Source organism: Antarcticirhabdus aurantiaca (assembly GCF_009765365.1).
Lineage (GTDB): Bacteria > Pseudomonadota > Alphaproteobacteria > Rhizobiales > Rhizobiaceae > Antarcticirhabdus > Antarcticirhabdus aurantiaca.
Map to the genome: position 1 here is coordinate 1 of NZ_VTOM01000014.1, position 110,441 is coordinate 110,441.

At 69.9% G+C, this 110,441-nt stretch carries 108 protein-coding genes and 1 pseudogene (1 of these 109 running past the window's edge); 49 read left to right on the forward strand and 60 right to left on the reverse strand.

The features are described 5' to 3' along the window. Positions 1-523: 523 nt before the first annotated feature. The 7 genes from FZN60_RS29230 to FZN60_RS16675 all read left to right on the forward strand — a co-directional run bounded on the left by FZN60_RS29230 (position 524) and on the right by FZN60_RS16675 (position 9,430). On the forward strand, positions 524-1,564 hold the full coding sequence (locus FZN60_RS29230) for an HWE histidine kinase domain-containing protein (RefSeq protein ID WP_158874629.1): 1,041 nt from the start codon (positions 524-526) through the stop codon (positions 1,562-1,564). A 70-nt stretch (positions 1,565-1,634) separates the two neighbouring features. After that, positions 1,635-3,296: an acyl-CoA dehydrogenase family protein gene (locus tag FZN60_RS16650; protein ID WP_158874630.1), complete on the forward strand. Its 1,662-nt coding sequence runs from the start codon at positions 1,635-1,637 to the stop codon at positions 3,294-3,296. A gap of 102 nt (positions 3,297-3,398) precedes the next feature. Next, entirely contained in the window at positions 3,399-5,045 is a 1,647-nt protein-coding gene (locus tag FZN60_RS16655; RefSeq protein WP_158874631.1) for a Na/Pi cotransporter family protein, read from the forward strand. Positions 5,046-5,244: 199 nt separating this feature from the next. Then, complete coding sequence (gene ugpB / locus FZN60_RS16660) at positions 5,245-6,531, forward strand: sn-glycerol-3-phosphate ABC transporter substrate-binding protein UgpB (RefSeq protein ID WP_158874765.1); 1,287 nt, start codon at positions 5,245-5,247, stop codon at positions 6,529-6,531. Positions 6,532-6,633: 102 nt separating this feature from the next. Beyond that, the gene (gene ugpA / locus FZN60_RS16665; protein ID WP_158874766.1) at positions 6,634-7,515 is read left to right on the forward strand and encodes a sn-glycerol-3-phosphate ABC transporter permease UgpA; all 882 of its coding nucleotides are present in this window, start codon (positions 6,634-6,636) and stop codon (positions 7,513-7,515) included. Continuing rightward, positions 7,512-8,360, forward strand: a complete 849-nt coding sequence (ugpE, locus tag FZN60_RS16670) for a sn-glycerol-3-phosphate ABC transporter permease UgpE (protein ID WP_158874632.1) — start codon at positions 7,512-7,514, stop codon at positions 8,358-8,360. Before ugpA ends, ugpE begins: the two co-directional genes overlap by 4 nt. Before the next feature lie 2 nt (positions 8,361-8,362). Beyond that, positions 8,363-9,430: a sn-glycerol-3-phosphate import ATP-binding protein UgpC gene (locus FZN60_RS16675; protein ID WP_158874633.1), complete on the forward strand. Its 1,068-nt coding sequence runs from the start codon at positions 8,363-8,365 to the stop codon at positions 9,428-9,430. Positions 9,431-9,448: 18 nt separating this feature from the next. On the opposite strand, the gene FZN60_RS16680 is transcribed toward FZN60_RS16675, so the two are convergent. From FZN60_RS16680 to FZN60_RS16725, 10 genes are all read right to left on the reverse strand, one after another. Beyond that, entirely contained in the window at positions 9,449-11,716 is a 2,268-nt protein-coding gene (locus FZN60_RS16680) for a xanthine dehydrogenase family protein molybdopterin-binding subunit (protein ID WP_158874634.1), read from the reverse strand. Positions 11,717-11,720: 4 nt separating this feature from the next. Next, positions 11,721-12,224 (reverse strand): (2Fe-2S)-binding protein, encoded by a 504-nt coding sequence (locus FZN60_RS16685; RefSeq protein ID WP_158874635.1) that lies wholly within the window; start codon positions 12,222-12,224, stop codon positions 11,721-11,723. Beyond that, positions 12,218-13,621 carry a c-type cytochrome gene (locus tag FZN60_RS16690; protein ID WP_158874636.1) on the reverse strand — a complete coding sequence of 468 codons (1,404 nt, stop codon included), beginning with the start codon at positions 13,619-13,621 and terminating at the stop codon, positions 12,218-12,220. The genes FZN60_RS16685 and FZN60_RS16690 overlap by 7 nt, the downstream gene beginning before the upstream one ends. Before the next feature lie 104 nt (positions 13,622-13,725). Next, entirely contained in the window at positions 13,726-14,703 is a 978-nt protein-coding gene (mbfA, locus tag FZN60_RS16695) for an iron exporter MbfA (RefSeq protein ID WP_158874637.1), read from the reverse strand. A gap of 95 nt (positions 14,704-14,798) precedes the next feature. Further along, a complete protein-coding gene (locus tag FZN60_RS16700; RefSeq protein WP_158874638.1) occupies positions 14,799-15,842 on the reverse strand; it encodes a CorA family divalent cation transporter in 1,044 nt (347 codons plus the stop codon). 86 nt (positions 15,843-15,928) lie between these two features. Next, on the reverse strand, positions 15,929-16,855 hold the full coding sequence (gene ppk2, locus FZN60_RS16705) for a polyphosphate kinase 2 (protein WP_158874639.1): 927 nt from the start codon (positions 16,853-16,855) through the stop codon (positions 15,929-15,931). 80 nt (positions 16,856-16,935) lie between these two features. Continuing rightward, positions 16,936-17,511, reverse strand: coding sequence for a DNA-3-methyladenine glycosylase (locus FZN60_RS16710; protein ID WP_158874640.1), 576 nt, complete (start codon positions 17,509-17,511; stop codon positions 16,936-16,938). After that, on the reverse strand, positions 17,504-17,773 hold the full coding sequence (locus FZN60_RS16715) for a sulfurtransferase TusA family protein (RefSeq protein WP_158874641.1): 270 nt from the start codon (positions 17,771-17,773) through the stop codon (positions 17,504-17,506). The genes FZN60_RS16710 and FZN60_RS16715 overlap by 8 nt, the downstream gene beginning before the upstream one ends. A gap of 50 nt (positions 17,774-17,823) precedes the next feature. Then, on the reverse strand, positions 17,824-20,055 hold the full coding sequence (gene recD2 / locus FZN60_RS16720) for an SF1B family DNA helicase RecD2 (protein ID WP_158874767.1): 2,232 nt from the start codon (positions 20,053-20,055) through the stop codon (positions 17,824-17,826). Between the two features lie 5 nt (positions 20,056-20,060). Beyond that, complete coding sequence (locus FZN60_RS16725) at positions 20,061-20,708, reverse strand: hypothetical protein (protein WP_246726878.1); 648 nt, start codon at positions 20,706-20,708, stop codon at positions 20,061-20,063. 201 nt (positions 20,709-20,909) lie between these two features. Here FZN60_RS16725 and FZN60_RS16730 point away from each other — a divergent pair, with 201 nt between their 5' ends. Next, positions 20,910-21,587, forward strand: coding sequence for a trna delta -isopentenylpyrophosphate transferase (locus tag FZN60_RS16730; RefSeq protein WP_158874642.1), 678 nt, complete (start codon positions 20,910-20,912; stop codon positions 21,585-21,587). A 62-nt stretch (positions 21,588-21,649) separates the two neighbouring features. Here FZN60_RS16730 and FZN60_RS16735 read toward each other — a convergent pair whose 3' ends face one another. Genes FZN60_RS16735 through FZN60_RS16745 form a run of 3 tightly spaced genes read right to left on the reverse strand, consistent with a single transcriptional unit; the run spans position 21,650 to position 24,581 of the window. Then, the gene (locus tag FZN60_RS16735; protein ID WP_158874643.1) at positions 21,650-22,648 is read right to left on the reverse strand and encodes a metallophosphoesterase family protein; all 999 of its coding nucleotides are present in this window, start codon (positions 22,646-22,648) and stop codon (positions 21,650-21,652) included. Between the two features lie 17 nt (positions 22,649-22,665). After that, a complete protein-coding gene (locus FZN60_RS16740) occupies positions 22,666-24,342 on the reverse strand; it encodes an AAA family ATPase (protein WP_158874644.1) in 1,677 nt (558 codons plus the stop codon). Further along, positions 24,339-24,581: a hypothetical protein gene (locus FZN60_RS16745; RefSeq protein WP_158874645.1), complete on the reverse strand. Its 243-nt coding sequence runs from the start codon at positions 24,579-24,581 to the stop codon at positions 24,339-24,341. The genes FZN60_RS16740 and FZN60_RS16745 overlap by 4 nt, the downstream gene beginning before the upstream one ends. Before the next feature lie 305 nt (positions 24,582-24,886). Here FZN60_RS16745 and FZN60_RS16750 point away from each other — a divergent pair, with 305 nt between their 5' ends. The 9 genes from FZN60_RS16750 to FZN60_RS16790 all read left to right on the forward strand — a co-directional run bounded on the left by FZN60_RS16750 (position 24,887) and on the right by FZN60_RS16790 (position 31,864). Next, positions 24,887-25,366 (forward strand): hypothetical protein, encoded by a 480-nt coding sequence (locus tag FZN60_RS16750; RefSeq protein WP_158874646.1) that lies wholly within the window; start codon positions 24,887-24,889, stop codon positions 25,364-25,366. Continuing rightward, entirely contained in the window at positions 25,363-25,665 is a 303-nt protein-coding gene (locus tag FZN60_RS16755) for a hypothetical protein (RefSeq protein ID WP_158874647.1), read from the forward strand. The genes FZN60_RS16750 and FZN60_RS16755 overlap by 4 nt, the downstream gene beginning before the upstream one ends. After that, positions 25,655-26,020, forward strand: coding sequence for a hypothetical protein (locus tag FZN60_RS16760; protein WP_158874648.1), 366 nt, complete (start codon positions 25,655-25,657; stop codon positions 26,018-26,020). The genes FZN60_RS16755 and FZN60_RS16760 overlap by 11 nt, the downstream gene beginning before the upstream one ends. Positions 26,021-26,040: 20 nt before the next feature. Next, the gene (locus FZN60_RS16765) at positions 26,041-26,436 is read left to right on the forward strand and encodes a hypothetical protein (RefSeq protein ID WP_199266583.1); all 396 of its coding nucleotides are present in this window, start codon (positions 26,041-26,043) and stop codon (positions 26,434-26,436) included. Positions 26,437-26,455: 19 nt separating this feature from the next. Continuing rightward, positions 26,456-28,159 carry a hypothetical protein gene (locus FZN60_RS16770; protein WP_158874649.1) on the forward strand — a complete coding sequence of 568 codons (1,704 nt, stop codon included), beginning with the start codon at positions 26,456-26,458 and terminating at the stop codon, positions 28,157-28,159. Further along, positions 28,141-28,554 carry a hypothetical protein gene (locus FZN60_RS16775; protein WP_158874650.1) on the forward strand — a complete coding sequence of 138 codons (414 nt, stop codon included), beginning with the start codon at positions 28,141-28,143 and terminating at the stop codon, positions 28,552-28,554. The genes FZN60_RS16770 and FZN60_RS16775 overlap by 19 nt, the downstream gene beginning before the upstream one ends. Before the next feature lie 167 nt (positions 28,555-28,721). Next, positions 28,722-29,714 (forward strand): Bug family tripartite tricarboxylate transporter substrate binding protein, encoded by a 993-nt coding sequence (locus FZN60_RS16780; protein ID WP_158874651.1) that lies wholly within the window; start codon positions 28,722-28,724, stop codon positions 29,712-29,714. Between the two features lie 102 nt (positions 29,715-29,816). Further along, positions 29,817-30,350, forward strand: coding sequence for a tripartite tricarboxylate transporter TctB family protein (locus FZN60_RS16785; RefSeq protein WP_158874652.1), 534 nt, complete (start codon positions 29,817-29,819; stop codon positions 30,348-30,350). Between the two features lie 14 nt (positions 30,351-30,364). Continuing rightward, a complete protein-coding gene (locus FZN60_RS16790) occupies positions 30,365-31,864 on the forward strand; it encodes a tripartite tricarboxylate transporter permease (protein ID WP_158874653.1) in 1,500 nt (499 codons plus the stop codon). 91 nt (positions 31,865-31,955) lie between these two features. On the opposite strand, the gene FZN60_RS16795 is transcribed toward FZN60_RS16790, so the two are convergent. The 5 genes from FZN60_RS16795 to FZN60_RS16815 all read right to left on the reverse strand — a co-directional run bounded on the left by FZN60_RS16795 (position 31,956) and on the right by FZN60_RS16815 (position 37,221). Further along, positions 31,956-34,178, reverse strand: a complete 2,223-nt coding sequence (locus FZN60_RS16795; RefSeq protein ID WP_158874654.1) for a xanthine dehydrogenase family protein molybdopterin-binding subunit — start codon at positions 34,176-34,178, stop codon at positions 31,956-31,958. Next, positions 34,178-35,161: an FAD binding domain-containing protein gene (locus FZN60_RS16800; RefSeq protein WP_158874655.1), complete on the reverse strand. Its 984-nt coding sequence runs from the start codon at positions 35,159-35,161 to the stop codon at positions 34,178-34,180. The genes FZN60_RS16795 and FZN60_RS16800 overlap by 1 nt, the downstream gene beginning before the upstream one ends. After that, entirely contained in the window at positions 35,158-35,703 is a 546-nt protein-coding gene (locus FZN60_RS16805) for a 2Fe-2S iron-sulfur cluster-binding protein (RefSeq protein WP_158874656.1), read from the reverse strand. Before FZN60_RS16805 ends, FZN60_RS16800 begins: the two co-directional genes overlap by 4 nt. Positions 35,704-35,814: 111 nt before the next feature. Continuing rightward, positions 35,815-36,669, reverse strand: a complete 855-nt coding sequence (gene purU / locus FZN60_RS16810; RefSeq protein WP_158874657.1) for a formyltetrahydrofolate deformylase — start codon at positions 36,667-36,669, stop codon at positions 35,815-35,817. A 93-nt stretch (positions 36,670-36,762) separates the two neighbouring features. Then, a complete protein-coding gene (locus tag FZN60_RS16815) occupies positions 36,763-37,221 on the reverse strand; it encodes a hypothetical protein (protein WP_158874658.1) in 459 nt (152 codons plus the stop codon). Between the two features lie 128 nt (positions 37,222-37,349). Here FZN60_RS16815 and pncA point away from each other — a divergent pair, with 128 nt between their 5' ends. Continuing rightward, entirely contained in the window at positions 37,350-37,997 is a 648-nt protein-coding gene (gene pncA, locus FZN60_RS16820; protein ID WP_158874659.1) for a bifunctional nicotinamidase/pyrazinamidase, read from the forward strand. Between the two features lie 113 nt (positions 37,998-38,110). Further along, positions 38,111-38,521, forward strand: a complete 411-nt coding sequence (gene msrB, locus FZN60_RS16825) for a peptide-methionine (R)-S-oxide reductase MsrB (protein ID WP_158874660.1) — start codon at positions 38,111-38,113, stop codon at positions 38,519-38,521. A 118-nt stretch (positions 38,522-38,639) separates the two neighbouring features. Here the strand turns inward: msrB and FZN60_RS16830 are convergent, their stop codons facing one another. Both FZN60_RS16830 and FZN60_RS16835 read right to left on the reverse strand, forming a co-directional pair. Further along, on the reverse strand, positions 38,640-39,080 hold the full coding sequence (locus FZN60_RS16830; RefSeq protein WP_158874661.1) for an RNA polymerase subunit sigma-70: 441 nt from the start codon (positions 39,078-39,080) through the stop codon (positions 38,640-38,642). 92 nt (positions 39,081-39,172) lie between these two features. Continuing rightward, the gene (locus FZN60_RS16835; protein WP_158874662.1) at positions 39,173-40,339 is read right to left on the reverse strand and encodes a patatin-like phospholipase family protein; all 1,167 of its coding nucleotides are present in this window, start codon (positions 40,337-40,339) and stop codon (positions 39,173-39,175) included. A gap of 147 nt (positions 40,340-40,486) precedes the next feature. Between FZN60_RS16835 and FZN60_RS16840 the strand changes: the two are divergent. Further along, positions 40,487-41,395: pseudogene (locus tag FZN60_RS16840) on the forward strand (NAD(P)-dependent oxidoreductase); the annotation flags it as partial. Between the two features lie 189 nt (positions 41,396-41,584). Here the strand turns inward: FZN60_RS16840 and FZN60_RS16845 are convergent. The 4 genes from FZN60_RS16845 to FZN60_RS16865 all read right to left on the reverse strand — a co-directional run bounded on the left by FZN60_RS16845 (position 41,585) and on the right by FZN60_RS16865 (position 48,044). Continuing rightward, positions 41,585-42,328, reverse strand: a complete 744-nt coding sequence (locus FZN60_RS16845) for a hypothetical protein (RefSeq protein WP_158874664.1) — start codon at positions 42,326-42,328, stop codon at positions 41,585-41,587. A gap of 276 nt (positions 42,329-42,604) precedes the next feature. Further along, on the reverse strand, positions 42,605-43,525 hold the full coding sequence (locus tag FZN60_RS16850; RefSeq protein ID WP_158874665.1) for a helix-turn-helix domain-containing protein: 921 nt from the start codon (positions 43,523-43,525) through the stop codon (positions 42,605-42,607). A gap of 417 nt (positions 43,526-43,942) precedes the next feature. After that, complete coding sequence (locus FZN60_RS28950; RefSeq protein WP_246726882.1) at positions 43,943-47,119, reverse strand: flagellin N-terminal helical domain-containing protein; 3,177 nt, start codon at positions 47,117-47,119, stop codon at positions 43,943-43,945. Positions 47,120-47,513: 394 nt separating this feature from the next. After that, positions 47,514-48,044, reverse strand: coding sequence for a flavin reductase family protein (locus FZN60_RS16865; RefSeq protein WP_158874666.1), 531 nt, complete (start codon positions 48,042-48,044; stop codon positions 47,514-47,516). 106 nt (positions 48,045-48,150) lie between these two features. Here FZN60_RS16865 and FZN60_RS16870 point away from each other — a divergent pair, with 106 nt between their 5' ends. From FZN60_RS16870 to FZN60_RS16895, 6 genes are all read left to right on the forward strand, one after another. Beyond that, entirely contained in the window at positions 48,151-49,092 is a 942-nt protein-coding gene (locus tag FZN60_RS16870) for a LysR family transcriptional regulator (protein ID WP_158874667.1), read from the forward strand. Positions 49,093-49,197: 105 nt separating this feature from the next. Next, entirely contained in the window at positions 49,198-50,313 is a 1,116-nt protein-coding gene (locus FZN60_RS16875; protein ID WP_158874668.1) for an LLM class flavin-dependent oxidoreductase, read from the forward strand. Beyond that, entirely contained in the window at positions 50,310-51,149 is an 840-nt protein-coding gene (locus tag FZN60_RS16880) for an alpha/beta fold hydrolase (protein WP_158874669.1), read from the forward strand. Before FZN60_RS16875 ends, FZN60_RS16880 begins: the two co-directional genes overlap by 4 nt. A gap of 13 nt (positions 51,150-51,162) precedes the next feature. Then, a complete protein-coding gene (locus FZN60_RS16885) occupies positions 51,163-52,071 on the forward strand; it encodes an NAD(P)-dependent oxidoreductase (RefSeq protein ID WP_158874670.1) in 909 nt (302 codons plus the stop codon). After that, complete coding sequence (locus FZN60_RS16890) at positions 52,068-52,511, forward strand: GlcG/HbpS family heme-binding protein (protein WP_158874671.1); 444 nt, start codon at positions 52,068-52,070, stop codon at positions 52,509-52,511. The genes FZN60_RS16885 and FZN60_RS16890 overlap by 4 nt, the downstream gene beginning before the upstream one ends. Continuing rightward, positions 52,511-53,242 (forward strand): SDR family NAD(P)-dependent oxidoreductase, encoded by a 732-nt coding sequence (locus tag FZN60_RS16895; RefSeq protein WP_158874672.1) that lies wholly within the window; start codon positions 52,511-52,513, stop codon positions 53,240-53,242. The genes FZN60_RS16890 and FZN60_RS16895 overlap by 1 nt, the downstream gene beginning before the upstream one ends. On the opposite strand, the gene FZN60_RS16900 is transcribed toward FZN60_RS16895, so the two are convergent. The 3 genes from FZN60_RS16900 to FZN60_RS16910 are packed head-to-tail and all read right to left on the reverse strand — an operon-like array spanning position 53,196 to position 55,701. Further along, positions 53,196-53,945 (reverse strand): TetR/AcrR family transcriptional regulator, encoded by a 750-nt coding sequence (locus FZN60_RS16900; RefSeq protein ID WP_158874673.1) that lies wholly within the window; start codon positions 53,943-53,945, stop codon positions 53,196-53,198. The genes FZN60_RS16895 and FZN60_RS16900 overlap by 47 nt on opposite strands. A 38-nt stretch (positions 53,946-53,983) precedes the next feature. Next, positions 53,984-55,204 (reverse strand): acyl-CoA dehydrogenase family protein, encoded by a 1,221-nt coding sequence (locus FZN60_RS16905; RefSeq protein WP_158874674.1) that lies wholly within the window; start codon positions 55,202-55,204, stop codon positions 53,984-53,986. Positions 55,205-55,224: 20 nt separating this feature from the next. After that, the gene (locus FZN60_RS16910; RefSeq protein WP_158874675.1) at positions 55,225-55,701 is read right to left on the reverse strand and encodes a VOC family protein; all 477 of its coding nucleotides are present in this window, start codon (positions 55,699-55,701) and stop codon (positions 55,225-55,227) included. A 201-nt stretch (positions 55,702-55,902) separates the two neighbouring features. On the opposite strand from FZN60_RS16910, the gene hisD reads away from it, so the two are divergent. From hisD to FZN60_RS16955, 9 genes are all read left to right on the forward strand, one after another. Then, on the forward strand, positions 55,903-57,210 hold the full coding sequence (gene hisD / locus FZN60_RS16915; RefSeq protein ID WP_158874676.1) for a histidinol dehydrogenase: 1,308 nt from the start codon (positions 55,903-55,905) through the stop codon (positions 57,208-57,210). Between the two features lie 25 nt (positions 57,211-57,235). Then, entirely contained in the window at positions 57,236-58,243 is a 1,008-nt protein-coding gene (locus FZN60_RS16920; protein WP_158874677.1) for a Gfo/Idh/MocA family protein, read from the forward strand. An 83-nt stretch (positions 58,244-58,326) separates the two neighbouring features. Beyond that, positions 58,327-58,968 (forward strand): GntR family transcriptional regulator, encoded by a 642-nt coding sequence (locus FZN60_RS16925; RefSeq protein ID WP_158874678.1) that lies wholly within the window; start codon positions 58,327-58,329, stop codon positions 58,966-58,968. Between the two features lie 182 nt (positions 58,969-59,150). Beyond that, positions 59,151-59,987, forward strand: a complete 837-nt coding sequence (locus tag FZN60_RS16930; RefSeq protein ID WP_246726883.1) for an ABC transporter ATP-binding protein — start codon at positions 59,151-59,153, stop codon at positions 59,985-59,987. Further along, positions 59,987-60,865: an ABC transporter permease gene (locus FZN60_RS16935; RefSeq protein WP_158874679.1), complete on the forward strand. Its 879-nt coding sequence runs from the start codon at positions 59,987-59,989 to the stop codon at positions 60,863-60,865. The genes FZN60_RS16930 and FZN60_RS16935 overlap by 1 nt, the downstream gene beginning before the upstream one ends. A 4-nt stretch (positions 60,866-60,869) precedes the next feature. Continuing rightward, the gene (locus tag FZN60_RS16940) at positions 60,870-61,763 is read left to right on the forward strand and encodes an ABC transporter permease (protein WP_158874680.1); all 894 of its coding nucleotides are present in this window, start codon (positions 60,870-60,872) and stop codon (positions 61,761-61,763) included. 34 nt (positions 61,764-61,797) lie between these two features. Next, on the forward strand, positions 61,798-62,838 hold the full coding sequence (locus tag FZN60_RS16945) for an ABC transporter substrate-binding protein (RefSeq protein ID WP_158874681.1): 1,041 nt from the start codon (positions 61,798-61,800) through the stop codon (positions 62,836-62,838). A gap of 123 nt (positions 62,839-62,961) precedes the next feature. Further along, a complete protein-coding gene (locus tag FZN60_RS16950; RefSeq protein WP_158874682.1) occupies positions 62,962-64,056 on the forward strand; it encodes an amidohydrolase family protein in 1,095 nt (364 codons plus the stop codon). Between the two features lie 84 nt (positions 64,057-64,140). After that, on the forward strand, positions 64,141-65,034 hold the full coding sequence (locus FZN60_RS16955) for a polysaccharide deacetylase family protein (protein WP_158874683.1): 894 nt from the start codon (positions 64,141-64,143) through the stop codon (positions 65,032-65,034). Positions 65,035-65,044: 10 nt separating this feature from the next. Here the strand turns inward: FZN60_RS16955 and FZN60_RS16960 are convergent, their stop codons facing one another. The 10 genes from FZN60_RS16960 to FZN60_RS17005 all read right to left on the reverse strand — a co-directional run bounded on the left by FZN60_RS16960 (position 65,045) and on the right by FZN60_RS17005 (position 73,527). Then, entirely contained in the window at positions 65,045-65,494 is a 450-nt protein-coding gene (locus tag FZN60_RS16960; protein ID WP_158874684.1) for a DMT family transporter, read from the reverse strand. Positions 65,495-65,526: 32 nt separating this feature from the next. Then, positions 65,527-66,261, reverse strand: a complete 735-nt coding sequence (locus tag FZN60_RS16965) for an ABC transporter ATP-binding protein (RefSeq protein WP_246726885.1) — start codon at positions 66,259-66,261, stop codon at positions 65,527-65,529. Next, positions 66,251-66,994, reverse strand: coding sequence for an ABC transporter ATP-binding protein (locus FZN60_RS16970; RefSeq protein WP_158874685.1), 744 nt, complete (start codon positions 66,992-66,994; stop codon positions 66,251-66,253). The genes FZN60_RS16965 and FZN60_RS16970 overlap by 11 nt, the downstream gene beginning before the upstream one ends. After that, positions 66,991-67,980 (reverse strand): branched-chain amino acid ABC transporter permease, encoded by a 990-nt coding sequence (locus FZN60_RS16975; protein ID WP_158874686.1) that lies wholly within the window; start codon positions 67,978-67,980, stop codon positions 66,991-66,993. Before FZN60_RS16975 ends, FZN60_RS16970 begins: the two co-directional genes overlap by 4 nt. Beyond that, positions 67,977-68,846 (reverse strand): branched-chain amino acid ABC transporter permease, encoded by an 870-nt coding sequence (locus FZN60_RS16980; protein WP_158874687.1) that lies wholly within the window; start codon positions 68,844-68,846, stop codon positions 67,977-67,979. The genes FZN60_RS16975 and FZN60_RS16980 overlap by 4 nt, the downstream gene beginning before the upstream one ends. Positions 68,847-68,856: 10 nt before the next feature. Next, positions 68,857-70,113, reverse strand: coding sequence for an amino acid ABC transporter substrate-binding protein (locus FZN60_RS16985; protein WP_199266584.1), 1,257 nt, complete (start codon positions 70,111-70,113; stop codon positions 68,857-68,859). A gap of 89 nt (positions 70,114-70,202) precedes the next feature. Further along, positions 70,203-71,135, reverse strand: a complete 933-nt coding sequence (kce, locus tag FZN60_RS16990) for a 3,5-dioxohexanoate:acetyl-CoA acetone transferase (protein WP_158874688.1) — start codon at positions 71,133-71,135, stop codon at positions 70,203-70,205. 31 nt (positions 71,136-71,166) lie between these two features. Further along, complete coding sequence (locus FZN60_RS16995; protein WP_158874689.1) at positions 71,167-71,931, reverse strand: SDR family oxidoreductase; 765 nt, start codon at positions 71,929-71,931, stop codon at positions 71,167-71,169. A 9-nt stretch (positions 71,932-71,940) separates the two neighbouring features. After that, positions 71,941-72,894, reverse strand: coding sequence for a cyclase family protein (locus FZN60_RS17000; RefSeq protein ID WP_246726886.1), 954 nt, complete (start codon positions 72,892-72,894; stop codon positions 71,941-71,943). A 69-nt stretch (positions 72,895-72,963) separates the two neighbouring features. Further along, positions 72,964-73,527 carry a carboxymuconolactone decarboxylase family protein gene (locus tag FZN60_RS17005; RefSeq protein ID WP_158874690.1) on the reverse strand — a complete coding sequence of 188 codons (564 nt, stop codon included), beginning with the start codon at positions 73,525-73,527 and terminating at the stop codon, positions 72,964-72,966. A 284-nt stretch (positions 73,528-73,811) separates the two neighbouring features. Between FZN60_RS17005 and FZN60_RS17010 the strand changes: the two genes are divergently transcribed. From FZN60_RS17010 to FZN60_RS17025, 4 genes are all read left to right on the forward strand, one after another. After that, positions 73,812-74,633 (forward strand): FAD binding domain-containing protein, encoded by an 822-nt coding sequence (locus tag FZN60_RS17010; protein ID WP_158874691.1) that lies wholly within the window; start codon positions 73,812-73,814, stop codon positions 74,631-74,633. After that, positions 74,630-75,121, forward strand: a complete 492-nt coding sequence (locus tag FZN60_RS17015; protein WP_246726890.1) for a (2Fe-2S)-binding protein — start codon at positions 74,630-74,632, stop codon at positions 75,119-75,121. Before FZN60_RS17010 ends, FZN60_RS17015 begins: the two co-directional genes overlap by 4 nt. A gap of 5 nt (positions 75,122-75,126) precedes the next feature. Further along, positions 75,127-77,487, forward strand: coding sequence for a xanthine dehydrogenase family protein molybdopterin-binding subunit (locus FZN60_RS17020; RefSeq protein WP_158874774.1), 2,361 nt, complete (start codon positions 75,127-75,129; stop codon positions 77,485-77,487). A 65-nt stretch (positions 77,488-77,552) separates the two neighbouring features. Further along, a complete protein-coding gene (locus FZN60_RS17025; RefSeq protein ID WP_158874692.1) occupies positions 77,553-79,568 on the forward strand; it encodes an acetoacetate--CoA ligase in 2,016 nt (671 codons plus the stop codon). A gap of 16 nt (positions 79,569-79,584) precedes the next feature. Here FZN60_RS17025 and fghA read toward each other — a convergent pair whose 3' ends face one another. The 5 genes from fghA to FZN60_RS17050 all read right to left on the reverse strand — a co-directional run bounded on the left by fghA (position 79,585) and on the right by FZN60_RS17050 (position 82,885). Further along, positions 79,585-80,427, reverse strand: coding sequence for an S-formylglutathione hydrolase (fghA, locus tag FZN60_RS17030; RefSeq protein WP_199266585.1), 843 nt, complete (start codon positions 80,425-80,427; stop codon positions 79,585-79,587). Beyond that, the gene (locus tag FZN60_RS17035) at positions 80,427-81,536 is read right to left on the reverse strand and encodes an S-(hydroxymethyl)glutathione dehydrogenase/class III alcohol dehydrogenase (RefSeq protein ID WP_158874693.1); all 1,110 of its coding nucleotides are present in this window, start codon (positions 81,534-81,536) and stop codon (positions 80,427-80,429) included. Before FZN60_RS17035 ends, fghA begins: the two co-directional genes overlap by 1 nt. A 103-nt stretch (positions 81,537-81,639) precedes the next feature. Beyond that, positions 81,640-82,275 carry an alpha/beta hydrolase gene (locus FZN60_RS17040; protein ID WP_158874694.1) on the reverse strand — a complete coding sequence of 212 codons (636 nt, stop codon included), beginning with the start codon at positions 82,273-82,275 and terminating at the stop codon, positions 81,640-81,642. A gap of 140 nt (positions 82,276-82,415) precedes the next feature. Continuing rightward, positions 82,416-82,643: a hypothetical protein gene (locus FZN60_RS17045; protein WP_158874695.1), complete on the reverse strand. Its 228-nt coding sequence runs from the start codon at positions 82,641-82,643 to the stop codon at positions 82,416-82,418. 26 nt (positions 82,644-82,669) lie between these two features. Then, positions 82,670-82,885, reverse strand: coding sequence for a hypothetical protein (locus FZN60_RS17050; protein ID WP_158874696.1), 216 nt, complete (start codon positions 82,883-82,885; stop codon positions 82,670-82,672). A gap of 226 nt (positions 82,886-83,111) precedes the next feature. Between FZN60_RS17050 and FZN60_RS17055 the strand changes: the two genes are divergently transcribed. The 4 genes from FZN60_RS17055 to FZN60_RS17070 all read left to right on the forward strand — a co-directional run bounded on the left by FZN60_RS17055 (position 83,112) and on the right by FZN60_RS17070 (position 85,723). Then, positions 83,112-83,264, forward strand: coding sequence for a DUF3563 domain-containing protein (locus FZN60_RS17055; RefSeq protein WP_158874697.1), 153 nt, complete (start codon positions 83,112-83,114; stop codon positions 83,262-83,264). A gap of 152 nt (positions 83,265-83,416) precedes the next feature. Next, complete coding sequence (locus FZN60_RS17060; RefSeq protein ID WP_158874698.1) at positions 83,417-84,178, forward strand: amino acid ABC transporter substrate-binding protein; 762 nt, start codon at positions 83,417-83,419, stop codon at positions 84,176-84,178. Between the two features lie 100 nt (positions 84,179-84,278). Further along, positions 84,279-84,959, forward strand: a complete 681-nt coding sequence (locus FZN60_RS17065) for an ABC transporter permease subunit (protein WP_158874699.1) — start codon at positions 84,279-84,281, stop codon at positions 84,957-84,959. Next, the gene (locus FZN60_RS17070) at positions 84,956-85,723 is read left to right on the forward strand and encodes an amino acid ABC transporter ATP-binding protein (protein ID WP_158874700.1); all 768 of its coding nucleotides are present in this window, start codon (positions 84,956-84,958) and stop codon (positions 85,721-85,723) included. The genes FZN60_RS17065 and FZN60_RS17070 overlap by 4 nt, the downstream gene beginning before the upstream one ends. A gap of 9 nt (positions 85,724-85,732) precedes the next feature. Here FZN60_RS17070 and FZN60_RS17075 read toward each other — a convergent pair whose 3' ends face one another. Continuing rightward, the gene (locus FZN60_RS17075; RefSeq protein WP_158874701.1) at positions 85,733-86,650 is read right to left on the reverse strand and encodes a DMT family transporter; all 918 of its coding nucleotides are present in this window, start codon (positions 86,648-86,650) and stop codon (positions 85,733-85,735) included. 158 nt (positions 86,651-86,808) lie between these two features. Between FZN60_RS17075 and FZN60_RS17080 the strand changes: the two genes are divergently transcribed. Next, a complete protein-coding gene (locus FZN60_RS17080; protein ID WP_158874702.1) occupies positions 86,809-87,084 on the forward strand; it encodes a DUF2312 domain-containing protein in 276 nt (91 codons plus the stop codon). Positions 87,085-87,102: 18 nt separating this feature from the next. Here FZN60_RS17080 and FZN60_RS17085 read toward each other — a convergent pair whose 3' ends face one another. Then, positions 87,103-88,383: an NAD(P)/FAD-dependent oxidoreductase gene (locus tag FZN60_RS17085; protein WP_158874703.1), complete on the reverse strand. Its 1,281-nt coding sequence runs from the start codon at positions 88,381-88,383 to the stop codon at positions 87,103-87,105. A 153-nt stretch (positions 88,384-88,536) separates the two neighbouring features. Between FZN60_RS17085 and FZN60_RS17090 the strand changes: the two genes are divergently transcribed. Then, on the forward strand, positions 88,537-89,418 hold the full coding sequence (locus FZN60_RS17090; RefSeq protein ID WP_158874704.1) for a dienelactone hydrolase family protein: 882 nt from the start codon (positions 88,537-88,539) through the stop codon (positions 89,416-89,418). Between the two features lie 4 nt (positions 89,419-89,422). Here the strand turns inward: FZN60_RS17090 and FZN60_RS17095 are convergent, their stop codons facing one another. From FZN60_RS17095 to FZN60_RS17110, 4 genes are all read right to left on the reverse strand, one after another. Next, complete coding sequence (locus tag FZN60_RS17095; RefSeq protein ID WP_246726891.1) at positions 89,423-90,193, reverse strand: sulfite exporter TauE/SafE family protein; 771 nt, start codon at positions 90,191-90,193, stop codon at positions 89,423-89,425. Between the two features lie 35 nt (positions 90,194-90,228). Beyond that, on the reverse strand, positions 90,229-91,485 hold the full coding sequence (locus FZN60_RS17100; protein ID WP_158874705.1) for an aminopeptidase: 1,257 nt from the start codon (positions 91,483-91,485) through the stop codon (positions 90,229-90,231). A 204-nt stretch (positions 91,486-91,689) separates the two neighbouring features. Further along, a complete protein-coding gene (locus FZN60_RS17105; protein ID WP_158874706.1) occupies positions 91,690-92,007 on the reverse strand; it encodes a DUF1236 domain-containing protein in 318 nt (105 codons plus the stop codon). 96 nt (positions 92,008-92,103) lie between these two features. Next, positions 92,104-94,254 carry a histidine kinase dimerization/phosphoacceptor domain -containing protein gene (locus FZN60_RS17110; RefSeq protein ID WP_158874707.1) on the reverse strand — a complete coding sequence of 717 codons (2,151 nt, stop codon included), beginning with the start codon at positions 94,252-94,254 and terminating at the stop codon, positions 92,104-92,106. Between the two features lie 469 nt (positions 94,255-94,723). Here FZN60_RS17110 and FZN60_RS17115 point away from each other — a divergent pair, with 469 nt between their 5' ends. Both FZN60_RS17115 and FZN60_RS17120 read left to right on the forward strand, forming a co-directional pair. Further along, positions 94,724-95,170 carry a PRC-barrel domain-containing protein gene (locus FZN60_RS17115; protein WP_158874708.1) on the forward strand — a complete coding sequence of 149 codons (447 nt, stop codon included), beginning with the start codon at positions 94,724-94,726 and terminating at the stop codon, positions 95,168-95,170. 42 nt (positions 95,171-95,212) lie between these two features. Then, positions 95,213-95,659 (forward strand): RbsD/FucU family protein, encoded by a 447-nt coding sequence (locus FZN60_RS17120; RefSeq protein ID WP_158874709.1) that lies wholly within the window; start codon positions 95,213-95,215, stop codon positions 95,657-95,659. A gap of 7 nt (positions 95,660-95,666) precedes the next feature. Here the strand turns inward: FZN60_RS17120 and cobT are convergent, their stop codons facing one another. The 3 genes from cobT to FZN60_RS17135 are packed head-to-tail and all read right to left on the reverse strand — an operon-like array spanning position 95,667 to position 98,769. Next, the gene (gene cobT / locus FZN60_RS17125; protein ID WP_158874710.1) at positions 95,667-96,677 is read right to left on the reverse strand and encodes a nicotinate-nucleotide--dimethylbenzimidazole phosphoribosyltransferase; all 1,011 of its coding nucleotides are present in this window, start codon (positions 96,675-96,677) and stop codon (positions 95,667-95,669) included. A 16-nt stretch (positions 96,678-96,693) separates the two neighbouring features. Further along, positions 96,694-97,452 carry an adenosylcobinamide-GDP ribazoletransferase gene (locus tag FZN60_RS17130; RefSeq protein ID WP_158874711.1) on the reverse strand — a complete coding sequence of 253 codons (759 nt, stop codon included), beginning with the start codon at positions 97,450-97,452 and terminating at the stop codon, positions 96,694-96,696. A 3-nt stretch (positions 97,453-97,455) separates the two neighbouring features. Continuing rightward, entirely contained in the window at positions 97,456-98,769 is a 1,314-nt protein-coding gene (locus FZN60_RS17135; protein ID WP_158874712.1) for a cobyrinic acid a,c-diamide synthase CobB, read from the reverse strand. A gap of 41 nt (positions 98,770-98,810) precedes the next feature. Here FZN60_RS17135 and FZN60_RS17140 point away from each other — a divergent pair, with 41 nt between their 5' ends. Further along, positions 98,811-99,911, forward strand: coding sequence for a cobalt-precorrin-5B (C(1))-methyltransferase (locus tag FZN60_RS17140; RefSeq protein ID WP_158874713.1), 1,101 nt, complete (start codon positions 98,811-98,813; stop codon positions 99,909-99,911). A gap of 164 nt (positions 99,912-100,075) precedes the next feature. Here FZN60_RS17140 and cobM read toward each other — a convergent pair whose 3' ends face one another. Genes cobM through cbiE form a run of 3 tightly spaced genes read right to left on the reverse strand, consistent with a single transcriptional unit; the run spans position 100,076 to position 102,464 of the window. Then, a complete protein-coding gene (gene cobM, locus FZN60_RS17145; RefSeq protein ID WP_158874714.1) occupies positions 100,076-100,837 on the reverse strand; it encodes a precorrin-4 C(11)-methyltransferase in 762 nt (253 codons plus the stop codon). Next, the gene (locus FZN60_RS17150; RefSeq protein ID WP_246726895.1) at positions 100,834-101,220 is read right to left on the reverse strand and encodes a cobalamin biosynthesis protein; all 387 of its coding nucleotides are present in this window, start codon (positions 101,218-101,220) and stop codon (positions 100,834-100,836) included. Before FZN60_RS17150 ends, cobM begins: the two co-directional genes overlap by 4 nt. Continuing rightward, positions 101,217-102,464 (reverse strand): precorrin-6y C5,15-methyltransferase (decarboxylating) subunit CbiE, encoded by a 1,248-nt coding sequence (gene cbiE, locus FZN60_RS17155; RefSeq protein ID WP_158874778.1) that lies wholly within the window; start codon positions 102,462-102,464, stop codon positions 101,217-101,219. Before cbiE ends, FZN60_RS17150 begins: the two co-directional genes overlap by 4 nt. 4 nt (positions 102,465-102,468) lie before the next feature. Between cbiE and FZN60_RS17160 the strand changes: the two genes are divergently transcribed. Then, the gene (locus FZN60_RS17160; protein ID WP_158874716.1) at positions 102,469-103,239 is read left to right on the forward strand and encodes a cobalt-precorrin-6A reductase; all 771 of its coding nucleotides are present in this window, start codon (positions 102,469-102,471) and stop codon (positions 103,237-103,239) included. Here the strand turns inward: FZN60_RS17160 and FZN60_RS17165 are convergent. The 6 genes in view from FZN60_RS17165 to cobW are tightly spaced (at most 10 nt apart) and all read right to left on the reverse strand, a layout consistent with a single transcriptional unit that may run on beyond the window. Continuing rightward, on the reverse strand, positions 103,206-103,967 hold the full coding sequence (locus FZN60_RS17165) for a precorrin-3B C(17)-methyltransferase (RefSeq protein ID WP_158874717.1): 762 nt from the start codon (positions 103,965-103,967) through the stop codon (positions 103,206-103,208). The two genes, FZN60_RS17160 and FZN60_RS17165, sit on opposite strands and share 34 nt — an antisense overlap. Then, on the reverse strand, positions 103,964-104,689 hold the full coding sequence (locus FZN60_RS17170) for a precorrin-2 C(20)-methyltransferase (protein WP_158874718.1): 726 nt from the start codon (positions 104,687-104,689) through the stop codon (positions 103,964-103,966). Before FZN60_RS17170 ends, FZN60_RS17165 begins: the two co-directional genes overlap by 4 nt. Then, positions 104,686-105,318: a precorrin-8X methylmutase gene (locus tag FZN60_RS17175; RefSeq protein WP_158874719.1), complete on the reverse strand. Its 633-nt coding sequence runs from the start codon at positions 105,316-105,318 to the stop codon at positions 104,686-104,688. Before FZN60_RS17175 ends, FZN60_RS17170 begins: the two co-directional genes overlap by 4 nt. 10 nt (positions 105,319-105,328) lie before the next feature. After that, complete coding sequence (cobG, locus tag FZN60_RS17180) at positions 105,329-106,534, reverse strand: precorrin-3B synthase (protein WP_158874720.1); 1,206 nt, start codon at positions 106,532-106,534, stop codon at positions 105,329-105,331. Beyond that, the gene (gene cobN / locus FZN60_RS17185) at positions 106,531-109,872 is read right to left on the reverse strand and encodes a cobaltochelatase subunit CobN (protein ID WP_158874721.1); all 3,342 of its coding nucleotides are present in this window, start codon (positions 109,870-109,872) and stop codon (positions 106,531-106,533) included. The genes cobG and cobN overlap by 4 nt, the downstream gene beginning before the upstream one ends. Positions 109,873-109,878: 6 nt before the next feature. Continuing rightward, positions 109,879-110,441, reverse strand: partial view of a cobalamin biosynthesis protein CobW gene (gene cobW, locus FZN60_RS17190; protein WP_158874722.1) — the 3' portion only. It continues 493 nt past the right edge of the window; 563 of the gene's 1,056 nt are visible here — the last part of the coding sequence; its start codon lies off the right edge, out of view — the gene reads right to left on this strand; its stop codon occupies positions 109,879-109,881.

Genomic DNA, 110,441 nt, shown 5'->3' on the forward strand with positions numbered 1-110,441 from the left:
CGTGATAAACAAACCGAAGGGCCGAAACTCCGGAGCGAGCGGTGCCGCTCGCCGGCGGCGCCCTCGCCGTCGATGACCGGCTTATAGGCCAACCCTCCGAGACCCGTCAACACCGAAAGCGAGAAAAACACGGCCGACGCAAAAATTTCGTCGACGCCAGCTTAGTGGCTGATCAAGCAGGCGTTTCCACTCGGCCGAGGCGCTGAGTCGGAGCTCATGCACTTTGTTTATAAGAGCGCTATGCGGGAGCGCTAGCGCTCTCGAGAGGGCGTCGGTCGGGCGCCGTTCGAGGCTCTGCCATGCTGTCTAACGGGAGGAGGGCACCCGGCTTGAGGGGCGCTGCAACGGGGGCCTCATCGACGCGACGTGCGGCTGACGGCGGATCCATCGTCCATCGACGCGCCGCCGGAATGCGATTAGGACGTCTTGTGGGATGGGCGTTCGGTCCGATCCCCATGTTGTGTCGGTTTCGGGAAGGGGCGCTGCGAGCGTTGCTCCCTTGTGCCGCGGCTCGGAGTGGCGAGTGAGCGAGAACGATCGGCAGCGCATCGACGCGGAAATCGCCACCCCGACCGGCATCAGTCTCGATCCCTTCGCCTCGGCGGTGCGCACGACGCGCATGCCGATGGTCATTACGGATCCGCGTCTGCCCGACAATCCCATCGTCTTCTGCAACGACGCCTTCCTGCGTCTGACGGGATACGAGCGCGAGGAGATCCTCGGGCGCAACTGCCGCTTCCTTCAGGGATCGGCGACGCGCGAGGAGGATGTCCGCCAGGTGACCGAGGCGATCGCCGCGCGTCGGGCGATCGAGATCGATCTCCTCAACTATCGCAAGGACGGCACGACCTTCTGGAACGCGCTTCTGATCTCACCGGTCTTCGATGGCGACGAGCTCATCTACTTCTTCGCGTCGCAGCTCGACGTGACCGATCGCAAGCGCATCGAGGAGCACCGCTTCCTCCTCAATCGCGAACTCGACCACCGGGTGAAGAACACCCTCGCGACCGTTCAAAGCGTCGTCATCCAGACCCTGCGCGACGCGTCCGTGCCCCAGGCGGTCGCCGAGGCTGTGGCCGGGCGCATCCAAGCGCTGGCGCGCAGCCACGACGTATTGACCGCGGAGGCCTGGGCCAGCGCCGATCTGGGCGACGTGATGCGGGGCGCGCTCGAATCCCTGCGGGCGCGTCATGGCAATCGGATCGACATGGACGGGGAGCCGGTCCGGTTGAAGCCGCGCATCGCGACCATGCTGTCGCTGGCGGTTCACGAACTCGCCGAGAACGCCCAGCGCTACGGCAGCCTGTCGACGCCTGCCGGGCGGATCGAGGTGCGCTGGAGCGTTCGGGACGGGCGGCTCCGCCTCGAATGGCGCGAGGAAGGCGGACCGAGCGTCGAGCCGCCGGAGAAGCGCGGCTACGGCACCCGCGTCGTCGAGCGTGTTTTGTCGGCCGAGTTCGGCGGGGAAGCGTCGATCGATTTCCGGCGCGAGGGCATCGTCTTCCGCCTCGACGCGCCGACGGACGGACTGGGCGACGAGGCGACGCGCTGGCGGGCACCCTGACGCGGACTTGAGCCGGGCGCCGTCGGAGCGCAGACTTTCCGCCCTAACGGGCGGAGGGAGGAGACCGACCATGCCGACGCACGCTCCCCGGACGGAACTCGCCACCCACACGGTGTTCAACCAGCCGGATGAGTTGGGCGCGCGGAACCTCTTCTCGACCGACGTGCCGCTGAGCGAGGCGGCGTTGCGCGAGGGCGGCGCGGATCTGGCGCCGCGCTTGGCGAGCTTGGGCGAGGCCGCGGGATCGGAGCGCGTCCTCGACCTCGGGGCCGACGCCAATCGGGACGCGCCCGAGCTCGCGACGTTCGATCGCTTCGGGCGGCGGATCGACGAGGTGCGCTTCCATCCGGCCTATCACGCGCTGATGGGGCTCGCGATGGATCACGGCATCCACGACGTCGCCTGGGAGCCCGGCCGCCGGCGAGGCGGGCACGTCGCCCATGCCGCGATGCTCGCAACCTTCTCCAAGGCCGAGGCGGGCACGATGTGCCCGATCAACATGACCTATGCAAGCGTGGCCGCGCTGCGCGCCGAGGCGGACGCGACCGCGCCCTGGCTGACCGGCATCGTCGGCGGGCGCTACGACCCGGCGCTTCGGCCGATCGCCGAAAAGCGCGGCCTGACGCTCGGCATGGCGATGACGGAAAAGCAGGGCGGAAGCGACGTGCGTGCCAACGAGACGCGCGCCTTTCCCCTGGAGGGCGGCGGCTCGCGCGCCTTCCGCCTCGTCGGGCACAAGTGGTTCTGCTCGGCGCCGATGTCGGACGGCTTCCTGACGCTGGCCCAGGCGGAGGGCGGCCTGACATGCTTTCTCGTCCCGCGCATCGCGCCGGACGGAACGCGCAACGCGATCCACCTGATGCGCCTGAAGGACAAGCTCGGCAACCGTTCCAACGCCTCGGCCGAGATCGAGTACCACGACGCCTATGCCGAACGGCTCGGCGAGGAGGGGCGGGGCGTGCGGACCATCATCGACATGGTTCATCACACCCGCCTCGGCACGATCGCGGCGACGCTCGGGCTGATGGGCATGGCGCTGGCGCAGGCGGTCCATCACGCGCGGGGCCGGCGTGCCTTCGGCGCGCTCCTGGTCGATCAGCCGGTGATGCGCGGCGTGCTCGCGGACCTCGCGGTGGAATACGAGGCGGCCTGCGTCCTCGTGATGCGGGTGGCGCGAGCCTTCGACGGCGCAGACGAGGCGGAGCGGGCTTTCGCGCGGCTCGGCGTCGCTCTCGCCAAGTTCTGGCTGACCAAGCGCTGCCCGGCCTTCGTCGCCGAATGCATGGAGTGCCTGGGCGGCGCCGGCTACGTCGAGGAAAACGTCCTGCCGCGGCTCTACCGCGAGGCGCCGCTCAACGCGATCTGGGAGGGGTCGGGAAACGTGATCGCGCTCGACATCCTGCGCACCCTCTCGCGCGAGCCGGCCGCGCGGTCGGCCTTCGTCGCCGAACTTGCGGGCGCGCGGGGCGCCGATGCCGGGCTCGACGCGGCAGCCGACGCGCTGATCCGGAGCCTTTCCGCCGATCCGCCGGGAGAGCGAAACGCCCGCTTCGTGGCCGAGCGCATGGCGCTGCTTCTCCAGGGCGCACTTCTTCTGCGACACGCGCCTTCGGCGGTCGCGGGAGCCTTCGTCGCGAGCCGCCTTCGCGGGGACAGCGGACGGCTCTTCGGCAGCTTCGCCGGCGCCGTCGACGTCGACGGCGTGCTGTCGCGTCAGATGACGTCGGTCTGACGCCAGCCTTCCGCTCGCCATCCACGTAAAACTCGGCAGCGTCGGGGATTGTCTGGCGCACGACGTGCGTCATTATCGGTCTCCTCGAATGTGGAGACGAAGATGTCGTCGGTTCACGTGATCCTCACCCTGTGCGGCGAGGCGGCGCTCCTTCTCTGGGGTATCCAGATGATCGGCAGCGCCGTCCAGCGCGGCTTCGGCGGGGGACTGCGCACCCTTCTCGTTGTCGGCTTGAAAGGGAGGTTCCGCGCCTTCCTGGCCGGCCTCTCGGTGACGGCGTTGCTTCAAAGCAGCACGGCGACGGCCATGCTGGCGACGTCGTTTGCCGCGGGCGGTGCGGTCGACCTGACGGCGGCGCTGGCGGTCATGCTCGGCGCCAACGTCGGTACGACGCTGATCGTCCAAGCCGTGTCCTTCGACATCTCGGCCGTCTACCCCGCTCTGATCCTCGCCGGCGTGGTGCTGCATCGCCGCGGCCGGCGCGCGGCGACGCGGGACGGCGGGACGGCGCTGGTGGGCCTCGGACTCGTCCTCCTGTCGCTTCACCTGCTGGTCGCGACGCTGAAACCGCTCGAGGCTTCGCAGGGGCTGCGCGAGATCCTTCACCTCCTCACCGGCGACGCGTTCCTGTGCCTGGTGCTCGCGGCCCTGCTCAGCTGGGCCGCGCATTCGAGCGTGGCGGCGATGCTGTTCGTGATGTCGCTGGCGGAGGCCGGCGTGATCTCGCCGGCCGCCTCGATCGCCATGGTCCTGGGCGCCAACCTCGGCAGCGCGCTGAACCCGCTCGCGGGCGCGCTCGGCGGCAGCCCGGCGCGCCTGCGCGTTCCCGTCGCGAACCTGGCCAATCGCGCGGTCGGCTGCGCGCTCGTTCTTCCTTTCGTCGCCCCGATCGCGGCCCTCCTCGCGCCGGCCGGCACCTCGCCCGCGCTTGCTGCCGCGAACTTCCACCTTTTGTTCAACCTCGCTGCCGCCGCGCTGTCGATCGGCACCCTGCCGCTCCAGGCGGCGGCGCTGCGCAAACTCTTTCCCGATCAGCCTCGAACCGCCGATCCCGGCGCGCCTCTGCACCTCGACGAGGCGGATCTCGCGACGCCGACCGTCGCGCTCGCCAATGCCGCGCGCGAGGTGCTGCGCATGGCGGAGGCTGTGGAGTCGATGCTGCGCGGCTCGCGGGACGCGTTTCGCCGCGGCGACGCCGAGGCGATCGCCGCGATCCGCCGACAGGACGACGTCGTCGACAAGCTGTTCCGGGCGATCCAGCGCTATCTCGGCGCGATCCGCCAGGAGGGCCTCGGCGAGACGGAGGGGCGTCGGCTGGCGGACACCTTGTCGCTCGCCATCAACCTGGAGCACGTCGGGGATATCGTCGACCGGAACCTCATGGACCTCGCGGTGCGGCGCTTGAAGCACGGCCTCACCTTCGCGCCAGAAGAGCGCGCCGCCCTCGACGACATGCACGAGCGCCTGCTCGATCACCTGCGTCTGGCGCTCGCGGTGTTCATGTCGGGCGACATGGCGGCGGCGCGGCGGCTGGTGGCGGAAAAGGAGAAGTTCCGGGAGCTGGAGCGTGCCGCGACGGAGCGCCACGTCGTGCGCATGCGCGCCGGACGGCAGGAGTCGCTGGACGCGAGCGCCCTGCAGCTCGACGTCACTCGCGACCTCAAGCGGATCGAGGCGCATATCGCAGCGACCGCCTACGCGCTCCTGGAGCGCCAGGGCGGGCTTCGGGCGACGCGCCTCGCTTCGTGAGCTGATTCCACGCACGCGGCGCACGCGCGATGGGCCGGGGAGGCAGGTAAGCCACTCAAGTGATTGGTCGGGGATGCGCCAATTTCCCTGTTGTGCAGGGACTATGATCCGTCACATGAATGTCAGGCAGCCTGGATAAGCCGCCAAGGTCACGATGGCTGCCCGTAACGGAGGAGTTTCCATGATTCGCACCCTGCTGATGTCGGCCGGCGTTCTCGCCGCGTCCGTCGCCTTCGCCGCCCCGGCGCTCGCCCAGACCGAGCTGCAGTGGTGGCATGCCATGACCGGCGCCAACAACGACGTGGTCGAGCGGCTGGCCAAGGAGTTCAACGAGAAGCAGAGCGAGTACAAGATCGTCCCCGTCTTCAAGGGCACCTATCCCGAGACGCTGAACGCCGGCATCGCCGCCTTCCGCGCGCGCCAGCCGCCGGCGATCATCCAGGTCTTCGACGTCGGCACGGGCGTGATGATGCAGGCGGAAGGCGCGGTAAAGCCCGTCGCCGAGGTGCTGGAGGCCGGGGGCTACATCTTCGACCGCTCGCAGTACCTCCCGGGCATCGTCAGCTACTATTCCAAGCCCGACGGCACGATGCTGTCCTTCCCCTACAACTCCTCCTCGCCGATCCTCTACTACAACAAGGACGTGTTCCAGAAGGCCGGGCTCGACGTCGACAACCCGCCGAAGACTTGGGCTGCGGTGTTCGAGGCCGCGCGCAAGATCAAGGATTCGGGCGCGGCGCCCTGCGGCTACACCTCGACCTGGCTGACCTGGATCCACACCGAGAACTTCGCGGCCTGGAACAACGTGCCCTATTCGACGGGCGAGAACGGCCTGGCCGGCGGCGAGGTCGAATTGAAGATCAACGCGCCGATCTACGTCCAGCACTTCCAGGCGATCGCCGACCTCGCCAAGGACGGCGTGTTCCGCTACGGCGGCCGCACCTCGGAGGCCAAGCAGCTCTTCCTGTCGGGCGAGTGCGGCATCTTGACCGAGTCCTCCGGCGGTCTCGGCGACGTCGTGAAGTCGGGCATGAACTACGGCATCGGCCAGCTGCCCTACGACGAGACGGCCGAAGGTGCGCCCCAGAACACGATCCCGGGCGGCGCCAGCCTCTGGGTCTTCGGCGGCAAGTCCGACGAGGAGTACAAGGGCGTCGCCGAGTTCTTCAACTACCTGTCGCAGACGCCCGTCCAGGCGCGCCTCCACCAGGAGTCCGGCTACCTGCCGGTGACCATGGCGGCCTACGAGGAAACCAAGAAGTCCGGCTTCTACGACAAGAACCCGGGCCGCGAGACGCCGATCCTCCAGATGATGGGCAAGGCGCCGACCGAGAACTCGAAGGGCGTTCGCCTGCCGAACCTGCCGCAGGTCCGGGACCTGGAGAACGAGCAGTACGAGGCGATGCTGGCCGGGCAGAAGACCGCTCAGCAGGCGCTCGACGCCGCCGTCGAGGCCGGCAACGCGGCCATCGTCGAAGCGCAGTAAGGCGCATCTCCGCATCCGGCGCCGGGCAGGGGGCACTCCCCGCCCGGCGCCTTCTTTCTCGGCCGCCGGGGTCGCGTCCCGGTCGTTAAGCGTCAGGTGCCCGTGCCAAAAGCCGCCTTTCCGAACAAGATCCTGCCCTACCTGCTGCTTGCGCCCCAGGTGCTCGTCACCCTCGTCTTCTTCTATTGGCCGGCGAGCCAGGCGCTCTACCAGTCGGTTTTGAAGGAGGACGCCTTCGGGCTGAAGACGGAGTTCGTCGGGCTCTCGAACTTCTCGGCGATCCTGTCGAACCCGAACTATCTGAGCTCGCTCCAGACGACGCTGATCTTCAGCGTCTCGACCGCGCTCCTCGCCATGGCTCCGGCGCTTCTCCTGGCGACGGCCGCCGAAAAGGTCGTGCGCGGCAAGGGCTTCTACCGCACGCTGATGATCTGGCCCTATGCGGTGGCGCCCGCCGTCGCGGGCCTTCTCTGGCTCTTCATGTTCAACCCGACCATGGGCACCTTCGCCTATATGCTGCGGGCGTACGGCGTCGCGTGGGACCCGCTCCTGAAGGGCGATCAGGCGATGCTCCTCGTCGTGGTCGCGGCGGCCTGGAAGCAGATCAGCTACAACTTCCTGTTCTTCGTGGCGGCGCTCCAGTCGATCCCCCGCTCGCTGGTCGAGGCCGCGGCCATCGACGGGGCCGGCTCCACCAAGCGCTTCTGGACCATCGTCTTCCCGCTGATCGCGCCGACGAGCTTCTTTCTCCTCGTCGTCAACACGGTCTACGCCTTCTTCGACACCTTCGGCATCATCGACGCGGTGACGGCCGGCGGGCCGGCGCGGGCGACCGAGACGCTGGTCTACAAGGTCTACATCGACGGCTTCGTGAACCTCGACCTCGGCGGTTCGGCGGCGCAGTCGGTGATCCTGATGGCGATCGTCATCGCGCTGACGGCCATCCAGTTCCGGTACGTCGAGCGGAAGGTGCACTACGCATGATCGAGCGCGACCGCGGCGGGCGGATTTTCGCCCACCTCCTGCTGATCCTCGGCGTCCTGATCGTCGCCTTTCCGATCTACTACACCTTCATCGCCTCGACGCAGACGATCCAGACCATCCTGCGCCCGCCGCTGCCGCTCACCCCCGGCGGCGAGTTCGCCGAGAACTACGGCCAGGCGCTGTTCGGCGGCGTCGGGCGGATCGGCGGCGTGGACGTCGGCACGCTCCTCTTCAACACCAGCGTGATGGCGCTCGGCATCGCGCTCGGCAAGATCGCGATCTCGCTGCTCTCGGCCTTCGCGATCGTGTTCTTCCGCTTTCCGTTCCGGATGTTCTTCTTCTGGATGATCTTCGTGACGCTGATGCTCCCCGTCGAGGTGCGCATCCTGCCGACCTACAAGGTGATGGTCGACCTCGGCCTCATCGACACCTATGCCGGGCTGATCCTGCCGCTCGTCGCCTCGGCGACCGCGACGCTCCTGTTCCGGCAGTTCTTCATGACGATCCCGCCCGAGCTGGTGGAGGCCGCCCGCATCGACGGGGCCGGCCCGATGAAGTTCTTCCGCGACATTCTCATCCCCTTGTCGCGCACCAACATCGCCGCGCTCTTCGTCATCCTCTTCATCTATGGCTGGACGCAATATCTCTGGCCGCTGCTCGTCACCAACGACAACCGCATGAACACGATCGTCATCGCGCTGAAGAAGATGGTCTCCTTCGCCGATGCCGACACGCCCTGGAACCTCGTGATGGTGACGGCGATCCTCGCCATCGTGCCGCCGGTCCTCGTGGTCGTCCTCATGCAGCGCTGGTTCGTGCGCGGCCTCGTGGAATCGGAGAAGTAAGAGTGGCCGCAATCGAGCTCAGCGAAGTCCGCAAGGTTTATGCCGGCGGCGTCGAGGCGGTGAAAGGCGTGTCGCTGACGATCCCCGACGGTGCCTTCTGCGTCCTAGTCGGCCCGTCCGGCTGCGGCAAGTCCACGCTTCTGCGCATGGTGGCGGGCTTGGAAAGCATCTCCGGCGGCACGGTGCGGATCGGCGGCCGGGTCGTCAACGACCTGGAGCCGGCGAGCCGCGACATCGCCATGGTCTTCCAGAACTACGCGCTCTACCCGCACATGACGGTCCGCCAGAACCTCGAATACGGCTTGAAGAACCGCAGGACGCCGAAGGAGGAGATCGCCCGCCGCGTCGAGGAGGCCGCGCGCATCCTCGAGATCGGCCAGTATCTGGACCGTCGGCCGGGCCAGCTTTCGGGCGGCCAGCGCCAGCGCGTGGCGATGGGCCGCGCGATCGTGCGTGAGCCCGCGGCCTTCCTGTTCGACGAGCCGCTGTCGAACCTCGACGCGAAGCTGCGCGTGACCATGCGCGCCGAGATCCGGCGGCTGCAGCGCCGCTTGAAGACGACGAGCCTCTACGTCACGCACGACCAGCTGGAGGCGATGACGCTGGCCGACCAGCTCGTGGTGCTGAACGCCGGCCGGATCGAGCAGGCGGGCTCGCCGATGGCGATCTACGAGAAGCCGGCGAGCCTTTTCGTCGCGACCTTCATCGGCTCTCCGGCGATGAACCTCGTGCCGCTCGACGGGCCCGGCGCCTCGCCGCTCGCGACCCTCGCCGGGCCGGGCAAGGCGAAGCAGACGCTCGGCATCCGCCCGGAGCACATGCGCCTGCTCGAAGGGGGCGCCGGCGTGCGGGCCGACGAGATCGTGCTCGACCTTTCCGTGTCGGGCGTCGAGGTGGTCGGTGCGGAGAGCTACGTGACGGGGCGCCTCGCGAACAGCGGGCCGGAGATCGCCGTGCGCGTGCCCGGCTACAGCCATCTGGAGCCGGGCGCGTCCGTCAAGGCCGCGGCGCCGCTCGGCGCCTTCCACCGCTTCGACGCCGAGAGCGGGCGGCGCCTCGAACTCGCCTGATCGGCGCGGCGAGGGCGCTCAGCCCTCGCCGACGGCCGCGCGGATGCGCTCGCGCGTCAGCGGCAGGTCGCGGATGCGCTGGCCCGTCGCCGCGGTGATCGCGTTGGCGAGCGCCGCCCCGCCGGGACCCTGACTGCACTCCCCGGCGCCCAGGAACGGCTCGCCGGGCCTCGGGATGATCTCGACGTCGATCGCTTCCGGCAACGCGTCGAAGCGCAGGATCGGATAGGTCGACCAGTCGACCGAGGTCACCCGCGTCGGGTCGAAGGTCACGGCCTCGTAGAGCGTCCAGCTCGCCGACTGCAGGATGCCGCCCTGGACCTGGTTGGCGATGCCGTCGGGGTTCACGACCTCGCCGGCATCCACCGCCGTCGATGCGCGCACCATGCGCACTCGCCCGCTCGACGGCTCGACCTCCACCTCCATCGCCACGGCGCAGTAGGCTGCGAGGTTCTTGTAGCGCGCGAAGGCGAAGCCGACGCCGTGATGGGCGGGAAGGCTCATCTTCGGCCGCCAGCCGAACCGTCGTGCCGCAAGATTGACGACGTCGCGGGCGCGCGGGTCCTGCAGGTGGCGAAGACGGTACTCGACCGGGTCGGCGTCCGCCGCTGCGGCGAGCTCGTCCATGAAGCACTCGATCGAGACGACGTTCATGTAGGCGCCGAGCCCGCGCAACGCGGACACGCGCAGCGGCATGTCGGGCAGGAAGTGCCAGGTCACGTCGCGGCTCGGAAAGGCGTAGAGCGGGTTGGAGTTGCGGTCGCCGTTGCCCTCCTTGGTGATCTGCACCTTGGCGGGCTTGGGCGGAAACGGCGCGGCCAGGTGCTGGGCGGCGAGGAGCGCGGGCGCCCCGCCGGGGCGCGAATTGTGCGTGTTGCTCCAGACGCCGTAGGTCCATTCGGTGACGTTCCCGTCCGCGTCGACGCCGGCGCGAACCTCCGTCACCATGCCCGGCGAAAACGGCTCCCAGGCATGCTCCTGCTCGCGCATCCATTGGACGCGCACGGGCCGGCCGGGCAGCGCCTGCGCGAGAAGCGCCGCGTCCGCCGCGACGTCGTCGGCGGCGTTGTGGCCGTAGCAGCCGGAGCCCTCCTGATGGACGCAACGCACCTCTTCGGGAGGCACGCGCAGCATCTCGGCGATGGCCTGGCGCAGGGGATAAACGCCCTGGCTGTGCGTCCAGACCGTGGTCGTGCCGTTTTCTAGGAGGCCGATCGCGCACGACGGCCCGATCGAGGCGTGGAGCTGGTAGGGGCGGGTGAAGCGCGCCTCGATGGTCTTCACCGAGCCGGGCGCGGGCGTGCCTTCGCGCACCACCTCCGCGTCCTCGCGCGGCATCGCCATGAGGACGGCGGGGAGGTTCGTCGCGTCGGGCAGCGTTTGCCGCTCCTCCCAGCGCGCGGCCGCCGAGAGCGCCCACATAGCCTTGATCGCCTGCCATTCCTTCTCGGCGACGAGGCCGAGGAAGGATCCGTCGCGCACCACCTTCAGGACGCCCGGCATCGCCTCGACGCCGACCGTGTCGACGGAAACGAGGCGGGCGCCCGGGCTCGGCGGCCGCACGATGCGGCCGTGGACCATGCCCTCGGGCCGCATGTCCTGGACGTAGGCCTCGCCGCCCGTCACTTTGCGCGGGATGTCGATGCGGGGACGCGGGCGGCCCATCTCGCGAAAGCTGTTCGGGTCCTTGAGGCGCGAATTGGGTTGCGCGCGGACCTCGATCAGCTCGGCGGAGACGAGCTCGCCATAGGTCGCGCGCCGCCCGTCGGGCGCGATCACGGCGCCGGCCTCGGCGCGCAGGTTCTCCACCGGCAAGGTCCAGCGACGCGCGGCCTCGCCGATCAGGATGTCGCGCACCTGCGCCGCCGCGTTGCGGATGGCGGTGCCGCTGTCCTGGACGGAATGGCTGCCGGCGGTGAAGCCCTCGTTCGGGCTCGCGCTGGTGTCGGGGCCGACGAGGCTCAGCGCCTCGAAGGGCGCCTCCAGCTCCTCGGCCGCGACCTGGAGGAGGGCGGTGCGGATGCCCTGGCCGAGCTCGGCCTTGCCGGTGAAGACGGTGACGCGGCCGTCGGGCGCGATGCGGATCCAGGAGTCGAGGTCGGGATTGGTTTTGAGGCTGCCGGGAAGATCGGGCGCAGGTTCGGGCACCGCCTGGAAGTTCTGCGTCTCGTCGCCGGGCGCGGTCGGCGCCTGCGCGAAGCCACGGGCCGAGAAGGACAGGACGAGGGCGCCGGTGCCGAGCAACACGGAGCGGCGGGACAGGAGAAGGGGCGAATCGTGGCGCATCGTGTCATCCCGCCCGCTGCGGCGCGTCGGCGGCAGCCGCGCGGCCGTTGGTCTGCATGAGTTCCCCGGCGCGACGGATCGCCGCCATGATGCGCATGTGCGTGCCGCATCGGCACAGGTTCGGCTCCATGTGGGTGCGGATCTCGCCGTCCGTGGCCGCCGGATTACGCTGCAGGAGCGCCTGCGCCCGCATCATCATGCCGGGGATGCAGTAGCCGCACTGGGCGGCCTGCTCCTCGATGAAGGCCTGCTGCATCGGGCCGGGCTGCTCGATCGTGCCGAGCCCCTCGACGGTCGTCACCTCCTTGCCGTCCAGGAGCAGGAGCGGCGTCACGCAGGACAGCACCGCTTCGCCGCCGACCATCACGGTGCAGGCACCGCACTGGCCGAGGCCGCAGCCGTACTTGGCGGCATGGAGGTGTAGCTCGTCGCGCAGCACGTAGAGGAGCGGCGTGTCGGGCTCGGCCTCGATCTCGTGCCGGGTCCCGTTGACGGTGAGCGCTACCATGTCGTCTCCTGCTTCGACGGGTTGGCGGGCGCGGCCGAGCCGCTGTCCAGGGCATAGACGCCCGCCTCGACCCCGGCTTCGCGCAGCCGCGCGACGAGGGGCGCCGGGTCCTCCCAGGGCGGCTCGTCGCTGAAGGTCGAGCGGAGATAGGCGAGGAGGTCGACGATCTGCCCGTCGTCCAGCGAGCCCGCGAAGCCCGGCATGATCGGCCCGCGCTCGCCCTCCGGCGCGGGCAGGCCGTTGAGGATGACGTTGATGGGGTTGGCCGGCGTCGGCCCGTACATCGCCGTCGAATGGTCGAGCCTGAGGCCGCCATAGGGCAGCGGCCGTCCCGCATCGTGGCAGGAGGAGCAGGCGACCGCGTAGATCGCCGCGCCGCGCTGCGCGTTCGCGGGCAGGACCGGCGCCGTCTGGCTGCCGGCGCTCTGCACCTGGACGCCGGGCGGGTGGGTCGTCTCGGCGGCCAGCAGCGCGTCGGCACGCCGCTTCTTCTCAGGGGTCGGCTCGCCCATGACGGACGCGACATAGGTCGCCATCGCCCGCGCCTCGGTTTCCGGCAGGGCGCCGAGGTTCTGCGTCACCGGCGCCATCGGTCCGCGGGCGACGCCGTGGCGCGGCTCCCAGCCGGTGTGGAGATACTGGGTGAGGCTGTCGACGTCCCAGGGGATGGGCGCGGGGGAGTCCGCGTTCAGCGCGTAGGCGGTCCACCCCTCGGACTCCCCGCCGGCATAATGCGCGTCGGTGCGGACCGCGCCGAATGCGTTGCGCGGACTGTGGCAGGCGCCGCAATGGCCGAGGCCCTCGGCGAGATAGGCGCCGCGGTTCCAGGTCTGGCTCTGCGCCGTATCCGGCTGGTAGGCGCCCTCGCGGAAGAACAGGAGCTTCCAGCCGGCCAGAACCATGCGCTGGTCGAGCGGAAAGGGCAGCTCGTTCGCCGGCGTCTCGGCCCGCACCGGCTCGCGCGTCATCAGGTAGGCGTAGAGCGCGCGGTTGTCGTCGTCGGTGACGCGGGTGAAATGGTCGTAGGGAAAGGCGGGGTAGAGGTGATTGCCCTCGCGGTCGACGCCCTCGCGCATCGATCGGATGAAGGCCTCCTCGCTCCAGCGGCCGATGCCGGTCTCGGGGTCCGGGGTGATGTTGGTCGAGTAGATCGTGCCAAAGGGCGTCGGCAGCGCCAGGCCGCCGGCGAAGACCTTGCCGCCCGGCGCCGTGTGGCAGACGTTGCAGTTGCCGACCGCCGCGAGGTCGGCGCCGTGCTTCACCAGCGCGGGGTCGAAGGCAGTCCGCTGCGGCGGGTCGATCGGGTCGATCGCGTGTTCCCAGGCATAGGCGACGAAGCCGCCGAGGCCGCCGAGGCCCAGGGCGACGACGATGATGAGAAACCGCGCGATCCGCATCCTGTCTCCGCTCTCCCGGACAGGGACTGCCCGGCACCGGGAGCTAGCGGAGGCGCGGCGGAACCCAAGCGATCAAACGATCGAATTGTTTGTCTGACTTGTTTTTACCCGCCGCCGATCAGGATGCCGGAGGCCAGCACCAGCGCGCCGCCGACGATGACCTGCACGGTCGCCCGGCCGATCGGCGTTTCCATGAAGCGGTTTTGGATCCAGACGATGGCGACGAGTTCGAGAACGACGACGGCGAATGCGATGAGCGTCGCGGTCCAGAAGTCCGGGATGAGGTAAGGCAGCGCGTGGCCGAGGCCGCCGACCGTGGTCATGATGCCGGAAGCGAAGCCCCGCTTCACCGGCGAGCCGCGGCCCGACAGGACGCCGTCGTCGTGCGCGGCCTCGGTGAAGCCCATCGAGATGCCCGCGCCGACCGCCGCGGCGAGGCCGACGAGCAGCGTCGTATGCGGGTCGCGCGTCGCAAACGCCGTGGCGAAGATCGGCGCGAGCGTCGAGACCGAGCCGTCCATCAGGCCGGCGAGGCCCGGCTGGATCAGCGTCAGGATGAGCTGGCGCCGCGCCGTCTTGTCCTCCTCGCCGCGGGCGTCGGGCGTCAGCAGCGTTTCCTCCAGGACGTCGGCCTTGCCCTTGTGACCGCGCTCGGCCTCGGCGAGGTCGCCAAGGAGGCGGCGGGTCGAGGCGTCGCTCGTGCGCTGCGCGGCCGCCTCGTAGAAGCGGGCGGCGGCGTCCTCCATCCGGTCGGCCTCGGCGCGGATGTCGTCCAGCGGCAGGTTGGCGAGAAGCCAGGTCGGCCGGCGCGCGACGTAGTCGGCGACGTGCTCGCGCCGGATCAGGGGGATCGTCGGACCGAAGCGACGCTCGTGCTCGGCGATGAGCGCGCGGCGGTGACCGTCCTCCTCGCGGCTCATCTCGCGAAACACCGCCGCGGTGGCGGGGAAGTCCGCCTCCAGCCGCTCGGCATAGCCGGCATAGATGCGCGCATCGTCCTCTTCGGCGGAGATGGCGAGCGCCAGGATCTCGCGCTCCGACAGGTCGGAGAAGCGCTTGCGCCCTTGGGCGAACCTTAGCATGGTATGCTCTTTAGAATAATTCCAAACTATGACTCAGATAGCACCGCGCCCGCGCCGCGACAACGGTGCCGCCGGCAGCCGTCAGCCGTCAGCCGTCAGCCGCCGAGAAAGCCCTTGAAGCGGAGCCAGAGATAGATCGAGGCGGCCGAGCCCGCGACGGCGAGCCCGGCGAAGAGCGTGCCGTGGTCGGAATGGCTCCACAGCATATTGCCCGTGTTCATCCCGAAGAAGCCGGTGACGAGCGTCGCCGGCAGGAGGAGCGCCGACAGGATCGACAGGACGTAGAGGTTCCGGTTCGTGCGCTGCGTCATCTGGAGGTCGATCTCCTCGCGCAGCAGCCGAATGTCGGCCTGCGCCGCCGCGACGTCGCCGTGCAGCGCGGCGACGCGCTGGTTCAGCTTCTCGACGCTCGGCAGAAGCGCTTCGGGCAGGTCCTCGTCCTCTTCGAGGCGCTGGAGCACGGCGCGGATGCCGGAGAGCTGGCGGTTCAGCCGCACGGCCTCGCGGCGGAGCGAGGAAAGCTCCTGCGGATCGGGCTCCCAGCCGTCGTTGAGGAGCCGGTCCTCGCTCGCCTGGACGGAGCGGGCGAGCGTCGTCGCGCGGCGCGCGGCGACCTGTATGATCGCCGACACCACGAGATCGAAGGACTGGGCCGGCGTGACCGGGCAGACGCCGGCCTCGACCTTGCGCCGGACGACGTCGGCAGCCGCCAGCGGGTGATGGCGGGCGCTGAGCATCGCCTCGGGTCCCAGCGCGATATGGAGCGCGCCGGTGCGGGTCGTTTCCTCCGAGCCGAAGTCGACCTCGAAGTCGTGAAGGACGCAGGCGACGAAGCCGTTCTCGACGAGAGCCCGCTGGTGCGTCTCGGGCGAGAGCAGGAGCTCGCGCACGCCGTCCGGCAGCGCGGCCTGTTCCTCGATCCAGCGCCGGCTCGCCTGGTTGGCGCTGTTGATGTGCAGCCAGCGGAAGCGCCCGTCCCGTGCCGCATCGGTCGGCGGCACGACGAGGTCGTCCGGCGCGGTCGGCCACACCCGACCCTCGCCGAAGTCGAAGCCCCAGACGAGTCCTGCCTGCAGCGCCGGCCTCTCGGGCGAGCCGGCGCGGTGCGGCGGGCTTTCGGTCAGGGCGGAACGGGGCATGGAACTCGCGCGTGGAGGAACGACGGGCCGGCGAAGCGCATCCTGTGCCGAGCCTTCGCCGATGGAAAGCGCCCGCGCGCGGGCCCTCAGTAGCGGTTGGGGACGATGATCTCCGGCGGCACGGGGTGGCGCACGTAGTCGGCGTGGCGCTCGCGCGGCGGCAGCGTGACGGAGGGCTTCACCACCTCGCCGTAGGGCACCTGTTCCAGGAGGTGGCGGATGCAGTTGAGCCGGGCGCGCTTCTTGTCCACGGCCTCGACCACCCACCAGGGCGCCTCGGGAATGTGGGTCCGCTCCAGCATCACCTCCTTGGCGCGGGTGTAGTCCTCCCAGCGCCGCCGGCTCTCGACGTCCATGGGCGAGAGCTTCCACTGCTTGAGGGGATCGTGGATCCGCATCTGGAAGCGGAATTCCTGCTCCTCGTCGGTGATCGAGAACCAGTACTTCAACAGGATGATCCCCGAGCGCACCAGCATGCGCTCGAAGTCCGGAACGGAGCGGAAGAACTCCTCGACCTCCGCCTCCGTGCAGAAGCCCATGACGCGTTCGACGCCGGCGCGATTGTACCAGGAGCGGTCGAACAGAACCATCTCGCCGCCCGCCGGCAGGTGCGGCACGTAGCGCTGGAAGTACCATTGCGAGCGCTCGCGCTCGGACGGCGCGGGGAGCGCCACGACGCGGCAGACGCGCGGATTGAGACGCTGGGTGATGCGCTTGATGGCGCCGCCCTTGCCGGCGGAATCGCGGCCTTCAAAGAGCACCACGACCTTCAGCTTGTGCGCCTGGACCCAGTCCTGCAGCTTCACCAGCTCGCGCTGCAGGCGGAACAGCTCCTTGAAGTAGATGCGCCGGTCGAGCGTGCGGCCGATCGGCGCGCCGCTCGAACCCTCGTCCAGCTGGTCGAGCCGGTCCTCGTCGGCGGCGATCTCGAACTCCTCGTCGAAGCTGTCGGCCAGCTCGTCGCGGATCCGGTCATAGTCCGCGAAGGCCGAGGAAAGCGTGTCCGTGTCCATGTCTGCCGATCCCCTTGCCGCGACATCGAATCGCGCGGGAACCTGCGTCGGATTTGTATCGGGCGTGTGACAGCCGGCGCTCAGAGCTTGCGGCTGAGAAAGGGGGAGCCGGACAGGCCGAAGCGCCAGGGCTGCTCGACCGCGCGGGTGATCCCGATCCGCGGCCCCGTCGCGACCTCCATCGCGTCCAGGGCCGCGAAGAGCTCGAAGGGCGGCGCGTCGAGCGGCAGGCCGTCCTGCTCGATCGTGACGCCGAGCGCCTGGGCGAGCCGGCCCGGTCCGCTGCACAGGAGCCGGGCGCTCTCCAGACCGCGCCGCTCGCGCATCCGCTCCAGGCCGTGCCGCGGCTCGATCGCGCGGATCAGAACCGCGCTGCCGGCCTCGCCTTGGCCGCAGACGAGGTTGAGGCACCAGTGGATGCCGTAGGAGCGGTAGACGTAGGCGCGGCCGGGCGGGCCGAACATGGAGGCGTTGCGCGGGGTCTGGCCGCGATAGCTGTGCGAGGCCGGATCGTCGGGCGTGTAGGCCTCCGTCTCGACGATCGGCCCGCCGACACCGTCGACGAGCAGCGTGACCCCGATCAGAGCGCCCGCCAGCGTCACCGCGTCGCGCTCGAAGAAATGCACGTCGAGCCGGCGCGGCGCGATCTCAGTCATGCGCGGCCGGCCGAATGGCGGGCGGCAGGACCTCGATCAGGAAGACGGCGGCCCCGTTTTCGCCGCGCCGCATCTCCGCGAGGCGATGGCCGGTCTGGTTGACGAGGTGGGGGATGTCGAGGGCGGCGAGCGGGTCCGTCGAGATCACGGCGAGCCTCGTACCGGGCGCGAGACCGCGCAGCGCCTTCTCCGTCCGCAGGGCCGGCAGCGGGCACTTGAGGCCGGACAGGTCGAGCGTGCGATCGGGCGTGAAGGCGTCCATCGAAGGGGATGTAGAAGGGCACGGCAGGGCGCGCAACGGGCTGCCGCGCGTCAGACCCGCACCTGCGCCCGGTAGTCGAAGGTCAGCCACTCCCGCAGCTTGGTCCAGCGGCGGCGGTTCGCATGGTTGCGGACGGCGATCGAGAGGGCTTTCTTCTGGCCGACGATGACGACGATGCGCTTGCCCCGCGTCACTGCCGTGTAGAGGAGGTTGCGCGCCAGCATCGTGTAGTGCTGCGTGGCGCAGGTGACGACGACGGCCGGGTATTCCGAGCCCTGGCTCTTGTGGATGGTGGTGGCGTAGGCCGGCACGAGGGCGTCGAGTTCGCCGAAGGCATATTCGACCTCGCGGCCGTCGAAGTTCGCCATCAGGAGGCCGTCCTCCAGATCGATGCCGGTCACCGTGCCGAGGTCGCCGTTATAGACCTGCCGGTCGTAGTCGTTCTCGGTCTGCATGACCTTGTCGCCCGGCTGGAAGACTGAGCCGAACTTCTCGATCTTGACCGTCTGGTCCCCGTTCAAGGCCCGCTGGAGGTCGGCGTTGAGCGCGCGGGCGCCGAGCGCGCCGCGTTGCATGGGGCAGAGCACCTGGATGTCGCGCACGGGATCGAGGCCGAAGCGGCGGGGCAGGCGGCGGGCGACGATCTCGGCGACCTTGGCGGCCCCGTCCTCCGGGGTCTCGCATTCGACGAAGAAGAAATCGGAGTCCTCGCCGCGTCTGGCCAGATCCGGCATCTCGCCGCGGTTGATGCGGTGGGCGTTGACGACGATGCGGCTTTCCTGCGCCTGCCGGAAGACCTCCGTCAGGCGCGCGACGGGCACGGCGCCCGAGGCGATGATGTCGGAAAGGACCTGACCGGGGCCGACGGAGGGCAGCTGGTCGACGTCGCCGACGAGAAGGAGGCCGGAGCGGGACGGCAGCGCCCGCGTCACCGCGTTCATCAGCGCGGCGTCCACCATGCTCGCCTCGTCGAGGACGAGAAGGTCGCAGTCGAGCGGGCTCTCGGCGCTGCGCTTGAAGCCGCCGTTAGCCGGGTCGATTTCCAGGAGGCGGTGGATGGTCTTGGCCTCCAGCCCGGTCTGCTCGCTCATCCGCTTGGCCGCGCGGCCGGTCGGGGCCGTCAGCAGCAGCTTGACGCCCTTCGCGGCCAAAATGCGCAGGATCGTGTCGAGGAGCGTCGTCTTGCCGACGCCCGGGCCACCGGTGATCACCGCGACCTTGGCGTCGAGGACGTCCGCGACGGCGCGGCGCTGCGAGGGCGACAGCACCTTGGCCGTCTTGGTCTCCACCCAGGCGATCGCCTTATCGACCTCGATCGCCGGCCAGGGACGCTCGCCTCTGGCCAGCGCCAGCAGCCGCTCGGCGACCGACCGCTCGGCGATGTGGAGGCTCTTCAGGAACAGGCAATCGCGCCCCTCGATCGTGTCGCCGACGACGACGCCGGCCTTCAGCTCCTCCTCCATGGCGCGCCGGACCGGCGGCTCCGGCACCTCGAGGAGGTCGACGGCGAGCTTCAGCAGCTCCTCGACCGGCAGGCCGCAATGGCCCTCGTCGGTCGCGCGCTGGAGCGCGAAGGAAATGCCGGCACGCAGACGCTGCGGCGCCTCGCGGCCGAGCCCGAGGCGCATGGCGATGGCGTCGGCCGTCTTGAAGCCGATGCCGCGGATGTCGCGGGCGAGGCGGTAGGGATCCTCCGTCATGACCTGGATCGACTCGTGGCCGTAGGTCTTGAAGATGCGCACGGCGCGCGAGGTGGAGACGCCGTTGCCGTGCAGGAACACCATGATGTCGCGCACGGCCTTCTGCTCGGCCCAGCCGGCGGCGATGCGCTCGGCCCGGAGCAGGCCGATGCCCGGCACCTCCTTCAGCCGGTCCGGGTTCGCCTCGATGACTTCGAACGTGTCGAGGCCGAAAAGGTTGATGATGCGTTTTGCCAGCGTCGGCCCGACGCCGCGCACCATGCCGGAGCCGAGATAACGCGCCATGCCCTCCGCCGTCGTCGGCGGCGTGGTGGAAAGGACGTCGGCCTTGAACTGGAGGCCGTGCTGGCGGTCGGTGATCCAGATGCCGGCGGCCTGGACGAACTCGCCGGCCGAGATCGTCGGCGCGTGGCCGACGACGGTGACGAGGTCGCGCCGGCCGCGCGCCTTCACCTTCAGGACGGCGAAGCCGCTCTCCGCATTGTGGAAGGTGACGCGCTCGATGCCGCCGACCAGCATCTCGCAGCCCGCATCGGGCGCACGAAGGAAGGTGGCGGGGGCTTCGGAAAAGCCGTTCGGCATCGCGTTCAATCGAGAAGGGCGCTCCGACGCCGGCGCACCCGCGTTTCCGGCAGGATCGGCCCGTCCACCTCGACGGACACGAAGCCCTCGACGGCGAGGGCCAGGACGGCGGCGACGCCGTCGCGCGAATTCTGCACCACCGAGGCGCATTCCACCAGCGTCGAGGTGCCCGTCTCGTCGAGATGGTGCAGGATGCGCACCCGGTCGCCCGCCGAGACCGGCACGCGGCACTGCATGACGAGCTTCACCGTTGTGTGCCGCGGCTCGGCCTGCAGCGTCGCGGCCGTCTCGATCAGGAAGCGTCGCCCGTCCTCGGCATAGAGCGGCTCGCCGAGAAGAACGGCGCGGTAGGGATGGCGGGGCAGGTCGGCGTCCGTGACGACCTCGACGAGCATCGGCTCGCCCTCGCGCACCACCTCGAAGTCGGCGACGTGCTCCACGTCGCCGAAGAAGGCCGGCTCGGCCGGGCGCACGGATTCGACCAGCGGGTCGAGCCGGCAGATCTCCAGGAAGTCGGTGACGAGGCTGGCGCGGCTCGGCGGCGCCGACGGCGCGGGCTTCGCCCGCTGCCCCCGGCGGGGCTTCTGCGGAGCCGCGGCGATGCGGGCGCGGACCTTTGCGAGGGCGTGTTCGGGCAGGGGATCGGCGGACATGGAACGGCAACCTCGATCGGCGCGGCGCTTCTTCGGAGGCCGCTCGTCTCGACATGGGATTCACGCGTCCGATCAACGAGATGGAGGACTTGCAATTTCCCGAGGATGTGAACAAATAAGGAACAAATGGCGCGCCGTCAAACCGGACGGAACGGGACGAACCCCGATCCTGTCCCGCCGCGCCCCAGCCGGAGCCTCCCCATGAGCAGCACCAGCAGCACCGCCGACAAGCAGATCTCCGACACCCTCGCCAAGTACGGCGAGCCCTTCGCCGGCAATGTCTGGCGCGTGCAGGGCAATGCCGTGATCTACCACAAGGCCCTGGAGCGCATCGCCGCCCAGGCCGACATCCGCTACGACAAGCCGACGATCCTGCGCGCCGAGCGCGACGAGGCGGTGATCCTCGTCTCCGGCACCATGGGCGAGCGCTCGGAATGGTCGATCGGCGAGGCCCTGGTCGACGTGAACTACCGCGTCTCCGGCCGTCAGGCGGCCTATGTCTACGCCATGGCCGAAAAGCGGGCGAAGGACCGCGTGATCCTCAAGCTCATCAACCTCCACGGCCTCGTCTACTCCGAGGAGGAGGCGGACGAGTTCAAGGAGAACCGCCCGTCAGCCGTCGCGGCCCGCGCCGCCAATGCGCCGAAGCTGCGCTCGGCGCCCATCGCGGCCGAAGGCGAGACGGAGAACGAGGGCGGCGTTGCCCTGAAGAGCAAGATCGACGCGGCCAAGACGATCAACGCCGTGACCGACCTGATGCTCGATGCCGAAACGCAGAAGGCGCTGGGCGAACTGCCGCAGGGCCTGCGCGACGAGGTGCGCGACCATGCCAAGGCGCGGCTCGTGGCGCTCGGCTGGCCGACGAAGAAGGCGGCCTGAGCCTTCCACCCTCGAGCTCCTCAAAAAGCCCCGGACGGATCGCCGTCCGGGGCTTTCGCGTTTCAGGCGCCGTGACGCTCGACCGCTTCGGCGAGAAGGGAGCGCAGGAGCGCCTGGAGCGGCTTCGGCGTCTTCTCCTCGGCAAAGCGCGCTTCCATCGCTTCGCGCAGGTAGGCCGCATCGTCGGTGCGGCCGAGATCGGCGGGCGCCTCGGCTTCGAGGAGAGACACGAAGGTGCTCTCCAGCCGCTCCGCCGCCGCGTTCCGGGCGGGACGCACCAGCCGCCCCGTGAGATCGAAGGCGTCGCGCGCGTGCGGCAGTGGAACCGGACGGAGCGCGAGGTCGGCACCGAGGATCCAGGCGCACGGTTCGTGCCCGGCAAGGTCCGTCGATTGCCGGGTGATGTTGCCGGGATTGCACCACAGGGTCTCGCCGGCCCGGATCGGCGGCTTCGAGGCGTGGACGTGGCCGTTGACGACGAGGTCGCAGGCGTCGATCGGGAAGGGCGCGATGGCGCCGGGATAGGATGCGCCGAAGGCGATGTCGTAGTGCGTCAGCCAGACCGACGCCTCGGCGCCGGGAACGTGTCCCGCGATGCTCGTGGGGATCGGCTGACCGTAGGGCGTCATGCCGAGGCCGATCCGGCGACCGTCGATCCGGAACTGCGCGACCGGGCCGGACTGCGCGACGACGTCGAGGACGTCGGCCAGCGCGAAGGTCGCGAGCGTGTCGCCGTCCGACAGCGCGGCATTGGCGATGTCGTGATTGCCGACATTGGCGAGGGGACGGCGGCGGAAGCGCTTGAGCAGCCGGACGAGGCGGGCCTTGAGCCGCTCGTCCGGCTCGACCGGCGCGTCGAAGAGGTCGCCGAGGAACACAGCCTGGAGGTCGCCGGCATTGGCGATCTCCACGCAGGCATCGAGCTTGGCGAGGATCGGCGCCGGCCAGTCGGTCTCGACGCGGCGTCCCGGCCGGCGCGAGCCGACATGCGGATCGCCGATGATGAGCAGCCCGCCGCAATCGACGGGCTCCGGCGTGACAAGGGGGGCGGTCAGGATCATGGACCTCGTCTCCCGGTTCAGGCGGCGTGAGCGTGGCGGGCACTGCTGTCCAGCGGCGCGCCGCAGGTCGGGCAGGCGCCGCCGAGCTCGTTCGTCACGCGCTCGATCTCGCCGGCCGTCTCCGCGATCGATTGAGACGCCGCGGCGAAACGCCCGCGCGCGGCGGCGAGCGCGTCCATTGTGGCGGCGAGCCGCGCTGCCGTCGCGCTCCGCTCGCGGCTCGCGGCCATGCCGACCGCCAGCCCTGCGAGGTCGGCGCCGGAGGGCAGGGCGTCGAGACATGCGGCTCGGGCGCGGATCGTCACGATGCGGCGGCGCGCCTCGACGATCGTTTCGCGCGCGCTCGCCATCGCCTCGCGTCGCCCGCGGCCGACATCGATCTCGGCGAGCCGCCGAGCCGCCGCCTCGATCTCGACACTGACTGCCTCCAGCCCGGCGAAGCGGGCGAGTGCGGCGCGCGTCTCCGTCAGGTCCCGTTCGCCGTTGCGCACGAGCGCCGCGTCGCGCGTCGAGCGCTCGCGATGGATCGCCTGCATGTCGGCGATGAAGGCCGCCTCGCGCCCGATCGCGAGGACGGCCGAGCGGCGCGCGGGCGTCTCGCCGAGAAGGAAGACCGGGAACTTCTGGTGCGCGACATGGACGTCGAGCTCGCCGACGCGGGCGATGCCGAAGACCTCGCCGACCCAGTCGGGCACAGCGCGCCCGCCTGTCTCGCAGCGCAGGCCGTTCTCCTCGACGACGGAGCCGTCCGCCTCGTGCAGCGACCAGAGGTTCACCGGGCTGCGCCGCGGCCGGCGCACGAAGCGGAGGGTTCGGCCGTGCTGGGCGCCGATCTCGATCGTGCCGCTGGATGCCCCGGCCCGCACCAGACTGTCGCGCGCTTCGCCGTAGAACACGGCGCGAAGGGCCCGGATGAAGGTCGACTTGCCGCGATTGTTCGGCCCCGTCAGGGCGTTGACGCCGGGCGAGAGCCGCAGCGTCGCGTCCTGTGCCCCCTGGATGTCGCGCAGGCGCACGAAGCGCAGGCCCGGCGCCGCGTCGCTCCAGGCCTCGTCCATGTCCGGCGAGGCGATCGCGATGCCTGTCACCGGTTCGCCGACGAGGCGGCTGACGGCGATGCCGCTCTCGAAGCGCGCCACGTCGTGATGCGAGACGGTGAGGCACTGGATGCCGAGCCGCTCGGCGCCTTGCTCGATTACGCGGTAGAAGGCGGGAATGCGATCCGGCGCGATCCAGCAGTCGGCCTCGTCGAGCGCGAGGAAGCGGCCCGCCCCGGCCTTCACCACCGCGATCAGCCGCAGCGCGACGCCGACGACGTTGGTCAGCGCCCCGCCATTGTCCTCCAGGATGTCCTCGCGCGAGCCGTCCGGGCGCTTGAGGCCGATGTCGAGGGCCGGCAGCCCGCGCTCCGTCGAGAGCTCCAGCGAGACGGGCTTCTCGCCCGGCAGGACTTCGGACACGAAGGCGGACAACAGCGTCTCGAAGCTCTCGACCGTGCGGCGGTTCGCTTCGGTCTGCAGCGCGTCCAGGAAGCCCTCCGCCTCGTCCTTAAGGAGGAGCCGGCCCTTGGCCGAGCCGACCTCGCGCTCGAGCGCTTCGGCGCGCGCCCGGAAGGCGTCACGCCGCCCCTGTGCGCGGGCGAGGCCATGGCGCAGGCCGTCGAGCCGGCGCGCGAGGTCGGCCTCCCGGCTCATTCGCCGCTCGCCGCGGCGAGCCGCGTTTCGATATCGGCCAGGAGCGCCTCGAGGTTCTCCATCGCGGCGTGATCGCGCTTCTGGTCCGCTTCGATCATGACGCCGATCGCGTCGGGATCATCGGTGCCGAAGATCTCGCGCGCCGCTGCGCGGGCGGCGGTCTCGTCGCGCGCCAGCCGCTCCACCTCGCTCTCGGCCCGGATGCGCTCGGCCGTCAGCGCTTCGAGGCGCGGCCGCAACGTTTCGAGGCGACGAAGCGGCTCCGACGAAGTCGGGAGCGAAGACGCGATCTTTGGTCTTGCCGGGGCTACCATGACAGTCTCCGAAGCTGGAATCTCGACGCTGGAACAACCACATGAGGCAGGCTGCGCCGCGCTTCGCGATCGAGCCGCGCTGCGTCGGATCTCAAGCGGATGTGAATCGATATAGGATTATTATCCTAAGTCTTGCTTGACGGCGAATCACCCTCCTATATGGTGATGTTCATACTTTGTTCTAGTCGGCAAGCGCTCGTCGGAGCGACCGGCGAGGAGGAGCTAAGTCCATGGGTATGCAGGGTTTCTCGGTCGCCGCGGATGCGGCCGGCGTGGCGGGGTGCGGCGACTGGCAGGTCCAGGCCGACGGGCTCGAACATGCGCGCACAGGCTACTTCATCGCCCGGCACGAGATCGCAAAGCGTCGGTCCGACGGGCTGTGGATGTGGCCGGTTCACATGATGGAGAAGGACTGGGTCGCGGAAGACGCATTCGCTGCCGCCTTCCGTCTGGCGCTGGCCGCCTACGGCATCGCCGCCGACGCGATGCTCGACCGCTCCTTCCGCGAGCACGAAGCCGGCTTCGACGAACCGGCCGACGACGTGCCCGTGCCGCGCGGACGCGTGCCGAAGACGAAGACCGGGGCGGGCAGCGAGCGGCGCCGGCGCGACGCGGCAACCGCCGTCGGCGCCAAGCCCGGCAAGACGGCGAAGCCGACGACGGCCCCGAAACGCAGCGATGCGGCCAAGACGAGGATGGTTGGGAAATGACCGAGATCGACGTGGACATGGCAGTGCATGCCATCGAGCAGGGCGTCGCCGACATCCTGGCGGCCGCGCGGGACGGCGAGGGGCGCACCTTCGTCGACGCGAACCGCGAGCGGCTGATCACCGAGATGCGGCGCCTCACCGACGAACTCGCTCGCCTTCGCGAACCGGTCGGCGTCGTCGGGCTGCGCATGTCGGCGATCGCTCCGCCGCGTCCGCGGCCGGTCACGCCGGCGGCTCCTGCCGCCTTCAGGCGGACGAAGAGCGGAGGGCGCGCGAGCGCCAGGACCCATGCGGGCTGAGGCGCGGACATCCGAAACGCCGGCGGCGCTGCGGCGCCCGTCGGTGGTGGCCAAGGCCTCGCCGGAGCGGCGCAAGCTGTCGTTCGACCTTGACCGCGCCGCGGTCCTGCGTGCCGCGTGGCGGCGCTACCGCTTCGCCTACGGCAACGAGGACGGGTTCTTTCCCGATCTTTTCGCCGCGGTGCTGGAGCGGGAATGGGCCGTTCTTCGTTTTCAGCGCGAACACGGGGCCGAACAGGCCCGGCGCGATGGGGAGGCGGCGGCGCGCCAGGCGCGCGAGCCGCGTCGCTTCATGGGCGCGCCGGTCCCTCCAGCCTTGGCGCGGGCATCTCGGAACACCATATCAAGATCATGAAAGAACTGGAAAAATTCGGGATGCTGCCGGCTGATGACGAGCCGGCGAAGGCGTCGCGGGGGCCGAGCTTCCGCAACGGCTGGCAGGTGCTGCCGCTCGATGGCGCCTTCGAATTCTCCTACCTCGATGCCGCCGGTGCGCCGAGCCTTCGCAAGCTCGTCGCGCACGAGCTGAAGATCGGTCCGGGCAAGACGCTCCTCGGCGGCACGGACGTGCATCAGGGCGCTTATCGCGGCTTCCGGGCCGACCGCATCAACGTGATCGAGGACGTCGAGAGCGGCGAGACGGTCGATCGCAACGTGCTCGACTGGTTGCTTCGCAAGGCGATGCGCCAGGATCGCGAGCGTCGTCGGACGGAAGCCGCGGCGGCCCGCGTGGCCTTCGCGTCTCGTCCGACGACCGCCGCAGCCAGCTGACGCCGCGGCGGTCGCGCCCATGCTCGTCTACGGCGATCATCGCCGCGACGCCTCCTTGCCCGACCTTCTCGCGCAGATCGCGAATGGAGCGGCCAAGCTCGAAGGCCGCGCCGGCCTGAGCTGGCACGGCGCCTGCTTCGACCTTCTGCGTCTCGTGTCCGAGCTCCTCCAGGGCTGGGCCGACGCCGAGCGGGAGCGTCGAGGCATCGACGAGACGAGCCCGGGTCAGGATCGTATCGCGGCCGCGGCCGTGGAGGTCGCCCGCGCGCTCGACCGCAGCTGGCGGTCCGGCTTCGCCGATCAGCCGCTGCCCGACCTTTCGATGCTGGCCGGGCTCGACGCCCTCGATCCGCCCGCGGCGCTGACGCTGCGCGGCGGCGAGGGCTTCGACTTCTATGCCGTTTATCCCGAACTCTACCTGTCCGCCGCGCGCCGCCTGCCGTCGGGCGCCGTCGTCATCGGCCTGCGCTCGATCGGCGCCGCGTTGGCGCCGCTCGTCGCCGCGGCCTCGTCGGCGCGCCTTGTCGTGACGCTGCGGCCCGTCGGCCACCCCTTTCAGCGACGCGTCGAGGTCGGTCCTGACCTACGCGCGCGCCTTCTCGCCGATCCGCGGGCCGTCGTTGCCATCGTCGACGAGGGGCCCGGCCTCTCCGGCAGCTCCTTCGGCGGCGTGGCCGACTGGCTGGAAGCGGAAGGCGTGCCGCGCGACCGGATCGTCTTCATGCCAAGCCACGGCGGCGAGCCGGGGCGCGAGGCCAGCGCGGAGCATCGCGCCCGATGGCAGGGCGCGCGGCGCCTTCACGCGCCCTTCGAGGACGTGATCCTCGCCGGAACCGGCGAAGGCGAGGGTACGCCGCTTGCGCGCTGGTTCGCCGATCTGTCGGGCGAGGTGTGCGAGCCGGAGCTGCAAGACCTGTCCGGCGGGCTGTGGCGCGGCTTCTCGCCATGGGTCGACGCGCCGGTCGATCCGGGACGCGAAGCGCGCAAGTACCGGCTGGAAGCCGGGGAGGGAGCCGTCCTTCTGAAGTTCGTCGGCTTCGGTCCCGACGCCGAGGCGAAGTTCGAGCGTGCGCGGGCGCTTTTCGACGCCGGCTTCTCGCCCGAGCCGCTCGCGCTGCGGCACGGCTTCCTTGCAGAGCGCTGGGTGGAGGGGGCGCGCTGGACGCCGCAGCCGGCCGAGGCCGCCGACCATCTCGCGCGCTATCTCGGCTTCCGGTCACGAACCTTTCCGGCGGACCGCGCCGGCGCCGATCTCGTCACGCTCGCCGAGATGGCGCGCTACAACCTCGGCCAGTGCATCGGCACCGATGCCGCCGCGGCGCTGCTCGGCGAATGGACCGAGGCGCGCATCGCCGATCTCCAGGCGCTGGTGCGGCCGGTCTTCGTCGACGCCCGTCTACACCCTTGGGAATGGATCGCGACGCCGCGCGGGGTGGTGAAGACCGACGCGGTCGATCACGCGCGCGCTCATGATCTTGTCGGCTGCCAGGACATCGCCTGGGACGTGGCGGGCGCATCGGTCGAGTTCGGGCTCGATCCAGAGGAAACGGTGGAGCTCGGCGACTGCGTGTCCGGCCGAGGCGCGCGGGAGCTGATCCGCTTCATGCGCCTCGCCTATCTCGGCTTCCAGGCCGGCTGGTGGAGCTACGCGTCCGGCGAGGGCGCGCCCGCGCGTCGCGAGTTCTACGTGGCCGAGGCGCGCGCATGCGCGTGGAACGGCTGAGCTGGCCGTCAAGCTTGCAGCCAGCTCCTTCCGGCTATTCTGCGCAGCGAGCGTCCGGCTTGGCCGATGGCGCCGAGACGAAGCCGACAGGGTGCCCGATGCGCCAGATCCATATTGCCGAAGGCTTGACCATGCGCTTTCCCGGTCGGGACGGCGAGTTCGACGAGGGCGTCGAAGTGGGGCTCGTCGCCGCGCTGATGAGCGTCGGACGCGACGAGATCAGCTGCCGCGTCTCGGCTGCCAGCCGAGACCAGCTCGTCGCGGTTGCAGCCGAGTTCAATTATCGGCTCGGCACCCAGAACCGGGACGGCGATTGGGAGGACTTGACCTTCCTGTCGGCCCGTCGGCGATCGAAGCCGCGGCTCGCGTTCTCGCGGGCGGAGGCCGCCGGCTGATCGACCGTCGGGTTGATCGTCAGTCGACCGTTTCAACTTCGCTTTCCTATGCTAAGACACGCCCCAGTCGAGCTTCAGACGAGTCACCGCACGGCTCATCTCGAGTTCACCTGATCTCGCTGCGGAAGCTCCGGCTCCGCGCGTCGTGCTTCGTGAGGGAGGATAGAATGTTCAAGAGCTTTGGCCGCTGGGTTGCGGCGGGAGTCGTGTGTTCGTTGCTGGGAGCCGGCGGTCTGGCTTCGGTGTCGGGCGCGGCGCTGGCGCAGGCGCAGCTCCAGGAGATGAAGATCACGGCGCCGGCCGCCGCTGGCGGCGGCTGGGACTCCACCGCGCGTGCCCTTCAGCAGGCCATGACCGAAGCGGGCGTCGTCACCTCCGTCCAGGTGGTCAACGTTCCCGGTGCCGCCGGCACCGTCGGCCTCGCCCAGTTCGTCAACGAGGCGCGCGGACGCGGCGACCAGCTGCTGGTGTCGGGCTTCGTCATGGTGGGCGGCATCCTCACCAACGGTTCGCCCGTCACCCTCGACCAGGTCACGCCCATCGCCCGCCTCACCGGTGAGCCGCTGGTGATCGTGGTTCCCAAGGACTCGCCCATCCAGTCGGTCCAGGACCTGTCGGCCGCCATCAAGCAGGACGTCGCCTCGGCCACCTGGGCCGGCGGATCGGCCGGCGGCGCCGACCATATCCTGGCCGGCCTGTTCACCCAGGCCGCGGGCGGCGACGCCTCCAAGGTCAACTACGTCGCCTTCTCCGGCGGCGGCGAGGCGCTCGCCGCCATGCTCGGCGGCCGCGTGACCGCGGGCGTCTCGGGCTACAGCGAGTTCGAAGGGCAGATCCAGTCGGGCGAACTGCGCGCGCTGGCCATCTCCACCGCCGAGCGCCTGCCGAACGTCGACGTGCCGACCCTCAAGGAGCAGGGCGTCGACATCGACGTGGTCAACTGGCGCGGTGTCATGGCCGGCCCGGATCTGTCGGACGAGGACAAGCAGAAGCTCTCGGCCGCCGTCGAGACGACGGTGAAGTCGCCGCAGTGGCAGGAGCTCCTGAAGGCCCGCGGCTGGACCGACTTCTACCAGCCGGCCGACGAGTTCGCGGGCTTCCTGAAGGAAGAGAACACCCGCATCGAGGGCATCCTCAAGACCATCGGACTCGTCCAGTAAGGTCGCCCTCAGCGACCTGACTCAAGGCCCTGGGCCGCCCCGCCGATCTCGATAGCGATCGTGCCGGGCGGCCTTTTTTCGACTTCTCCGGAGAACATCGTCATGTCGAACCTGTCCGGCCGGCGGGTGGACCGCCCGGCGATCATCGTCGGCGTCGTGCTGCTCGCGGCAGCGGCGGTCGTCGCCTACGATGCGAACAACATCCATGCCGGCTTCACCTACGGCATCAGCCCCTCGGCCGTGCCCTTCGTGATCGCCGCCTTCCTCGCCGTGCTCGGCGTCGGCCACTTCGTCGCGGCCTTCAAGGAAGGTCTGCCGACCCCCGACGAGGCCGACTGGGGCGCCGTCGGTCTGATGAGCGCGGGGCTCTTCGGCCTCATCGCCTCGATCGCCTTCGGCGGCGGGTTCATCCTCGGTTCGACGATCCTCTTCGCCCTCACGGCCCGATCCTTCGGTCGAAAGGCGCTGATCGCCGACATCGCCATCGGCTTCGTGCTCGGCCTGTTCATCTACATACTGTTCAACCGCCTGCTCGGCCTCGGCCTCCCGTCGGGCCGCATCGAGCGCGGCGTACTCATCGGCTTGGACGGCGTCGTCGGCTGGGTCTCCGGCCTCTTCGGGTCGAGCGCGCAGTAAAAGGGGCGATCGCAATGGATTCACTTCTCGCCCTTGGCAGCGGCTTCCTCGTCGCGCTCGAGCCGATCAACCTTCTCTTCGCCGCCATCGGCGTCGTGCTCGGCACGGCGGTCGGCGTGCTGCCCGGCATCGGCCCGGCGCTCACCGTGGCGCTGCTCCTGCCCGTCACCTTCCGCCTCGATCCCGGCGGCTCCATCATCATGTTCGCCGGCATCTACTACGGCGGCATGTACGGCGGCTCGACCACCGCGATCCTCCTGAACACGCCGGGCGAGAGCGCTTCGGTCGTGACGGCGCTCGAGGGCAACAAGATGGCCCGCGCGGGCCGGGGCGGCCCGGCGCTCGCCACGGCCGCGATCGGCTCGTTCGTGGCCGGTACGCTGGCGACGATCGGCCTCGCCTTCCTGGCGCCGTGGCTGGTGCGCGTCGCCGTGAACTTCGGGCCCTGGGACTACTTCGCCCTGATGGTGCTGGCCTTCGTCACGGTGTCGGCGACGTTCGGCTCCTCGCCGTTGCGCGGTCTCACCAGCCTCGCCTTCGGCCTCGTCCTCGGCGTCATCGGCATCGACCAGCTGACCGGCAAGGCGCGTCTGACCTTCGGCGTGCCGGAGCTCCTCGACGGCATCGAGGTGACGACGCTGGCCGTCGGCCTCTTCGCCATCGGCGAGGCGATCTACGTCGTGTCGCGCCACCTCCACGCGCCGGAAAAGCCGATCCCCGTGAAGGGCTCGCTCTGGATGACGAAGGAGGATTGGAAGCGCTCCTGGAAGCCCTGGCTGCGCGGCTTCGGCTTCGGCTTCCCGATCGGCGCGCTGCCCGCGGGCGGCGCCGAAATCCCGACCTTCCTGTCCTACACGACCGAGCGCCGCCTCTCGAAGCACCCGGAAGAGTTCGGCAGGGGCGCCATCGAGGGCGTCGCCGGGCCCGAGGCCGCCAACAACGCGTCCGCCGCCGGCACGCTGGTGCCGCTGCTGACGCTCGGTCTGCCGACTTCGGCGACCGCCGCGATCCTTCTCGCCGGCTTCCAGCAATACGGCCTTCAGCCGGGGCCGCTCCTCTTCGCGCAGGCGCCGGACGTCGTGTGGGGCCTCATCGCCTCGCTGTTCATCGCCAACACGATGCTGATCATCCTGAACCTGCCGCTGATCGGAATCTGGGTGCGGCTCCTCGCGGTGCCGCTGCCGTGGCTTTATGCCGGCATCCTGGTCTTCGCGGCCATGGGCACGATCGCGGCGAACCCGTCGCCGGTCGAGCTGATCATGCTGGTGATCTTCGGCTTCATCGGCTTCCTGATGCGCCGCTACGACTACCCCATCGCGCCGGCGGTCGTCGGTCTGATCCTCGGGCCGATGGCCGACAACCAGCTGCGGCGCGCGCTGCAGATCAGCCTCGGCGACCCGATGATCCTCCTGGAGAACCCGGGCTCGGCGACGCTGCTCGCCATCGCCGCGCTCGCCCTGATCCTCCCCTTCGCCACGAAGCAGCTGCGCAAGTTCAAGGCCGAGGAGGACTGAGCCGGTCGTCGGCTGGGTCAATCGGCGGGCAACGAAAAGGCCGGGCGCCCACGAGGCGCCCGGCCTTTCTGCATTCGTCGACCGTGCCTGATCAGGCTGGCAGGCCCGGCAGGATCTTGTCCAACGTCATCGGATAGTCGCGCACGCGCACGCCGCAGGCGTTGTAGACCGCGTTGGTGACGGCCGCGCCGACACCGCAGATGGCGAGTTCCCCGATGCCCTTGCCGGCGAGCGGGCTCGCGATCCGGTCGCGCTCGGGCAGAAGCACCACTTCGAGCTGCGGCACGTCAGCGTTGACCGGCACGTGGTATTCCGCGAGGTCGTGGTTGACGAGGAGCCCCGTCCGCGTGTCGACGACGAGCTCCTCGGTCAGGGCCGAGCCGATGCCGAAGATCTGGCCGCCGTAGCACTGCGAGGTCGCGGTCTTCTCGTTGAGGATGCGCCCCGCCGCCGCGACGGTGAGAAGGCGCCGCACCCGCGTCTCGCCGGTCACCGCGTTGACGGCCACCTCGCAGAAGTGCGCGCCGTAGCTCGCCTGGTGCGTGTCCTTGAAGGTGCGACCCGGCTTGAAGGTGCCGGTGACGGTGATCGTCTCGCCCTTCAGGATCTCGGCGAGCGGCGTCTGCTTGTTGTGCGCGATCGCCGTCCCGTCCTTCATCGTCACCTCGTCCGGCTTCACGCCGAGCTTCTCGGCGATCTTGGCGACGACGCCTTCGGCCGCGACGAAGACCGACGAGCCGGCCGAGTTCGCGCCCCACGATCCGCCGGAGCCCGGAGCCTGCGGCAGGTCGGAATCACCGAGCTTCACGATGACCTGCTCGCGCGGCAGCCCGAGGATTTCGGCGGCGATCTGCTGGAGGATCGTGTAGGTGCCGGTGCCGATGTCGGTCATGTCGGTCGACACGACGCAGCGCCCGTCGGAGCTGAGGCTGATCGCGGCAGAGGATTGCTGCAAGAGGTTCTTGCGCGAGGCCGCGGCCATGCCCATGCCGATCAGCCACTCGCCTTCCCGACGCGAGGCCGGCGCCTTCGGCCGGTTCGCCCAGTCGAAGCGCTTGGCCCCTTCCTCCATGCACTGAACGAGCGAGCGCGAGGAGAAGGGCTTGCCGTCCTGCGGGTCGACCTCCGGTTCGTTGCGGCGGCGGAATTCGATCGGATCGAGCCCGAGCTTCTCCGCCATCTCGTCCATGGCGTTTTCCAGCGCCAGCATGCCGACGGCCTCGCCGGGCGCCCGCATCGACGAGGAGAGGAGCAGGTTCAGCTCGGCGAGCTTGTGGGTGATCTGCCGGTTCTCGCCGGCGTAAAGGAACACCGTCGAGATGCCGGTCGGCTCAAAGAACTCGTCGCCCGGCGAGTTCGAAGTGATCGTATCGTGGGCAAGCGCCGTGATGCGTCCGTCGCGGGTGGTGCCGAGACGCAGGCGCTGAATCGTATCCGAGCGGCGCGAGGTCGCCTGGTAGACCTGCTGGCGGGTGAGGGCGATCTTCACCGGCCGCCCGAGCTGCCGGGCGGCGATGGCCGCGAAGACGGATTCCGGCCCGATGCCGAGCTTTCCGCCGAAGCCGCCGCCGATATAGGGGTTCAGCATCCGGACCTTGGACTTCGGGATGCCGAGCGTCTTCGCGAGCTGGCCGACATTGGTCGAGACGAGCTGGTAGCAGCCGAAGATGGTCAGCTCGTCGCCGTCCCACTTGGCGGTGGCCGCGTGCGGCTCCATCGCCGAATGGCTCTGGCTCGGCGTCGTGTAGGTGACGTCGAGCGTCACCTCGGCATTGGCGTAGGCCGTGTCGAAGTCGCCCTTCGTCACCTCCGCCTGCATGGCGCCGTTCTGCGCCTTGTGGGCGCGGTCGCGATTGGCGAGGAGGTCGTACTGCCCCTCCTTCGTCTCCACGTCGACCTTCACGAGGCGGGCGGCGTCGCGCGCCTGCTCGTAGGTCTCGGCGACGACGACGCAGATCGGCTGGCCGAAATGGACCACCTCGCCCTTGATCGCGGCGGGGCGCTGGTCGTTCGGGTCGGCCGAGGCGCGGGGGCCGTTGTCGTCGTGGATCACCGCCAGGACGCCGGGCGCCTTTTCCGCGGCCGAGGTGTCGACCGAGCGGATCGTGCCCGCGCCCGTGCCGGACAGAACGAGGTAGCCGAAGGCGACGTCCGGGTCGCCGGCGAGGTTCTCGTAGGCGTACGGGGCGCGGCCGGAAACCTTGAGCGGTCCCTCGAAGCGGTCGAGCGGCTTGCCGATGAGGCCTTGCGCCGCGGTGTCGAGCCGGGTCTCGCCGACGGGCTCGTCCATCTTAAAAACGGTCTGGTCGTCCATCACGCGGCTACTCCCGTGGCTTCGCGTAAGACGGCGGGCAGCACCCGGCGCATCAGCGGGATCTTGAAGTCGTTCTCGCCGTGCCCCTTGGCCTCAGTGAGGAGGATGTCGGCGGCCTTGGCGAAGAGCGCGGCGCTCGGCGCCTCGCCGATCAGCGCTTCTTCGACGCGGGCGTCGCGCCAGGGCATGGTGCCGATGCCGCCGAAGGCGAGGCGGATGGTTTCCATCCGGCCGTTCTCGACACCGATCACGGCGGCGACCGAGACGAGGGCAAAGGCGTAGGACGCCCGGTCGCGCACCTTTCGGTAGATGTGCGTGCCGCCGAGGGGCTTGGGCAGGCGGACCGCGGTGATCAGCTCGCCGGCCTCCAGGTTGGTGTCGCGCTCGGGCGTGTCGCCGGGCAGGCGGTAGAGCTCGGGCAGCGTCAGTCGGCGCGTCGAGCCGTCGCTCTTCAGCGTCTCGACCTCGGCGTCGAGCGCCCGCATCGCCACCGCCATGTCGGAGGGGTGCGAGGCGATGCATTTGTCGGAGGTGCCGAGGATCGCGAGGATGCGGTTGAAGCCGTTCATCGCGTCGCAGCCCGAGCCCGGCTCGCGCTTGTTGCAGCGCGCGTTCGTCTCGTAGAAGTAGCTGCAGCGCGTGCGCTGCAGGAAGTTTCCGCCGGTCGTCGCCTTGTTGCGCAGCTGGCCGGAGGCGCCGGCGAGAAGGGCACGCGACAGAACCTCGTAGTCGCGGCGCACGCGCTCGTCGGCGGCGAGGTCGGAATTCGTGACCAGCGCGCCGATCGACAGGCCGCCATCGGCCTCCGCGATCTCCTTCAGCGGCAGACGGGTGATGTCGACCAGGGTCTCCGGCGTCTCCACCTGGATCTTCATCAGGTCGAGGAGGTTGGTACCGCCGGCGATGAAGCGGGCATGGGCTCGCGACGCGATGGCCGCGGCTGCCTTGGGATCGCTGGCGCGCTCGTAGGCGAAGGACTTCATACCGCGCCCTTTCCGGTGGTGCCGACCTGCCGGATGGCGTCGACGATGTTGGGATAGGCCGAGCAGCGGCAGAGATTGCCGCTCATGCGTTCGGAGATTTCCTCGTTGGAGAGGTCCGCGCCGCCATGAGCGATGTCGCCGGTGACGTGGCTCGGCCAGCCGTCCTTGACCTCGCCGAGCATGCCGACGGCCGAGACGATCTGGCCCGGCGTGCAGTAGCCGCACTGGTAGCCGTCATGATGCAGGAAGCTTTCCTGCATGGGATGCAGGTTGCCCGGTTCGCCCAGGCCCTCGATCGTGGTGATCTCGTCGCCCTCGTGCATGACGGCGAGGGTCAGGCAGGAATTGACGCGGCGCCCGTTGATGAGGACCGTGCAGGCGCCGCATTGACCGTGGTCGCAGCCCTTCTTCGAGCCGGTGAGGCCTAGATGGTCGCGCAGCGCGTCGAGGATCGTCGTGCGGATGTCGACGTCGAGCTTGTGCTCGGCGCCGTTGACGGTGAGCGTTATCACGCGAAACCCTTTCGTCGGCGATCGAAGCATGGCGCCTGTCGGCGGCCCAGCTTCGAACCATTCCAAATCGAAAGGGGTAATGGGCAGCCGGCGATTTGGTTCGCCGGCCCCGATGCGTCCGTGCCGAACGCGGTCGTCAGCCTACCGGAAGACCACCGTCTTGTGGCCGTTCAGCATGACGCGGCCTTCCAGGTGGTACTTCACGGCGCGGGCGAGGACGCGCGATTCCACGTCGCGGCCGACCGCCACCAGGTCGTCCGCGTCCATCGCGTGCGTCACGCGCTCGGTTTCCTGCTCGATGATCGGGCCCTCGTCGAGGTCGCTCGTCACGTAGTGGGCCGTCGCGCCGATCAGCTTCACGCCGCGGGCATGGGCCTGGTGGTAGGGCTTGGCGCCCTTGAAGCTCGGCAGGAACGAGTGGTGGATGTTGATGATCTTGCCCGACAGGCGCTTCGACAGGTTCTCCGACAGGACCTGCATGTAGCGGGCGAGAACCACGAGATCGACGTCCTCGTCGCGCACTAGCGCGAGGAGCTTCCCCTCCTGCTCGGCCTTGGTCTCGGCGGTGACGGGCCAGTAATGGAAGGGGATCCCCTCCATCTCCGCGGTGCGCCGGCTGTCGGGATGGTTGGAGACGATCGCCACCACGTCCGCGTTCAGCCAGCCCGCGCGGACCTGGTAGAGGAGGTGGAGAAGGGCGTGGTCGAACTTCGACACCATCAGGACGACGCGCGGCCGGCGGGCGAGATCGGCGATCGAAAGCTTCATGTCGAAGCGACTGGCGACGGGCTGGAGCTGGCGCTCGAAGGCGTCGCGGCTCTTGGTCTCCGACGCGTTGAAGGCGATGCGCAGGAAGAAGCGGCCGGTCTGTCGGTCCCAGAACTGGGCGCTCTCGGCGATGTTGGCGCCGCCCTCGAACAGCTCCGTCGTGACCGCGGCGACGATGCCGGGCTGGTCCGCGCAGGACAGGGTGAGGACGAAGCTGTTCTCGGACATCGCTGGGGCTCCCGCTCGCAGGTTGCGGCGCGAACCATCGAGCCGGCGCCGCGCCGGGTCTTGCCCATGCGCGACATGGCCGGTCAAGCCGTGTCAGCGCGCGGGCGGCCGCATCTGCTCGCGCGCCCGGTCGGCGAGGGCCGGGACGAAGGTCTTGGCCGCGCAGGTGCGCGTCGCGGCGACCACGCTCTGCTCCGACAGATCGTCCTGGCCGATCGGGCAGACCTCGGCGGCGAGGTTCGTGTCGACGACGACGGTGAGCGGCACGTCCGAGATGCCGACCTCCAGCGCGGACGCGACCTCGTTCTTTACGCCCCAATCGCCGAGCGACACCTCGACCATCCGCTCGTCCACGGGCGTCTCCACGAGAGACCCGTCCTCGCGATCGGCCGCCAGCGGGTCGTCGGCGGGAGGGGCGCTCGGGGCAGCGGGCGCCGGCTCGGTCGGAGATGCCGGCGCCGCGGGAGCGGCCTGCGGCGCCTGCGCCCCCGCCGAGGCAGGCAGAAGGGCGAGCGCGAGAACAGCGGCGAGAAGGGCACGGTCATGCGGCATGAGACGGCGGGCCTCGTTGTGCGGTGCGGTCGAAGAAAGAGCGCCGCGGCCCGATTTCAATCCGCACGCCGTCGCGGGCTCGGCCATTCGGCCTTTCTTGCTCCCGACGGCCGTGGCAGTGTCGCGGCATGGCAGCGATTCGACCGACCCATACCGACGCGCTCGTCGTCGTCGATGTCCAGAACGATTTCTGCGAGGGCGGACCGCTCGCCGTGCCGGACGGCTCGGCCGTGGTGCCGCTCCTCAACGCGCTCGGCCGCCGCTTTCCCGTCGTCGTCCTGACGCAGGACTGGCACACGCCCGGCCACGTGTCCTTCGCGACAAGCCATGGCCGCGATGCCTTCGGCACGATCGAGCTCGGCTACGGCACGCAGGTGCTCTGGCCGGACCACTGCGTCCAAGGCTCGGCCGGTGCCGACTTTCACGCCGATCTCGACCTGCCGCATGCCCAGATGATCGTTCGCAAGGGCTTCCACGCCGACGTCGACAGCTATTCGGCCTTCCGCGAGGCGGACCGGACGACGGCGACGGGCCTCAAGGGCTATCTGGCCGAACGCGGCGTGTCGCGCGTCTTCGTGGCGGGCCTCGCCACCGACTTCTGCGTCCTGTGGACGGCGCTCGACGCGCGGCAGGCCGGGTTCGACGTCGTGGTCATCGAGGATGCCTGCCGCGCCATCGACATGAACGGCTCGCTGGACGCTGCCTTCGCCGCGATGGACGAAGCCGGCGTCGCTCGGGTGCGGGCGGCCGACATCGAGGCGCACGAGCCGGCCTGATCGCCGCAGCGCCCGTACCGGCGCTGGAGCCAAGCGCCTGCGCATCCTATCTGAGGACGCGAACAGGAATCGGCGGCGGATGGCCGCCTCGATTCCGAGAAGGAGGTCCGTTCATGGATGCCAAGACCTATCCGGTGAGCCACACCGAAGCCGAGTGGCGCGAGATCCTGACGCCCGAGCAGTACTATATCATGCGCGAGCACGGGACCGAGCGTCCGGGCAGCTGCGCGCTCCTCCACGAGAAGCGCCAGGGCAGCTTCACCTGCGCTGGCTGCGGGCAGGAGCTGTTCGAATCCAGCCTGAAGTTCGAGAGCGGCACCGGCTGGCCGAGCTTCAACGACCCCGTTCCGGGCTCCGTCGAGACCACCACCGACCGCTCGTTCGGCATGGTCCGCACGGAGGTCCACTGCGCCCGCTGCGGCAGCCATCTCGGCCACGTCTTTCCTGACGGTCCGCCGCCCACCGGGCTTCGCTACTGCATCAACGGCGTGGCGATGAACTTCGAGCCGAAGGCGGCCGGCTGACCGCCGGCTCGCGACAAGCGGCGCTGCCCCCGCCGGATGAATAGCCGACGTATCTCCCCGTGAGGGGAGGTCGCGTCGGGAAGAGGTGCGGGCCGGATCCGCGATCGAGGCCGGCGCCCTAAAAGTCGCCGAGGCTCAGCTGATTCTTCGCCCGGACCGGCACGGGCGGCTTGCCTGCGAGGCGCCGGAGCGCGCGCAGGGGCTCCTTCGGCTGGGTGCCCACCCCGCGGTCGGCCCGGTCGAGGGCCTTGTCGCGGGCCTGCGCCTCCGGCGTGGCGGGATCGTCGGTCAACCACTTGCCGCGCTTGATCACTTCGTTGACGCGACCCTGGTTGACGCCGAGCTGGAAGGCGATCTCCTGCTGGGTCATCTTGGTCGTCGCGTGCATGTCGAGAATGGCGCGCGCGAGATCGGGCGTCATCTTGCGGCCGCTGATCCGCCGGGCCGGGGCGATCGAGCGCTTGGCCCGGTCGCGCTCGCGCAGGCGCTCCAGGATCGCGAGGGCATAGTGCATGTTCTGCTCGCGCAGCGCGTCCTCGAATTCCTTCAGCGTCGTCACGACTCGCTCCCGCTTGCTCGCAACCTTCCCTAAGGTTCCCGATTCATTCTGGTGGTTTCGCGCCGAAGATCAAGGCGCTGCAGGACTTTGCGTCAGATGAAGTGTTCCAGCCGCACCTGACGCTCGGCCGCGAGGTTGCCGATGCGATAGGCGAGTGGGATGATCCGCGGGTCGTCCATGATCCGGAGCCGCCGCAGCTCGGCGGGCGAGACCGCGAGATCCAGCTCCGACCTCAGCCAGTCGGCTTCCAGCCGGACATCGTAGCGCACGTGCCGGAAGAGCGGGCCGCCCGGCAGGGGCAGGCCCGACATGGCGCCGACCTCCGCGTTGATCGTCCAAGGCGTCGGCGTTTCGCCGAGCGCCTGCATCAGCCCGACGGTCAGGAACTGCGTGTCCATCACGAGGCCGAACAGCGCGCGGAAGGCGAGGCCGATGGCGCTGAGCCGGCGGTTGTCGCGACCGGTCATTCGGTTGCGGAAGAGCCCCGTGCCGACCGAGACGATGGTCAGCCGCTCGGGCCCGACCGGCCAGTCCAACCCGTGCTGCGGCAGCGTCGCCAGGAGGAAGAGGTAGAGCGCCGGGTTGTTGAAGGGCGAGACACCCCCGTCGATGAAGAGCCCCTCCGTCCCGTCGCCGTCCACCGCGATCAGTTCGGGGTCGAAATAATGCGGCGCCGCCGCGCTCGCGCGGATCAGCCGCGTCAGCTCGAAGGCGCGGGTGCCCCCGTGGTCCGAACCCTCCGCGCCGTTCCAGAAGCGGCTGCACGGATTGTTCGAGACGATCCAGGGGCTCGCCGTGTCCATCCGCTTCATGACGAGGCAGAAGCCCGTGCGCAGGTCCTCCGAGTCGAGCCGGCGGTCGCCGAGGCGCGCGTCCAGCGCGGCCTGGAGGCTCGACGCGTCGAACTTCGCCTGCAGACCCTTCACCCGCCAGAAGGACCGCTTGAACACCTGCGGCGCGAGCGTCTCGTAGAAGGCGCGCACCTGCGAGGCGCTCAAGCCCAGCGCCAGACCGCTGCCGATGATCGCGCCCGTCGACGCGCCCCCGACGAGGTCGAAATGCTCGTGGAGCCGCACCGAGCGATGCCGGCGGCGGGCGAGGAGATCCTCCATGCGCTCCAGGAAGGCGAGGGAGATGATCCCGCGCACGCCGCCGCCGTCGAGCGACAGGATGCGCTTCGGTCCCGGCCCGAAAAGGTGCCGGTCGCGCGCCGAAGGCTCGGGCGGCCCGAACGGCGCCGGTTCGTCGTCGCTCGCCATGCCCACCGTCCGCCTCGATCCGTTCCGCGCTCCGCTTGCCCCATGCCGCCGACGCCTGACAAGAGCGACGGGCATCGAATGCCGGCTCGACGCGACGGTCAGGCTCGACCATAGAAGCGGGCCGGGCGGTCGCGGGCTGCCGGATCGTGGGAGGACAGGATGGATCGGGACGCACAGGAAACCGTCGGCTTCGTCGGCGTCGGGCTGATGGGGCACGGCATCGCCAAGAACCTCGTCGAGAAGAACTATCCGCTGACCGTGGTCGGGCACCGCAACCGCGAACCGGTCGAGGACCTCGTGGCGCGCGGCGCGCGCGAGGCGACGTCGCTGGCCGATCTCGCGGCGGCGTCCACGGTCGTCTTCCTCTGCCTCACCGATGCGGCGGCGGTCGAGTCGGTCGTCGCGGCCCTGGAGCCCGCCTTGCGCACGGGAAGTGTGATCGTCGACTGCTCGACCTCCGATCCCGTGGTGACGGAGCGCCTTGCCGCCCGCCTGAAAGCGCGCGGCGTCGACTATTGCGACGCGCCGCTCGGCGGCACGCCCGCCCAGGCCGAGACCGGCGAGCTGCAGGCGATGGTCGGCGCCGAGCCGGCGGTGTTCGCCCGGCTCGAGCCGGTCTTCGCCGCCTGGACGGCGCGCACCGTCCACATCGGCGGCGTCGGCGACGGGCATCGGATGAAGCTGATCAACAACTTCCTGTCGCTCGGCTACGGGGCCATCTACGCCGAGGCTCTGACGATCGCGCGAAAGTCCGGCCTGTCGGTCGAGCAGTTCGACCGCGTGATCCGCGGCAGCCGGATGGACTGCGGCTTCTACCGCACCTTCATGGGCTACGCCCTGGAGGGCGACCGAAACGCCCACAAGTTCACCCTCGCCAACGCCTACAAGGACATGCGCTACGTCGAGGCGATGGCGAACGCGTCGGGCTGTGCCACGACCGTGTCGAGCGCGGTGAAGAACACCTACGCGCTCGCCGTCTCCTCAAGCGGCGGCGGCCCGGACGACTACGTGCCCCACCTCGTGGATCACGTGGCGAAAGCGAACGGCGCGGGTTGAGGCGGGATCGAGCTCCCGACGGTGCCTCGCGGTTCGGTTCGTCCGGGCTTTCGTGTTCCGTCCCGGGGAGCGCGCGAGACGGCTCTCACGCGTCGCGCGGACGGTTCTCGATGCTTGCCGACGCGCGGCCTAGGCTCCGCTCCTCGCAGCGAAGAAGTACGTCTCGCTCTAAGCTTCTGGTGCAGCATCTCAGCCCTGCCGATAGGCTCGTTCTGCCCGCCCGAACGTGTACTCGTAGGTGCGGAGCGAGTCGGCGAAGAAGCGCTCGGCTGTCGTGACGAGGCGAGGCAGGATGCGCAGCACCTGCCCCTTGGCGCCGGCCCGCTCCATGAAGCCGGCCTCGATCGCGGCGGTCAGGAGGTTACGCAGATGCGAGCGCGAGCGGCCGATGGCGGTTCCCAGCGCCACGATCGTCGCTTCTTCCATCTCGGCCCGTCCCGTATCCGAAAGGTGCTTCAAAACGGCGTTTACCAGCAGGCCGCCGCTACCGCGCGAGATCAGGGCCGTATAGTCAGGGTCGTGCCCGAGAACCAGCCGAGCCGTTGCCAATGCTTCCTCGTCGGTCGAGATCCGTCCGAGGACTGGCAGGAACTCGACGTCGCGCTTCAGGATCAGGTCGAAGGCGGGATTGGGAAACAACAGCTGCAGGGGATGGAAGTAGAGATCCAGCATCGCCGCGTGCCACAGACCGAGCGGCTCGAGGGGACGGATCGCGCGCACGCGGCGGTCGTCGGGATGCGGCGTGATCTCGATGAAGCCGGTCGCCACCAGCCGTGCGAGATAGGCGTCGACTTGGCGGGCGCTGTAGAGGCCGAAGGCCTCCATCCGTTCCTTCAGCCGGGTGGGCGTCAGGACCGAGTGCCGGTCGCCGGCGACGCCGAGTGATCTCGATATGATGCCGATGAGAACTGTGCGCCGAACGTCGGACGGCATGCGACCCGGAAACATCCGCGGTCCGTAGACCTCGAGGTTCCGCTCCAGGTTCCAGGCGCGCGCCTCCGCGAAGCGAGGATGATCGAGGATCGCTTCGGGAGGGCGCAGGACGAACGACGCTCCGTCCGATGGCGGATTTGCGGATTGGCCAGGCAGCGGGCCGGCATCCGCGTCTACAGGGTTTGACTGCGGGGCCGTCGGATCCGCCTTCGTTGTCACGCGCATGCAAGGCCAGATCGATATCGAGTCATCATTCCGCTTCGTCGTGGTGCCGCCTCAAGCGCGGCCCATGGCGCCTGCGCTGGCCTCGCCCGTCAAGTCCTTGATCCAACACATCAGGACGTCCGGCCTGTCGCCGTCCGCAGCGGGCAGCGACACCTCGCCGGCGCGTACGTCGCGGGGAAGGAGGCTATAGCGGGCCTTGAACGCGCGGCTGAAGGTCTTCTCGTCGGAGAAGCCGGTGGCGTAGGCGACGCTGGACACGCGAGGACGCCCGCCCTTCGCGGCAGGACGCGCGAGAAGACGACGCGCCGCGGCGAGGCGGCATTCGCGGATGTAGTTGCCGACGCCCCCGTCCTCGACGAAGTCGCGGTAGAGCGTGGCGCGCGACAGGCCGAAGCGCTGCTGGACGAGGGCGGCGTCGAGTTCGTGCAGGCCAATATTGTCCTGGATGAACTTGCGGATCTCGATGCGCTTGCGCATCGAGGCGTCGGTTTTGCGCAGCGTCGCGCCGCGCAGGAAGGTGCCGAAGAGGCGCCCCGCGGTGACGTTGAGTCCCGGTAGATGGTGGGGCGACAAGCGGTCGCTGCAGCCGATGATCTCGCGCAGGCACGAGAACAGGATCTGACCGATGGGATCGGCGGCATAGTCGAGGACGGCGCCGTGATACTGCTCGAGCGGCAGGCCTTCTTCGGCGAGGAACGCACGCGGCACCAGAACGTTGACCGTTTCCGCCGCCTGATCGGAGTGAACCGTCAGGGGTTGTGAAAGGTCGTAGACGATCGCCGCCCTGCCTTGAGCGACGCTCGAGCCGGCATCCGTCGTCATGCGGCAGCCGCCCTTCATGTAGAACTGCATGACGAGGTGGTCGACGCCCTGGCGTGCAGCCTTGCGGGCCGAGCGTTCGAGATCCTGTGCCGGAGTTGAAACGTCCCCGACAAGAATTCCGCCAAGGTGGAGGTTCGTCATCGACGGCATCGATCCCATATCCGTCTCCGCCCGCTGGGAGAGATCGAAGAAGGGGGAAAGATGATGCCTCCAACTGTCCCAAAGAACGTGAGGCTCATGGCAAGCAAATGAATCGCGGGCGACAGACGTCATCTTGAGGCGTGATCTTGCAGTCGCGGACGACGCGCTGTGTCGGCCGGATGAATTGAAGCTGTGATGGAAAGTGCTGAACCGCAACCGCGGGTTAACTGCTTGGTAGTATTTACGATTGCGTAGCCGGCAAGGCAAGCGGTCGCGGCTGACAAAAACTGCGCGTAATTTCGGCCTACCGCGCGCAGATCGTCCCACGACGAAGCGAGCGGCCGGGGAGGAGTGAGACCCCCGGCCGCTCGCGGCGACCCGTCCGAACCGGGCGGACCCAAGCCTGCCCGGTTCGGCCGCCGTGCCTTACTGGAAGAGGCGGAGGACCTGCTGGGCGCCCTGATTGGCCAAGGAGAGCGACTGCACGCCGAGCTGCTGCTTGACCTGCAGGGCCTGAAGCTTGGTCGATTCCTCGGTGATGTCGGCATCCACGAGGGCGCCGACACCCTTGTCGATCGTGTCCATAAGGCTGTTCACGAAGTTCTGCTGGAGGTCGATGCGCTTGGAGGCCGAGCCGAGATCGGAGGCCGCCGCGATGACCTTCTTGCGGGCGGCGTCGACAACGTTCAGGTATGCGTCGATTGCGGTCTTCTGTTCCGTACTCGAGAGCGACGTGAAACGGCCGTCTGTCAGATCAATTTCCGCCACCGACATGGTGTTGGCGCCGGCGCTGGGCGTGATGCCCGTCACCGCCACCGATCCGGCGCCCGGACCTCCGACGCGGGTCAGCGTCAGCACGTTGCCCGGCGCGGATGCCGTTACCCGTCCCCCGATGCCGGCTGTCGTGAAGGCGCTGTTGAGCACCGCCGCATAATCGGCGCCGTTCCGGATTTCGCCGTTCTGACCGGGCAGGGCGGCTTCGACGCGATCGCGATCGACCGTGATCGCGGTCATGGCTTCGCCCGGCAGACCTGTGTCGAGCACGATGTTGAACGAGATGCTGTCGTTCGCGCCGATGGTCTGGGGACCGGCGAAGGTCGTGCCGCTCGCCAGGACCGCCGTGGAGGCGGACGAGACGTTCGAGCCGTTCCGTGTGATGCCGAGGTTACCCGTTCCTGCCTGAAGGCCTGCGGTCGACATCGAATTCACCGGGGTTCCCGTTCCGTCCAGCGCGGTGACGTTGGAGATCGCGAGGTAAGACGTGGCGCCCGTCGCAACGGTTTTCAGCGTCATGGCGTAGGGGGTGGGGGTGGCAGACGCGCCAGCGACACCAAAGGTCACGACGTTTCCGCCGAACTGAGCGTCGAGGGCGTTCTGCATCCGCGTCTTGAAGATGTCGGCATCCGTTGCCTTGGCGGCATTGGTCCCGAGCATGCCATCGGTGAAAACGGAAACGGTCTTCTCCGTGCCGCCGACATTGATCGTGATCGAGATACGGTCGCTGCCCTTGACGAGAGTGTTGTCGAAGACGCCGACGATCTGCTCCGGAGCTGTCGCCTTGCCGTAGCCGACGACGCCGGCACCGGCCGTCTTAACCGGGTTGGCCGCGTCGGTGTAGTAGTTTGAGATCGAGTTCTCGGCCAAGCCGAGGCGGCTGCCCGCGGATCCGACCGTGGAAGCTACGCCGTAGATCGAAGCCTGGACGTTGCTGATGCCGACGGACATGTCGGCACCCTTCTTGCGGGTCTCGACGCTGAACACGCCGCCTGTCTGCTTCACGTCGATGTCGCCAGAAGCGTAGTCCGCGCCGGTACCGTTGAATTTCCAGGCACCGCCCGCGCCCGTTCCGCCGGTGAGGAAGGCGTCGTTGATTTTGTTCTGGAGGAAGGTCTCCCACTCCGCGGCAGTCGGCTGCCCCGCCGTCGTCCAGGCCGCGATTCCGCCAGGCGCAAACTCGCTCTGGGTGAAGGTGTGGTTGATCTGCCGAACGGTCGAGCCATACTGCACGGTGAAGGAGAAGGTGTCCCCGGCGGTCAGGCCAGCACCGTTGTAGCGCACGTCGCCGGTCGCCGTAGCGTTTGCTGCCGCCAGGCCAGCACGCCCGGCAAGGTTGCCCGTGCCCGAAATGCCTGTGATCTGGATCGATTCCTTCGAGCCCTTGACGGCGGTCGCGACCGCGGTGACGCCGGCATTCACCTGGATGTCGTTGGCGACGTAGAGGCGACCGTTGTGGGTCGACCGGGTTCCGGCAAATTGCGCCTGAATCGCGGAATTCATGAAGCCTTGCAGATCGGCAGCGGAAGTTGTGCCGGCAGCGAATGTGACGCCGTTATTGCCGTTGCCGATCGTAATGGTTTTCGGAACGCCGTTGTAGTTGACAGTGAAGGTCAGCGTGTCAGTAGCAGTCGTGGTCAGCGGTGCGAAGGTGCCGCCGAAGTTCATCGTTGCAACGGTAGAGCTGCCATGAGCGGCGGGAACGGCGAACACGGTGGCGGCGGGGCCGTTCATCTCGGCCGAAGCTTCGAAGGAAGCGCCGAACTTCGGAGCCGGCAGCGAGCCGGTCGTCAGCAGGCCCGCGGTGCTCGTCGTCACGCCGTCGCCGTCGACCGGCGTAATCGCGCCGACCGAGATGGTCGAGGAGGTGCCGGTGCTGGTGGCGGTCTCGATGGTGACCATGCCACTCGTGCCGGTGGTCGAGCCGCCGACCTTTACGACCGCCTTGCTGTTGCCGACGGCAAGATCGACGGCGCTCTGCAGCGACGAGACGAAATTCGAGTTGTCCAGTCCGGTGGTGTCGAGTCGAACGGTGTTCGACGTGCCGTCGACGTTGAGCGTGAAGGTGATTTTGTCGCCGCCGCTGACGCCAGCCAGATTAAGCGTGCCGAGCTCGACCTTCGCGCCGGCAGCGAGGCTGCCTGCGCCGCCGGTGGCCGGAGCTGCGAAGTTGAGAGCGGTCGTGGAAGGAGCGACGCCAGCCGAGAACCCGGCGTTGTTCATGTTGCCGCCGGTCGCGTTCTTCAGCGCGACTCGCGTGTCGAGGATGCCCTTGTTGGCGATGGTGTTGTTTGAGTCGAAGAGCTTGACGTTCGCGATATTGATATCGATCGTGCCGAGCGTGATCGCGCCAGACGATGCACGATTGAACGAGGCGACGACACTCTTGTCATTCGTATAAAGAGAGGGGTTGGTGGAATTGACCGAAAGCCAATTCTCACCCGAGAACACCGCGGATTCGGCGTTCGACTTCAATTGATTTTGGAGCTGCTTGATCTGAGCCTGGATCTTGGTGCGGTCGACGCCGTCTTGGCGGGCCGAAGACACGAGCTTGGTCAACTCGTCGAGGACATCCTTCGCCGAGTTTAGACCCTCATAGGCCGTGTCGACGGTCGCCGCGCCCAGGCTGAGGGCGTCCTTGACGGTGGCGAGCGACTTGTTGTCGGACTTCAGGGTCGTGGAGATCGACCAATAGGCGGCGTTGTCCTTGGCTTCGCCGATCTTCAGGCCGGTGGAGACGCGATTCTGCGTCGCTTCCATCGCGCTGTTGGTCGCCTGCAGGGTGCGCAGGGCCGTCATCGCGGCGATATTGGTGTTTACGCTGGTCATGACTTATCCCAAGTCAAATAGATTTCAAGGGACAGCGAAAGCAGTCTTCGCCGCATCATCATGATGCTGACGTTCTTATTGGTATTTGCTGCTTCTGGGTTCATTTTTACCGCCAGACCTTGCGCAAAGACTAACTTTATTCTTTTTGTTATTTCTTTATTTACTCTCTTCTTGTCTCGAAAAAGGGGCGTCGTGTCTCAGCGGCTGGCGCTGGTAGGTTTTTGTTAACCATTGGCTGCACGGCGGCGACGTCATGCCGAGGCCCGAGAGGCGGGCGCCGACCGGTGACGCGCGAACGAAAACGGGCCGCCCGGCACCGCCATCCTCGATGCTTCGAGGATGGCGGTGCCGGGCGGCCCGTGCGGTGATACGAGTTTGGGGGAAGGGCGCCGCGTCAGGCGGCGGGGTCGTCCTCCAGGACGTTGCAGAACCGGCCGCCGTGGAAGACGAGGGGTTGGTGGTCTCCGCCGGTCAGGCGCAGGACCTCGCCGACGATGATCTCGTGGTCGCCGCCGGGATAGCGGTGGGCGACGCGGCATTCGAGGTGGGCCATGGCGCCGGACACGAGCGGGACGCCGGTTTCCCCGTGCTTGATGGCGACGCCGGCGAACTTGTCGGGCGAGGGGCGGGCGAAGGCCAGCGCCGTCTCGCGCTGGTGCGCGGCGAGGATCGACACGCCGAAGTGCTCGTGGGCCCGGAAGAGCGACAGGCTCGGCGCCTTGAGCGCCAGGCTCCACAGGATCAGCGGCGGGTCGAGCGAGACGGTGTTGAAGGAGTTGGCCGTGACCCCCGCCCGGCCGAGCCCGGCGCCGCCCACCGTCATCACGGTGACGCCCGTGACGAAGCGGCCGAGCACCGAGCGGTAGGTGCGCGGGTCGACGGCGGGGCTGGGCGGAGCGGGAATGTTCACGGCGAGGGCGCTCATGGGAGATATCTCGAAAGGGATGGATCGTTGAGATCGAGATAGGGCTCGCCAGCCTTCAGCGATAACGATAAGAAATGAAGGTCCTCATCAGCTCGGCTGATAGCCCATGAATCTGCGCCAGCTCGCTTCCTTTGTCGGCGTCTACGAGGAAGGGTCGTTCAACAAGGCGGCGCGACGGCTTCACGCCACGCAGTCGGGCCTGTCCATGCAGATCCAGAACCTCGAGGCGGTGACCGGCGTCACGCTGTTCGAGCGCTCGGCGCGGGGCGTCGCGCCGACGGTTGCGGGGCGCAAGCTCTATGCCCGGGCGATCGAGATCCTGCGCGAGATGGAGAAGGCCAGGGCCGAGCTCTCGACGCTCGCCGGCGACGTCACCGGCACGCTGCGCGTCGGGCTGATGCCGACCTTCACGCGCGGCGTGCTCGCGCCGGCTCTCGCGAGCTTCACGCGCGACTACCGCCACGTCGAGCTGAAGATCGTCGAGGCCTACAGCGCCGTCCTCACCGAGGCGGTCGCGGCGGGCGAACTCGACTTCGCCGTCGTGCCGCGGGCGTCGCCGCGCGAGGGCGTGCGCTCGCGCCATCTCGGCACCGACAAGGAGATGCTGGTGGCGGGTGCCGGGCAGGGGCTGGCGCATCTCGCTCCGGCGGATTTTCGCGTGCGACGGAGCTTGAAGCTCGTCCTGCCGGCCCGCGGCAACGCGCGGCGCGACGGCTTCGAGGCCTTCGCCGAGGCGAACGGGCTCTCGATCGAGGCGATCATGGACATGGACGCGATGATCGCGACGCTGGAATTCGTCGCCAACTCCGACTGGATGACGATCCTCCCGGCCACGATCTGCTCGAACGACCTCGACGGGCGCGTGCGCACCCTTCACCCGATCCTCGATCCGCCGCTCACCGTCGACTACCGCGTCATCGAAGCGGCCAAGGGCGCGCTGTCGCCGGCCGCGACGCTGTTCCTGGATCGGCTGGAGCAGGAATATCGCGTGAGCGACGCGCGCTGGGCCGCGATCCTGGAGGTGACGGCGCAGCCGGTCGAGCCGTGAGATATCACGCCGCGTGATTGCCTCCATCAGAAATCATCGTTTCCCGCTGATAGGAGGGCCTCGCTAGACCTCGGGCACGACGATTTCTCCAGGAGGCGGCCCGCCATGCAGCTCGGCTTCTTCACCATGCCGATCCATCCGCTCGGGCGCGACTGGCGCGAAACGCTGCGGGAGGATCAGGACGCCTTCATCCTCGCCGACGATCTCGGCTTCTCCGAAGCCTATTGCGGCGAACACGTCACCGACCTCGCCGAGAACATCACCTCCTCGACCCTCTTTCTCGCTTCGCTCGCCGGGCGCGTGAAGCGGATGCGGCTCGGCACGGGCACGGTGAACCTGCCCAACATTCATCCCGCGCACGTCGCCGCGCAGATCTCCATGCTCGACCACATGCTGGACGGGCGGCTGAACTTCGGCATCAGCCCCGGCGGGCTTCTGTCGGACGCGGAGATCTTCGGGACGCTCGATCAGGACCGGAACGCGATGTTCCTGGAAGCGATCGACATGATCCTCGACATCTGGACGCTGGACGCGCCCTACAAGCTCAAGGGCCGCTACTGGACCGTCTCGACCGAGCGCCAGCTCCTGCCGGAGATCGGCCAGGGCATCGTCGGCAAGCCGCTCCAGCGCCCGCACCCGCCGGTGATCGTCACGGCCGTGGCGCCCTTCTCGAGGGGCGTGACCGCGGCGGCCGCGCGGGGCTGGGACCCGATCTCGGCGAACTTCCTGATGCCGAAATGGGTCGCGACCCACAAGGACTCCTACCTCCAGGGCTGCGAGCAGGGCGGGCGGCCGGGCGACCTGTCGAACTGGCGCGTTGCGAAGAGCGTGTTCGTGGCCGAGGACGCGGCGACGGCGAGAGCCTATGCCCGCGATCCCGACAGCCCCTACGTCTTCTACTACAAGCAGCTCCTGACGAAGCTCGTGAAGAACGGCCGGGCGAACCTCTTCAAGGAGGACCAGTCCATGTCCGACGAGGCGGTGACGCTGGACTACGTGCTCGACCGGCTGGTGATCCACGGCACGCCCGACAAGGTGGCCGACGAGATCCTGGCCTTCCGCGAGAGCGTCGGCCCCTTCGGCACGCTGCTCTATGCCGGGCACGACTGGAAGGACGAGGCGCTGGCGCGGCAATCGATGCGATTGATGGCCGAGACGGTCATGCCCGCGGTGAACGCCGCGGTCGGCGACAAGGTGGGTCTGGGGGAGGCGGCGGAATGAGCGGCGAAACGCGGATGGTGGAGTCGAACGGGGCGCGGCTGAACGTGCGGGTCGACGGGGACGCGGGCAAGCCCTGGCTCCTCCTGTCGAACTCGCTGGCGGCCGACCTCACCATGTGGGACGATCAGCTGGCCTGGCTGACGCGCACGCATCGCCTGGTGCGCTACGACACGCGCGGGCATGGGGGGAGTTCCGCGCCCGAAGGGCCTTACGACTTCCCGATGCTCGTCGCCGACATGGTGGCGGTGCTTGATGCCGTCGGGGCGGAGCGCGCCGACGTTCTGGCGCTGTCGCTCGGCGGCATGACGGCTCTCGGCCTCGCACTCGATCATCCGGAAAGGGTGGGGCGGATGGTGATCTGCGACGCGCGCGCCGACAACCCGCCGCCTTTCGTGCAGTCCTGGGACCAGCGGGTCGCGGCGATTCGCGAGGGCGGCATGGAGTCGATCGTTTCCGGCACGCTGGAGCGCTGGTTCACGGCAGCGGGCCGCGAGCGCAATCCGGCGGCGGCCGAGCGGGCGGCGCGCATGATCCGGGAGACGAGCCCGACCGGCTACGAGGGGTGCGCCCGCGCGCTGCAGGGCCTCGATTATCTGCGCCAGCTCGGCGAGCTGGCGCTGCCCGTCCTCTACGTCGTCGGCGAGGAGGACATGGGCGCGCCGAAGGCCGCGATGGAAGCCATGGCCGCGGCGACGCCGGGAAGCCGGCTCGCCGTTCTGCCGGGCCTCGCGCACGTGCCGAACATGGAGGACCCGCAGGCCTTCGAGGCCGCGGTCGCCCCCTTCCTCGGCCCAGGCGCGGCGGAGCCCGCCTGGGCCGCGGCCGTGGTAGGCTGACGCGATGGCTGGGATGAACGACAACCACGTCCTGCCGACGGTCGGCATCGTCGGGCTCGGCATCATGGGCTCGGCCTATGCCAAGAACCTGCGTCAGGCCGGCTTCGGCGTCGTCGGCTTCGACGTGTCGACGGAGGCCGGCGCGAGCCTGGAGCGGATCGGCGGACGCTTCCTCGACAGCCCGCGGGCCGTCGGCGAGGCGGCCGAGGTCGTGCTCGTGGCGCTCGCCTCCGTGCCGGTCCTGCGCGAGGCGGTGCTCGGCGAGAAGGGCGTCGCGGCGGGCATGCAGGCCGGCGGCGTGATCTGCGAGATGGGCACGCTGCCGCTCGACGCGAAGGAAGCGGTCCGCGACGCGCTGGCGCCCCGCGGCATCGCCGTCCTCGACTGCCCCGTCAGCGGCACGGGCGCGCAGGCGGCGGTGGGCGACCTCGTGATCTATGCGAGCGGCGAGGAAAGCGTCGTCGAGCGCGTCCGACCGATCTTCGAGGGCTTCGCGCGGCAGGTACGCTTCGTCGGCGGCTTCGGCGCCGGCATGAAGCTGAAATACATCGCCAACCTCCTCGTCACGATCCACAATCTCGCCGCCGCCGAGGCGCTGCTGCTCGCCGAGAAATCCGGGCTCGACCTCGACATGGTGCTCGAGGCCGTGGCGTCGGGCGCGGGGCAATCGCGCATGCTGGAAGTGCGCGGGCCGATGATGGTGCGGGGCGAGTACGAGCCGGCGACCATGAAGATGGACGTCTACATCAAGGACCTGACGCTGATCCTCGACCACGCGAAATCCGTGCGCGCGCCCGTGCCGCTGATGGCGGCGAGCCTGCCCTACTACGTCGCGGCGCTGGCGCAGGGACGCGACAAGGAGGACACTGCGGCGCTCTTCGCCGTGCTCCAGCAGATGTCGCAACCCGGAGGCAAGGCATGAACGGCGTCACGTTGAGCCAGGCCGACGCGATCGTCGACGCCACGCTGGAAGCGGGGCGGGCGAAGGGCGCGCAGCCGCTGACGGTGGCGGTGCTCGACGCCGGCGGCCACGTCGTCGTCCTCAAGCGCGAGGACGGCAGCGGCATCCTGCGCTGCGAGATCGCGACCGGAAAGGCCTGGGGGGCGCTCGGCATGGGCCTGCCGACGCGCACGCTGTTCGAGCGCTCGAAGACGGCGCCCGCCTTCTTCAACGCCATCGCAGCGGCCTCCGACGGGCGGCTGATCCCGGTGCCGGGCGGCGTGCTCCTGCGCGACGGCGAGGGGCGCATCATCGGCGCGGTCGGCGTCAGCGGCGACACTTCGGACATGGACGAGGTCTGCGCCTGCGCCGGCATCGCGGCCACGGGGCTCACCGCCGATACGACAACGGGAGCCGCCTGATGCGCATCTCGCTCGACGGGCAGGTGGCGCTCGTCACCGGGGCGGGCCGCGGCCTCGGCCGGGCCATCGCGCTGGCGCTGGCCGGCGCGGGCGCGGAGGTCGTTTCCGTCGCGCGCACGCCCGCCGACCTCAACAGCCTTCGCGAGGAGGGCGGGGCGCTGATCCGGCCGATGGTGGCGGACGTGCTCGACGCGTCGTTCTACGCGCAGGTCGAGGCGCTGGAGCGGCTCGACATCCTCGTCAACAATGCCGGCGGCAACAAGCCGATGCCGATGGTGGACGTCGACGACGAGACGCTGGACCGGCTGCTCGCCCTGAACATCCGCTCCGTCTACAAGACCGCGCAGGCCGCGGCTCGGCGCATGGTGGCGCAAGGCTCGGGCGTCATCGTCAACATGAGCTCGCAGATGGGACGCGTCGGCTCGCCGCGCCGCACCGTCTACTGCCTGTCGAAGCACGCGGTGGAAGGGCTGACCAAGGCCATGGCCGTGGAACTGGCCCCGAACGGCGTGCGCGTCGTGTCCGTCGCGCCGACCTTCGTCCTGACACCGATGACCGAGCCGATGTTCGCGAATCCGGACTTCTCGGCCTTCGTCATGGACCGCATCCCGATGAAGAAGCTCGCCAGCGTCGAGGACGTGGCGAACGCCGTCGTCTTCCTCGCTTCGCCCGCGGCGGGGCTGATCACCGGCGAGAGCCTGGCGATCGACGGCGGGTGGACGGCGCAGTAGGCGCGGACGCGTCCTCGGCGGCGAAGCCGCGCATCACGCTCGCCGCGCCGTCGAGAAAGGCGGCGACGGCGTTGGCGATCATCTGCTCCTTGCCGATCGGGCAGGCGAAGCCGTACACCACCTTCCGCACGCCATAGTAGAAGATGCCGCCGTGCAGCGTCCAGAAGAGTTCGACCTCTTCCGGCCGGATCGGCGCGTCCGGGTCGAGGCCGAGTTCGCGCCGCACAGCACGGGCCATCGGCATCAGGAGGTCGGTCTCGACGTTGACGACGTAGCGCGCGTTGATGTCGACGCCGCGAAGGCCGGCGAACATGTAGATGCGCAGCCATTCCGGCGTGAAGATCGTCTCGGTGTAGTCCTCGTAGAAATGCTGGAGACGCGTGCGCAGGGGCTCGCTCTCGTCCTCGATCATCCCCGACCAGCCGGGCTTCCAGCGGTCGAGGTAGATCTCCTTGTAGACCGCGGAGATGAGGTCGCCCTTCGAGGGGAAGTAGCGGTAGAGGAGAGGTTGCGTGACGTCGAGGCGCTGGGCGAGCTCGCGCGTGCCGGCGTCGAAGCCGACTTCGGCGAAGAGCTCCACCGCCTTCGACACGAACTCGCGATAGCGCTCCTCCGGCTTGATCCGCACGCGCCGGCGCTTCTCCGGCGGCGGGGCCGCCTCGTTTGCCGATGTTCCGGCGCTCGCCGCCTGTCTTCGCGCCATCGTCGTCAACCGTCCCATGCTGCGGTGCGGCGCTCCTTTCACACGGTCGGATTGTCCGTGTCGAGCCCCAGCGCGACGCGGCCATAGGCCGAAGCGGACGCGTCCATCGAGAAGGCGATATGGGCGGCGACGCCGTGCGCGTCCCGGAAGCGGCGCTGGACGGGACTGGACAGGTAGAGCGCGGCGGCCCCGCTCGCCGAGGTCACGGCGTCGACGGCCTGCGTGCACAGGCCCGTCGCGTAGGCGAGGTCGCGGCGGTAGGCGAGCTTCGTCAGGAGGTCCTCGCGCCCGCCGGCTTCTGCCACCCGCGTCGATTCCTCGCACAGGCCGATCATGATGCGGCGGGACGCGGCGAGCTTGGCGCCGACCTCGCCGATCCGGATCTGCGTCGACTGCAACTCGGCGAGCTTGGCGCCTGAATAACTGGCCGAGCGCGAGGAGGAGCGCGCGACGTAATCGTCATAGGCGGCTTCCGCGTTGCCGAGACCGACGCCCGAGAGGATCGCGGGAAACAGCGCGAAGACGGGGAGCTGGTAGAGCGGCGAGGGATTGACGCTCGCGCCCGGCGTCGGTCCACCCTTGAGGTCGGCCGCCGAGACGCTCATCGCCTCGGGAACGAAGACGTCCTCCAGGACGACGTCCTTCGAGCCCGTGCCCTTCAGCGCAACGGTGTGCCAGGTGTCGAGGATCTCGTAGTCCGAGCGGTGGACGAGAAAGACGCGGTGGTCGGGCGCGGCGCCTTCGTCCCGCACGATGCCGGCGAGCATGTTCCAGTCGGAGGGGTCGACGCCCGACGAGAAGGGCCAGCGGCCGGACAGGCTGTAGCCGCCCGGCACGCGCTTCACCTTGGCCGCGGGAAACACGAAGGACGAGGCGATCAGCGCGTCCGGATTCTCGTCCCAGATGCGGTTCTGTGCGTCCTCCGGAAACATCGCCAGCATCCAGTGGTGGCTCGCGAGGTTCGTCAGGTTCCAGGCCGTCGAGGCGCAGCCGCGGGCCAGGATCGCACCGATCTCGACGAGGCTGCGATAGGGCGCCTCCGAGCCGCCGCGGTGTTTCGGCTGGAGCATGCGGTAGAGGCCGGCGGCGTGGAGGTCCGCCTCGTTGTCGGGCGGCAGGCGGCGCATCTCCTCGGCGGAGCTGGCGCGGGCCTCAAGGACCGGCACCAGCTCGGCGGCGCGGCCGAGAAGCTCGGCATAGCTCGGCGGCTCGGCGGCGGCATTGCGGGGCAGGGGCTTCGTGACGGCGATGCTGGACATGGAACGGGTTCCTTCGCCGCTCAGGAGGCTTGGCGCCGGTTGTGGTAGAGGGTGGCCTCGAGGTTCTCGCCGCGCTGCTCGTGGCGCTCGGCGAGCTTCTTCCATTCCTTGATGCGCGAGGCGTCGAGGGTGGCGGCATCCGGCCAGTTGACCTCGACGAGGTTCCCGCCGGGATCGCGCAGGTACATCTGCACCGAGCCGTCCGGCATCTCGTTCACCGCGTTGCCGAAGGCGTCGTCGAGGAGGCCTTCGGCGCTCGCTCTCTCGTACACCTGCATGAAGTCGTCGACGTTGATCGCGAAGTGCTGGAAGCGCGGCACCGAATCGGGAAGCTGGAAGACGTGGATCTGCTGGTCGCCGCAGCGCAGGTACTGGGTGCGGAAGCCGAAATTGTAGGTCGGGATCCGCTCCATGCCGAAGAGGCTCTCGTAGAAGCGTACCGAGCGCTCGATGTCGGTCGAGCCGATGGAAAGATGGTTCAAACCGGTGGCGGACATGGCGTTTCCTCCCTCGCCGCATCATTTATCGATTGATAAATAAGCACGCTTCCGACGCGCTTGCAATTGCCCTCCCACCTTGACAGGACGGGCGGCTTAGTTTTCACTCGATAAATAAGAGCCGCAAACATGCGGCGTCGCCGCGCCGAGCGGCGAGGGCGCAGGCTGGGAGGCCCGGCGCTGCGAGGAGGACCCCCGAACATGATCCGCCACCTGAAGACCGCGCGAAGCGCCGAGGCCCGGGCCGTAGACGATGCGCGGGTGCGCGCCAGCGTCGAAGGCATCCTGTCCGACATCGAGGCGCGCGGCGATGCGGCCGTGCGCGAGCTGTCGCAGCGCTTCGACACCTATTCGCCCGAGAGCTTCCGCCTGTCCGAGCAGGAGATCGAGGCAGCGCTGTCGAAGGTCTCCAAGCGCGACCTCGACGACATCCGCTTCGCACAGACCCAGGTGCGCACCTTCGCCGAGCACCAGAAGGCCTCGATGCGCGACGTCGAGGTCGAGACGCTGCCGGGCGTCATCCTCGGCCACAAGAACATCCCGGTGAACGCCGTCGGCTGCTACGTGCCGGGCGGCAAGTATCCGATGGTCGCCTCCGCCCATATGAGCGTCGTCACCGCCAAGGTCGCGGGCGTGAAGCGCGTCGTCGCCTCGGCGCCGCCGCAGAACGGCGCGCCGCATCCGGCGATCGTCGCGGCGATGCACATGGGCGGGGCGGACGAGATCCTGTGCCTCGGCGGCATCCAGGCGGTCGGCGCGATGGCGCTGGGCACTGAAACGATCAAGCCGGTCGACATGCTGGTCGGCCCCGGCAACGCCTTCGTGGCGGAGGCCAAGCGCCAGCTCTACGGGCGCGTCGGCATCGACCTCTTCGCCGGTCCGACCGAGACCATGGTGATCGCCGACGAGAGCGTCGACGCCGAGATCTGCGCGACCGACCTCCTCGGCCAGGCCGAGCACGGACCGACCTCGCCGGCCGTGCTCGTGACGAATTCCGAGAAGCTGGCGCGCGAAACGATGGAGGAGGTCGAGCGCCTCCTGTCGATCCTGCCGACGGCCGAGATCGCCCGAGCCTCCTGGCGCGACTACGGCGAGGTGATCGTCTGCGACAGCTACGAGGAGATGCTTGCGGTATCCGAGGACGTCGCCTCCGAGCACGTCCAGGTCATGACCGACCGCGACGACTGGTTCCTCGAGAACATGACGAGCTACGGCGCGCTGTTTCTCGGACCCCGCACCAACGTCGCCTACGGCGACAAGGTGATCGGCACCAACCACACGCTGCCGACCAAGAAGGCGGGGCGCTACACGGGCGGTCTCTGGGTCGGCAAGTTCCTGAAGACCCATTCCTATCAGAAGGTCCTCACCGACGAGGCCGCGGCGATGATCGGCCGCTACTGCTCGCGCCTTTGCATGCTCGAAGGCTTCGCCGGTCATGCCGAACAGGCGAACGTGCGCGTGCGCCGCTACGGCGGCGACAACGTGCCCTACGCCGAAGCGGCTGAATGAGCGCGGTCCAGGGAGGGAGAGACGCATGCTGAAGGCAGGAATTGCCGGGCTCGGCTGGTGGGGTCGCACCATGGTCGGGCGAATGAAGGACTCGGAGAAGCTGCGCATCGTCGCCGCGGCCGACGTCGCGCCGGAGCGGCACGCGGAGTTCCTCGCGCCCCACGGGATCGACCTTTACGGCGACTTCGATCGCTTGATCGCCGACGACCGGCTCGACTGCGTCATCCTCTGCACGCCGAACAGCCTGCACACGGCGCAGGTCGCGGCCGCCGCGGCGCGCGGCCTCCACGTCTTCTGCGAGAAGCCGCTGGCGCTGACGCGGGCCGAAGCCGAGCGCTCGGTGGAGGCCTGCGCGAAGGCGGGCGTCGTCCTCGGCATCGGCCACGAGCGCCGCTTCGAGAACGCGATGGAGGAGCTGCGCCGCATGGTGCGGGCGGGCGAGCTCGGCACGGTCATGCATGCCGAGGCCAACTTCAGCCACGACAAGCTTGTCAACGTCGCCCAGACCGACTGGCGCCGCTCGTCGGCGGAGAGCCCCGCCGCCGGCATGACGGCCATGGGTATCCACCTCTCCGATGCCTTCGTGAACCTTTTCGGCCCGGCGAGCGAGGTCTTCGCCGCCACCGCCAACCGGGTGCTCCAGTCGGAGAACGGCGACGTCGTCTCGGCGCTGATCCGCCACGAGGGCGGGGCGACCTCCTATCTCAACGCCGTGCTCGCGACGCCGCTCTATCTCCGCTTCACCGTCTTCGGCTCGAAAGCCTGGGCCGAGATCCGCAACGACACCCATCCCGACACGCCCGGGCCGGCCACGCTGACCGTGCAGGTGACGGGCGAGGAGCCCCGCGTCACGCGCTTCGACTGGAACGACACGGTCAAGGCCAACCTCGAAGCCTTCGCCGAAGCGATCGAGGGCGGAGCCGACTATCCCTTCACCGAGGCCGAGAAGATCGGCAACATTGCCGTTCTGGAGGCGATCGCGCGCTCGGCGGCGACCGGCGAACTCGTCCAGGTGGCATCTATCGATCGATAAATTAAGTGAGCCGGCCACCGGGTCGATTGACCCGGTGGAATATCACGTTCAGTCTCGTGGAATATCAGGAAGACGGATAATCGATGAGCCTGGTACGGAACAAGATCTTCCAGATGGTGCGCAGCGAGATTCTCTCCTGCGAGCTCATGCCGGGCATGGAACTGCGCGAGGCGGATCTCGCCAAGCGCTACGGCGTCTCCAAGTCGCCGGTGCGCGACGCCATGCAGAAGCTGGAATTCGAGGGCCTCGTCGAGATCGAGCCGCGCCGGGGTCACCGCGTCCGGCCGATCTCGGTCAAGGACGCCGAAGACATCCTGGACCTGCGCATCATCCTCGACACCGGCGTGGTGAAGCGGATCGTCGAGATCGCGAGTGCGGACGACCTGTCCTCGCTCGATCGCTACCGCACCGCCGACATGTCGTCGAAGGAAGTCTTCGCCAAGTACAACAGGCAGTTCCACACCGCTCTCGCGACGCTGTCGGGCAATCTGCGCCTCGCCGAGGAGTGCCGGCGGGTGATGGAGTTCTACGGCCGGCTCTGCATCGTGTCGCTGTCGAGCATCGGTTCGGGGCCGTTCGACCAGCCGCTCGCCGATCACGTCCAGATCATCGACGCGCTTCAGGCGCGCAACGCTTCGAAGGCCGCGAAGCTGGTGCGGGCGCATATCGACACCTCGCGCGCGCAGATCATGCGCGGGCTTCAGAGCCGACCGATCGTCGGCTGAGCCGGGCGCTCCGGCGCCCGCCCGAGTTCCTCGCCCAGCGATGGGCGGGCAGACAAGAAAGCCCCCGGAAAACGAGGGGCTCACACACGGAAACGATCGGGCGCGGCCTCGGCCGGCCCGGACCAGGGGCCCCTGCGCGCTTGTCGGCGCGCCGGAGGGCCGCGCATTGGGAGGAACCAGAGGTGAACTCAATCGCGATCGACAGGAGCAGCGCCGCCGCGAGGCCCGTGCCCGCCCGCCCGCGGGTGGTCGGCGGCGTCAGCGCTGGCGAGACCGTCATCGAGGCGCGCGGCGTCACGAAAACGTTCGGCGACGGCAGCGTCGTGGCGCTGGAGGGCGCGAGCTTCGAGGCGAAGAAGGGCGAGTTCATCTCGCTCGTCGGCCCGTCCGGCTGCGGCAAGTCCACGCTCCTGCGCATCATTTCGGGGCTCATCCCGAAGACCGGCGGCAGCCTGTCCGTTCACGGCCGGGAAGTCACCGAGCCGCGCAGCGACATCGGCATGATGTTCCAGAAGGCGACGCTTCTTGAATGGCGCACCGCCATCGAGAACGTCCTTCTGCCGACCGAGCTGCAGCGCCGCGTGACCGCGGACGACAAGCGGCGCGCCGCCGAGCTCCTCCACATGGTCGGCCTGAAGGACTTCGAATTCGCCTTTCCGCGCCAGCTCTCCGGCGGCATGCAGCAGCGCGTCGCGCTCGCCCGCCTGCTCCAGACCGGCGCCGACATCCTCCTTCTCGACGAGCCCTTCGGCGCGCTCGACGAGTTCACCCGCGAGCGTCTGAACGTCGAACTGATGCGCGTCGTCGCGGAAGTCGGCGGCACGACCTTCTTCGTCACGCACAACATCCAGGAGGCGATCTTCCTCGCCGACCGCGTGATGGTGATGACCCCGCGCCCGGGACGCCTCGCAAAAATCGTCGACGTGCCCTTCGAGCGCCCGCGCGACCTCTCGATCCAGCAGAGCCCTGAGTTCAACGCCCTCGTTTCCGAGGTGCGCGACGTCCTCGGAGGGCACTGATGAGCGTCGCCAACGACCTTGCGGTTCCCGTCGGCACGGGGCTCGGCCTTTCGCCGGCGCGCGCCCGGCTCGCCCGCAACCTCGCCATTTTCGGGACCATCGTCGTCCTGTGGGAGGCCGCATCGCGGCTCGGGCTGATCGACCCGCTCTTCCTGCCCGCACCGAGCGCGATCGTCGCGGCCTTCGTCTCGCTCTACGTCACGGTCGGCAATGCCTGGTACCATCTCGGCATCACGCTGGTCGAAGTCTTCGCAGGCTTCTTCGCGGGCTCGGCGCTCGGCATCGGCCTCGCCATCCTCGTCGGGCTGAACGCGACGCTCCGGCGCTTCATGAAGCCCTACATCATCGTCCTGGAGGCGACGCCGCGCATCGCGGTGGGCCCGATCATCATCGCGGCGCTCGGCTTCGGCTGGACCTCGAAGATCGCGATCGTGATGCTGGTCTGCTTCTTCGCGCCCTTCGTGAACACGCTGAGCGGCATGCTGAGCGTCAACGAGGACGCCAGGGAGATGTTTCGCTCGTTGGGGGCCTCCAAGTGGCAGGTCTTCCGCAAGCTGATGCTGCCCGACGCCATGCCGATGATCATGGCGGGCCTGCGCCTCGCCATGGCCTCGGCGCTCAGCGGCGCGCTCGTCGCCGAGTTCATCTCGGCCAACGAGGGCATGGGCGTCCTTCTCAAGCGCTACACCTCGACGCTGAACATGGACGCAACCTTCGCCTGCCTGCTCACGCTGACGGCGCTCGGCTTCCTGATCTTCCGCTCGATGGAGCTGATCGACGAGCGTCTCGTCTTCTGGCGCTCGGACGCCCGCGCCGCGGCGGTCGGCAGGCGCCGCGCCAACGCCTTCCGCAGTGCCGCGATCGCACGGGGAGCCTGACGCCATGACCGACCTCACCCAGACGACCCCGTCGCCCGCTCTGCGCTGGTGGAACCTTTCCGCGGTCCTCGGCCGCGTCGGCCTCCACCTCGTGATCTTCCTCGGCATTCTCGCGGCCTGGGAGGCGGCCGGCCGCTTCGGCCTCTTCAACGATTACCTCGTGCCGCGCCCGAGCCGCATCGCGACCGCCATCGGCCGGCTCTACGTCACGCAGGGCGCCATCTACTGGCACTTCTTCGTCACGCTCTTCGAGGCGGTGGCCGGCTTCCTGGTGGCCGCCGCGGTCGGCATCGGGCTCGCCGTCGCCTCGGCGCTGAACGAGAGCTTCCGCCGCTACGTCGCGCCCTATGCGATCGTCCTGAACGTTACGCCGGCGCTGGCGCTGACGCCCATCGTGATCGCCTGGTTCGGCTTCGGCTGGAGCTCGAAGATCGCGCTCGGCGCCATCATCGCCTTCTTCCCGATCTTCGTGAACACGCTGACCGGCCTCATGGAGACCGACGCCGACCGGCACGAGATGTTCCGCTCGCTCGGGGCGAAGAACAGGCAGCTCTTCTGGAAGCTGCGCCTGCCGGCGGCCCTGCCGATGATCTTCGCGGGCCTCAAGATCGGCATGACCTCGGCACTCGTCGGCGTGATCGTCGCGGAGTTCACGCAGGCGACCGAGGGCGTGGGGGTTCTCATGAACCGCTACTCCTTCCAGCTCGACATGGCCTCGGCCATCGCGACGCTGCTCTCGATGTCGCTAATGGGGCTCCTGCTCTTCACGCTGATGGAAATCCTCGACGACCGGATCGTCTTCTGGCGGCGGGACGCGCGCATGGCGGCGGTGGGCAAGGCGCGAGCGAGGCGCGCTCTGTCCTGGCGGACGAAACCCGCCGCCGCGCGCAAGGACTGAAAACTTCAAGCAAAAACAAAGTGGAGGATCCGACATGCCTATGAAGACCCTTGCCGCGCTCCTGCTCGGCGCCGCCAGCATCCTGCCGGGGGCGAGCGCCTTCGCCCAGGAGGTGAAGCAGCTCAACGTGATCATGCCGCTGCCGCGCTCGGCGAACTTCTACCCGCTGATCGCCGGCGAGGCGCTCGGCTACTTCGAGGAGGAGGGGGTCTCGGTGAACCTCCTGCCGTCCTCGACGGCGATCCCCTTCATCGCCTTCGTCCAGAACGGGCAGGCCGACATCGCCATGCTCGACGCGCCGCAGACCTTCCAGGCCGCGCAGTCGGGCGCCGACTTCAAGATCGTCTACGAGGTGATGCAGCGCGCGCCGGAGGGCATCTTCGTCTCGGCCGAAAGCCCCTACAAGGACGTCGCCGAGCTCAAGGGCACGACGGTCGGCCTCGTCGCCGACCGCGACCGCACGACGCTGACCATCGCTCTCGACGCGCGCGGCGCCTCGATCGACGACGTCACCACCGTCGTCGTCGGCGAAGCCGGCCCGACCTTGGCCGCTGCCGTGCGCGACAACACGGTGTCGGCGATCTCGGGCGCCGTGCCGGACTGGCTGTCCATGCAGGCGGCCGGCCTCAAGATCCGCACGATCACCCCGGAAGAGGTGTCCGTGCAGCCGGCGAACTCCTTCGCCGTGTCGGGCAGCCGGATGGAGGAGTTGAAGGAGCCGCTCGAAGGCTTCTTCCGCGCCTGGTCGAAGGGCATGATCGCCGCCGACTACGATCCCGATGCCGTCGCCGCCATGACCAAGGCCGCGGTGCCGGAGGAATGGGCGAGCGACGAGTTCGGCCGCGCCTTCTTCGACGCCTCCGTGCCGATGAACCGCTCGCAGACCGAGCGCCTCGGCGATCTCCAGGCACAGGTCTGGAAGGACGTCCAGCCGCCGATGATCAAGGTCGGCGCCATCGACGGCGAGGTCGACCCCTCGACCTTCCTCGACGACCGCTTCATCGGCCCGGCCAACGACTTCGACCGCGAGAAGGTCAAGGCCGACGTCGCGGCCTGGAAAGAAGCCAACATGTGAGCCGCCGGCCCGCCGCCGCAGCGCGCGGCGGGCCTCGCCCTCCAGTCTTTCGACACCACCCCGTTCGCCCGCGCGCTCCGCGCCGCGGACCGGCGGCCCTCATCTTCGCAAAAGGACAGTTCCATGCCGCATTCCGTCATCGACACCGCCTCGCTCGGCGACGCCGTCAACCGCTACGGCGCGACCGCCGCTCGCAAGGCCTCGCCCGAGAAAGGCCGCGTCAAGACGAAGACGGTCGACATCCACTCGCACATCGCGGTTCCCGAGGCCGCGCGCTTCGCGCAGCCGCACCTGAACTTCACCGACATTCCGATGGTTCGGCACTCGAACGATCAGACCAAGTCGATCAACGGGCAGCAGGACAAGGACCGCACGGTCGCGATGACCGACATGGAGGATCGGCTCGCCGTCCTCGACGCGATGCGCATCGACTTCCAGCTCGTCGCTCCGCCGCCCTTCCAGTGCTACTACACGCTGCCGACCGAGGAGGCCGTGAAGGCCACCAAGATCGTCAACGAGGGCATCGCCGCCTTCGTGAACAAGCGCCCCGACCGCTTCGCGGGCCTCGGCACGGTGACGCTTCAGGACGGCGCGACGGCGGCGGAGGAACTCTCCTTCTGCGTGAACGACCTCGGCCTGAAGGGCGTGCAGGTCCTCACCAACGTCAACGGCAACGAGCTGTCGGCGCCGCAGTACGAGCCGTTCTGGCGGAAGGCGGAGGAGCTCGGCTGCCTCGTCATGATCCACCCCAACGGCTTCACCGAGGGGCGGCGCTTCGAGGAACACTACTTCTCCAACGTCATCGGCAACCCGCTGGAAACGACCGTTGCGCTGCACCGCTTGATCTTCGACGGCGTTCTCGAGCGCCTACCGAACCTGAAGATCCTCGCCGTTCACGGCGGCGGCTTCCTGCCGGCCTATTCGGGCCGCATCGACCACGCCTGGGGCGCGCGCCAGGACTCGCGGGCCGGCCTTCCGAAGCCGCCGACCGAGTACCTGAAGAAGGTCTATTTCGACAGCGTCGTCTTTACGCCGCATCAGCTCGAATACCTCGTGAAGCTCTACGGCGCCGACAAGATCGTCATGGGCACCGACTACCCCTACGACATGGCCGACTACGATCCGGTCGAGCACATCCTCTCGACCCCGCTCTCGGACGAGGAGCGCTCCAAGGTCGCGGGCCTCACCGCGCTGAAGCTCCTCGGCATCTCGGCCTGACCGCCGTCTGACATCGAGCCCGGCCGCGTCGAGGAGGCGCGGCCGGGCTTTCGCGTTTTCGAAGAAACCGGGAGGAGACCGAACATGCCCAAAATGAGCGACCGCATTCCCTACGAGGCCTTTGTCGACCGCCCGCGGCTGGAGCTGCCGGGCGGCGCGCGCGTGGCGGTCTGGTTCATCGTCAACGTCGAGGAATGGTCGATCGAGCGGCCGATGCCGCGCACCGTCCTGTCGGCGCCCATGGGCCAGCCCTTGATGCCGGACCTGCCGAACTGGGCCTGGCACGAATACGGCATGCGCGTCGGCTTCTGGCGCATCCTCAAAGCCCTCCAGAGCCGGAACCTGCGGGCGACGATGGCCCTCAACGGCAACGTCGTGAACTCCTATCCGCGCATCGCGCAAGCCGCGCGCGACGCCGACTGGGAGTTCATGGGCCACGGCTTCGTCCAACGCCCCATGCACCACCTCGAGGACCAGCGCGACCAGATCGCCAAGACCGTCGACGCGATCCGCGGCTTCACCGGCAAGGGGCCGGTCGGCTGGGAAAGCCCCGGGCTGACGGAGACAGAGGACACGCTCGACTACCTGCGCGAGGCGGGGATCGAATACGTCGCCAACTGGGTGGTGGACGACCTGCCCTGCGAGCTCTCGACCCGCCACGGCCCCATGCTCTCGGTGCCCTACAGCGTCGAGACCAACGACATCGTCGTCCATGCCGTCGAGAAGCTGCCGTCGGACGCGTTCATGCGCCGCACGATCGACCAGTTCGACCGCCTGTACCAGGACGGCGAGGAGAACGCCCGCGTCATGGCGATCAGCCTCCACCCGTATCTCACGGGCGTGCCGCACCGGATCGGCTATTTCGAGAAGCTGATCGACCACATCCTCGGCCACGACAAGGTCGCCTGGATGACCGGCGAGGAGATCGCCGCCTGGTACCGCGGGGCGACGGCCGGCAAGGCCTCGCAGGCCGCCTGATCCGATCTGGTCAGAGGCGGGTCATCACGAGGCCCGCCAGCACCAGCCCGCAGCCGGCGAGGCGCGTCCAGGACACCGGCTGCACGGCCAAGCCGAACAGGCCGAGCCGGTCCAGCAGCAGCGCCGCCGCAAGCTGCCCGAAGACCAGGGCGGCGACCGTCGAGACGACGCCGAGCTTGGGCACGCTCCAGATGAGCATGGAGACGTAGAAGGCGCCGAAGAAGCCGCCGATCCAGGCCCACCAGGGAACGCTCGTCGCGAAGAGGCCGCCGGCCGGCCACGAGCCGCGCACGGTCGAGACGACCGCGAGCACGGCGAACCCGACGAAGAAGGACAGGCAGCCGGCAACACCCGCGTCGCCGACGCCGCGGGCGAGCGCTGCGTTGATCGGACCCTGGATGGACAGCGCGCAGCCGGCGGCGACGAGCGCCGCGACGGCGAGGAGGATCGTGCTCGTCATGGCTCCCGCCTTCGCCCGGCCGCGGATTTCCGTCAATCGACGCCGAGGTAGAGGCGGCGCACCACGTCGTTGGCCTTGAGGCTGGCGGCGTCCTCCGCCGCGTGCGCGATCTCGCCGTGGACGAGGACGTAGCCGCGGTCGGCGATGCGGATCGCCTGGTTGAAGTTCTGCTCGGCCATGAGAACCGTCAGACCCAGTGCCGCCTTCAGCTCGGCGATCTTGTCGATCATTCTCGCCACGAGGATCGGGGCGAGGCCGACCGAAGGCTCGTCGACGAGGAGGATCTTCGGCGCCGACATCAGCGCTCGGCCGAAGGCGAGCATCTGCTGCTCGCCGCCGGACATCGAGCCGGCGAGCTGGCGCCGCCGCTCCTTCAGGCGCGGAAAGGCCTCGAAACAGAAGGCGCGGCGCTCCTCCATGCCGGCGCGGGCCTTCTTCGGCATGGCGCCGAGCGTCAGGTTCTCGTCCACCGTCAGCTTGGGAAAGAGGCGCCGGCCCTCCGGCACGAGGGCGATGCCGAGCGCGACGATGGCTTCCGTCGAGAGCGCCGAAAGGTCGTGCGTCTGCCCGTCGATAGTGGCCGTGATGCGGCCCTTGCTCGGGCGGATCTGGCCGGTCAGGCATTTCAGCAGCGTCGACTTGCCGTTGCCGTTGGTGCCCAGCAGCGCCGCGGTCTCGCCGTGGCGCACGCTCATGTCGATGCCGGAGAGGACCTTCACCGCGCCGTAGCCGGCATGGAGGCCCTCGACGCTCAAGCTATTGCCCAAGATAGGCCCTTTCCACGTCCGGGTGGCGCATCACCTCGGCCGCCGCGCCGTCGGCGATCTTCTTGCCGGCGACGAGGACGACGATGCGTTCGCAGAAGCCGGTGACGGCCCGCATGATGTGCTCGATGAGGATCACGGCGATCCCTTCGCCGTTGAGGCGCACCAGCAGCTCCAGGATCTCGTCGACCTCCGAGTCCGACAGGCCGGCCATCGCCTCGTCTGCGATGAGGAGGCGCGGGTTCGCGGCGAGCGCCCGGCCGAGCTCGAGGCGGCGCAGCTCCACCTGGCTGAGGCTCGCGGGCAGGTCGGCGGCGCGGGGGCCGAGGCCGACCGAGTGGAGGATCTCGCCGGCGCGCTCGGCGGATTTGCGCCGGCTCGTCTCGCCGGCGGCGAAGGCGAGGGGGATCTCGATGTTCTCCCGGATCGTCATGCCCTTGAACGGGCGCGGGATCTGGAAGGAGCGGGCAAGGCCCATGCGCGCCCGACGATGGGCCGAAAGGCGGGTGATGTCGGCGCCCTCGAAGAGGACGCGCCCGGCTTCCGGCACGAGCGCGCCGGTGATGCAGTTGACGAAGGTGCTCTTGCCCGAGCCGTTCGGCCCGATGAGGCCGACGCGCTCGCCGGGCCGCACGGTGAAGTCGACGCCGTCGAGGGCCGTGAAGCCGCCGAAGCGCTTCACGATGCCGCTCGCGTCGAGGATGAGCGGGTTGGTGGTCTGGGCGAGGGCGCTCATCGGACGGTGCGCCGCCGCGACAGGAGGCCCATGATGCCGAAGGGCGCGATGGAGGTGAACACGACGAGGAGAAGCCCGACGATGAGAAGGTTGGCGGAGGAGGAGATGGTGACCGTCGCCAACTGCTGGAGCGAGCCGATGAGGACCGCGCCGACCACCGGCCCGATCCAGGTCGCCATGCCGCCGATGACGGGCATGGCGATGGTGTTGACCGCGACCGTCAGGCTGAAGGCCGTCGCCGGGTCGACATAGGTGATGAAGAAGGGGAAGGGCGCCCCGGCCATGGCGAGCACCGCGCCCGAGAGCGAGGTCGCGGCGAGCTTGAGCTTGAGGCTGGCGACGCCGGAGCATTCCGCCGCGGTTTCATCGTCGCGAATGGCCGCGAGGCCCCGGCCGAGCCAGGAATGCTGGACGGTGCGCGCGATCGCGACGGCGATCACCGCCAGCACGAACATCAGCGCGCAGAGATAGGCGGCGTAGGAGCTGAAGAACGGCGCGTCCTCGGGCCGGATGATGTAGGCGCCGCGCGCCCCCCCGACGAACTCCCAGTTGACGATCACCGTGTGGAGGATGACCGAGAGCGCGAGCGTTCCGATGGAGAAGAAAACGCCGCGGAGGCGGAGCGTGAGGTAGCCCATGCCGAGCCCGAACAGGGCGCCGACCCCGGCCGCGACGAGCACCATCACCGGCACCGGCAGGTCGGGGAAGAGCTTGTAGAGGAAGACCGAGCCGTAGACGCCGAGGGCGTAGAAGCCCGCCGCGCCGAAGTTCACGTAGCCGGCATAGCCGCCGAGGATGTTCCAGCCGGTGGCGAGCACGACGTATTGGAGGACGCCGTAGGCCGCGAGGTAGGCGTATTCCGAATTGAAGCGGCCGAGGACGGTGAAGAGGACGACGCCGATGGCGGCGGCGAGACCGAGCCAGACGAGCGTGCGCGGCAGGCCGCCGCGGCGGTCCTCGACATAGGGCGTGGACAGACTGCTCATCGGCCGAAGATCCCGCTCGGCCGCACGGCCAGGGTGATGAGGAGGAGCCCGAAGGAGACCGCGGGACCCCAGGCGGCGCCGACATAGGTCGTGGTCATCGCTTCCGCGACGCCGAGGATCGCGCCGGCGACCACCGTGCCGAGGAGGCTCGTCATGCCGCCGAGGACGCAGATCGCGAAGGCGCGGCCGATGAACTCGCGGCCCATGGAAGGCTCGATGGGCTGGATGATCACGAGAAGCGCGCCGGCGAGCATGGCGGTGGCGATGGACAGCCCGAAGGCCGCCTCCTTGATCTTCACCGGATTGCCCCCGACGAGCCGCAGCGCGCCCGGGTCCTGGCTGACGGCGAGGATCGCGCGCCCGGTGAAGGTGCGCCCGAGATAGAGCGCGATCAGCGCCACGACCCCGAGGCCCGCCAGGAACGGCACGAGCATGCGGTAGGGCACGGAATAGTCGCCGAACGTCAGGCTCGGGCCGATGTAGGGCGCGGAGACGAAGCGGTAGTCAACGCCGAAGACGAGGAGGAGCGACACCTCGACCACGAAGAGCAGGCCGAAGAAGAAGGCGAGGCCCTGCAGCGAGTCCTCCGAGCGCCGCTCGAAGACGCCGTGATAGTAGCGGTAGAGGCCGCGCCCCGCGATGTAGGCGAAGGGCGCGGCGACGAGGGCGGCGAGCAGCGGGTCGAGCCCGTACTCGACGTTCAGCCAGTAGGCGACGAAGGCCCCCAGCATGATGAAGGCGGGATGCGCGATGTTGACGATGTCGAGCATGCCGAAGGCGATGGTGATGCCCACCGCCACGGCCGCGTAGAACCCTCCGAGAAGGAGGCCCGAGAGAAGAGCGTTGCCGAAGAGTTCCATCGACATTCCCGGGGCCTCAGGCGCTCGCCGGGAAGGGATGGCGGTGCTCGCCGGACTTGTATTCCGGCGGATGCAGGATCACCTGCCGCCCCGCTTCGCCGAACTGCTCGACGCCGGAACCCTCGATGCCCTGGAACTGGCAGGTCAGGATGCGCGGGGCCGCCCATTCGCCGCGCTCGCCGAAGGCGATCTGGCCGACCACCGTGTCGAAGGTCGTCTTGCGGATGAAGTCGGCGAGCGCGCCGTCGTCGAGCGAGCCGACCTCGGTCACCGCGCGCTCCAGGATCTGCATCTCGGCATAGGCGAAGGGCGGGATGTAGATGCCGAGCGGGTCGACGCCGGCGGCCGCTGCCCGCTCGCGGTAGCGCACGAGGAAGGCGTCGATGCCGGGGAACTGCATCGTCGGCTCGGGAACGTAGAGGTCGTAATAGGTGACGTTGTTCAGCATTTCGCCGAGCTGCGTCTTCAGCCCCGCGAACTGCAGGCCGATCATGCCGCCGCCGACCATCTGCGCCTTGAACCCGGCCTCGTGGACGGCCCGGATCATGCCGGCCGAATCCGGCGGATAGGAGCCGATGTAGAGGAGGTCGGGCGCCGCCGCCTTGATGGTGCGCACGATCGAGGCGAAGTCGATGGTGTTGGGCGGATAGGTCTGGTCGTAGACGATCTCGAGGCCGTGCATCTCGGCGTTCTCGCGCGCGCCCTCCAGCGCCAGGATCGAGAACTCGGCGTCCGCGCCCACCAGCGCGACGGTCTTCGGCTTTTCGGGAAGCGCCATGGCCAGCTCAAAATAGCCCTTAGAGAACTCGACCTTGGCGTTCGGCCCGTTCGGCTGGAGCTGGAAGTAGCGGTCGTAGTTGAACTGGTCGTTGGCGGCGAGCGCGAAGAGCGAGAGGAACAGCTTGCGCTTCTGCATGATCACCGGCATCGCGGCGGCCGTCGGCACGGTGGCGTAGCCGGAGATGACGATGTCGACGCCGTCGACGTCGATCAGCTTGGAATAGATGCCGGGAACGGTCGAGGGATTGCTCTGGTCGTCGTAGGTGACGAGCTCGACCTGCCGCCCGAGGAGGCCGCCGCGCGCGTTCACCTCCTCCGCCCAGATCTGGTAGGCGAGGAGCGCCGCCTTGCCGCCGGCGGCGAGACCGCCGGACATGGCCATGCCCATGCCGATCCGGATCGGCCCGTCCTGAGCGAGGGCGACCGTTCCGCCCATCGCGGCGAGCGTCGTCGCGGCAGCGGTGGTGGCGAGCAGCTTGCGTCTCGAAATCATCTCGGTTTCTCCTCCCAAATCGTGATTGCCCGCCCCTCGCGCCGGCCCCTTGGCCTTGACGCGGGAGGCGGGGTTCGGCCTGTCTCGGCCTAGAAGTCCACTTGTTCAGGGCCCTTCAGCGCCAGGATCTCGCGCGCCTCGTCGGGGGTCGCGATGCCGAAGCCGAGGTTTTCGAGGATCGTGCGCACCTGGCGCACCTGCTCGGCGTTCGAGGTCGCGAGCCGGCCCGGGCCGAGCCAGAGCGAGTCCTCCAGCCCGACGCGCACGTTGCCGCCCATGGCGGCGGCCTGCGCGGCGATGCGCATCTGCGAGGAGCCCGCGCCCAGCACCGACCAGCGGTACTGGTCGCCGAAGAGGCGGTCCGCCGTGCGCTTCATGTGGATGACGTCCTCGGGATGCGTGCCGATGCCGCCGAGAATGCCGAAGACCGACTGGACGAAGAGCGGCGGCTTGACGAGGCCGCGGTCGAGGAAGTGCGCGAGGTTGTAGAGATGCGCGATGTCGTAGCACTCGAACTCGAAGCGCGTGCCGTTGCCGTAGCAGGTCTGGAGGATGTACTCGATGTCCTTGAAGGAGTTGCGGAAGACGAGGTCGCGCGTCGCCTCCAGGAACTCGCGCTCCCACTCGAACTTGAACTCCTTGTAGCGGTCGAGGAGGTGGAAGAGGCCGAAGTTGATCGAGCCCATGTTGAGCGAGGCGACTTCGGGCTTGTAGGTCGCGGCCGGCAGGACGCGCTCCTCGACCTTCATGTAGGGGCTGCCGCCGGTGGTGATGTTGATCGCCGCGCTCGTCTGCTGCTTGATGCGCGACAGGAAGCGGCCGAAGGCCTCCGGCGTCTGGTCTGGACGGCCGGTCTCGGGGTTGCGCGCGTGAAGGTGCAGGATCGCCGCGCCCGCCTCCGCGGCGCCGACGGCGTCGGCGATGATCTCGTCCGGCGTGATCGGCAGGTGCGGCGACATCGAGGGCGTGTGGATCGCGCCGGTGACGGCGCAGGTGATGATGACCTTCCGGGTCGCGGCCATGGCTGTCGTCCTTGTCTGATGAGGCGGCGCGTCAGCGCCCGCCGGAAACGTCGATGTTGGCGCCGGTGACGTAGGAGGCGGCCGGCGAGAGCAGCCAGAGAACGGCTTCCGCCACCTCCTCGGGCTCGCCGGCGCGGCCCGCGGGCACGACGCTGGACGCCTTGTCGAGGCGGCCGGGCGCCCCGGCCGCGGCGTGGAGGCCGGTGGCGATGAGGCCGGGCGAGACGGCGTTGACGCGGATGCCGTCGCTCGCGAGTTCCCGGGCAAGGCCGACCGTCGCGGTGTCCACCGCACCCTTCGTCGCGGCGTAGTGGACCCATTCCCCCGCGCCGCCGAGATCGGCCGCGCGGGAGGAAAGGTTGACGATCGCCCCGCCCGAGCCGCCCCGGCTCGTCGCCATGCGCCGCACCGCCTCGCGGCAGCAGAGCATCAGGCCCGTGACGTTGACGGCGAGGACGTCGGCGAGCGCCTGCGCCTCGAGGTCGGCGAGGCGGCAGAGCGGCCCGGTGCCGCCGGCATTGTTGACGAGCCCGGTGACGGGTCCGAGCGCGTCCGCCGCCCGGTCGAACAGCCTGACGATGTCCGCTTCGCTGCGCATGTCCGCCCGGATCGGCTCGGCACGCCCGCCGGTCCGGCGGATGGCCTCGCAGACGGCGGCCGCCCCCGCCTCGTCGGCAGCGTAGTTCACCGCGACCGCCCAGCCATTGATGGCGGCGCGGATGGCCACCGCGGCGCCGATGCCGCGAGAGGCGCCGGTGACGACGAGCGTGCCGGGAGAGGCGGGAGTCGCATTCATGGGAAAGCCTTACTTGATGACCTGGGGGTTGATCGGCGATCCCGTGCCGCCGGTGATGACCAGCGGAGGACCGCAGAAGAAGAACTCGTAGACGCCGTCCTTGGCGCAGTCCTCGGCGAGCTCCTTCACGTAGAAGATCTCGCCCATGCAAAGGCCCATGGCGGGGATCACGACCCAGTGCCAGGGCTGGTTCGCTTCGCCGGTCTCGTTCGGCCGCACCTCGACGCCCCAGGTGTCGGAGCAGATCGCGGCGATCTCCTTGTCCTGGCACCAGTAGCAGTTCTCGAACTTCACGCCCGGCGCGTCGCCGCCGGCATAGCCGCCCCACTCGCCCTCGGAGAGGCAGCGCTCCATCTGGCCGGTGCGGATGATGACGAAGTCGCCCTTGCCGATCGTGACGCCTTGGCTTGCCGCACAGGCATCCAGCTCGTCGTTGCCGATCGACTCGCCGTCCTGGAGCCAGGGCACGCCGCGGAACCGGGCGATGTCGAGAAGGACGCCGCGCCCGACCATCTTGTTCTTGGAATGCTCGATGCCGAGGACGTGGAGGCCGCGGGAATCGATGAGCTTGGCGTCGTGGCCGTTATAGGCCTTGTCCTCGTAGAAGATGTGGCCGAGCGCGTCCCAGTGCGTGGCGCCCTGGACGCAGAGGTTCAGCGTGTCGTCGGCGTAGCGGAGGTTGTTCCAGTCCTGCCGCCCGGCCACGGCGTCGGTGCCGGTGGCGAGCATCTGGTGGATCGGGTTGAAGCGCCCGCCGAAGAGGCCGTTCTGCGGCCCCTTGGCGTCGAGCGGGATGCCGAGCGCGAAGACCTGGCCGCGCTTGATGAGCGAGGCGGCGCGGGCGATGTGCTGGGGCTCGACGTGGTTCAGCGTGCCGATGTGGTCGTCCTTGCCCCAGCGGCCCCAGTTCGACAGCTTCTCCGAGGCTTCCGCGATGGCGGCCTTGCCGACGGTGATGTCCATGGTCTCGATGCTCCCAAGTCTTTGTATTGCAGGTTGGCGGCCGGGCGCGGGGTCCGGCCGGGATGGTGGTCAGGCGTGGGGGAAGGGCTCGGCCGCTCCGGGCGGCAGCGGCACGTTGAAGGCGTTGATCGTCATGGAGATCAGCGTGTAGTAGCCGAGGATCCCGACCAGCTCGACGACGCCCTCGGTGCCGAGCGCCTCGACGGCCGCGGCATAGGTCGCGTCCGAAACGAAGCGCGTGTCCGTCAGCTCGCGGGCGAAGCGGTAGACGGCGGCGTCGGCCGGCTCGGCGAAGCTCGGCGTCGCGCCGGTGCGGATCGCCTCGGCGGCCTCCGGCGAGACGCCGGCCTTGATGGCGATCGGCGCGTGGACGGCCCATTCGAAGCCGGCCCGCCAGTGCGCGCCGGTGACGAGGATCGCGAGCTCCGAGAGGCGCGGCGGGAGCCGCGTGCCGTAGCGGCAGAAGGCGCCGAGCGCCTGCGCCTTGTCGGCCAGATCAGGGCTGAGCAGCCAGACCCGGAGCGGGCCTTCGACGATGCCGCGCGGTCCCGACAGGATCGCGTCGTGGACGCGCCGCTGCTCGGGGTCGAGCGTGGTTTCGTCGAGTTCGGGCAGGCGCGGTTGTTCGGGCAAGTGGCTCCTCCGTCGACCGGCGCTCGGGGCGCGAAGACGCTGCGGCGCGCCGGTGGCGGCGGGCCCTCAGGTGCGAACGGTCGTTTCCTCCGTGCCGGTCTTGGTGCCGGCTTGATTTATCGAGTGATAAACGAACACCGATCGGACGGCTTGTCAATCGGTCGCAGCCGAACTGTCTCGCTTTCCTCTAACCTGCGGGACGCGGCGGCCGGTTGACTTAATTTATCGTATGATAAACAGTCTGGACCACGACATGCGGGCAGCGGCGGGAGGAGGCCGGAACCATGCGGGCAGCGCCCTTCGCCTATTTGAGGCCGGATAGCCTGGAGGAAGCCTTCGAAGCGCTCGCGCAGTTCGGCGACGAGGCGCAGCTTCTGGCCGGCGGCCAGAGCCTCATGCCGGCCATGGCGCTGCGCATGGCGCGGCCGGGCGTTCTCGTCGACATCTCGCGCCTCGCGGCCTTGCGCGGCATCGCGCTGGAGGAGGGCGCCCTCGTCCTCGGCGCCGGCACGACCTATGCCGAAGCGCTGCGCGCGCCGCTCGTAGCGACCCACACGCCGCTTCTCGTCGAGGCGATCCCCCACATCGCCCACGAGGCGGTGCGCTCGCGCGGAACCCTCGGCGGGAGCCTCGCCAATGCCGATCCGGCCTCCGAGATGCCGGCCTGCATGCTGGCGCTCGGCGCGCAAGTCGTGCTGCGCTCGGCGGAGGGCGAGCGCGCCGTTTCGATGGAAGAGTTCGCGCTGGGTACCTACACGACCGCGATCGAGCCCGGCGAGATCCTCGCCGCCATCCGCATCCCGCTCCCCGAAAGCCCGCGCCGATCCCGCTTCCGCGAGATCGCCCGCCGCTCCGGCGACTACGCCATGGCCGGCGCCGCGCTCGTCTCGGACGAAGCAGGCGAGGCCCGCTTCGTGCTCTTCGCCGTCTCCGACCGGCCCATCCTCGTGCCCGGCGCGCCGGACGTCGACGCGGTGCTCGCGGCCATCGACGCTGAGGTCGAGTTCTTCCCCGACAACCACGTGGGCATTTCCACCAAGCGCCACCTCGCCGGCGTCCTCGCCCGCGATCTCCTCTCCCGGTCCGCGCCGAAGGAAGCCGCATGACGCTCAATGCCCGCACCGACATGGCGGTGAGCCTCACCGTCAACGGCCGCCGCACGGCCGGCTTCGTGCCCGTGCGCCAGACGCTCGCGGGGTACCTGCGCGAGGAGCTCGGCCTCACCGCCGTGCATCTCGGCTGCGAGCAGGGCTCCTGCGGCGCCTGCACGGTGCGGGTCGATGGCGAGGTGATGCGCTCCTGCCTCGTTCTCGCCGTTCAGGCCGAGGGCTGCGTGGTCGAGACGCCCGAGGGCTTTTCCGGCGATCCCGCCATGGATCGTCTGCGCGAGCGCTTCGCGACGCGCAACGCCCTGCAATGCGGCTTCTGCACGGGCGGCATGCTCGTCGCCGCGTGCGACCTCCTCGCCCGCGAGCCGCGCCCGAGCCGCCACGCCATCCGGGAGGCGATCTCCGGCCATGTCTGCCGCTGCACCGGCTACGAGGCGATCGTCGACGCGATCGAATCGGCCGCGCTGGCGGAGACGGCGCCGTGAACGACATGACTCAGGTACCCGCCGACCGCCCCATCGGCCGCGCCATGCCGCGCGCGGCGGCCAGGCGCCATGCCGCCGGCCGCGGCCGCTTCGTCGACGACATCGCGCCGGCCGGCTGCCTGCACATCGCCTTCCTGCGCAGCCCGCACGCCCACGCGCGCATCCTCTCGGTCGACCTGTCCGCCGCTCTCGACCTGCCCGGCGTCGTCGACGCCTTCGACGGGCCGGCCTGCGCCGAGCTCTGCAAGCCCTGGATCGGCACGCTCGACCACTTCCCCGGCCTGCGCTCGCCCGAGCAGCACGCTTTGGCGGTCGATGTCGCGCGCTGGAGCGGCGAGCCGGTCGCGGCGGTGGTCGCGACCAGCCGCGCGATCGCCGAGGACGCGCTCGACCTCATCGAAGCCGAGTTCGAGGAACTGCCCGCCGTCACCGACATCGAAGCCGCGCTCGACCCCGATAGCGCGCGCATCCACGCGGATTACGACTCCAACCTCGCCTTCCGCCTCGATCTCACCGCCGGCGAGCCGGACGCCGCCTTCGCGGGCGCTGCGGCGATCGTCGAGCGCAGCTTCCGCTTCAACCGCCAGACCGGCGTCACGCTGGAGCCGCGCAGCCTCCTTGCCGACTTCCAACCCGGCACGGGCGAGTTGACGGTCCACCATTCGACGCAGACACCCTACCAGATGCACGACGTCTACAGCCGCCACTTCGGCATCCCCGAGGAACGGGTGCGGGTGGTGGCGCCGGACGTCGGCGGCTCCTTCGGGCTGAAGCTCCACGTCTACGGCGAGGAGATGGCGGCAGTCGCCGCCTCGATCCGCACGGGCAGGCCGGTCAAGTTCGTCGCCGACCGCTACGAGTCCTTCCTCACCGACATCCACCTGCGCGACCACCGCGTCCATGCCCGCATGGGCGTCGCGGCGGACGGCGAGATCCTCGCCATGGAGGTCGACGACGCGACGGGCATCGGACCCTTCTCGGTCTATCCCCGTACCAGCGCTGTCGAAGGCAACCAGGCGATCCGCCTCATGGGCGCGCCCTACCGGATGCAATCCTACAAGGGGCGCCTGAGCGTCCTTTTCCAGAACAAGGCGCCGACCTGCCAGTACCGCGCCGTCGGCCATCCCATCGCCTGCATGGCGACGGAAGCCTTGGTGGATGCGGCGGCCGGCGCGCTCGGGCTCGACCCGCTGGACATCCGCCGCCGCAACGTCGTGCCCGATGACGCCTATCCCTACCGGACCGCCAACGGCTACATGCTGGAGGGCCTGTCCCACCATGCCTGCCTGGAAAAGCTTTCCGCTCTCATGGACTACGACGCGCTGCGCCGCGACCAGGCCGAGGCGCGGGCGAGGGGCGTTCATCGCGGCATCGGCCTCGCGGTCTTCGTCGAGATCACCAATCCCGGCCCGGCCTTCTACGGCGTCGGCGGCGCGCGCATCTCGGCGCAGGACGGTTGCACTGTGAAGCTCGAGCCCTCTGGCGGCTTCTCCATCGCGATCAGCATCACCGAGCAGGGGCAGGGCACCGAGGCCATCTCCGCCCAGATCGCCGCCGACCGGCTCGGCGTCTCGCCCGAGCGCATCTCGGTCGTGTCCGGCGACACGCGCACCACGCCCTATGGCGGCGCCACCTGGGCCTCGCGCGGCGCCGGCATCGGCGGCGTCGCCGTGATGAAGGCGGCCGAGGCGATGCGCGCGAACCTCCTCGGCCTGGCCGGCACCATCCTCCAGGCCTCGCCCGAATCGCTCGACATCCGCGAGGGCACGATCGTCGACGCCCAGACCGGCACGGAGCGCATGAGCCTCGCCGAGCTCGGCCGCATCCTCTACTTTCGCCCCGACACGCTGCCGCCCGGCACGCACCCGTTGCTGACCGTCTCCGGCCATCACGTGCCGCAGGGCTACCCCTTCGCCTTCACCAACGGCATCCAGGCGAGCCACGTCGAGGTCGACCCCGACACCGGGCTCGTCGAGCTCCTCGGCCATTGGGTGGTCGAGGATTGCGGGACGATCATCAACCCGCTCCTCGTCGACGAGCAGATCCGCGGCGGCGTCGTCCATGGGCTGGGCGGCGCGCTGTTCGAAGAGTGCAACTATTCGCCGGAGGGGCAGCTCCTGTCCACGACGCTGGCCGACTACCTCGTGCCGCTGGCCTCCGAGATGCCGGACATCAAGATCGCCCATGTCGCGACGCCGACCAAGACCTCGCCGCTCGGCGCCAAGGGCGTCGGCGAGGCGGGGACGGCCGCGAGTGGCGCGGCGCTGCTGAACGCCGTCAACGACGCTCTGTCGCCGTTCGGCGCGGTGCTGGCGGAAACGCCGCTGACGCCGGAGCGGGTGCTGCGGGCGCTTGGCAAGGTTTGACGCTTGCGATGAAATGAAGGAGCCGCATGCGCCGGGAGGGCGACGCGGCGACCGGGAGGAACGGCATGAACGGACAGTCTGGCGCGGCGCTTCGAACGGATGAGGCGGGCGGCGGCGCGCCGCTCTGGACGCCCTCGCCGGAGCGGGCGGCGTCCTCGGGAATGGCGGCGTTCCGCACCTTCTGCGAGGAGCGCACCGGCTCGCGCTTCCCCGACACGCCGGCGCTGCACGCCTGGACGCTCGACGACCCCGCCGCCTTCTGGGAGGCGGTGTGGGACTTCTTTGGCGTGGTCGGCGAGAAAGGCGAGCGCCGCCTCCTCGACGGCGACCGCATGCCCGGCGCCCGCTTCTTCCCCGACGCCAAGCTGAACTACGCCGAGAACATGCTTCGCCCGATCGAGGGCGTCTCGGACGAGGCCGATGCCCTGGTCTTCCGGGCCGAGGACGAGCGCGAGGACCGCTGGAGCTGGGGGAGGCTCCGCGCCGAGGTTTCCCGCCTCCAACAGGCCATGCGCGCCATGGGGCTCCAGCCCGGCGACCGGATCGCCGCCCTCCTGCCGAATGGCCCCGAGGCGATCGCCGCCATGCTCGCCACCGCCTCGGTCGGCGCCGTCTGGTGCTCGGCCTCGCCCGACTTCGGCCCGCGCGGCATCCTCGATCGCTTCGGCCAGATCGAGCCGAGGCTCCTCATCGCCTGCGACGGCTACTTCTACGCCGGCAAGACGCTCCCCATCGCCGACAAGCTCGCCGAGGTCGCCGCTTCGCTTCCCACCCTCCAGCGCATCGTCCTCGTCGACATGCTGGGTGAGGCGCAGAGCACCGCGCAACGGCTCGGAGACAAGGCTGCGACCCTCGACGCCTTCCTCGTGCCCCATGTCCCTGCGCCGCTCGGCTTCGAGCGTCTGCCCTTCGACCAGCCGCTCTTCATCCTCTTCTCCTCCGGCACGACCGGCGCGCCCAAATGCATCGTCCACCGTGCCGGCGGCGTCCTTCTCCAGCACCTGAAGGAGCACGGCCTCCACGCCGATGTGCGGCCCGGCGACCGGCTGTTCTACTTCACCACGCTCGGCTGGATGATGTGGAACTGGCTCGCCTCCGGCCTCGGGCGCGGCGCGACGCTTCTCCTCTTCGACGGCTCGCCCTTCCACCCCAAGCCGGACGTGCTCTTCGACTACGCGCAGGCCGAGCGCATGACGCACTTCGGCACCTCGGCCAAATACATCGATGCCGCGAAGAAGGCGGGCCTCCACCCCGCCGAGACCCACGACCTCGCCTCGCTCCGCGCCATGCTCTCCACCGGCTCGCCGCTGGCGCCGGAAAGCTTCGCCTATGTCTACAAGGGCGTGAAGTCGGACCTCCACCTCGCCTCGATTTCGGGCGGCACGGACATCGTATCCTGCTTCGTCCTCGGCGATCCGACGCGGCCCGTCCGCAAGGGCGAGATCCAGGGTCCGGGCCTCGGCCTCGCCGTCGAGGTCTGGAGCGAGGAGGGGCGCCGCGCAAGCGTCGGGGAGAAGGGCGAGCTGGTCTGCGCCAAGCCCTTCCCGGTGATGCCGCTCGGCTTCTGGAACGATCCGGACGGGGCGAAATACCGCGCCGCCTATTTCGAGCGCTTCGACAACGTCTGGTGCCACGGCGATTTCGCGGAGGAAACGAGCCAGGGCGGGCTCGTCATTCACGGCCGCTCGGACGCGGTGCTGAACCCCGGCGGGGTTCGCATCGGCACGGCCGAAATCTACGCGCAGGTCGAGCCGGTGCCCGAAGTCGCCGAAGCGCTCGCCATCGGCCAGGACTGGCAGGGCGATGTCCGCGTCGTCCTCTTCGTGCGGCTCGCGGGCGGAGCGGTGCTCGACGCCGAGCTGGAGAAGACCATCCGCGCCCGCATCCGGCAGGGCGCATCCCCGCGCCACGTGCCGGCCAAGATCGTCGCCGTTTCCGACATCCCGCGCACCAAGTCCGGCAAGATCACCGAGCTGGCGGTCCGCGACGTCGTCCACGGCCGCGCGGTGAAGAACAAGGAGGCCCTGGCCAATCCGGACGCGCTCGACCTCTACAGGGATCTGGCGGCGCTCGCGGACTGAGCGCCGCCGGAAGTCGTCAGCCCAGCCGCTCGGCGTGCCAGCGCAGGTGGTCCGCCAGGAAGGTCGAGATGAAGTAGTAGGAGTGGTCGTAGCCCTCCTGGCGCCGCAGCGTCAGGGGGATGCCGGCTGCCCCGCACGCGGCTTCTAAGAGCTCGGGCTTGAGCTGGCCGTCGAGGAAATTGTCGGCCGTGCCCTGATCGACGAGGAGGTCTGGCAGGCGCGCGCCGTCCTCGATCAGCGCCACGGCGTCGTGGCGCCGCCAGGCGGCCCGGTCCGCGCCGAGATAGCCCGTCAGCGCCTTCTCGCCCCAGGGCACCTGGCCCGGCGCGACGATCGGCGCGAAGGCCGAGACCGCCTTGAAGCGGTCCGGATAGGTCAGCCCGATCGTCAGCGCGCCGTGGCCGCCCATGGAATGGCCGGTGATCGACTGCCGGTCCATGTCGGCCGGGAACTCGGCCGCGACAAGCGCCGGCAGCTCCTCGGTGACGTAGCTCCACATGCGGTAGTTCTTGGCGAAGGGCGCTTCCGTCGCGTCGACGTAGAAGCCGGCGCCGAGGCCGAAGTCGTAGGCGCCGGCGGGATCGTCGGGAACGCCCTCGCCGCGGGGGCTCGTGTCCGGCGCGACGAAGATCAGGCCGAGCTCGGCGCAGGCCCTGCGAAACTCGCCCTTTTCCGTGACGTTGGCGTGGGTGCAGGTGAGGCCGGAGAGGTACCAGACGACCGGGAGCTTGGCGCCGGCGGCGTGGCTCGGCACGAAGACGGAGAAGGTCATCTCCGTCCCCGTCGACGACGAGCGGTGCTTGTAGACGCCCTGCGCGCCGCCGAACGCCTTGTTCGTCGAGACCGTCTCCATCGCCATCAGAAGACCACCACGGAGCGGATCGACTTGCCCTCGTGCATGAGGTCGAAGCCCTTGTTGATCTCCTCGAGGCTCAGCGTGTGCGTGATCATCGGGTCGATCTCGATCTTGCCGTTCATGTACCAGTCGACGATCTTCGGAACGTCGGTCCGGCCCTTGGCGCCGCCGAAGGCCGAGCCCTTCCAGACGCGGCCGGTGACCAGCTGGAACGGACGGGTCGAGATTTCCTTGCCCGCTTCCGCGACGCCGATCACCACCGAGACGCCCCAGCCGCGATGGCAGGCTTCCAGCGCCTGGCGCATGACGGTCGTGTTGCCGGTGCAGTCGAAGGTGTAGTCGGCGCCGCCGTCGGTGAGCGCGACGAGGTGGGCAACGATGTCGCCCTCGATCTCCTTCGGGTTGACGAAGTGCGTCATGCCGAAGCGCTTGCCCCATTCGGCCTTGTCGTTGTTGAGGTCGACGCCGACGATCTTGTCCGCGCCCACCATCCGCGCGCCCTGGATGACGTTGAGGCCGATGCCGCCGAGGCCGAAGACGACGACGTTGGAGCCGGGCTCGACCTTGGCCGTCTTGGTGACGGCGCCGACGCCCGTGGTGACGCCGCAGCCGCAATAGCAGGTGGTGCGGAAGGGGGCGTCCTTGCGGATCTTGGCGACCGCGATCTCAGGGAGAACCGTGAAGTTCGAGAAGGTCGAGCAGCCCATGTAGTGGAAGATCGGCTGCCCCTTGTAGGAGAAGCGGCTGGTGCCGTCCGGCATCACGCCCTTGCCCTGCGTGGCGCGGATGGCGGTGCAGAGGTTCGTCTTGCCCGACAGGCACGACTTACACTGGCGGCATTCCGGCGTGTAGAGCGGGATGACGTGGTCGCCCGGCTGGACGTAGGTCACGCCCGCGCCGACCTCGCGCACGATGCCGGCGCCCTCGTGGCCGAGGACCGACGGGAAGAGGCCTTCCGAATCGAGGCCGTCGAGGGTGTAGGCGTCGGTGTGGCAGATGCCCGTCGCCATGATCTCGACGAGGACCTCGCCGGCCTTCGGCCCTTCGAGGTCGAGCTCCACGATCTCGAGCGGCTTCTTGGCTTCGAACGCGACGGCGGCCCTGGTCTTCATCACATCACCCGGCGATTGCTGATGACGCGTGCGTACCAAGTCCGGGCCGCCTTGGACACCGCAAATTCCGGCGTCGAACGTTTCGCCTGCGACGTTTCGCCGGTCAGAAGCCGGCGATGCCGAGGCCGCTGTCGTGGGGCGCCGAACCGGCGGCCCGCAGACGCCAGGAGCCGGGGGCGCGACGGTGCTGGATCGGTGCGGGCGACGGGCGGCCTTTCAGCCCCTCGGCGAGAACCATGCCTTCGGGCCAATGGCCGAAGCCGCTCGCGACGTTGATGTGGCCGGCGAGGCCGAGATCGACGAGCCCAGAGCCCCAGCGGCCGGCATGAGCCTCCGCCTCGTCGAAGCGCATGAAGGGGTCGTCGCGGCTCGCCACGAGGATCGAGGGGAAGGGCAGGCGAGCGCCGGAGGCTTGCGCGAATTCGGCCGCGCCGGGAACGGTCTGCGACAGGCGGCCCGCTTCGGCAGGCGCCACGAGGAGCGCGCCGGCGACGTGGGCGGCTGCCGGACGATGCGCCAGCGCCGCGACGAGCGCGCAGCCGAGGCTGTGGGCGACGAGGACGGTGCCGGGGAGGCTCTCCAGCCGCGCTTCGAGGGCATGCAGCCAGTCGGCAAGGCGCGGTCGCGCCCAGTCCTCCTGCTCCAGGAGCTCCGCGCTCGGATCCCGCTCGACCCATTCGCGCTGCCAGTGGCCGGTGCCCGAGCCGTTGAGGCCCGGAACGAGCAAGGTCTCGATCATGACCGGTCTCTCCTCTTCTCCATTGCACCGCTCAGGATAAGGACGACGCGCCGGCCCGGGAGAGAAACAATACCAAAGTTGTAGACTATTCCGGAAAAACCGTCCGGCGGGGATCCGCACCCGCCGGACGGACCGGGACGTCAGCCGCGATGCGGGCCGGCTTCCGGATGGTTGTGCTTGTTGTGGCGGCTTTCCTGGTTCATCCCGCCCCGGCTCACCGGCATCTCGCTCTGGCGAGCTTCGGGGTGGCGCGGGGCGTGTTCCGGGGCGTCGGGATCGGCCGCCACGTCGATCTCGCCGGGCTTGGGCACGTCGTCGCGGTTCTGGAGGATGCGCAGCTGCTGCTCGTGCGTCTTCTTGGCCTGCATGGGGATTCTCCCTGGTTTGTCGGCGGTCAGCGGTTGGTGCGGCCCATGCGGGCCGGGTCCACCGCGCCGGTGTCGTCGACGTCGTTCTCGACGTCGCCTTCGAAGGTGTTGTCGCCGGCGATGTCCTCCGGCTCGGCGCCGGCCATCCACACGCCCTTCGACTGGTTGATGCCCGGATCGCGCTCGAGGTCGTCGATTGGCCGCACGGCGCCGGGGCTGCCGGCGCGAAGATGCTTGCTCATGAGGCTGCTCCTCGTGTCTCGGATGAGATGGGAATGGCGTGGAGCCGGGCGCGGTTGCGGGCTCCGGTAGACGGCTCGGCACTTCATCGTGCCGGCTGGAGGAACGAGAAACCTAAGGATCGGTGAAGCCCAAGCGTCCCCATCCTGCATGCGAGCCATGCGATTTGCTGCGTTGCAGCATGAGGGATGGGCGACCATCTTGAGGGCGAGCGAACAGGAGACAATCATGACCATCCGCAGCCGTATTCGCAACGCCATCAGCCAGTTGCGCGTCGATCCCGCCGAGCGGTACCTCAACGAAGCCACGTCGCTGGTCGATCTGGAAGCCCGCGAGCGCGAGATCGCGCGCGGTCTCTTCTCGCAGCGCAAGACCTACTGAGACGCGTCGAGGTGCACCACTCGGTCCAGGCGGAAGATTGTTTCCGCCTCGCATGCTCCCGCGCCAATCCATCCCTTGAGGGACGGGGCCTCCGTGCCGATCTTGGCGGCATCCTGCCGCAGAGCGCGGCATCCAGCATCCGAGTGGAGCCCATGAAACGTCTCGTCACGACCGCCGTCGCCCTCCTGGCTCTTGCCGGAACGGCCGCGGCGGGCAGCCTTGCCGACATCAAGTCGGCCGGCACCTTCCGCATCGGCACGGAAGGGACCTACGCGCCCTTCACCTTCCACGACCAGTCCGGCGCTCTCGTCGGCTTCGACGTCGAGATCGGCCGCGAGGTCGCCAAGCGCCTCGGCGTCGAGCCGCAATTCGTCGAAGGCAAGTGGGACGGCCTCATCGCGGGCCTGGCCGCCGACCGCTACGACGCCGTGATCAACCAGGTCGGCATCACGGAGGAGCGCCAGCAACGCTTCGACTTCTCCGAGCCCTACATCGTGTCCAAGGCCGTCCTCATCGTGAAGGACGACAACACCGACATCGCCTCCTTCGAGGACCTCTCCGGCAAGCGCGCGGCGCAGTCGCTGACCTCGAACTACGGCAAGATCGCCGAAGGGGCGGGCGCTTCGCTGGTCGGCACCGATGGCTTCGACCAGTCGATCCAGCTCGTCCTCACCGGCCGCGCCGATGCGACGGTGAACGACAACCTGTCCTTCCTCGACTTCAAGAAGCAGCAGCCGAACGCGCCGGTGAAGGTCGTCGCGACGCAGGACGAGGCCTCGGCCTCCGGCATCATCGTCCAGAAGGACAATCCCGAACTCGTCGCCGACATCAACAAGGCGCTGAAGGCCATGAAGGCCGACGGCACCTATCAGGCGATCTCGCAGAAGTACTTCGGCGCCGACGTCTCGCAATGACGGTCCGGGGCGGGGCTTCGGTTCCGCCCCTTTTCACGTGATCGCACCGCCTTAGCTCCCTGGCGCGGCGCGTGGCCGCGCCGGAGACGATGGACCCGACGTGCCCCCCTGGCTGCAACTCATGCTCGACTCGGCCGTCCCGCTCCTGACGGCGGCCGTCACCTTCACCGTTCCCCTCGCGATCCTGTCCTTCGTCTTCGGCCTGTGCATCGGCTTCGTCGTCGCGGCCGTGCGGCTGTTCGGGCCGAAATGGCTCGCCTGGATCGCGGCGACCTACGTCTGGTTCATCCGCGGCACGCCGCTCCTCGTCCAGCTCTTCGTCATCTTCTACGGCCTGCCGAGCGTCGGCATCCTGATCGACGCCTTTCCCGCCGCCCTCATCGGCTTCTCGCTCTCGGTCGGCGCCTATACCTCCGAGATCATCCGCGCGGCGCTCGGCTCGATCCCGCGCGGGCAGTGGGAGGCGGCCTATTCGATCGGCATGACGCGCGGCCAGGCGCTGCGCCGGACCGTCGTGCCGCAGGCGGTGCGCGTCGCGATCCCGCCGCTGTCGAATTCCTTCATCTCGCTGGTTAAGGACACCTCGCTCGCCGCGGCGATCACCGTGCCGGAGCTCTTCCAGCAGGCTCAGCGCATCGTCGCCGTCACCTACGAGCCGCTGATCCTCTACATCGAGGCGGCGCTCATCTACCTCGTCCTGTCTTCGGTGCTGTCGGTTCTGCAGCGGCGGCTGGAAACGCGCTTCGGGCGGTACGGCGGCTACGGGGAGACCGGCGTATGATCCGCCTGACCGGCATCCACAAGCATTTCGGCGCCAACCACGTCCTGCGCGGGGTCGATCTCGACGTCGCGCGCGGCGCGGTGACGGCGCTGATCGGCCCGTCCGGCTCGGGCAAGTCGACGCTCCTGCGCTGCTTCAACCTCCTCGAAATGCCGGAGGCGGGGCGGCTGGAGCTGGAAGGCCTGGCGATCGATTTCGGCATCGGGCGGCCGCCGCCGAAGGCCGACATCCTCGCCGTGCGCCGCTCGACCGGCATGATCTTCCAGAACTTCCAGCTCTTCCCCCATCGCACCGTCGTCGCCAACGTGATGGAAGGGCTCGTCACGGTGAGCCGCTGGCCGACCGAGAAGGCGAGGGCGCGCGCCATGGAGCTCCTCGCCAAGGTCGGCATGGACCACAAGGCCGAGGACTGGCCGGCGACGCTCTCCGGTGGCCAGCAGCAGCGCGTGGCGATCGCCCGCGCGCTCGCGGCCTCGCCGAAGCTCCTTCTCTGCGACGAGCCGACCTCGGCGCTCGACCCGGCGCTCGCGGCGGAGGTGGTCGAGGTGCTGCGCGCGCTCGCCCGCGAGGGCACCACCATGCTGATGGCGACCCACGACCTGCGCCTGGCCGCCCAGGTCGCCCAGGAGGTGGTCTTCATCGAAGGCGGGGGCGTCGTCGAGCGGGGTGCGCCGGGGCAGGTCTTCGGGGCGCCTTCGGACCCGCGCACCGTCCGCTTCGTCGAGAGCCTGACCGGCGCCGCGGGCGGGCCGCCGCCGATCTGACGGCTTGGCTCAGATCTCGAGCTGGGGCGGCGGCGGGGGAACGGCCTTCTTCTGCTCGCGGAAGAAGATGAAGAGCCCGGCCGCGACGATGATCGCGCCGCCGATCAGCGTCGAGGGGCGCGGCACGTCGCCGAACACGGTCCAGCCGAAGACGATCGCCCAGAGCAGCAGCGTGTACTGGATCGGCGCGACGGTGGCGGCCGGCGCGAGCTTCAGCGAGCGGTTGGTGCAGACGTGCGCGAGCATCGAGACGAGGCCGAGGAGCGCGAGGAGCGCCGTGCTCTGCACGTCCGGCGGCACCCAGCTCGCCGGCGCGAGCACGCCCCCGACCACGAAGGACGCCGTGATCGGCCAGAACACCATCGGCAGGTCGGGCGTCCGGCGCAGCATGCGGCCGGTGAGCAGGATGAGGCCGAAGGCGAAGCTTCCGGCGAGCGAGATCAAGGCCGGCAGCGTCAGCGTCTCGCCCGAGGGCTGGAGCACCACGAGGACGCCCCCGAAGCCGACCACGATCGCCGTCCAGCGTCGCCAGCCGACATGCTCGCCGAGAACGAAGGGCGAGAGCGCCGCGACGTAGATGGGACCGGCGAGATAATAGGCCATGACGTCGGCCAGCGGCAGGTAGACGACGGCGAGGTAGAACAAGCAGACCTCGATGCCGCCGAGCACTGCGCGGAAGATCTGGACGCCCGGCCGCTCGGGCACGAAGAGCGAGCGCCAGCCCGCGCGGTAGACGAAGGGGGCGAGGATCAGGAGCGCCGCGAAGGAGCGCAGGAGCAGCACCTGGCCGACCGAATAGGTGCCGACGAGCCATTTCCCGAGGACGTCGTTGGCCGAGAACATGAAGGTGCCGAGCAGCGCCAGCGCGATGCCGAGCGTCACCGTCGAGCCTTCCGAGATGGAGCGATCTCCCGTCGTCGCCGTCATGAATTTTCCAATCGTTCCCCCGCCGCGGCGGCTCGGCATAGCGCAAATTCGTGTCGCCTCACGAACGAAATCGTGTCGCGGCATGACGCCCCCGCCGTTAACGCCTCGCTTACGCGGCCGCGCGAATAGTGCGGCTCCCCAGTCAGCAAGGAGCAACCATGTCCGACATGAACGACACGGCCGGCATCGCCGGCGGGCGCATCCGCTCGATCGTCGAGCGCATCGAGCAGGTGGAAATCGAGATCGCCGAGCTGATGGAAGGCAAGAAGGAGATCTTCGCCGAAGCCAAGGGCGAGGGCTTCGACGTCAAGATCATCAAGGAGATCATCAAGCTGCGCAAGCAGGACAAGGACGAGCGCGACGAGCACGAGACGATGCTCGACGTCTACATGCGCGCGATCGAGGAGTCCGAGCCGGTCGCCAAGGCGGCCTGAGGCCGGCTCGCTCGTCGCTCACCCTCGCGCGGTCAGGTGGGCGACGCGGCTGCCGAGGTCGATGCCGAGCTCCCGCAGCGCCCGGAACGGGCGCGGCCGTGGCTCGCTCGTCGGCAGCGGCAGCTCGTCCTCCGGCATCCGGTCGAGGATGTGCTCGGCGAGCACCCGGCCGAAGGTCGTGCCCGGCGCGATGCCGCGCCCGTTGTAGCCGCTGAAGGAGAGCACCCGCTCGCCGAGGCGGTGGAGACGGGGCGCGGCGTCCGCCGTCATGCCGATCGCGCCGAACCACTCCGCCTCGAAGGCGACCGGCCCGAGCTGCGGAAACAGCCGCGCCAGGGTTTCTCGCGCCCAGCGGCGGTGCAGCGGCGCCGCGCCCCGGTCGAGCCGGCCGACGCTGCCGAGGATCAGCCGTCCTTGCCCGTCCATGCGGAAGGACGAGAGCACCGACTTCGTGTCCCAGGCGCCCTGGCGCTCCGGCAGGATACTGGCCGCGAGGTTGTCGGAGAGCGGCGCGGTGGCGATGTTGAAGTAGGGCAGGCGCACGATCTCCTCGCGGATCTCCGGCCAGGGCGTCTCGGTATAGGCGTTCGTCGCGACCACCACCCAGTCCGCGACCAGCGCTCCGGCCGGGGTTTCCAGCCGCAGATGCGGGCCCTCGCGCCCGTGCCGGAGGACCGGGCTGCGCGCATGAACCGCTGCGCCCGCCGCGATGGCCGCCCGGGCGAGGCCGCGCGCATAGGCGAGCGGCTGGATGGTGCCGGCGCGCCGGTCGAGCAGCGCCGCGCGATAACAGGGCGAGCCGATCAGCCGCTCCGCCTCCGCCCCTCCGAGAAGCGCGACGTCCGCGCCGCGCGCCTGCCACTGCCGTGCCCGCTCGGCGAGTTCCGCGGCCCCTTTGTGCCCGACGCCGCAATGAAGCGTTCCGGCCCGCACCGCCTCGCAGGCGATGGCGTGACGCTCCACGAGCTCGAAGACGAGGGCGGGCGCCGCGCCGAGCAGCGACAGGATGCGCTCCCCGTGAACGGGCCCGAGGATCTCCGGCAGGGCGTCCGGCATGACCCAGAGCCCGGCATTGACGAGGCCGACATTGCGCCCGGAGCCGCCATGGCCGATCTCGGCCGCTTCGAGCACGGCCACCCGCGCGCCCGCCTCGGCCAGGTGGAGTGCGGCCGAGAGCCCGGTATAGCCGGCGCCCACCACCGCGACGTCGACGCGGCGCTCGCCCGACAAGGGCGGCGTGTCGGGCGCGGGCGGAGCGGTTTTCGCCCAGAGGCCGTGGCTTCTCGGATCGTCGGTCATCGTCGGCTCGCCCCGGCGCGTTGCGGCGCATGATGAAAGGGCCGGCGGCCGAAGGCAACGGGGCGGCGTGGCGCGCTTCAAGGAGCTGTCACTGGCCATCCCTCAGTCGACCATGCCATCGTCGAGACGGTTGCGGCCGGCGGGAGACGCGCGATGACGAGCGGGAAGCCTCAGATCACTCAGGCGATGATCGACGCCTACGACGAATACACCCACCTGACGCTCGATCGCCGCGGCTTCATGCAGAAGCTGACGGGCCTCGCCGGCTCGGCGGCCGCCGCGGCCGCCATCGCGCCGATGCTCGCCGCCTCCAAGGCCAAGGCCGCGATCGTGCCGGAGGACGATCCCGCAATCGTCTCGGCCGAGACCACGTGGCAGGCCGCGGGCGCCGAGATGACGGGCACGATCGTCAGGCCGGCGAGCGCCTCCGGGCCGGTGCCCGGCGTCATCGTCATCCACGAGAATCGCGGCCTCAACGACCACGTGCGGGACGTCGCCCGGCGCATGGCCAAGGACGGCTTCGTCGCGCTCGCGCCCGACTTCCTGTCGGAAGCGGGCGGCACGCCCGGGGACGAGGACAAGGCGCGCGAGATGATCGGCGCCCTCGACGCCGCTCGCACCGTGGAACTCGCCGCCGCCACCGAGGCCTGGCTGCGCGGCGCGAACGGTGTCAACGGCCGCGTCGGCGCCGTCGGCTTCTGCTGGGGCGGCGGGCTCGTCAACAGCCTCGCCGTCGCCGACCCCGATCTCGGCGCGGGCGTCGCCTATTACGGCCGGCAGGCCCCGGCCGAGGACGTGCCGAAGATCCGCGCGCCCCTGCTCCTGCACTATGCCGGGCTCGACGAGCGCATCAATGCCGGCATCCCCGCCTACGAGGCGGCGCTGAAGGCGGCGAACAAGGACTACCGGATCTTCGTCTACGACGGCGTGAACCACGCCTTCAACAACGACACCTCGGCGGCTCGCTACGACAAGGCGGCGTCCGATCTCGCCTGGGAGCGCACGGTGTCCTTCCTGAAGGACAAGCTCGCCTGACGGCTCAGCTCGTCGCGGCCTTCCAGATCAGCATCACGGAGGTCGCGAGGAGCACGGCTTCGACGAGGCGGAAGAAGATGCGCTCGTCGATGCGCCGCGTCGCCCAGGCGCCGAGAAACGCGGCGCCGACGGCGACGGGGAGCAGCGCGAGCGTCGGGCCGAGCGTGCCTTCCACGGTGAGCTGGCCGAGCTCCCAGTAGAAGAACAGCTTCATCACGTTGACGAGCGCGAAGAGGATCGTCGACGTGCCGGCGAATTCGAGCTTGGGCAGGCGCTGGGGCAGGACGTACATCTGGTAGGGCGGCCCGCCCGCGTGGGACACGAAGGACGAGAGGCCCGACAGAGTGCCCCAGAACAGCCCGCGCGGAACGTCGGCGGGCTTGGGCGCGAGCTTGCGCTTGCGCTTGAAGAAGGCGTCGACGCAGAACAGGAGGCCGAGGATGCCGACCGCGAGCGTGATCGCCCGGTCCGGCATGTAGGACACGGTCGCCCAGCCGATCACGACGCCGATGAAGCCCGCCGGGATCAGGATGGCGAGGTTCCGGCGGCTGAAGGCGTGGCGGTAGAGATAGATGCCGACCATGTCGCTGATGACGTAGATCGGCAAGATCAGAGCCGCCGCCTGGAGCGGCGGCATGACGAGGGCGAGGATCGGCACGCTCAGCATGCCGACCACGGGAAGGCCGCCCTTGGCGAGGCCGACGCAGAAGGCGGCCAGCGCCGCGAGTCCGAAGCCCAGCGGCGAGGCGAACGCCCCTTCCAGAAATTCGATCAACCCCCGGCTCCTCCCGCGAGCCTACGCCCCGGCCGTCAGGCCCATTCGCCCTTGCGGAAGACCGGGGTGCGCGTGCCGTCCGCGGCAACGCCGTCGACGTCGACCTGGTCGGAGCCGATCATCCAGTCGATGTGGATGAAGCTCTTGTTGCCGCCGCGCGCGGCGACCTCCTCCGGCGACAGGTCGGCGCCGTTCAGGAAGCACTTGGAATAGCACTGGCCGAGCGCGATGTGGCTCGCCGCGTTCTCGTCGAACAGCGTGTTGAAGAACAGGAGCCCGCTCTTCGAGATTGGCGAGGAGTGCGGCACGAGCGCCACCTCGCCGAGACGGCGGGCGCCCTCGTCGGTGTCGAGCACCTTGTTGAGGACTTCCTCGCCGCGGCTCGCCTTTGCCTCGACGATCCGCCCGCCCTCGAAGCGAACGCGGATGTCGTCGATCAGCGTGCCCTGGTGCGACAGCGGCTTGGTGCTGGAGACATGACCCTCGACGCGGCCCGCATGCGGTGTCGTGAAGACCTCCTCGGTCGGAATGTTCGGGTTGCAGGTGATCCCGTTCTTGGCGGTCGAGGCGCCGCCCTGCCATTCGTGCTCGTCGGCGAGCCCGACGGTGAGGTCGGTGCCGGGGCCGGTGAAGTGGAGGGCCGAGAAGCGCCGGGCGTTCATCCATTCGGTGCGGCGGCGCAGATCCGCGTTGTGCGCGTTCCAGGCCGCGACGGGATCCTCGCCGTCGACGCGCGAAGCGGAGAAGATCGCGTCCGCGAGCTTGGCGACCGCGGCGTCCTCGGGATCGTTCGGGAACATGCGAGCCGCCCAAGAGGCGCCGGGAAAGGCGACGATGTTCCAGTTGATGTCGAAGCCGGCGATCTTGGCGAGGGCCGGCTGGTAGGCCACCGAATTCGCCTTGGAGGCGCGGGCGACCTTCGCCGGATCCTCGCCGGACAGGAGCATGGGATCGTCGCCGACGATGGCGAGGCGCGCGGTGTTCTCGTCGAAGGCCTTGGCGACGCCCTCGTAGAGCCAGGCGGGCGCCGCGTCGAAGCTGGCATCCGGCGCGTGGCGGTAGCGCGCCAGCGAGATCTCCTCGTCGGAGAACAGCGGTGTCACGAGGTTCGCGCCGGCGCGATAGGCGTGCTCCGCGATGCGGCGCACCAGCGGCAGCGCGGCGACCGGGGCGGTGAGGAACAGGTTCTGGCCCGGCTGAAGCCGCAGCCCGACCTTCACGGCGACTTCGGCGAGCCTGTCGAGGCGGGCGGGATCGACGGGGCTGGAAAGGCTGCGCTGGTGGAGGGTCATGGGACACCTGTCTTCTGTGGCTGCCGAGCTTCTAGAGCATTTCCCGCCCGGCCCGAAACGCTTCGCCGTAAAACGACGCGGCAAAATCAACAAGCGAGAGCGCATTGCGTGCCACCGGCTTCGCGCGATGCGCGTCCATGCCAGGAACGGCAAAGCCCGCACCGGCATGTGCCGAAGCGGGCTTTGCAAGGCCTAGAGCTGTGCTCAGTCGTAGACTTCGAGCACCGTGCGGGTGGTCGGGTCGATCACGACGCGCCGATCGTTGACCACGGCGTAGCCGTACTGGGCATTGTCCGGGATGGGCGTGATCGAAACGATCTCCGGCAGGACCTCGCCGACGATCACGTCGCCCTGGTAGGCGACCGAGGGCGTCTGCTGCTCCACGATGTAGGTGCGGACGGTGTCGGGCACGACGGTGGTGGTCGTGGTGCGGGTGACCGTGGTGGTCGTCTCGGTCTGGGCAAGTGCGGGCGCGGCCGTGGCGACAAAGGCGACCGAGGCGAGAACGAGAGCTGTCTTCATTTGTCCGTGTTCCTTAGCGTCCATTCCGCCGCAGAACGCGAACCGGCCGGCTTGGTTGCCTGACGAGCCGGGACAAGCCTGTGGAAAGCCCGCGGATCAGTCCTGCGGATGGTCCACGGGCGCGGTGACCGTGACGCGCAGGCCCGGCCGGTTGTCGCTCTCCTCCAGCGTCCCGCCCAACCGCTCGATGATCGCCGACAGCATGCGCGAGCCGAAGCCGGTGCCCGCCCCGCCCGCCTTGCCGGCGCCGCGGTCGGACACGATCAGGCGCAGGCGGTTGTTGTGCTGCTCGAGCGCGATGGTGAGCGGTCCGCTGTGACCCGCATAGGCGTACTTGTTGGCGTTGATGACGAGTTCGGTCAGGACCAAGCCCACATTGACCGCCCGGTCGGCGGAGACGAGGACCGGCACGAGATCCAGCTCCACGAGGTCGCGCCATTCGTCCGCCATCGACGCGAAGAGGTCGTTGACCAGGTCTTCCAGGTAGCGGCCGAGATCGACCACCTCGACGCTGGCATCGCTGTAGAGCCGTTTGTGGACGAGCGCCACGGCGGATAAGCGCCGCTGCGCCTCGGTAAGATGGGCCGTCACCACGTCGTCGCCGGCCGCCTTGCTCTGGAGGCGCAGGAAGGCGGACACGAGCTGGAGGCTGTTCTGGACGCGGTGGTTCACCTCCTTGAGGAGGTAGTCCTTCTGCCGGATCAGCCCTTCGTTGTCGCGCACGGTGGAGGCGAGATCCTCGTTGAGCTGGCGCAGACGGGCATTGCGACGGTCGTCCTGGATCAGCCGGGCGATGCGGCCGGCCGACTCCGTCTCGGCGAGGGACCAGGGGCGCGAGCGGCCGTGAACGGTCTCCGTCCACGCCTGGAAGGAGGTGCGCGGCGTGAGGATCGCCGTCGGGTCGGCCGACGCCGCCTTGTGCGGATTGCCGGCCCATTCGACGACCTGCAGCTTTTCCGCGCGGAACCAGAGGAGCATGGCCGGCCCCTCGTTCGAGAGCGTCGCGGCGAGGACGCCGCTCGCCAGGGGCGAGACCATCCGCGCCGGCCCCATCCGCTCGGCGAGGCGGTTGGTGCTGAAGACGTCCTGCGGACCCTCGGCGCGCGCGAAGGCGGCGATCGCGCGGATCTCCTCCGGCGGCGGACAGCGCCCGTGCGTGACGATCTCGCCCCCTTGGATCGCGGCGAAACCGTCGGCAGAGAGCATGGCCGCGAGATCGGCGCCGGTGCGGCGCAGGACGTCGAGGATGCTGCCGTCGTGACCGAGCGTGTTGCGGATCGCGTCTTCGCTCGTCCGCAGGCGGATGCGCTCGCGATAAAGGCCGGCATCGTCCTTGGCGCGGATCTGCCGCGCGAGGCCGCTCGCCAGCGCGCGGCAGCTCATGCGGACCGGCAGCGGCATCTCGCGGGGTGTGCGGTGATGGCAGGCGATGAGGCCCCAGAGCACGCCGTCCTTGACGATCGAGATCGAGGCCGAGGCCGCGACGCCCATGTTCTTCAGGTACTGGATGTGGATCGGCGACACGCTGCGCAGGTCGGCGTCGCTGAGGTCCAGCTCGCGCAGCTCGCGCGTCGAGGGGCGCAGCGGTGCCGGCATGTAGGTCACATCGGGAATGACGCGGATGCGGTTGCGGATGTAGAGAGCGCGCGCCTGCTTCGGGATGTCGGCCGCGGGGAAATGGTGGTTGAGGAACGAGCCGACGCCCTCCGCGTCGGATTCCGCGACCACGATGCCGGCATCGTCCTCCAGGAACTTGTAGATCATGATCCGGTCGAAGCCGGTGAGCTGCCGGAAGGCGTCGGCCGCGGTGCGGCAGAGCTCGTCGAGCCCGAGCGCGCGCTCGAAGCGCTGGCTCGCCTCGTCCAGCCCGACCAGCACCTGGATCGGCGCCGGGCCGCCGCTCTCCGCGCGGTCGAACTCGGCCACGAGCCGGGCGCCGACGCGATGCACGACGACGTTGAACACCTCGGTCTGGCCGATCACCGGATCCAGGATCACGGCCTCCTCGACGTGGGCCGCCGCGAGGCGCTCGACCAGCGACTGTCCGAGAAGCGCTTCGAGGCTTTCGCCGAGCCAGGCCGCCGAGAGCCGAGCCTCGATATCCCCCGCGCCGCCGACGACTTCCAGCGTCTCCCCGTCCGCCACCAGCATGAGGCCGTGCGGCTGGATCGACCCGGGAATATGGATCGGCTCGCGGTCGCAGAGCGTCAGGTCGTGTGTCAGGCTTGGCTGGTCGCTTTGAAGCATGCCGGTCTCCGTCACGCCCCGCGCGGAGGCCTCGCCCGATCCTTATTTTGTTGCGGCAGCTTATGGCAATCCCGTCCGGCCTGCGGGGCGGTCGCGAAAGCACTTCGCGGAGCCGCAAGGGAACCTCATCGCGCCGCAAAACGCAGCGGGCGCGCGGCGGTGCGGAGACGATCGGGCGAAGAGCACGATCGCGTTAATCGAGGTCACGCCCTTAGGTGTGACGCATGGCGGACGCGGTCCCGATGCAGCCGCGCGCCGAAATCGAACCAGTGGGAAGGGAAACCTCTTTGCGGCGAAGCCGTTGCGAGCTGACGTTTTCCAATGAATCGGCTTCGATGCGGATTGAAATTTGCGCGGGCGGCTGCACGCGCTGCCCGCCCGAAGGTTGCGTCGTCTCATGCCCGCCGAATACGAGCAGGAATGTTGACGTCGCAGCTAAATACTCCCGCTCTGGGCGTGGAACTGGGTCTTGCCCGGAGAACTTGCATTGTTCGTTTTATCGGGAAGCAGAACCGCCTCGTTTGGCAGAAGCGACCATCAGGCGGCGCGCGGCGGCCGTTTCGACAGGAGATGCGATATGGACGCTGCCGGCGTCGTGCGGGCCGACCGCATCGAGGCGAGCCAATTGAAGGGCCGCCGCGTCTATGGTCCCGACGGCAAGCTCATCGGCACCGTTCAGGACCTTGTTCTGTCGGTGGCCGACGGATCGGTGCTCGAGGTCATCGTCTGGTTCAGCGGCTCCGGGCAGTCCGAGGCGAGCTACTACAGCGTTCCCTGGAAGGCGTTGCGCGCGGCCGGCGACAACCGCGGCTACGTGGTGGATCGCGCTGCGGCCGTGCCGATGGCGCGCCCGGTCGAAGCGGCCGACCAAACTTCCGAAGCCGATCCTGATGACGGCGCGGGACAGGCAGGGTAGAGGGCGCGTCGCAAACCGGCCCCGACGCGGAGTCCTTGTCCGATGCTGAAGACCATCCATCCCCTGATCAACGCCGAGCTCCTGACCGTGCTCGCCGAGATGGGCCACGGCGACGAACTCGTCATCGCCGACCGGAACTTCCCGGCGGAGTCCGTCGCCGCCGAGACCGTGTCCGGCCTTTGCATCCAGCTCGCCGGCGTTGACGCCACCGAGGCGGCGCGCGCCATCCTGACGCTCTTCCCGCTCGACACCTTCGTCGACACGCCGGTGCAAACGATGGCGGTGGTCGGCGATCCCGCCGCCGACATCGAGGTCCACCGCGCCATGCAGGCGGTGATGGACGAGGCCGAAGGACGCGCGGTCGGCATGGAGAAGGCGGAGCGCTTCGCCTTCTACGAGGCCGCCAAGAAGGCCTACGCGGTCGTGCGCACCACCGAGGCCCGCCCCTACGGCAACTTCATCCTGAAGAAGGGTGTCGTGTTCGACTGACGGCGGCTCAGCCGGTCGCGACCCCGGCATCGGCGAAGCTCGCCATGCCGCCGTGGCAGGCGAGCGCCGCCTTGACGACCGCGAGGGCCACGGCCGCGCCCGAGCCCTCGCCGAGGCGCATGCCGAGGTCGAGGATCGGGTCGAGCCGGAGTTCGGCGAGAAGCGTCCGGTGCGCCGTCTCGGCCGAGACGTGGCCCGCCTGAGCGTGGGCGAGGCCGCCCTCCGCCAGCCGCGCGAGCGGCGCCACGGCGGCCGTCGCCACGAAACCGTCGAGGAGCACCGGCACCCCCGCGCGCCGGGCGGCGAGCGTCGCGCCGAGCATGGCCGCGAGTTCGCGCCCGCCGAGCGCCGCCGCGGCGCGCAGCGGATCGGCGAGAGCGTCCGCGTGGCGGGCAAGGCCCGCATCCACCACCGCGGCCTTGCGCGCGAGGCCCTCTTCGTCGACGCCCGTGCCCCGGCCGACCCAGTCGGCGCCGGTGCCGCCGAAGAGGGCCGCCGACAAGGCCGCCGCCGCCGTGGTATTGGCGATGCCCATCTCGCCGATGCATAGGATGTCGGCTCGCGGATCGAGCGCGTCGAAGCCGGCCGAGACGGCGCCCGCGAACTCGGCCTCGCTCATCGCCGGCGCCTGCGTGAAGTCCTCGGTCGCCCGCTCGACCTCCAGCGGCACGACGACGAGCTCGGCGCCGGCGCTGCGGGCGAGCTGGTTGATCGCCGCCCCGCCGGCCGCGAAGTTCGCCACCATCTGCGCCGTCACTTCCGGCGGAAAGGCCGATACGCCGCGGCGGGCGACGCCGTGGGAGCCGGCGAAGACGAGGATCTGCGCGCGCTCGATCCGGGGCACCGGCTGCCCTTGCCAGCGCGCCGCCCAGATCGCCAGCGCCTCCAGGCGGCCGAGGCTGCCCGGCGGCTTGGTCAGCGTGTCCTGGCGAGCCGCCGCGGCTTCGGCTGCGGCAGCGTCGCCGCCGGGAAGGTTCGTCGCGGCCGAGCGGATGGCGTCGAAGCTGTCGAAGCGCATGGAGGCATCTTTCCTGTCAGGCGAGAAGAACGGAGGCGAGGAGGAGGATCGCGGCCTCGCAGAGCTGCTGGAGCGCGCCGCAGACGTCGCCGGTCTGGCCGCCGATCTGGCGCAACGTCAGGGCGCGCATCGCGGCGAAGGCGAGGGCGCAAAGAAGCGCGCCGATCAGCGCGCCGAGCGGCCCGAGAAGGAGAAGGCCGAGCGCGCCGAGGCCGAGCGCGACGAGGGCGCTCGCCCCGGCCATCGCCCCGACGCTGGCCGAGAGCCCGGCTTGCCGCGCCGGCGGCACGAGCCGCAGAAAGGCCGGCAGGACGCCACGCGAAGCCGTGTGGGCGGCGACCAGCGCGGCGAGCGCGGGCAGGGGATCGGCAAAGGCCGCGAGAGCGCTCCAGCGCAGGCCGATCGAGACGACGAGCGCCGCCGTCCCGAAGGTGCCGAGGCGGCTGTCGTGCATGATCTCCAGCTTGCGCTCGACGGTTGCCCCGCCGCCGAAGCCGTCCGCGACGTCCGACAACCCGTCCTCGTGAAAGCAGCCGGTCGCGAGCATGGTGGCGGCGACGGCGAGAAGGCCGGCCGCCGAGCCTGACAGGCCGGCGAGATCGGCCAGGGCGAAGACGAGCGCGCCGATCAGCGCAACGGCAAGCCCGGAGATCGGCACCGCCCAGAAGCAGCCGGAAAAGCTCGCCCGCGCCGATGCCGGATGCGGCACCGGCAGGCGGGTGAAGAAGCCCGTGCAGAGCGCGACGTCCGCGAGAAGCATGCGAAGCGGCGGCATGTCTCAGGCCCTGGCGATGGCGTGGAAGAAGGTGCCGGACACGAGCCCGCGCCGGGCACCGGCGGGCCCGAGCGCCGTGCCGATCCCGTCGAACAGCTCGGCGAGCGGCGCGTCCGCACCGGGATCGGTGACGCGGGCATAATGGAACTCGTGGCCGCGCACCGCGTCGCCGGCGCGCCCGATCGCGCACGTCTCCAGGAGCCGCGCCTCGCGATAGCCGAGGTTCATGCGCCGCTTGGCGAAGCTCGTGGAATGGCCGAGGAGCCCGAGCATCGGATGAGCGATCCCGTCCGCGTCCTCCAGCATCTGGCCGAGCACCATGAAGCCGCCGCACTCGCCGTGAACCGGCCGCGCCTCGGCGAAGCTCCGCAAGCCCTGCCGGAAGCCCGTCGCGGCGGCCAGTCGGCCGGCATGGAGCTCGGGATAGCCGCCCGGCAGCCAGCAGGCGTCGCAGCCGGGATCGGGGGCTTCGTTCGCCAGCGGCGAGAAGGGCACGAGCTCGGCGCCGGCCTCCCGCCACTGCCGCTTCAGGTGGGGGTAGAGGAAGGTGAAGGCAGCGTCCTCCGCGATCGCGACGCGCTGCCCCGGCGGCGCGAGCGCCGGCGCGGCGTCGATCGCGCCGGGCTGCAGCGGCGCGGCGAGCGACAGGATGCTGTCGAGGTCGAGCGAGGCCTCGACGGCGTCGGCGAGGCGCTCGATGAAGGCGTCGAGCGCGGCGTGCTCGCTCGCCTGCACGAGGCCGAGGTGCCTCTCCGGCAAAGCGAGGGTGGCATCGCGCATCAGGCAGCCGAGCACGGGCAGGCCGATCGCCTCGATGGCCTCGGCACATTGCTGGCGGTGCCGCTCGCTTCCCGCCCGGTTGAGAACCACGCCCGCGATCCGGACCGCCGGGTCGTAGGCCTTGAAGCCGAGCGCCACCGCCGCCGCCGAGCGGCTCTGGCCCGACACGTCGAGGACGAGGAGGACGGGCAGGCCGAAGCGGCGCGCGAGATCGCCCGCCGCCCCGGAGCGTCCGGGCTCGGCGCGGATGCCGTCGAAGAGGCCCATGGCGCTCTCGGCGATAAGGATCTCCGCATCGCGCGCCTGCTCGGCCGCGAGTACGCCGAGAAGGGCGGGCGGCATGGCCCAGCTGTCGAGGTTGACGCCCGGCCGGCCGGTCGCGGCCTCGTGGAAGCCGGGATCGATGTAGTCCGGTCCCGACTTCGCGCCGGCCACCGCGACGCCGCGGCGCTTCAGCGCCCGCAGGAGGCCGATGGTGACGCTGGTCTTGCCCGCGCCCGACCGCGGCGCGCCGACGATGATCCCGCGCGCGCTCATGCCGCGTGACCCCCAACGGCGTTCGGCCTATAGCGAAGGCCATGACCGGCATGATCGAGGACATTCCCGAGGGACCGCTGCGCCGCGGCTGGACGACCGGTGCCTGCGCCGCCGCCGCCGCCAAGGCCGCGGCCGCAGGCCTCCTCACCGGCGACTTTCCCGACCCCGTCACGATCACGCTTCCCGGCGGTCAGACACCCGCCTTCGCCCTGGCGCGAGCCGACCTGGAGGGCGAGGCCGCCAGCGTCGGCATCGTCAAGGATGCCGGCGACGACCCCGACGTGACCCACGGCGCGCTCGTCGTCTCCACGGTGCGCCGCGGCGCGCCGGGCTCGGGCGTCACCTTCCGCGCCGGCGAGGGCGTCGGCACGGTGACCAAGCCCGGCCTGCCGCTGCCGCCCGGCGAGCCGGCGATCAATCCCGGCCCGCGCGCCATGATCCGCGCCGCGCTCGCCGAGGTGGCCGGCGAGGACGCGGCCTTCGAGGTGACGGTCTCGATCGCCGACGGCGAGCGCATCGCCGCGCGCACGCTGAACGCCCGGCTCGGCATCCTCGGCGGCCTGTCGGTGCTCGGCACAACGGGCATCGTCGTGCCCTATTCCTGCTCGGCCTGGATCCACTCCATCCATCGCGGCATCGACGTCGCGCGCGCCACCGGGCTGACCCATCTCGCGGGCTCTACGGGTTCCGCGTCCGAGCGCGCCGTGCAGCGCTTCCACGACCTTCCCGAGGCCGCCCTGATCGACATGGGCGACTTCGTCGGCGGCATGCTGAAATACATCCGCGCCCATCCCGTGCCGCGCATCACGATCGCCGGCGGCCTCGCCAAGATGACCAAGCTCGGCCAGGGCATGCTCGACGTCCATTCCAAGCGCGGCGCCGCCGACATGGAAGCGCTCGCCGCCATGGCCCGCGACGCGGGCGCGGACGGCGCCACGGCGGAGGCCATCGCCGGCGCCAACACCGTCGCCGAAGCCTTCGGGCTCGCCGCCAGCGCGGGCGTGCCGCTCGGCAACGCCGTCGCCCGCGCCGCCCGGACGACCGCCCTGCCGGTGCTGCGCGACGCGCCGGTCGCGCTGGAAGTGCTGGTGTTCGACCGGGAGGGCACGCTGCTGGGGCAGGCGCCGTTCGAGGACGGTTAAACCACGTCCGGAAAAGGCGCTCTTCCCCTCTCCCGTTTCGGGAGAGGGTGGCGCGAAGCGCCGGGTGAGGGTTTCCAGCCGATGCTGCGGCTGGAGACCCTCATCCGCCTGCCGGCACCTTCTCCCGGAACGGGAGAAGGGAGCAGCTCGGGCGTCGTGCCGGCTCATTCCCCACGCCCCCGGAACCGCCGCTGGTAGAACGCGTCGTAGAGGGCGCTCTCGCGCCAGCCTTCCGCCGCGAGGCCCGGTCCGACGAACACGATCGCCGTGCGCTCCACCGGCTCGGCCGCGAACAGCCCCTCGATGGTGCCGAGGGTGCCGCGGAGCACCTGCTCGTTCGGCCAGGAGGCGCGGGCGACGATCGCGACGGGACAATCGGCGCCGTAGAGCGGCGTCAGCTCGGCGACGACGCGGTCGAGCGCGTGGATCGCGAGGTGGATGGCGAGCGTCGCGCCGGTGCGGCCGAAGTTCGCGAGCGTCTCGGCCTCCGGCATGGCCGAGGCGCGGCCCGAGACGCGGGTGAGGACGAGGCTCTGCGCTATCTCCGGCACGGTCAGCTCGCGCCCGAGCGCCGCCGCGGCGGCGGCGAAGGACGGCACGCCCGGCGTGATCGTATAGGGAATGCCGAGCCGGTCGAGCCGGCGCAGCTGCTCGCCCATGGCGCTCCAGACCGAGAGATCCCCGGAATGGAGGCGCGCGACGTCCTCGCCGGCACCATGGGCGCGGCCGAACTCGGCCTCGATCTCGTCGAGCGAGAGCGGTGCCGTATCGACGATCCGCGCGCCGGGCGGGCAGTGCTCGAGGATGCCCTTCGGGACGATGGAGCCGGCATAGAGGCAGACCGGCGCGGCGGCGACGAGGTCGCGGCCGCGCAGGGTGATGAGGTCGGGCGCGCCGGGTCCGGCGCCGATGAAGTGAACGGTCATGGAGCTTCCTCCGCTTGCGCGAGGGCGCAGGTGACGGGGCCGAGCGCGAGCCGGGCGCCGAGGAGCCGGGCGCCGGGACCGGCGGCAGCGAGCGCCGCGGTTTCGGAAAGCGAGGCCGTGCCGGTCACGGCCAGCGAGCGCTCCGAGCGAGTGATCGCGCAGACGCCGGCAAGCGCCTCGCGCGGTGCAACGAGGAGCGGCAGGCCAAGGAAGCGCGCGGCTTCGGCGAGGCTCGGCTCCGCGGCGGCCTTCGCCTCGGAGGTCGCGAGCGCGCTCAAGCGATCGGCCGAGCAGTTGTGCGCGGACAACGCCGCCTCGACCGCGGCGATGACGGCGGCGGCGTCGACGCCGCGGCGGCAACCGATGCCCGCGACGAGCCTCATGGCTTCACCCACGCCCATTGCGTCACCGGCATGGCCGGCCGCCAGCCGGTCATGCCGCCGACCGGCTCGGCCGAGGCGAGCGCGATCCGGTCGAGCGAGCCGCCATGCGCGGCCCGGGCCGCGGCGAGCGCCGCTTCCATTTCCAGCGTCACGGCATTGGCGACGAGCCGGCCACCCGGGGGCAGTGCGGCGATCGCGGCGTCGAGGAGGCCGTCCTTCGATCCGCCGCCGCCCAGGAAGATCGCGTCGGGCGGCGGGAGACCGGCGAGCGCCGCCGGCGCCTTGCCTTCGACCACGGCCAAGCCGGGCACGCCGAGCGCTTCGGCGTTGCGCCGGATGGCGGCCGCGCGGTCGGGCCGCGCCTCGATCGCGACGGCCGAGAGGCTCGGATCGCGCAGCATCCATTCGATGGCGATCGAACCCGAACCCGCCCCGACGTCCCAAAGCCGCTCGCCGCGCCGCGGCGCCAACGTGGCCAGCGTCATGGCGCGCACGAGTCGCTTGGTGATCTGACCATCATGCTCGAAGACATCGTCGCAAAGCCCTGGCGACAATGAAAGAACCTTTGCGTCGCGCGCGCACCGGACCTCGATCGCGAGGAGGTTTAGCGGGTCGAAGCGGATCGCGAATCCCGCCAGATCGGCGGCGCGGTGGCGGGAGATCCGCTCGCGCTCGCCGCCGAGCGCTTCGAGGACGGTGACGCGCGAACCGCCGAAGCCGAAACGCTCAAGCAGCGCCGCAGCTTGCATTGGTCCGTTCTCGTCGGAGGTGAGCGCGAGAACGCGCGCGCCGGGCTGGAGGTGGGGGCGCAGAAGCGCGATCGGCCGGCCGTGCAGCGAGACGGTTGCGACGTCCTGCAGCGCCCATCCGAGTCGGGCGGCGGCGAGGCTGAAGGCGGAAGGGGCCGGCACGACATCCATCTCCTCGGCCGGCACCTGGCGCGCCAGCGTCGCGCCGACGCCGAACAGGAAGGGATCGCCCGAGGCGAGGACGCAGGTCCGCCGGCCGCGCATCGCGCGAACCGCCGCCATCCCGGCGTCGAACGGCTTCGGCCAGCTTCGCGCGTCGCCTCGAACCAGCGGGGCGGCGAGCTGAAGGTGCCGTTCGCCCCCGAACACGGCCTCCGCCCCCGCGATCAGCGCCTTGGCGCGATCGGACAGGCCGGCGACGCCATCCTCCCCGATGCCGACGACCGCGAGCCAGCGCGGCGTTGCGGGCGGGGCGCCGTCCTCGCTAGAAGCCATGGCCATGACCTCCGGCTCCATTCGAACCCTGATCCTCGGCGGCACGACCGAAGCGCGCCGCCTCGGCGCCCGGCTGGCGGAAGCCCGTCGCTTCGACGTGACGCTGTCGCTGGCGGGCCGCACCCGCGCGCCCGTCGACCAGGGCGTGCCGACCCGCATCGGCGGCTTCGGCGGCCCGGACGGCCTGGCGCGGCACCTGGTCGAGACGGGCGTCGACCTCCTGATCGACGCGACGCACCCCTTCGCCGCGCGCATCTCGGCCAATGCCGTCGCGGCTGCGACCGCTACCGGCGTGCCGCTCCTGGCGCTGCGTCGGCCGGAATGGACGCGTGAGCCGGGCGATCGCTGGATCGAGGCCGACAGCGTCGCGGAAGCCCTCGGCCACGTCGGCGCGGCGCCCCGGCGCCTCTTCGTCGCCCTCGGCCGGCAGGAGCTGGAGCCCCTGGAAGCCGCGCCGCAGCACCGCTACCTCGTGCGCAGCGTCGATCCCGTCGAGCCGCCACTGCGCGTGCCGCACGCCGACTATCTCCTCGACCGCGGCCCCTTCGACGCGGAGGCCGAGACGGTCCTGTTCGAGCGCCACGGCATCGAGGCCGTGCTCGCCAAGAACAGCGGCGGGGCGGCGAGCCGGGCCAAGATCGACGCGGCACGCCGGCTCGGCCTGCCGGTTCATCTCGTGCGCCGGCCGCCGGCCGCGGGGCCGAGCCTCGACACCGTTGAGGCGCTCCTCGCCGCGATCGATCACCGCTTTCCCCCGACCGATCGCGGGGAGTAGACGAGCGGCGACAGGCCCGCGCGCTCGACGCGGCGCGTTTCGGCCGAGCCGACGATGACGCAGGTCGCCATGTCCGCGTCCTCGGCCCGCGCCTCGTCGAGGGCGGCGACGCGCATCCGCTCGTCCGGCCGGCCGGCGGCGCGGCCGAAGATCACCGGCGCCGTGCCGGGCAGGCATTCGCGCAGAACCTCGAAGGCGCGGCCGAGCTGCCAGGGGCGGGCGCGGCTGATTGGATTGTAGAAGGCCATGGCAAAACCGGCCTCGGCAGCCAAGCGCAGCCGCTTCTCGACGAGCTCCCAGGGCTTCAGGTTGTCCGAGAGCGAGATGGCGCAGAAGTCGGCACCGAGCGGTGCGCCCGCGCGCGCCGCGACCGCGAGCATCGCGGTCACGCCCGGCACCACCGTCAGCTCGACGGCGCGCCAAGTCTCGGGCCCGTGCTCGATCGCCTCGCAGACCGCAGCCGCCATGGCGAAGACGCCGGGATCGCCGCCCGACACCATCGCCACCGTGCGCCCGCTCGCCGCGAGGTCGAGCGCGGCGCTTGCGCGGGCGATCTCCTCGCGATTGTCCGAGGCGTGGGCGGTCTGGTGCGGCAGCAGCGAGAGGCGCGCGACGTAGGGGTGGTAGCCGAGGATGTCGGTGCTCGCGGCCACGGCGGCTTCCGCCTCGGGCGTGCGCGCGTCCGCTCCGCCCGGACCGAGCCCGACGACGAAGAGCCGCCCGCTCACGGCCGGTTCTCCCAGCCGGGGACGAGCACGATCGAGAAGTAGGGTGCCTTGTCGTCCGGCTTGTCCTCCAGCGGCGTCGAGAGCGTGCCCTCCATGGTGCCACGCTCGACGTAGATCGCGCTCCCCAGCCGGCCGGCCGCCGCGAGCGCGCGGCGGATCTTGGGCAGGTTGCGGCCGATCTTCATGATCACGGCGGCCTCGGTGTCGGCGAGGCGCCGCGCGAGCTGGCCTTCCTCCATCGTGCCGGGCAGCACCGTCAGCACGTCGTCGCCCTGCACGAGCGGCAGGCCGACCTGCGACCAGCAGCCGGACATGGCGGTGACGCCGGGGATCACCTCCGCCGCGTAGCGCGGTGCGAGGCGGACGTGGAGGTGCATGTAGGAGCCGTAGAAGAGCGGGTCGCCCTCGCTGAGCACCGCGACGCTTTTCCCGGCGTCGAGGTGGCGCGCCACGGTCTCGGCCGAGCGGGCGTAGAAGCCGGCGATCGAGGCCTTGTAGTCCGGGTGGTGCGTCGGGATCTCGGTGGTCACGGGATAGAGCAGCGGCAGCTCCGGCGTGCCCGGCCGGATGAGCCCGGCGGCGGTGCGGCGCGCGTGGCCGTGATTGCCCTCCTTGGCGAAGAAGGCGACGACGTCGGCTTCTCGGACCGCGCGCGCGGCCTTCAGCGTGACGAGGTCGGGATCGCCCGGTCCCGTGCCGACCCCCCAGAGCTTGCCGGTCAAATGCCTGCCCTCGCCACGGCGTTGATCGCGCCCGCGGTCAGCGCGCTGCCGCCCATGCGGCCGCGCACGATCGCGAAGGGAATGCCGAGGTTCTCGGCGGCGAGCGCGTCCTTGGATTCCATCGCGCCGACGAAGCCGACCGGCATGCCGATGATGGCGGCGGGGCGCGGGGCGCCGTCGCGCAGCATGTCGAGGAGGTGGAACAGCGCCGTCGGCGCGTTGCCGATGGCGACGAGCGACCCGGCGAGCTTCGGACGCCACAGCTCCAGCGCGGCGGCCGAGCGCGTGTTGCCGATGCGCTCCGCAATGATGCGGGTCTCGGGATCGTGCAGCGTGCAGACGACCTCGTTGTTTGCCGGCAGGCGCGCGCGCGTGACGCCGCGGGCGACCATCTCAGCGTCGCAGAGGATCGGGGCGCCGGCCCGGAGGGCACCGCGCGCGGCGGACACGAAGCCGGGCGAGAACTCGAAGAAGCGCGCGGCCTCGACAAGCCCGCAGGCATGGATCATGCGCACCGCGACCTCCGCCTCGTCGGGATCGAAGCGCGACAGGTCGGCCTCGGCGCGGATGATGGCGAAGGAGCGCTCGTAGATCGCGTTGCCGTCGCGGATGTAGTCGAATGCGGACATGGGGTCGGTCTCAGGCCGCGCGGCCGCGGCGGGAAGCGGGATGGGTTCGAAGGGCGTCGAGGATCGCCGGCACGGCATCGGCGCCGGAGAGCTCCGCGCCGTCCAAGGAGACGCGTCCGGCATCCGTGCCGACCGCCCGCACGGCCGCCTTCGGCTCGGCGCAGCGCTTGGCGCAGCCGGACAGGTGGACGGTCGCCGAGCCCGGCGCCATCAGCGCCGCGAGCGCGCCGACGAGCCGCTTGGTGTCGAGGTGCGCGGACGCGCAGGCCGGCGCGCCGGCGCAGGCCGACACGCGCAGGCGCGGATCGTCCGCGTCCGCGACGAAGCCGAGCCGGCGGCCGAGCGCGCGGACCGGCTCGGCAAGTGCGGCTTCGCCGATCAGGAGGACGGCGTGACCGGGCGAAAGGCGGATGTCGCGAAGGCCGAGGAGCCCGGCTTCCTCGGCAAGGGTGCCGAGCGCCGATGCCGAAACCTGTCCGAAGGGCAGGACGAGGCGGCAGGCGGCCGCGCCGCCGCGCAGCGGGATGGCGCCGACCGGCAGGGGCGACGCCTCCGGCGGACTGCCGCGCGGCGGTCGGGGCGCGTCGCCCGCCAGGAGGTCGCGCCCGCGCGCCGCGCGGCCGAGGCTCGCCACGATGCCGAGAAGCGCGAAGACGCGGCCCTCGGCTTCGTCGGCCGAGATCACTGCCAGCGGGCTGGCCATCGCGCGGGTGCCGGCGAGGCCGAGGCGCCATTGCCCGTGGCCGGCCGCGTCGAGCCGCACGTCGGCCAGCGAAGCGGCCAGCGGAACGGCGCCGCCGCCGTCGACCACGACGGACACCTTCGGCCCGAGCCGATCTCCAAGGCCGGCGCGCGCCGCGCCCTCCGCGATGGAGCGGGCGAGGCGCGAGCCGTCGTCGATCTCGGACGGGTCGAGGCCGGCCAGCGGGCCCGTTTCGACGGGCACGCCCGCGCGCGGCTCGATGCCGAGGGCTGCCGCATCGGCGGCGAGCGCCGCTGACGAAGCGGGCGTGAGCCCGCGGATCTGAAAGCTGCCCCGCGCCGTGACCTCGACGACGCCGTTGCCTCGTTGCTCGGCGGCACGCGCGAGGCCGGCGAGCTCGGCCGGCGAGAAGGCGCCGCGGGCCGGCACGAGGCGGGCGAGAAGGCCGTCGCCGGTCGCCATGGGGTCGAGAAGGGTCGGGCAGGCGCCGCGGCGCAGGTCGGGCGCGCTCATTCCGCGGCTTCCGCCAAGCGATCGCCGCGCGCCTCGGCGATCAGCGCCGCGAGGTCGGCGTCGACCGCGTTGCGCAAGGGGCTCCACAGGCCGCGGCGGCGCGCGTCGGCGAAGCGCCGGGCGATCAGCGCGGCCGCGCCGGGGTTCTCGCGCAGGAGGAAGGCGCGGATGTCTGGGTCGCCGAGATAGCGGTCGTGGACGGCCTCGATCAGCGCGGGCGCGACGGCGCCGGTGGTTTCCGCGAAGCCGACCAGCCGATCCACCGTTTCGGCAAACTCCGAGGCGCCGCGCGGCCCGTGGCGCATCTGGCCGGCGATGAAGCGCTCGTTCAGCGCGCGGGCGCGCACCGTCCGCTCCATGGCGGCCTTGAGCGAGCGGGGACGGGGACGCTTCGGGTCGGTCGTGTCCAGCGTGACGATCTCGGCATGGCCGCCGACCAGCTCCACCGCCGCCGCGAAGCCGCCGACGAAGGCGACGTCCGCCGAGCCCTCGAGGAGGTCGCGGCCGGGATCGTCCGAGGTGTGGATGAGGAGGTCGGCCTCGCCCAGCACCGCACCGAAGGCGTCCGGCGCGTGGGCGCCAGCGCCCTCCGGCCCGCCGAAGGCGTGGCTCGCGCCGTCGAGATAGGCGCGGCCGATCTCGCCGCGCTCCTCCCAGTCGCCCGAGGCGAGCGCGTCCTCGACGCCGGCGCCGAAGGTGCCGGGCGCCGAGCCGAAGATGCGCGGCGGCACGCGGCCGCTCTCCCGCGCGGTCTCGGCCAACGGGTTGTCGCCCGGCGCGTCGTCGCGGGCTGCGACGGCCTGCGCCGCGGCGTCGAGCAGCGCGATCTGGACGGGGAACATGTCGCGGAACAGGCCGGAGATGCGGAAGGATACGTCGACGCGCGGGCGGCCGAGCTCGGCCGGCGCCAGCACTTCCAGCGCCTCCGCGCGGCCCGTCGCCGGGTCCCAGCGCGGCCGGCAGCCCATCAGCGCCAGCCCCTGCGCGATCTCCTCGCCGCCGGTGCGCAGCGAGGCCGAGCCCCAAAGGTCGATCACGACGACGCGCGGCCAGTCGCCTTCCTCCTGGAGGTGGCGGCGCAGCACCTCCTCTGCGGCTCTGCGGCCGAGCTCCCAGGCGGTCGGCGTCGGCAGGTGGCGCGGATCGAAGGTGAAGAGGTTGCGCCCGGTCGGGAGGACGTCGGTGCGTCCGCGTGCCGGGGCGCCGGAGGGGCCGGCGGCGACGCGCCCGCCGCCCAGCGCCGCGAGAAGGGCGGCGCGCTCGGTGCCAGCGCTGGCGAGCCGGACGGTGTCGGTCTCGTCGGGCGCAGCGCGGCCGAAGACGTGGAGCCCGTCCTTGATCGCCATGTCCTTGAGATCGCAGAGCCAGGCGTCGATGCGCAGCAGCGCCGCGTCCGGATCGTCGCCGTCCGAAACGCCGGCCTTGGCCGCGAGGCCGGTCTCGGCGGCGGTCTTCACGATCGCTTCGGCCAGCCGCTCGCGGCGACGACGGTCGAGGCCGTCGGCCTGCGCGTATTCGTCGACGAGGCGCTCCAACTGCTCGCCGTCCGGGTCGAGCCCTGCGGCGAGGAGCGGCGGCGGCAGGTGGCCGATGGTGACGGCGGCGATGCGCCGCTTGGCCTGCGCGGCCTCGCCGGGATTGGACACGATAAAGGGATAGACGACGGGCAGTGGGCCGGCGACGATCTCCGGGAAGCAGCCGGCGGTCAGCGCCACCGTCTTGCCCGGCAGCCATTCCAGCGTGCCGTGCGCGCCCAGATGCACGATCGCGTCGAAGCCGTCCTGCAGCCAGGCGCCGAAGGCGAGGAGCGCGTGGGCCGGCGGCAAGGCCGGATCATGATAGTCGGCGCGCCGGTCCGCGCTGCGGCCCCGGTCGGGCGCGAGGGCGACGGTGACCTTGCCGAAGCGAAGCGCGCGGAAGGTCGCGGGATCGGCCGGCGGCGGTCCCCACGCGCCGAGAACGGCCGCGCGGGGTTCGGGAGCGAGGGCGCCGAACCAGCCGGCATAGGCGCTCGCGTCGAAACCCTGACGCGACGCTTCCAGCGCCTGGAAGAGGTCGCGGGAGGTCGGCGGCAGCGAGCCGACGTCGTAGCCTCCGGCGCGGAGGTCTTCGAGGATCGCGAGGGCACTCGCCCAGACGTCGAGTCCGACGGCGTAGCCTTCGCGGCCGGCCGAGCCGGGATAGTCCGGCAGGAGCAGCGCGACGCGGCGCTCGCCCGGCGGCAGCGTTCGCAGACGCAGGAGGCGGGCGGTGCGCTCCGCCACCATTTCAACGCGGTCCAGCTCGGGCGCGTTGCGCGTTTCCGCGAAGCCGAGCGCCTCGTCCGCTGCCGTGGCCTGCTTGAAGGACAGGGCGCCGGCGAGGACGCGGCCGTCGAGCTCGGGCAGGATGACGTGCATGGCGAGGTCGGAGGGGCCGAGCCCGCGGGCGTTCGCGCTCCAAGCCTCGCGGCTCGTCGAGGCGACGACCGCCTGGAGGACGGGCACGCCGAGCGCGTCGAAGAGGTTCGCGCCCGCCTCCGCCTCGCCGCCGCTGGCGAAGGCCGTGGTGGAGACGATCAGCGCGGGCGAGAGCCGGGCCGATAGGTCGGCAAGGAAGGCGCGGGCGGCGGCGTCCTTGAGGCTCGGCACGAAGACCGGCAGCGCGCGGAGGCCCCGCCGCTCCAGCGCCTCGGCCAGCGCCGTCACCGGCGCGTGGTCGTTGGCGAGGAGCACCGAGCGGTAGAAGAGGATCGGCACGAGCGGGCGCTCGTCGGGCGCGATCGTTTCGAGCGCGGCGACGCCGCCTTGCGGATCGAGGCAGCCGAAGCGGGGCAGCGGCTCGGCGTCAGTGAGGGCGCCGGCGGGCGCGCCGGCGTGGTGGGCGAGGCGGCGCAGGAGCGCCGCCATGTTGGCCGGACCGCCCTCGCGGAAGCAGGCAAGGAGAGCGGTGAGCTCCGCCTTCGGCAGGGTCGAGAGCCGGTCGAGGCTCGCATCCTCGTCGCGGCACTCGCCCGGCAGAAGCGCCAGCGCGATCCCTTTTTCGCGAGCGATCGCCCCCAGCCGGTCGCAGCCGTAGCGCCACCAGTCGTAGCCGCCGAGGATGCGCACGAGGATCACGCGGGCGTGGGCCGCGACGGCGTCCATCCAGAGGTCCACCGACATCGGGTGGCGCAGCGCGGCAAGGCTTGCGAGGCGCAGCGAGGGCAGGTCGTGGCCCTCCGTCCGCCACGCCGCCGAAAGCCCCGCGAGGTCGCTCGGCGAGAAGGACAGCGCCACCATGTCCGCCGGAGCCTGGCCGAGATCGACCGGCTGCGGGCCGTCGTCCAGGCTGGCGGAGGTGGTGGCGAGGATGTGCATGAGGGTTTACGCGGCGCCCTGGAGGATGCGCGTCACCTTCTCGCGGTCGAGCCCTTTCAGGCCGATCGCGACGAGGCGGGTGCGCTTCTCCTCGCCGGCATTCCAGGCCCGGTCGAAGCCGTGCGTCACGCGCGGGCCGACGGCCTGGACGAGGAGCCGCATCGGCTTGCCTTCGACGGCCGCGAAGCCCTTGAGGCGAAGGACGTCCGCCTCTTCGGCGGCCTTGGCGACGCGCGCCGAGAGCGCCGCGGGGTCGCTGACGGCCGGCAGCTCCACGACGAAACTGTCGAAGTCGTCGTGCTCGTGGTCGAGCTCGCCGTCGTGATGGGTGCGGCGGTTCTCGATGTCGTTCTCCGTGCCGACGCCGAGGCCGAGGAGAACGGCCGCGTCGACGCGCCCACCGGCTGTCGGCACGATGCTGACGGCGCGGGCGAGGTGGGCGCCGACGCGCTCGCGCGCCCTGGCCGCGCCGGCCTCGTCGAGGAGATCGCTCTTCGACAGGATCACGAGGTCGGCGCAGGCGACCTGATCCTCGAAGACCTCTTCCACGGGGTCGTCGTGGTCGAGCG

Coding starts and splice junctions, on each gene's coding strand:
- FZN60_RS16650 (WP_158874630.1), top strand. CDS start 1,635: ATGCCGACGCACGCTCCCCGGACGGAACTCGCCACCCACACGGTGTTC.
- FZN60_RS16655 (WP_158874631.1), top strand. CDS start 3,399: ATGTCGTCGGTTCACGTGATCCTCACCCTGTGCGGCGAGGCGGCGCTC.
- ugpB (WP_158874765.1), top strand. CDS start 5,245: ATGTCGGCCGGCGTTCTCGCCGCGTCCGTCGCCTTCGCCGCCCCGGCG.
- ugpE (WP_158874632.1), top strand. CDS start 7,512: ATGATCGAGCGCGACCGCGGCGGGCGGATTTTCGCCCACCTCCTGCTG.
- FZN60_RS16680 (WP_158874634.1), bottom strand. CDS start 11,716: ATGCGCCACGATTCGCCCCTTCTCCTGTCCCGCCGCTCCGTGTTGCTC.
- FZN60_RS16685 (WP_158874635.1), bottom strand. CDS start 12,224: ATGGTAGCGCTCACCGTCAACGGGACCCGGCACGAGATCGAGGCCGAG.
- FZN60_RS16690 (WP_158874636.1), bottom strand. CDS start 13,621: ATGCGGATCGCGCGGTTTCTCATCATCGTCGTCGCCCTGGGCCTCGGC.
- mbfA (WP_158874637.1), bottom strand. CDS start 14,703: ATGCTAAGGTTCGCCCAAGGGCGCAAGCGCTTCTCCGACCTGTCGGAG.
- FZN60_RS16700 (WP_158874638.1), bottom strand. CDS start 15,842: ATGCCCCGTTCCGCCCTGACCGAAAGCCCGCCGCACCGCGCCGGCTCG.
- ppk2 (WP_158874639.1), bottom strand. CDS start 16,855: ATGGACACGGACACGCTTTCCTCGGCCTTCGCGGACTATGACCGGATC.
- FZN60_RS16710 (WP_158874640.1), bottom strand. CDS start 17,511: ATGACTGAGATCGCGCCGCGCCGGCTCGACGTGCATTTCTTCGAGCGC.
- FZN60_RS16715 (WP_158874641.1), bottom strand. CDS start 17,773: ATGGACGCCTTCACGCCCGATCGCACGCTCGACCTGTCCGGCCTCAAG.
- recD2 (WP_158874767.1), bottom strand. CDS start 20,055: ATGCCGAACGGCTTTTCCGAAGCCCCCGCCACCTTCCTTCGTGCGCCC.
- FZN60_RS16725 (WP_246726878.1), bottom strand. CDS start 20,708: ATGTCCGCCGATCCCCTGCCCGAACACGCCCTCGCAAAGGTCCGCGCC.
- FZN60_RS16730 (WP_158874642.1), top strand. CDS start 20,910: ATGAGCAGCACCAGCAGCACCGCCGACAAGCAGATCTCCGACACCCTC.
- FZN60_RS16735 (WP_158874643.1), bottom strand. CDS start 22,648: ATGATCCTGACCGCCCCCCTTGTCACGCCGGAGCCCGTCGATTGCGGC.
- FZN60_RS16740 (WP_158874644.1), bottom strand. CDS start 24,342: ATGAGCCGGGAGGCCGACCTCGCGCGCCGGCTCGACGGCCTGCGCCAT.
- FZN60_RS16750 (WP_158874646.1), top strand. CDS start 24,887: ATGGGTATGCAGGGTTTCTCGGTCGCCGCGGATGCGGCCGGCGTGGCG.
- FZN60_RS16755 (WP_158874647.1), top strand. CDS start 25,363: ATGACCGAGATCGACGTGGACATGGCAGTGCATGCCATCGAGCAGGGC.
- FZN60_RS16760 (WP_158874648.1), top strand. CDS start 25,655: ATGCGGGCTGAGGCGCGGACATCCGAAACGCCGGCGGCGCTGCGGCGC.
- FZN60_RS16765 (WP_199266583.1), top strand. CDS start 26,041: ATGCTGCCGGCTGATGACGAGCCGGCGAAGGCGTCGCGGGGGCCGAGC.
- FZN60_RS16770 (WP_158874649.1), top strand. CDS start 26,456: ATGCTCGTCTACGGCGATCATCGCCGCGACGCCTCCTTGCCCGACCTT.
- FZN60_RS16775 (WP_158874650.1), top strand. CDS start 28,141: ATGCGCGTGGAACGGCTGAGCTGGCCGTCAAGCTTGCAGCCAGCTCCT.
- FZN60_RS16780 (WP_158874651.1), top strand. CDS start 28,722: ATGTTCAAGAGCTTTGGCCGCTGGGTTGCGGCGGGAGTCGTGTGTTCG.
- FZN60_RS16785 (WP_158874652.1), top strand. CDS start 29,817: ATGTCGAACCTGTCCGGCCGGCGGGTGGACCGCCCGGCGATCATCGTC.
- FZN60_RS16790 (WP_158874653.1), top strand. CDS start 30,365: ATGGATTCACTTCTCGCCCTTGGCAGCGGCTTCCTCGTCGCGCTCGAG.
- FZN60_RS16795 (WP_158874654.1), bottom strand. CDS start 34,178: ATGGACGACCAGACCGTTTTTAAGATGGACGAGCCCGTCGGCGAGACC.
- FZN60_RS16800 (WP_158874655.1), bottom strand. CDS start 35,161: ATGAAGTCCTTCGCCTACGAGCGCGCCAGCGATCCCAAGGCAGCCGCG.
- FZN60_RS16805 (WP_158874656.1), bottom strand. CDS start 35,703: ATGCTTCGATCGCCGACGAAAGGGTTTCGCGTGATAACGCTCACCGTC.
- purU (WP_158874657.1), bottom strand. CDS start 36,669: ATGTCCGAGAACAGCTTCGTCCTCACCCTGTCCTGCGCGGACCAGCCC.
- FZN60_RS16815 (WP_158874658.1), bottom strand. CDS start 37,221: ATGCCGCATGACCGTGCCCTTCTCGCCGCTGTTCTCGCGCTCGCCCTT.
- pncA (WP_158874659.1), top strand. CDS start 37,350: ATGGCAGCGATTCGACCGACCCATACCGACGCGCTCGTCGTCGTCGAT.
- msrB (WP_158874660.1), top strand. CDS start 38,111: ATGGATGCCAAGACCTATCCGGTGAGCCACACCGAAGCCGAGTGGCGC.
- FZN60_RS16835 (WP_158874662.1), bottom strand. CDS start 40,339: ATGGCGAGCGACGACGAACCGGCGCCGTTCGGGCCGCCCGAGCCTTCG.
- FZN60_RS16845 (WP_158874664.1), bottom strand. CDS start 42,328: ATGCCGTCCGACGTTCGGCGCACAGTTCTCATCGGCATCATATCGAGA.
- FZN60_RS16850 (WP_158874665.1), bottom strand. CDS start 43,525: ATGCCGTCGATGACGAACCTCCACCTTGGCGGAATTCTTGTCGGGGAC.
- FZN60_RS28950 (WP_246726882.1), bottom strand. CDS start 47,119: ATGACCAGCGTAAACACCAATATCGCCGCGATGACGGCCCTGCGCACC.
- FZN60_RS16865 (WP_158874666.1), bottom strand. CDS start 48,044: ATGAGCGCCCTCGCCGTGAACATTCCCGCTCCGCCCAGCCCCGCCGTC.
- FZN60_RS16870 (WP_158874667.1), top strand. CDS start 48,151: ATGAATCTGCGCCAGCTCGCTTCCTTTGTCGGCGTCTACGAGGAAGGG.
- FZN60_RS16875 (WP_158874668.1), top strand. CDS start 49,198: ATGCAGCTCGGCTTCTTCACCATGCCGATCCATCCGCTCGGGCGCGAC.
- FZN60_RS16880 (WP_158874669.1), top strand. CDS start 50,310: ATGAGCGGCGAAACGCGGATGGTGGAGTCGAACGGGGCGCGGCTGAAC.
- FZN60_RS16885 (WP_158874670.1), top strand. CDS start 51,163: ATGAACGACAACCACGTCCTGCCGACGGTCGGCATCGTCGGGCTCGGC.
- FZN60_RS16890 (WP_158874671.1), top strand. CDS start 52,068: ATGAACGGCGTCACGTTGAGCCAGGCCGACGCGATCGTCGACGCCACG.
- FZN60_RS16895 (WP_158874672.1), top strand. CDS start 52,511: ATGCGCATCTCGCTCGACGGGCAGGTGGCGCTCGTCACCGGGGCGGGC.
- FZN60_RS16900 (WP_158874673.1), bottom strand. CDS start 53,945: ATGGCGCGAAGACAGGCGGCGAGCGCCGGAACATCGGCAAACGAGGCG.
- FZN60_RS16905 (WP_158874674.1), bottom strand. CDS start 55,204: ATGTCCAGCATCGCCGTCACGAAGCCCCTGCCCCGCAATGCCGCCGCC.
- FZN60_RS16910 (WP_158874675.1), bottom strand. CDS start 55,701: ATGTCCGCCACCGGTTTGAACCATCTTTCCATCGGCTCGACCGACATC.
- hisD (WP_158874676.1), top strand. CDS start 55,903: ATGATCCGCCACCTGAAGACCGCGCGAAGCGCCGAGGCCCGGGCCGTA.
- FZN60_RS16920 (WP_158874677.1), top strand. CDS start 57,236: ATGCTGAAGGCAGGAATTGCCGGGCTCGGCTGGTGGGGTCGCACCATG.
- FZN60_RS16925 (WP_158874678.1), top strand. CDS start 58,327: ATGAGCCTGGTACGGAACAAGATCTTCCAGATGGTGCGCAGCGAGATT.
- FZN60_RS16935 (WP_158874679.1), top strand. CDS start 59,987: ATGAGCGTCGCCAACGACCTTGCGGTTCCCGTCGGCACGGGGCTCGGC.
- FZN60_RS16940 (WP_158874680.1), top strand. CDS start 60,870: ATGACCGACCTCACCCAGACGACCCCGTCGCCCGCTCTGCGCTGGTGG.
- FZN60_RS16945 (WP_158874681.1), top strand. CDS start 61,798: ATGCCTATGAAGACCCTTGCCGCGCTCCTGCTCGGCGCCGCCAGCATC.
- FZN60_RS16950 (WP_158874682.1), top strand. CDS start 62,962: ATGCCGCATTCCGTCATCGACACCGCCTCGCTCGGCGACGCCGTCAAC.
- FZN60_RS16955 (WP_158874683.1), top strand. CDS start 64,141: ATGCCCAAAATGAGCGACCGCATTCCCTACGAGGCCTTTGTCGACCGC.
- FZN60_RS16960 (WP_158874684.1), bottom strand. CDS start 65,494: ATGACGAGCACGATCCTCCTCGCCGTCGCGGCGCTCGTCGCCGCCGGC.
- FZN60_RS16970 (WP_158874685.1), bottom strand. CDS start 66,994: ATGAGCGCCCTCGCCCAGACCACCAACCCGCTCATCCTCGACGCGAGC.
- FZN60_RS16975 (WP_158874686.1), bottom strand. CDS start 67,980: ATGAGCAGTCTGTCCACGCCCTATGTCGAGGACCGCCGCGGCGGCCTG.
- FZN60_RS16980 (WP_158874687.1), bottom strand. CDS start 68,846: ATGTCGATGGAACTCTTCGGCAACGCTCTTCTCTCGGGCCTCCTTCTC.
- FZN60_RS16985 (WP_199266584.1), bottom strand. CDS start 70,113: ATGATTTCGAGACGCAAGCTGCTCGCCACCACCGCTGCCGCGACGACG.
- kce (WP_158874688.1), bottom strand. CDS start 71,135: ATGGCCGCGACCCGGAAGGTCATCATCACCTGCGCCGTCACCGGCGCG.
- FZN60_RS16995 (WP_158874689.1), bottom strand. CDS start 71,931: ATGAATGCGACTCCCGCCTCTCCCGGCACGCTCGTCGTCACCGGCGCC.
- FZN60_RS17000 (WP_246726886.1), bottom strand. CDS start 72,894: ATGGACATCACCGTCGGCAAGGCCGCCATCGCGGAAGCCTCGGAGAAG.
- FZN60_RS17010 (WP_158874691.1), top strand. CDS start 73,812: ATGCGGGCAGCGCCCTTCGCCTATTTGAGGCCGGATAGCCTGGAGGAA.
- FZN60_RS17015 (WP_246726890.1), top strand. CDS start 74,630: ATGACGCTCAATGCCCGCACCGACATGGCGGTGAGCCTCACCGTCAAC.
- FZN60_RS17020 (WP_158874774.1), top strand. CDS start 75,127: ATGACTCAGGTACCCGCCGACCGCCCCATCGGCCGCGCCATGCCGCGC.
- FZN60_RS17025 (WP_158874692.1), top strand. CDS start 77,553: ATGAACGGACAGTCTGGCGCGGCGCTTCGAACGGATGAGGCGGGCGGC.
- fghA (WP_199266585.1), bottom strand. CDS start 80,427: ATGGCGATGGAGACGGTCTCGACGAACAAGGCGTTCGGCGGCGCGCAG.
- FZN60_RS17035 (WP_158874693.1), bottom strand. CDS start 81,536: ATGAAGACCAGGGCCGCCGTCGCGTTCGAAGCCAAGAAGCCGCTCGAG.
- FZN60_RS17040 (WP_158874694.1), bottom strand. CDS start 82,275: ATGATCGAGACCTTGCTCGTTCCGGGCCTCAACGGCTCGGGCACCGGC.
- FZN60_RS17045 (WP_158874695.1), bottom strand. CDS start 82,643: ATGCAGGCCAAGAAGACGCACGAGCAGCAGCTGCGCATCCTCCAGAAC.
- FZN60_RS17050 (WP_158874696.1), bottom strand. CDS start 82,885: ATGAGCAAGCATCTTCGCGCCGGCAGCCCCGGCGCCGTGCGGCCAATC.
- FZN60_RS17055 (WP_158874697.1), top strand. CDS start 83,112: ATGACCATCCGCAGCCGTATTCGCAACGCCATCAGCCAGTTGCGCGTC.
- FZN60_RS17060 (WP_158874698.1), top strand. CDS start 83,417: ATGAAACGTCTCGTCACGACCGCCGTCGCCCTCCTGGCTCTTGCCGGA.
- FZN60_RS17070 (WP_158874700.1), top strand. CDS start 84,956: ATGATCCGCCTGACCGGCATCCACAAGCATTTCGGCGCCAACCACGTC.
- FZN60_RS17075 (WP_158874701.1), bottom strand. CDS start 86,650: ATGACGGCGACGACGGGAGATCGCTCCATCTCGGAAGGCTCGACGGTG.
- FZN60_RS17080 (WP_158874702.1), top strand. CDS start 86,809: ATGTCCGACATGAACGACACGGCCGGCATCGCCGGCGGGCGCATCCGC.
- FZN60_RS17085 (WP_158874703.1), bottom strand. CDS start 88,383: ATGACCGACGATCCGAGAAGCCACGGCCTCTGGGCGAAAACCGCTCCG.
- FZN60_RS17090 (WP_158874704.1), top strand. CDS start 88,537: ATGACGAGCGGGAAGCCTCAGATCACTCAGGCGATGATCGACGCCTAC.
- FZN60_RS17100 (WP_158874705.1), bottom strand. CDS start 91,485: ATGACCCTCCACCAGCGCAGCCTTTCCAGCCCCGTCGATCCCGCCCGC.
- FZN60_RS17105 (WP_158874706.1), bottom strand. CDS start 92,007: ATGAAGACAGCTCTCGTTCTCGCCTCGGTCGCCTTTGTCGCCACGGCC.
- FZN60_RS17110 (WP_158874707.1), bottom strand. CDS start 94,254: ATGCTTCAAAGCGACCAGCCAAGCCTGACACACGACCTGACGCTCTGC.
- FZN60_RS17120 (WP_158874709.1), top strand. CDS start 95,213: ATGCTGAAGACCATCCATCCCCTGATCAACGCCGAGCTCCTGACCGTG.
- cobT (WP_158874710.1), bottom strand. CDS start 96,677: ATGCGCTTCGACAGCTTCGACGCCATCCGCTCGGCCGCGACGAACCTT.
- FZN60_RS17130 (WP_158874711.1), bottom strand. CDS start 97,452: ATGCCGCCGCTTCGCATGCTTCTCGCGGACGTCGCGCTCTGCACGGGC.
- FZN60_RS17135 (WP_158874712.1), bottom strand. CDS start 98,769: ATGAGCGCGCGCGGGATCATCGTCGGCGCGCCGCGGTCGGGCGCGGGC.
- FZN60_RS17140 (WP_158874713.1), top strand. CDS start 98,811: ATGACCGGCATGATCGAGGACATTCCCGAGGGACCGCTGCGCCGCGGC.
- cobM (WP_158874714.1), bottom strand. CDS start 100,837: ATGACCGTTCACTTCATCGGCGCCGGACCCGGCGCGCCCGACCTCATC.
- FZN60_RS17150 (WP_246726895.1), bottom strand. CDS start 101,220: ATGAGGCTCGTCGCGGGCATCGGTTGCCGCCGCGGCGTCGACGCCGCC.
- cbiE (WP_158874778.1), bottom strand. CDS start 102,464: ATGGCTTCTAGCGAGGACGGCGCCCCGCCCGCAACGCCGCGCTGGCTC.
- FZN60_RS17160 (WP_158874716.1), top strand. CDS start 102,469: ATGACCTCCGGCTCCATTCGAACCCTGATCCTCGGCGGCACGACCGAA.
- FZN60_RS17175 (WP_158874719.1), bottom strand. CDS start 105,318: ATGTCCGCATTCGACTACATCCGCGACGGCAACGCGATCTACGAGCGC.
- cobG (WP_158874720.1), bottom strand. CDS start 106,534: ATGAGCGCGCCCGACCTGCGCCGCGGCGCCTGCCCGACCCTTCTCGAC.
- cobN (WP_158874721.1), bottom strand. CDS start 109,872: ATGCACATCCTCGCCACCACCTCCGCCAGCCTGGACGACGGCCCGCAG.